This is a genomic window from Alcaligenes sp. Me129, assembly GCF_050487245.1.
GTDB classification, from domain to species: Bacteria; Pseudomonadota; Gammaproteobacteria; order Burkholderiales; family Burkholderiaceae_B; genus Alcaligenes; species Alcaligenes phenolicus.
This window is the reverse complement of the sequence record NZ_JBKQGX010000010.1, coordinates 56130-141305: the sequence shown is the minus strand read 5'-3', so window position 1 is coordinate 141305 and position 85176 is coordinate 56130. Positions and strand designations below refer to the sequence as shown.

The following is an 85176-nucleotide window of genomic DNA, read 5'->3' as shown; positions in this document are numbered from 1 at the left end:
CCCCAGGCCTTTCTTGTTGCTGATGATTAAAAGTCGTTTACGGGGTAAGAACCCAGAATCTTGAAAAAGGCGACTTGTTTCTTCAGCTCTGCCAAAGCGGCGGCCATGGCTGGCTCGTCACGATGACCGATCAGGTCTACGTAGAAATAATATTCCCACTGCCCTGTCCGCGCAGGACGCGACTCCAGGCGCGTCATGGACACACCATGCACTGCCAAAGGAGACAGCATGTCATAGACAGCGCCAGCCCGGTTGGGCACCGCCAGAATGATGCTGGTCTTGTCATTGCCGCTAGGCAGGGACTCGATATTGCCAATGGCCAGGAAACGGGTGCGGTTGTGCGGATCGTCCTGAATACCGGCCTCGACCACACCCAGATTCCAGGCGGTAACAGCCGTATTGCCCGCAATCGCTGCAACCGTAGGATCGGACGACGCAATGCGTGCTGCTTCAGCGTTGCTGGAGGCGGCCTCACGCAAAAGCTGTGGGTAGTGCTTTTGCAACCAGTTCTGGCACTGCGCCAAAGCCTGAGGATGGGCCATCACACGGGTGACGCCTTCCATCGTGCCAGTTTGGGTCAGCAGATTGTGATGCACACGAATCGAGCGCTCGCCCAAGACACGCAAGGGCGAGTTCAGCAGCAAATCCAGCGTGCGGTTCACAGCACCTTCGGTCGAGTTCTCGACGGGCACCATGCCTACTTCAGCCTGACCCACTTCGACGCTGCGGAAAACCTCGTCGAAGGAGTCACATTGCAGGCCATCCAAAGCATGGCCGAAATGCTCGTAGGCGGCCTGCTCGGAAAAAGAGCCCTGCGGGCCCAGATAAGCCACGCGCAATACGCTTTCCAGACCGCGACAGGCAGAAATAATCTGCCCCCACACCGCTTCGACTGCTGCCGGTGTGAACGGGCCATCATTTTCAGACTGCAAGCGACGCACAATACGTGCCTCGCGTTCGGGCTTGAGGATGACTTCCTCTGTATTGAAGTCCTGCTTGATCTTGCCTACTTCCAAAGCCGCACGAGCACGCTCGTTGAGCAACTCCAGGATCTGGCGATCCAGCTCATCAATACGATTGCGCCAAGGGAGCAGGCGCTCAGTTAAGGTATTAGCCATTCCGTCGTTCAAATTCAGTCATGAAATCGATAAGTGCCTGCACACCCTCCAGCGGCATGGCGTTATAGATTGAAGCGCGCATACCGCCCACGCTCTTGTGTCCTTTCAGGGAAGTCAGGCCTGCAGCCGTAGCCTGTTCCAGGAACAGGGAATCCAGGGACTGATCACGCAACAGGAACGGAACGTTCATACGCGAGCGATACGCCGGATGCACGGTGTTGTTGTAGAACTCGGACGCATCCAGAAAGCCGTACAAGGCCTCGGACTTGGCCGCATTGCGTGCCTGCATGGCAGCCACACCACCCTGGCGCTCCAGCCACTTGAACATCAGCCCGGCCATGTAGATCGAGTACGTAGGCGGCGTGTTGAACATGGACTGCTGCTTTTCAATGTTGGCGTAGTTGAACGCCGACGGGCACAGATCCATGGCATGGCCCAGCAAGTCCTTGCGTATCATCATCAAGGCAATACCGGACATGCCGGCATTTTTCTGGGCACCGGCGTAAGCAACCGACACGCGCGAGAAATCGATCGGGCAGGACAGAATGTTGGACGACACGTCAGCAACGACGGGGACATCCAGCTTGGGAATATCATTGAACTCCACGCCACCAATGGTTTCATTGGTGCAAACGTGCAAGTAAGCCGCATCCGGGCGCACATCCCATTGGGAAGGCTCGGGGAACCAGGTCCAGGGCGCCCACTCCTTGCCCTGATCCTGCCATGCCTGACCACTGGTACCAGCAACGTGAATATCACCGTAACGCTGAGCCTCTTCGCAGGACTTGACCGACCAACTGCCCGAAAGCACGTAGTCGGCCTTGCCACTGCCATTGCGCTGAATCAGGTTCAAGGGCAAAAGGCCATTCTGGCCTTGTGCCCCACCCTGAACAAACAGCACCGCGAAATCATCGGGCACGGACAACAAACTGCGCAAATCGGCTTCTGCCTCGTCACGCACACCCATATAGTCCTTGCTACGGTGGCTCATTTCCATGATGGACATGCCGGTGCCATGCCAATCTGTCATTTCAGCAGCGGCTTGCTCCAGCACTTCCAACGGCAGCATTGACGGGCCTGCCGAAAAATTCCATACACGCATTACTCGTTTTCCTCGCCGGAAGGGTCCGCCTGGTCTTGGGCGGAATCAAGTTGATTATCCTGCTCCTGACCTTCTGGCGCCTGACCCTCTTCGGCCAGCTCGGCGTCGACCTCGTCATCGGTCTCCACCACGCGGTACACACCAGACAGCTCGCTGTCATCGTCCACGCTGATCAAGGTCACACCTTGAGTCGCACGACCCATTTCGCGGATTTCCGCCACGCGAGTGCGTACCAGCACACCGGCGTTGGTGATCAGCATGATCTCGTCGGTTTCACGAACCAGCACCGCACCCACGACCTTGCCGTTACGGGCGGAGGTCTGGATGGCAATCATGCCCTTGGTGCCACGACCGTGACGCGTGTATTCGCCAATCGGGGTACGCTTGCCGAAACCATTCTCGGTGGCGGTCAGCACGGATTGGGTTTCATCTTCGGCCACCAGCAGGGCAATCACGGACTGACCTTCTTCCAGCGTCATGCCGCGCACACCACGGGCTGCACGCCCCATTGGGCGCACATCGCCCTCGTCAAAGCGCACAGCCTTGCCGGCATCCGAGAACAACATGACGTCGTGCACACCGTCGGTCAGCTGAGCGCCGATCAGGTAGTCGCCCTCGTCCAGGCCCACAGCAATAATGCCGGCCTTACGGGGGTTGGAGAAGTCGGACAGCGGGGTCTTCTTGACCGTACCGCGCGAGGTCGCCATGAACACGAACTGATCTTCGCTGAATTCCTTGACGGACAGCACCACGTTGATCTTCTCGCCATCTTCCAGAGGGAACATATTGACGATAGGACGGCCACGCGAGTTGCGTGAACCTTGAGGCACTTCCCAGACCTTGAGCCAGTACACACGGCCACGGTTGGAGAAGCACAGCAGGTAATCGTGGGTATTGGCGATGAACAGCTTGTCGATCCAGTCGTCCTCTTTCATGGCGGTGGCTTGTTTGCCACGGCCACCACGACGCTGGGCTCGGTATTCGGACAGCGGCTGGCTCTTGATATAGCCGGTATGCGAGAGCGTCACCACCATATCCATAGGGGTGATCAGGTCCTCGGTATCCAGCTCGGTGGCGTTGTGCTCGATTTGCGAGCGACGAACGTCCTTGCCAGTCGCCGAGAACTCGTCGCGCACGGCGATCAGTTCGTCACCAATAATGGCAGACACACGAGCCGGGTTGGACAGGATATCCAGCAAGTCAGCAATCTTGTCCATGACCTCGCGGTACTCCTGAACAATCTTGTCCTGCTCCAGGCCAGTCAGGCGTTGCAAGCGCATGTTCAGGATTTCCTGAGCCTGCACTTCGCTCAGACGGTACAGACCATCTGTGTTCATGCCAAATTCAGCGCCCAAATCATCCGGACGGTAAGCCTGGCGGCCGCCCACAATGGCGCTGGTGTCGGCACGGGCCAGCATCTCGCGCACCAGACCGGAATCCCAGGACCGAGCCATCAGCTCGACACGGGCAACCGGTGGCGTTGGAGCCGCTTTGATGATTTCGATGAACTCATCAATATTGGCCAGGGCCACAGCCAGACCTTCCAGCACATGACCGCGCTCGCGCGCTTTGCGCAACTGGAATACGGTACGGCGAGTAACCACTTCGCGGCGGTGGCTCAGGAAGTAATCCACCAGCTGTTTCAGGTTGAGCAGACGGGGCTGGCCATCGACCAGTGCCACCATGTTCATCCCGAAGGTTTCTTGCAACTGCGTATTCTTGTAGAGGTTGTTCAGCACAACTTCCGGCACTTCGCCGCGCTTCAGTTCAATGACCAAACGCATACCGTCCTTGTCGGACTCGTCGCGGATATCGGAGATACCCTCGATGCGTTTTTCGTTGACCAGCTCGGCAATGCGTTCCTGCAGCGACTTCTTGTTAACCTGGTAAGGAATGGCGTCGACCACGATGGCCTGACGGTTGCCCTTTTCCATGTCTTCAAAGTGTGTACTGGCGCGCATAATGACGCGGCCACGGCCCGTGCGATAGCCTTCGCGCACACCGGACATGCCATAAATAATGGCGCCGGTCGGGAAGTCGGGGGCCGGGATGTATTCGATCAGCTCATCAACCGTGCACTCGGGGTGGCTCAGGCAGTACAGACAGCCGTTGACCACTTCAGACAGGTTATGCGGCGGAATATTGGTAGCCATACCCACGGCAATACCCGAGCTGCCGTTGACCAGCAGGTTGGGCAGACGCGAAGGCAACAGGGCCGGTTCTTTTTCGCTGCCATCATAGTTAGGCACGAAATCCACGGTTTCCTGGTCGATATCGGCCAGCAGTTCGTGGGCGATCTTGGCCAGACGGATTTCGGTGTAACGCATGGCCGCGGCGTTATCCCCGTCGATGGAACCAAAGTTACCTTGTCCGTCGACCAGGGTGTAGCGCATGGAAAAGTCCTGCGCCAGACGCACGATAGTGTCATAGACGGCAGAGTCACCATGAGGGTGGTACTTACCGATCACATCACCGACGATACGAGCCGACTTCTTATAGGCACGATTCCAGTCGTTATTGAGTTCATGCATGGCGAACAGAACACGGCGATGCACGGGCTTCAAACCATCTCGCACGTCGGGAAGAGCACGGCCCACAATCACGCTCATGGCGTAATCGAGGTAGCTGCGGCGCATCTCCTCTTCAAGCGAAACGGGAAGCGTCTCCTTGGCAAAGGAATCCATAGGTCAATTCTTTATAGATATGGGTTAAGCAGTAAGCCAGCCGTAAACGGACAAGAGGAAATTCTAGCACTTTCACATAGAGGGACGCAGCGTAGCGAGGCGAGAAGGCGGGCGATATGTGATTGAAACGGTCGATTCGTCAAAAATCCATCGTCCACTAATCGTATCGATGATGGATTGAAGAAGCGGCCCCACCCTTTCCCTGTTGCCTAAAACCAACAATAAAAGGAAAGAACAAGGCTAATTCCACGCATCTTCACGAATCGTTCCCCGTCCCCCTCACGCATGTGGCCGAAATGTCTTAAGATTCGACCTAACACGCATGAAACCCAGCGCAAGCAAGTCTTTGTTCCGTTCAAAGGATTGCTATACTGGTTCCGTTAATCAGCGGCAGGGGTTCGCTGCGGTCACTTAACAGCATCAGCTCAACGAGGAGAAATATGAACAAACCCTCCAAAATCGCACTTGTACTCGCCATTGCCGCCGCATCGGCCACTAGTGCAGTTTCCGCACAAGAGTCCGGCGAAGTTAACAACTGGCGCAATCCGTTCGGCGACGTTTGGAAAAACGGCACCAACGAACTGTGCTGGCGCAACAACTTCTGGACACCTGCTACAGGTATTCCAGGTTGTGACGGTGTGCCCGTTGCCCAAGCCCCCGAAGCTCCTGTCGTCGCTCCTACTGTCACCAAAGTGACTCTGAACGCTGACACGTTCTTCGACTTCGACAAATCCACCATCAAGCCAGAAGGCCGCCAGGTTCTGGATCAAGTGGCTGACACCGTTCAGTCCATCGATCTGGAAACTCTGATCGCTACCGGTCACACTGACTCGATCGGCGCTGAAGCTTACAACCAGAAGCTGTCCGAGCGTCGCGCCAATGCTGTTAAAGCATACTTGGTCAACAAGGGCGTACCTGCAGACCGTATCTACACCGAAGGCAAGGGCGAAGCTCAGCCAGTGGCGTCCAACAAGACCCGCGAAGGCCGTGCTCAAAACCGTCGCGTAGAAATCGAAATCGTGGGCAACCGCAAGTAATTCTTGCTGCATCACGTATTTCTGTAGCTAAGGCTACAATTAAGGCTCCGCTTTTGCGGGGCCTTAATTTTTTTGGATGAGCCATGACCGCTTCCACCGTCACTAACGTCAATGTCGATCCCGCAGAGATCGATAAATTCAGTGCACTGGCATCCCGCTGGTGGGACCCTGACAGCGAGTTCAAACCGCTGCACGCCATCAACCCTTTGCGTCTGGACTGGATTCTGTCCTACACCGGCTCCCTGGCGGGCAAGCAGGTATTAGACGTCGGTTGTGGTGGCGGAATCTTGTCGGAAAGCCTGGCTCAGTCCGGCGCCGACGTCACCGGCATTGATCTGGCCGAGCGCTCCTTGAAGATTGCCCGTTTGCACAGTCTGGAATCGGGCGTACCCGTCAAATACGAGATGATCAGCGCCGAAGATATGGCCGATCAGCACCCTGGTCGTTTTGACGTTGTCACCTGCATGGAAATGCTGGAACATGTCCCCGATCCGGGCTCCATCATTGCGGCCTGCGCCAAACTGGTCAAACCCGGTGGCTGGGTCTTTTTCTCGACCCTGAATCGCAATCCCAAATCTTTCTTATTTGCCATTGTGGGTGCCGAGTACCTCTTGCGCCTGATTCCCAAGGGCACGCACAGCTATGAGGGCTTCATCAAACCCAGCGAGCTGATTTCCTCGGCCCGCCGCAGTGGTCTGGATGCCCTGGCATTGAAAGGTCTGGAATACAACCCGATTACCGAGCACTATCGCCTGTCTGGCGACACCTCCGTCAACTACCTGCTGGCCAGCCGCCGCCAAAGCTAAGCCCTCATGAATAAACTGGTTCTATTCGATTTTGACGGCACCTTGGCCGACTCTGCTCCAGATCTGGCTGCTACGGCCAATCGCATGCGCAAGGAACATGGCCTGCCTGATTTGCCCTACGAAGCGCTGCGGCCCTATGCCTCGCACGGTGCACGCGGACTGCTCAAGGTAGCGCTGGATATCAATACCGATCACCCCAACTACGCACAATTGCGAGCGCAGTTCCTGCAGGACTACAACGATCACATGACGGAGCTGACCTATCTGTTTGAGGGCGTAGCCCCCATGCTGAAACAGCTAGAGCAGGCCGGCTACACCTGGGGCATCGTCACCAACAAGCTGGAATACCTGGCCCTGCCCCTGATCCGTCATTTAGGACTGGAAGCGGGTTGCGCAGTCACCGTCGGCGGCGATACCACCCAGCACACCAAGCCTCATCCCGCCCCCTTGCTATATGCCGCCGAGAAAACGGGCTTTGATCCCAAAGACTGCCTGTACGTAGGTGATGATCTGCGCGACATCCAGGCAGGTCAGGCGGCGGGCATGGCTACCATGATTGCCGCCTACGGCTACTGCGCGCAGGACGACAGCCTGAGCACTTGGCAAGCCGATATGACCGTGCATCACGCCTCTGATATCTGGGAAGGCGTACAACGCTGGGCCAACGGTCAGCTATCCCGCCCTTCCCCGCTGGCCTGCTAAACAGGCTTAAGGCAGCAGCTCCGACAGGCGCTGCTGCATCCACACTGCCGCAGGGGGCAAAGTTTGCCCCTGTCGCCACAGCATCCGCACTGGCAAGGGTGGCAAAACCATCTCCCGGCAATGCAACTGCGCCAACTTGTTGCGCAAGTTTTCATACTCCGCAATGTTCAGCGGCAAAATCGCCCAGCCCAGACTATCGGCCACCATATCGGCAATGACATAAAAGCTGTCTGAGCGCCACACACTGGGGCTGACAACCGTCTGCTCTGTCCCTTCGATATGAATCAGCAATTGTCGATGTGCCGTCAGCTCCTTACGGCTGACCTGATGCAGACTGGCAAGCTGGTGCGTACGCGCCACACAAATTGCTTGGGGCACAGCGCCAATATAGCTTTGCGCAAATGACGTGGCATCAGCTCCGCGATCAAACTGAAAAGCCATATCCGAGCGCCCTTCCTGCACATAGTCCATCACCTCGGAAGCGGTTCCGTTCCAGACCGTCAACTCCAGCGCAGGCCAGCGTTCAGCCAGCTCCTTGAGCAGCAGCCGCAAGGGCTCTTGAGGCAAGGCTTCATCCAGAGCAATTTCCAGTCTGGTCGGTTGCCCTTGCGAGAAATCCAGGGCCCGACGATTCAACACATCTACCTGACGCAACAGAGCCTTGGCTTCCAGCAGCATGATTTCGCCCGGCACCGTCAGGCTTAACGTTCGTCGTGAACGATCAAACAGCTCCAGATTCAGATCCGCTTCCAGCAGGGAAATCGAGGTGCTGACGGCTGACTGCACCTTGCCCAACTCTTTCGCGGCCTGAGTCATGGAGCCAGTTTCTGCCACAGCGACAAAATGTCGAATACGTTCTAGTGTCCAATCCATTTATCTATTTTATAGATGCTAATCAACTTTGACTGTTGATAATATTGATAGATCATACTTGCTTTCCTACCCCTCTGGTCTTTTATGCTGCACAGCTCGATTACCCATCAAGCCCACACTGCTCCCCTATCCCCAAGCCGTCGCTGGTTGATCCTGGCAATTGTGTCGGCAGCTCTTCTACTGATTGTGGTGGACATGACGGTGCTCTACACCGCCCTGCCACGCCTGACCCATGATCTGCAGGCCTCGGCCGCGGACAAGCTGTGGATCATCAACAGCTACGCTCTGGTCGTCTCCGGACTGCTGCTGGGCATGGGCACCCTGGGTGACCGCCTGGGTCACAAGCGCCTGTTCCTGTCGGGTCTGGCCATGTTTGGTCTGGCTTCAGTCGCAGCCGCCTACTCTCCGAACCCAACGGCCTTGATCGCCGCACGCGCCTTTTTAGGTGTGGCAGCGGCCATGATGATGCCCGCCACTTTATCGCTGATACGCATCACCTTTCATGATGAGCGCGAACGTGCGGTGGCCTTCGGTGTCTGGTCTTCTATCGCCTCCGGTGGTGCCGCCTTTGGTCCGGTTCTGGGCGGATTCCTGCTGGAACATTTCTGGTGGGGATCCGTCTTTCTGATCAACGTGCCCATCGTGCTGATCGCGCTGCCTATGGGCTGGATTCTGGTGCCCCGCTCCACGCCAGATGCATCGCGCCCCTGGGATATCAAAGGCTCCTTGCTGATCATGGTGGGCCTGGTAGCCAGCACCCTGGCTATCAAGGAAATGGGCAAGCTGCATACGGATTGGGGTTTGACCGCTGCCGCCCTGCTGATCGGCATCTTGTTTCTGAGCTGGTTCGTCCGTCAACAAAACCGCAGCCCTTTCCCTTTGCTGGACTTTGCCCTGTTCAAGGACGCCACGCTAAGCACCGCCGTACTCTCTGCCTTGACGGCCTCAGCGGCCTTGATCGGCATGGAACTGGTGTTCAGCCAACGCCTGCAATTGGTACTGGGTTTCTCACCATTGGAAGCGGGCCTGGCCATTATTCCTTTGCCACTGGCAGCCTTTATAGCCGGTCCCTTGGCCGGGCGCCTGCTGGTCGTCATCGGCAGCAAGCGACTGCTGATTGGCGCCCTGAGCCTAGCGGGAGCAGGCATGGCCGCTTATCTGCTGTGGCATAACAGTGCACAGCCTCTACAAGTGATCAGCCTGGTCATGCTGGGCCTGGGTATCGGTGCGGCCATGACGGCGGCTTCCAGCACTATCATGCAAAGCGTGCCACCTTCACGCGCTGGCATGGTGGCCTCGGTCGAGGAAATGTCTTATGAACTGGGTGGTGCGCTGGGCGTGACCATTATGGGTAGCCTGCTGTCCTTCGTATACAGCGCCAGCCTGATCTTGCCACAGGAAATAAGTGACCGCGCCCTGGCCTACGACAGCCTGGATCAGGCCTTGTTGATGGCAGAAACCATGCCACAGAGTCTGGCTCTGACCTTAAGTGAACTGGCCCGCGACTCTTTTGATAAAGGCTATGTCGCCGTACTGGCCAGTTGTACGGCTTTGCTGGTGATGGCGGCCTTGGCGGTCTGGTACTTCCAACGCAACAACAGCCATCAGAAAGCCCATTAATCTTTCTTCAACAGCGCCAGCTTGTCGGTCTGAGTCGCCCAGTACTCATGATCCGGCAAGGGCGCTTTTTGCTGGCTAATACGCTTCCAGGCCGGGTCCTCGCTCAAGGTCCGGTTAAGCTCCACATAGACCTGCTGCTCGGGCGTCACATCCTGATCACTGACAATCGCCCCCACCGGACACTCGGCCACGCAGATGGAGCAGTCAATGCACTCGTCAGGATGAATGACCAGGAAATTCGGGCCTTCAAAAAAACAATCCATGGGGCACACCGTCACACAATCGGTGTACTTGCACTGGATACAGGCTTCCGTCACTACATAGGTCATGAAACAGCTACTTCAACAAATAAAGACGGGGCATAGCATAACAGCTGAACATGAACATCATGTGATCGCTGTCGGCTATGCTCCGGGTATTCAGCCTAGAGTGGCATATACCACTGCCCCATTAAACAGCGGGCGGTTCGGCGGGTTCGAACTTGAATGGCTGGGCTGGTTTGAAGTGCTCCAGCACTTCACCCATGTAGACCTTGCTTTGCTCCGGCCCCAGATCCAGCTTCATCACTTTGCCGGTTTCTGCCGAAAAATCTGCTTTTTTCATATCCACCCAGAATGCACCGGGTGACAGAACCGAGTCAAAATAATACAAACTACGTTGATGGTCGAATACCGTGCGCCAGCGTGTCGATGAGTTGTTGGGCTGATCGGGCACTGTCATGCCATATGGAGTAGAAGCGTTACGTATCACGCTCAACACACTGGCTACGGCCTTGTCATCACTCAGGTTGCGTGGCACTGCATCAATGTAAAAAGAGGCGCGAGCAAAACGATCTGCAGCACGGCTAGTGCCGGGTAACATGTTCATGCCCCCCACCTGTTGCCAGTAATCCTTGATGGCCAATTGCTGATCAAATGTGGGCGAATTGGTCAGAACCTGGTATTTACGACTATGGTGGATGTGTTGCTTACCGTCGATATACTCGATAATCGCACTATCCCCTGTGGCATCCGACATGGACAGGTGCAAAGTTGCCAAGCGATCTTCACCTTTGACCTTGGCAGTAACGACTACAAAGGGATTTTTTTCTAAAGCAGCAACCGCTTCTGCCACGGTTGCAAAATTGTCCAAGACGTACTGTCCCCACAAAGACATGCTTAAGGTCTTATCGCCTTTTTGAGGCGTTGGATATTGGGACTCCACCAGCCACAGCAAGTTGACGTTCAAACCTTTTTCATTGGCCCCGTCGGTAGAAGCAATGTCATAACCCGACGCAATCACGCTGCCGTATTTCGAGGTCCACTCAATGGACGAGGGGCCAGCTTCGCCAGTGCGTTTTTCACCGCGAGGAAAAATCCAGAGGTTGGTGCCGACATCCAGCTTCCAGTCCATGGAGCGACCGGTAATCACCTGTCCGTTATCACCCAGAAAAACAGCTCGGGTACACGCCTGAGAGGCCGCAGGCACCAAAGCCAGCCCAACTGCACATGCCAGCAAAGTACGACGACATTTTTTTAGCAACATCTTTCTCTCCAGAGACGGCTAGCCGCCCAATCAATAAAACAAAAAAACCGACTGCTTACACAGCCGATACATTGGACACGGGTGTAACAAAAACAGGATTAGGACATTGCGTCAAGCCAAGTTAAGTCTTGTGGTGCAAGACCGACAAAAACAGAGCATGAAATCCCTTGTTTTGAGAATAAAAATATTTGCTAACTCATGATCGACCGCAATATTATTTTTTCTTCCTGATCGCCTTGAAGCTGCGTTTTTCACTCTGAAAACGTGGGTAGCTGCCTTATCAGCCCGCGTATAAATGAACCAAATACGATCTCCAAACTAAACAGGCCTTTTTCTTGTTTTAAAAAACTTAAAAATAGTCATTCAGATCTGAAAACACAGGCGATGTGTGCTCGAAATCCTTTACCCAGAACTGGAAGATCATTAATGACCAGGAATGGCCAAATCCTATCCGTAGGTACAAGGAACGGCATAATGCCTCGACACGGACTTCAATAACATGCAATAAAAAACAGCCCGTAACGGGCTGTTTTGCAAATTCATCTAAAACTCCAGGCAATCAAAAAACCCCGGCAATCCTGCATAGCTATCCATAAGCTGGTCAATGACATAAGCACTGTCACGGGTTTCCAGAGCCAGCAGGTTTTCCCGGTAATCTTCTTCAGCCAATCCAACGGCTATGCGGCCCGGTTCGACACGGGCACCGGCCAGCAGCTCGGACAGCTTGGGGTCCTGCATCGCCTCCAGGGCAGCGCGCAAGGCCAGTTCTTCGTCCGTGAAACCAACTTGTCCGGTGCGATCAGCGTGTAACGCCGCTTGCACTAAGGGCAACAAATTATCAATATCTTGCTTGCTAAGGTAAAACACATGCATGACACGTTCTCCACGGGTTGGTGATCGGCTAGTCCAGCATACCGAAAGACACAAGACTGGCGCTAGTGCGCCGTCATTTACAGAATTAAAAAGGGGGTCCATGACAATGATGCGTAAACTCACTCATTCCCGCTGGCTATTATTGGGAATCTTGCCACTGGCCAGTCTGGCTCATGCCCAAGTGAGTGCTCAACGTCCAGACGCCATGTCCGACAGCACGACTTCGCCACACTATGCCGTGCAGATTACACCCTATGCCTGGATTACCGGCTTGTCGGGTGAGTCCTCCCCCTTCAAACGCGCGCCCTCCCTGGATATAGAAAAGTCCTTTTCAGATGTCCTGCACGATCTGCGTGCCGCGGCCTTTCTGAACGCCTGGGTGCGTCGCGACCGCTATGTGTTCAACAGTGACCTGCTCTACGTGAACACACGCGAAAGTGAAGTGGTAGGTGGTTTGCCTTTGGTCGGTGCTGCAGAAGGGACCGTGGACACACGTCTGTTCATGGCCACGTTGCAAGGTGGTTACCGCATCTACGACACTGAACAAGCCAGCCTGGACGCACTGGCCGGTTTTTCTTTTTGGGATATACGCACCCGTGCCCATCTGAGTACGGCGGGCCGAACCCGACATCATCAGGAGAGCTTCAATTGGGTGGACCCCATGATAGGACTGCGTGCGTTCTATCGTTTCACCCCGGAGTTTTCCACTCAAGCCCAGATCCACTTGGGCGGCTTTGGCGTGGGCTCGCGCCTGAGCTATCAAGCTACCTTGACCTTGAACTACGACCTGTCAGAGAACTTCTCCATCGCTGCCGGATACAAGATGCTGGATGTGGACTATCGTCGCTCCGGCCATGTCTTTGACACTCGCATGTCGGGCCCCGTGCTGGGGCTGAGCTGGCGCTACTGACGGCACGTGAAAGGGGGCGGCACCGCCCCCTTTTCACAAGACATCAGGCCATACCATCTACCTGATGGCGTCGCTCCCAGAACCGTGAAGACACTTTTTCAAGCAGATCATCACCGGTTTTGATGACGAACACCCCCTTGTCCACTGAAACGCCTGCCCGGTCCAGCAAGGGTTGGGCTGCGCCGTTATGACCAATTGCTTTCAAGTGTCCATAGGCGTCGGCTACAAAATCCACCGCCGCCTTGTTAGTGCACAGTTTTGAAGCTTCTTCCTGGGTAAGCAGCAAGGCCACCGCATCAAACAGAACCGAAGGCGCACCCGCAATCTTTTCGTCGGCAGCCAATTGTGTGCCGTCTGACAGCGTCACTCCCCCTACTTGCGGAGCGATAAGCTTGACGGCCACCCCGGCTTCCTGAGCCCCTGTCAGCAGCATTTCCAGCAAGCCCTTGTCAGCTCCGTCCGTTACCAGAATACCCAGCATCCGACCGGCAATCGGCGACTTCTGGGCCAGTATGGACAAGGCTTTGGAAGGTGCCATGTCGATCGGCTTGCGGGCGGGCTTGGCAGGAGGCGGCAAATCCAGCCCCAATCCCTGAGCCGCTCGTTTGGCCAGATCCTCATCAATGACACGCATGTGCGAGAGCACACGCACACGAACATGATTGAGCTGGACCTTGGACAGTTCAAATACCAGCCCGGCAATCAGATGTTCCTGCTCAACTTCAGTCTGAGAGCGATAAAACAATCGGGCCTGGCTGTAATGGTCCGAGAACGACTCAGCCCGTACACGCAGTTTTGCGCCATCGTCTACGGTACTGGGGAAGGTGCGAAAGCCATGCGGCTGCGCGCGCGGTCCGCCCGATTCACCCGCCTCCTCCAGGCTATTGGGCTCGTAGGTCGCACGGCCCTTGGGAACCTGCGTCTGCATCATGCCGTCGCGCTGCATATTACTGAATGGGCAGCGGGGTGCATTGATAGGAATCTGATGAAAGTTGACCGTTCCCAGTCGAGACTTTTGCGTATCCAGGTAGGAGAACAAGCGGCCTTGCAGCAAGGGATCATCCGTAAAGTCGATTCCCGGAATGATGTTGGACGGCAAGAAAGCAACTTGCTCGGTCTCTGCAAAGAAGTTGTCGGGATAACGATCCAGAACCATACGACCCACGATCTTGACGGGCAGACTTTCCTCGGGAATGAGTTTGGTCGCATCCAGCACATCGTAGTCCTGCTTGTCCGCCCACTCCTGATCGAAAACCTGCACACCCAGTTCCCACTCCGGGAAGGCTTCGTTTTGAATCGCCTCGTACAAATCGCGTCGTAGATAATCCGAGTCCGCCCCGGAAATCTTGACCGCCTCATCCCACAGGGTGGACTGCAATCCCTGCTTGGGCTTCCAATGAAACTTCACAAAGTGCGACTTGCCCTTGGCATTCACAAAACGGAATGTGTGCACACCAAAGCCCTGCATCATGCGAAAGGACCGTGGCAAGGCTCGATCAGACATCAGCCACATCACGGTATGCAAAGACTCGGGCATCAGGGAGACAAAATCCCAGAATGTGTCATGGGCTGACGCTGCCTGGGGAAAGCCCCGGTCCGCCTCGGGTTTGACGGCATGGATCAGATCCGGGAACTTGATGGCGTCCTGGATAAAAAAAACGGGCATATTGTTGCCCACCAGATCCCAGTTGCCTTGCTCGGTATAGAACTTGACCGCGAAACCACGCACGTCGCGTGGTGTGTCTTTGGAGCCTTTAGAGCCGGCTACCGTTGAGAAACGACAGAACACCGGCACCCGATGTCCTTCCTTTTGAAATACACAGGCCTGGGTCAACTCCGGGATTGCTTGCGTGCATTCAAAATAACCATGTGCTCCTGTGCCGCGAGCATGAACAATGCGCTCCGGTATACGTTCATGGTCGAAATGGAATATTTTCTCGCGCAGGACAAAATCTTCCAACAAGGTCGGGCCACGCGCCCCGAAACGCAAGGAATTCTGATTGTCCGATATCGGTACGCCATGATTGGTCGTCAACTCAGCATGGCCAAACTGATGTAACTCCCCACCTTGCCCCACGGTATCCTGATTGGTTTTGGCTGCGGATTTTTTCGTCACCATATGTCCTCCAATCAAATCAAACGAAAACCCCGTTCCACTGGGGTGCCCTTGGGAAAAAGCCTAGAAGTTTTAATGACTTGATGTGCGAAGCAATCTCTCAAAACGTAATCAAGCATGTCCACCTTTTTTCGTGACAGAGCCGTAACTGTCTGGTGAGCTCTGACATCATGCCCACTTCCTCGCTCTATACTGAGCACGCTTTATCGCCCGCTCAAGCACGAGCCCCCGTTTCTTTTTGGAATGATTTTGTGTTTCAAGTCGCTGCTCTCGTTTTCGCCCTGTATGTCGCCTGGCGACTGATCAAACCGCTGAAGATCAAACCCTGGATCAAATGGCTGCTCAGCATCTTGGCCGTCGCCGCCACCTTCCACCACTACACCGTAGCGCTGTTCTGGGGCTCACGGGCTTCACCGGAAATTCCCGCACAAGTCATCATGGTCCTGGGCTGGGCTTTTGGGGCAGTCCTGCTGGCCGCCTGCTTTACCTTGATCACGGATCTGGCAGGTTTACTGATGCGCGTTCTGTACAAGCCAGCCGGGCTGCTTCTGTTGCGCTCCCCTACCTTGCGGGGCATGCTGGGCATCGCAGCGGTCAGCCTGTCCGCACTGGGTGTCTGGCAGGCAGTGCAAGTCCCCGAGCTCAAGTCCATCGAAGTAAAGGTCAAGGGCCTGTCCCCCAAGCTGGATGGTTTCAAACTGGTGCAACTGACTGATCTGCACGCCAGCCGTCTGCTGCAAGGCCCCTGGATACAAGCCATTGTTGATAAAACACAGGCTTTGAAACCGGACCTGATCGTCATTACAGGTGATCTGGTCGATGGCACGGTGAAAGCGCGTCGCGATGATGTCGCCCCCTTGCAAGCCCTGTCTGCCCCGCAAGGGGTGTGGGTAATTGCAGGCAACCACGAGTACTACACCCAGTACCAACCCTGGATCGAGCACTTCAACAGCCTTGGGCTACGTATGCTTCTGAACGAGCACAGCATTATTGAACAAGACGATGCTGCTTTTGCTTTGGCTGGCATTACCGACAAGTCGGCAGCCGTGCATGGGCAACCCATGCCCGATGTGGCTGCAGCAGTCGCCGGGATCCCTGCTGGCATGCCCATCATCATGTTGGCCCACCGCCCTGACACCGCCAAGGAAATCGCTGCGGCCGGGGCGGCCTTGCAGTTGTCGGGCCATACCCATGGCGGCCATATTGTGGGCATGCACAAGATCGTGCAGATGGCCAATGATGGCTATGTGGGTGGACTGTATCAAGTGGGGGATATGCAGCTGTACGTCAGCTACGGTGCCGGACTGTGGGCGGGCTTCCCGCTGCGACTGGGGCGCGCCTCAGAAATCACCTTGATTACCTTGCGCGCCTCCTGATTCCAGGACTGGAACCGGAGCATCAAGACACGCTGCGCAGCGCCCGTCGACACAGGCGCTGCACAGCAGCATTATCCGGCGCTTGCATCTGCCATTGAGCACATAGATCACGCACCCACTGCGGCTGATCCTTGGCCGCATCATTCAAGAAATTGGCTACCGAGTCCTGCACATACACACTGCCATCCCGATACAAGAGCTCAAGAATCGGCAACATGCGTTCCGGTTCTTTTTTCAGGATGGCAATATGTGCGCACCACACTCCCCGAGGGCGCAAAGCCTCACACGCAAAACGACGCAGATATTCCGAGTCTGAGCGCGCCCACTGCTGCAAGCTCTGAATCGACGCATCCAGCTCGGCCACCAAATGAGGACGTACCGCCATCCAGGACCATTCACGCACACCAAAATGCGCATCATCAGCCAAAGGGCGCAGTGCCTCCAGGCGCTGAGGCACACTTAAGGATGCACGGGCTCCCACCATAAAGCAGGCCCAGCCCCGCACCACATCAGCCGGGTGATCCAAACAGCGCATCCAGGCCATCTCGCCATACGTGTCCAGCAAATATTCCCCAATGGCTTTCATGCGCTTGAGAATGCCCAATTGGGCCAGGGTGTCGATGTGCTCTGCGCCCTGCTCATCCAATTCCGGAAATACGGTCGCCACCAGCACGCGCTGATCGATGGCCAAGGACTCGGTCAGAGTAAGACCCTGGATTTCCCCCTTGGACAGAGCCAGCAAAATATCAGCCGGTATATCCGCAACCTTGGCATAAGCCTTGCGGTTCTCGATACTCATGACGCGTCTTCTCCGCCAGCGGCTTTGTTCAACAAGGCGCTAAGCTGGGTGCACTCCGCCTCGGACAAATGCCGGAACAATTCGCCTATCCACTGGGCGTGAGTTCCTACCAGCGTCCTGGCCAACTCCGCCCCCTGAGGGCTGAGTTTCACCATGACAGAACGCCGATCGGTCTGGGCCGCAAAGCGCTGCACCAAGCCCGCTTTCAGCAGCCCATCCACCAGAGTTGTGACAGTCGCCCGCGTCACGCCTGCCCGTTCAGCCAGGATGTGGGAAGGCATCCCGTCGGGTGCTTCTTCCAGCAGGAACAAAAGCACAAAACGGGCTTCACTCAAGCCATGGGGCGCCAACAAGGCGGCGCAGTCTCGATCAATACGGGCAGACAAGGACAGGAGCTGAAAACACAGGGACATGCCCTGAACGTTGACGCCCTTTTGCTGCTCTGCGTGCGAGAGCAAGGCCCGATATTTCGCTTCCAGTTTCATAGTTCGACATCAAATGATTTGATATCGAATCTTAATCTCAGAGCGCTTCAAAAACAAGAAAAATAAAGGAGGGCTGATTTCACATCATGCCAATCCAATCCATAAAGCGGAATATGTCCAGGTAGTAAGGAGCCTATCGACAAAAGAGTGTCGCCAAAATTCGACAATGCCACATTTTAAGCTTGATGCTTACAAGACAGGCCCACGCATGCGGTAAGGTATAAGGCTGGTCAGGCATCAGCCCTGCCACCGTTCATTAGCAGCACACATGGAATCCGATTACCAGCATCATGAATAGCATCAAGAAATCGAGCAAATTGGCGAATGTTTTGTACGATATTCGCGGCCCCATCATGGACCGGGCCAAACAAATGGAAGACGAGGGCCAGCAACTGATCAAGCTCAATATCGGCAACTTGGCGGTATTCGGTTTTGACGCCCCGGAAGAAATCCAGCTCGACATGATCCGCAACCTGCCCAACTCTTCGGGCTACTCGGATAGCAAAGGTATTTTTGCCGCGCGCAAAGCCGTCATGCACTACACCCAGGAGCAAGGGATCAAGGGCGTGACGCTGGAAGATATTTACCTGGGCAATGGCGCCTCTGAGCTGATTGCCATGGCCACCAACGCCCTGCTGGACGACGGTGATGAACTGCTCCTGCCCATGCCCGACTATCCGCTGTGGACGGCTGTAACCAGCTTGTCCGGCGGTACACCCGTGCACTACTTGTGTGACGAATCCAAAGGCTGGATTCCGGACCTGGACGATATCCGCTCCAAGATCACCCCACGCACCAAGGGCCTGGTTGTCATCAACCCGAACAACCCCACCGGCGTGCTCTACCCCGACTCGGTGCTGCAAGCTCTGGTCGATATTGCTCGCGAATTCAATCTGGTGCTGCTGGCCGACGAGGTCTACGACAAGGTCCTGTTCGACGACATGAAGCACACCGCCATGGCCAGCCTGTCCAACGACGTACTGACCCTGACCTTCAACTCCCTGTCCAAGAGCTACCGCGCATGTGGTTACCGCGCAGGCTGGCTGGTGATTTCGGGCGACAAGAAAGCCGGTGCCGACTACATCGAAGGCCTGAGCATGCTGGCCAATATGAAGCTGTGCGCGAACGTGCCCGGCCAATGGGCCATTCAGACCGCCTTGGGCGGCTATCAAAGCATTAACGACCTGGTATGCGAAGGTGGACGCCTGCGCCGTCAGCGCGATCTGGCTTACGAGTTGATCACCGCGATTCCCGGGGTCAGCTGCGTCATGCCCCACGCTGCCCTGTACATGTTCCCGCGTCTGGATCCCGAGGTTTATCCCATCAAGGACGACCGCCAATTCTTCCTGCAACTGCTGGAAGCCACCCGCGTGATGCTGGTGCAAGGCACGGGCTTTAATTGGCCTCATCCGGATCACTTCCGCATGGTGTTCCTGCCCCACGAGCCGGACCTGCGCGAGGCCATCAACCGCATCGCCAAGTTCCTGAAAGACTACCGTATCAAGCACGGTACAGAACGGCCTGAGTTTGCCCAGGCGACCATTCCAGTCGTAGACAGCGCCGAAGCTGAATAAAAATCGGATTCAATGAAAAAAGCCAAGGATTCATTCTCCTTGGCTTTTTTTGGCACTCAAGATACTTGAGACAATTGCTCCGCAACCCAATCAATAAAGACACGCAGCCGAACATTCGTATGTTTGCTGCGATGAAAAGCCACATACAAGGGCATAGGGTCCATCGTCCAATCCGGGAATAACGCGATCAGGCGCCCTGCTTGCACCGCTTCCTTGGCCAAATACGCCGGCAGGCAAACCAGCCCCAAACCCGCTTCACCCGCTGCCAGATAGGCATTGCCATCATTCACGGCCAAGCCATAACGGCCTGGCAAAGAAACCCGTTCTTTATCGCGACGCAAGGCATAAGGAAACGGTTTGTTCTGATGTTCCCACAGGTACCCCACCATTCGATGTGCAGACCCGTCCAGCTCTTCAGGATGCACAACGGTACCAAACCGCTCCAGATACAAGGGTGCAGCATAGATGGACAGATGCAGCGCCCCCACCCGCTTGGCGATCAAGGACTGGTCTTGAATATGACCACCTCGAACCACACAGTCCATGCTTTCATCGAGCAGATCTACCGTCTTGTCGCCTACGCCCATATCCAGCTGAATATCCGGGTAGCGTGCGTAGAACGACGGCAAGGCTGGCACCAGCACACGGCTGGCTAAAGGGCTGGGCACATCTACCCGCAAGCGGCCACTGGGCGAAGCCAAGGCTTGGGCCAGATCCCGCTCACTGTCTTCCAGATCGGCCAGCAATTGCACCACACGCTCAAAATAAAGTGCCCCAGCGCTGGTCACACTGACCTTGCGCGTCGTGCGATGCAGCAAGCTCACCTGCAAGCGTGCCTCCAATTGCTGCACCAGATGCGTGGCCCGGGTTCGGCTCAGATGCAAAGCTTGGGCCGCCTTGGTAAAGCTGCCCGTTTCCACCACCTTGGCAAAGGTACGCATCGCTTCGAAACGGTCCACGTATTGTCTCCAATCAGTTGCATTGATTGTTTGGATTATAGAAACAGTGTTGTCTGCCATCCAGCGTTTATCTGTCCACGCACAAGACCTACAGTGCATAACTCAATGAACTTCACCTGCCCAGCAGGCACTGGAAAGCATGATGACTACCTTACGCCAAGCCGTCTTTCCCAGCGAACGCCAAGCCTTGTATGAGCGTGGTCACTACTCACCGGCGATTCGTTCCAATGGCTTTTTGTTTATTTCTGGCCAGGTCGGCAGCCGCGAAGACGGCTCACCCGAGCCGGACCTGGAACAGCAAATACGCCTGGCCTTTGAGAACCTCAATACCGTGCTGGCCGCAGCAGGTTGCAGCTTTGCTCATGTGCTGGATGTGACGCTGTTTTTGGTGAACCCGGAAGCCAATCTGGAAACCCTGTGGAAGGTTCTGCCGGACTACTGGGGTGATGCGCCCTACCCGGCGTTGACAGGTGTAGGGGTGCCTTGGTTGTCAGGCTTTCAGTTCGAGATCAAGGTAGTGGCACAACTGCCCGAACAAGCCTGATACGCAAGCTCTTGTCGCCTTTATCGATAGGCTAATCGTGCTGATCGGACTCACTGCCAGGCAATGCAGCTAATACCGCAGCCTGCATACTTTGCGTAAACGCGGTATCGCCCATGGCCCGACTGATCATCCCTGTCCCCAACATGGCGGCAAACAAGAGCATGACTTGCTCTTCGGTCTGCTCGGCACACGCTTGCATGGCAACGCCACGAAACTGCTCAAACAAGCTCTCTACGCCTTCACTGTAAATTGCCGTGGTCTGCGCATCCGCAGGCAGGCCGCTGGCCAGGGAAGAAAAGGCCAGGATCGGGCAGCTTTGGGTTTGAGGACGGTGCTTGAAATATCGCCGCATCAAGGCTTGAAACCCTTGCACGGCGTCCTGTTCATAGCGCTGGTTGATACGCTCCCAGGATTCGGAAGACTGGGTAAAAGCAAATCGGGAGGCCTCGTCAATCAAAGCCTCCTTGGAGACAAACTGCTTGTAGAAAGCGCCTGCCGTCAAGCCCGCCTCTTTCATGATGTCCCCGATCGAGACCCCTTCCACTCCATGTTTGCGAAACAGTCGGCAAGCCGTCTCCAGCACCCGCTCGCGGTTGCGTTCGGCCTGCTCACGCGAGACACGCCCCATTCAAACCTCCGGACGACGAAAGGCAATCAGCTTGGCAATCAGGCGCTGGCACACCTCATTGTTCTGATTCAGGGTGTGAGACTCCACCACTACCATGCCTCTGTCCGCTTTGGAGCGGGAGGGCTGAATGTCGATGATTTTACTGAGCACATGCAAGACATCGCCAGGGCGCGTAGGCCGTGGCCAATCGATTTGCCCGCCTGCACCAATAATCCCCTGACTGAATACCAGGCTGTCCACCAAAAGCTTCATGGTAATGGCGGCGGTATGCCATCCACTGGCGGCCAGCCCCTGAAAGAACGTGCCCTTGGCCGCCTCTGCATCCAGATGGAAAGGTTGTGGATCAAACTGGCGGGCAAAGCTGATAATTTGCGCTTCATCCAGAGCATGTTCTGCGCTGCGAAACTCCATTCCCAGGGCCAGATCCTCAAGATAGACAGGTGCTTTAAGGCTCATCCGAATACTCTCCAGAAAGTGTGTGAGTGCGCGTCGCTGCCCGCGTAAATAGATTATGGATGGCAGCTATTCTTGCACAGCTTTCCTGGGAAAGCAAGGATAGATTATGGTCATACTCTATTTTTAAAATGGTAATAATTCTGCTTTTTTTACTGCGGAACAACCCATCCAGACGCTTGCAAGCAGGTGCCTGAACACCGAAAAACAGTCTAAAAACCAGTTCCTTGCGGCCAGATGAAGGCACAGTAGCCAGTGACACACCCGTCAGGCACCCCCCTGCTACTACAGGGACAATGCATCTTGAATGCTACACACCCCTCCAAAAACCAACGCCTGAGTTTTCTATCGTTCTGCTTCCTGATTACAATCACACTCTTGCGGTTTTGTCGGGACGAACGGTGTTTCATACCCGTCTTTCTTTCCCAGGCACAACCAGTCCTTACCCTGCCCTGAGGCCACAAGCTTGTTGATTCAACAAGTCTTTTGTACCCGCTTCAAGCATGGCTAACCCATTGATTAAGAGGAGATCCTACACCTATGTGCACATTCATTTATGCACTCTTCTTTGGTATAGAGAACGGCTCAAGTTTTCGATTTCGCAGCGCGATAATCTAGACTTGAGCGAAGCATTAACTTACTGAAGGACTTCACTCAGGCCTCAAGAATTATCGTCAGCTTCTATTGACGAGGATGCGCTGTACCCGCGCACCCAAAAAACTTGAGCATGTCATGAGTACTTTACTGTCAGTCCACTCACTCTCTTACGAAACCCTTTCCGGTCCTTTATTCAAAGAAATTGCCTTCACTATCAAGGCCGGAGATCGAGTTGGACTTATAGGCCACAACGGTTGTGGCAAAAGCACCTTAATCAGCCTGCTTTGCGGCGAACTGACGCCCAGGCAAGGCAGTATTTCACTAGCAAACCACTGCATTCTGGCGCGTGTTGAGCAATACCTGCCAGCGGATCTGCACGCCTTGAGTTTGCTGAACGCCGTACTGGCTGCCCTGCCCGCAGAGCAGCACGATACGGGTGCCTGGCGCGCAGAAAGCTTGCTTGGCGAGATGGGCTTTCAGGAACTGGACTGGCATACCCAGGTCAGTGCCTTAAGTGGTGGGCAATACACTCGCCTGCTGCTGGCACGGGCCTTGATTACCCAGCCTGATCTGCTCTTGCTGGACGAACCCAGCAACCATCTGGACTTGCCTTCCCTGCTTTGGCTAGAAGGCTTTCTAAGCAGTTGGCGCGGCACATTTGTGCTGGTCTCTCACGACCAGCGCTTGCTGGATCGCGTGTGCAACAGCACCATTATTTTGCGCGATCGTACGCTGTCTTTTTTCTCTCTACCCTGCTCGGCTGCGCGTGAAGCGTTGCGCAATCGAGATGAGGCGGATTTGCGTCGTTATCAAGGCGAGCAAAAGGAAATTGATCGCATCGAACAAAGCGCAAAACGCTTGGCTATCTGGGGACAGGTCTACGACAACGAGACCTTTTCCCGCAAAGCCCAAAGCATGGAAAAGCGCCTGTCCAAACTGCGCGAAAACCAGACCGATCTGACGGATGGCACACCCTGGACCTTGCAGCTGCATGGCCTGGACATGAAGGCAGATCGCCTACTGGATATTGCAGATATGGTCGTCAGCCCGGCACAGAACCTGCCTGCTCTCTTTCAAGCCCATGGCCTGCAAGTGCGCAGCGGGGATCGCATCGGATTGGTCGGTCGCAATGGTTGCGGTAAATCCTCTTTATTGCGTCAGCTATGGCGCTACTGGCAGGACGAGGCGGACATGGACGGGCTGAAGTTTCACCCGCAATGCCGCATTGGTTATTACGACCAGGACCAACAGCAACTGGATGGTTCCAAGACCTTGCTGCATGCCTTGCAGGACTTTTCGCCCTTGCCGGACGATGTCAGGAAAATGGCGCTGATCAGTGCCGGTTTTCCTTATCTGCGGCATGCACAGAAAGTGGATAGCTTGAGTGGTGGCGAGCGTGCTCGGCTGATGTTTATTGCCCTGTCGCTGGCCAACTATCATCTGCTCTTTCTGGACGAGCCAACCAACCACCTGGACCTGGACGGCAAGGAAGAACTGGCAGAGGAACTATGCGAATTCAAAGGCGGTTTTATCCTGGTCACCCATGACCGGGAGCTGCTGGAGAAAAGCTGCAATCGCTTCTGGCTGGTGGACGAAGGTTCCTTGACGGAAATGCAGGACTTGACGCAGTTGTATGCCGCTCTGATCCAGACAGATCAGCCAGAGAAATCCTCACCCATCCTCAGTCCGGGCCCAGGGAGCACAACAAGGGCTCAATCAACCCCCTCCAGCGACGACACATTGCTGGAGCAACTGATTGAACTGGAAAGCAAACTGGAGGCTGATCTGGCACGCAAGCCCAAGCATCAAAAGCCTGGCTTGCAAGAGGTCTGGCAAGCGGAAATCCACAAGCTGCGCCAAGCCTTGAACCTGGAGTAATCCAGACCTTATGCCTTGACTGCTCAACAGATCCGGCAAGGCATAAAAACAGCCCCTTGTTGTCAGATTCAACAAGGGGCTGTCTGTATCAGCTGGGCTTCAGTCTGCTAAATCCAGCACCAAGGTCTGCGACATCAAGGACGAACCCTCACGCAAAGGCTCGGGCTCTCCGCTGGGCACAAAGCCGTAACTCTCATATAGCCGGACGGCTGCTTCATTCGTCAGGGTCACGCCTAAGCGAACACCGGCTGCTTGCCTGCTTTTTGCCCATTGCACTGCGGTATCCAGCAGAGCAAAACCCGCTCGCAAACCTCGCGCCGACGGCGCCACCCACATCTGATAAATATCGGCCAGAACAGGCTCTGAGGCAGACAACTTGCACCAGACCAGGCCGCAAGCCTGCCCCTCTTTTTCAGCGAACAAGACGCGGTCCGTCTCGGACGCACAAGCAGCTTGAATCCGCTCCTGCCAGAAATGCTCTGGATGTGTGGACTCCACGGCATAGGTACTCCCAAATGCATCGGGACAATCACGCAAGGCGCCAAGACGCAATGCTTGATACGTGCGCCATTCCCGCCCCTGAACCGGACGAATAGAGATCACAACACATCCTTTTCAAGAAAAATCTGGCGGCGATCAAGGCCGTACAGCCGTCACCTCCAGCTCGACCAGCCAGCCTGGGTTCACCAGAGCCTGGACCGCCATGGCTGATCGCACAGGCAGATTTGGCTGCTCCTTGGTTCCAAAGTACTTGGAATAGCCTGCCATGAAGCCGTCAAAATCCAACTTGCCACCCTCCGGAGCAACCAGGAAGGCCTGCATCTTGATAATGTCCCCTACCGACATGCCCATGCCTTCCAGTTGAGCCTTGATCTGCTCCATGATGGACTCGGTTTGCTGCTGCATATTGCCATAGGCTGCCGTGCTGGCTGCATCAGCCGACTTGTCACGCACAGCGGGAACGGTACCGCTCAAGTACACCGTGGTTTTACCGGCAGGCACTTCCACTGCCGTCAGAATCGGGAAATCCGAATTGGGAATAGGATGGCGCTTCACATCCTGCGCCAACGCCGGCGCAGCCAGACTACTGATCAGAGCAGCAGAGGCAAGCATCTTCACGACATTCATAGTTTTCTCCTGATTGAAGGTGTAAAAACCAAGACTTCATTAGGTACAAGCTCTTCCCTAAAGCCTATTTAATTTCAGAAAGCCGCTCTAAAGTTCAGACAGTTATCTTTTGATTCAAAAAAACTGTCTTTCTGTAGTCTGTGCAGCGGGCTGTTATCCAGGCAGCAATCGCATCCACAGAAAATATCTAAGGAGTCCAAGGCTTAATGCAAAGGCCTCAACAGCAATAAAGCACACAAAGCCAGCATGAAAACAGCGATGCTGCCATCCAGTACACGCCAGGCCAACGGCTGACGAAACACAGGTTGCAGCAACCGTGCCCCATAGCCCAAGGCCAGAAACCAGCTGGCACTGGCCGCACAGGCCCCCAAAGCAAATGCCCACTGCAAGTTACCGGGATAAGGCGTGGACAAACTGCCCAACAGCACCATCGTATCCAGATAGACGTGGGGGTTCAAAAAGGTGAACGCCAGACAGGTCAGCAAGATACGGCGTCGATTGCGCTCGCTCCCCTGCCCGGCCATCAGGCTTCCTTTACCCGTCCAGGCCCGCTGCGCGGCCAGCAGCCCATACCAGGCCAGAAAAGCCGCACCACCAAAGCGCAGAACTTGCAGCAAACCAGGCCATTCCTCTACCAACGTACCAATGCCAGCCACGCCCCCCAGAATCAGGACAATGTCGGCCAGCGCGCAGATTGCCACCACCAGCCCCACATGACTACGCTCCAAGCCCTGTCGCAACACAAAGGCATTTTGAGTGCCGATAGCCATGATCAGGCCCGCCCCCGTCAGAAAGCCAGTTGCAACAACAGAGAAGAACATGCCAGCCATCCACAGAATTGAAAAACTGCGTTATGGTGCTGTCATTTACAGTTTAAGAAAAGCTAATTATTCTTCACTTAATTAAGAATAATTAATCAAACAAGCCAATTATGGATCTGCTGCACCCACAACTACGAGCATTTACGGCCGTCCTGGAAGAAGGCAGTTTTGAAGCGGCCGGGCGCAAGCTGTACATCACCACCTCAGCCATCTCGCAGCGTATCAAAGCGCTGGAGGACAGACTGGGGCAAGTGCTGGTCCTGCGCCAGCCGCCTTGTCGTCCAACACCGGCGGGAGAGTTGCTGCTGCGTCGTGTACGGCCCATGCAGGTTCTGGAAGCCGAGGCCGTCGCAGACTTCCTGCCAGAGCAAAATGGCCCACGACGGCCTATCGCCATTGCGGTCAATAGTGACTCGCTGGACACCTGGTTTCTGGAAGCCTTGTCCCGGCTAAGTCAGGAATATGGCTACCTGTTTGATGTGCGCGTGGATGACCAGGACCACACACTGGAATTGATACGTAATGGCTCCGTGCTGGGCGCGGTCACTGCCGAACCTGCCCCCCTTCAAGGCTGCGAGGTGCAGGCCTTGGGCATCATGCGCTATCAGGCCATTGCTTCTCCCGAGTTTGTGGCCCGCCATTTTGGATGGGGAATAGACGCAGAATCCCTGGCTCAAGCCCCCATGATCGTCTTTAACCGCAAGGACGAATTGCAGTGGCGCTTTATACGCCAAATCACGAATGAATCCGTAGCCCCTCCCATCCACTACCTGCCCACCTCCACCGGCTTTGTGAAAGCAGCGGCTTTGGGCCTGGGATGGTGTCTGGCACCCGACTCCATGGTCAGCGATGCCTTGGCCGCCGAAGAGCTGGCTTTAGTCGCCCCCGGCCTGTGGCTGGATGTGCCTTTGTATTGGCAACATGCGGCTATCCGCTCCGACACCTTGCGCAATATGGGTAGAGCCCTTCAAGAAGCGACCAGCACCACATTGCTGCCGGCGCCTTCTTGAACAGCTCTTTGAGGCCCGTACGGGGAAACAATGGGTGGAGTTTTCCACTTCAGGAAGATGGCAGAAGTCTGACTCATGCCGGCTCTTGCCACAGACTTGTCGAGAACAGCACTCAGGACTTTCATCTGGTTCTGGAAGGTCGGGCAAGCTCAGAAATAATGCGCGCCAGCTTCTGCGCCGCTTCCTTCATTTGCTCGGGACTGAATGCGCTCAAACCCAGAATCAGTCCCGAAGGCCCCTGCCCAGCGTGATACATGGGTGAGACGGGACGCACTGCCACGCCTTCCTTCATGGCCCGCTGCGCCACCACCACATCATCAACCGGCGAGGCCAGCCACAAGACGGAATGCATGCCTTGATCGCTTGGCTGCAAGCTGGCCAAGTCACTGGGCAAAACCTCGCGCACAATCTCAAAAAGGTGGTTACGACATTGGGTGTAGATCCCGCGCATACGCCGAATATGGCGCTCCAGATGCCCCTCTGAAATAAAGCTGGCCAAGACATGCTGGTCTGCACTGGGCGGATGCCGATCCAGCAGAACGCGCGCTCCGCAAAAAGCCTGGACCAACTGCGGCGGCACAATCGCATAGCCCAGGCGCAGCGAGGGAAACAACACCTTGCTGAAGGTCCCCAGATAGACCACTCGCTCCGGGTCCAGGCCCTGCAAGGAAGGAAAGGGATGGCCACTGTAGCGGAACTCGCTGTCGTAATCATCTTCGACAATCCAGGCGGACCTGTCGCGTGCCCAGGCCAACAAGGCATTGCGCCGCGCCATGCTCATGGGCATGCCCAAAGGATATTGATGCGAGGGAGTGACAAAGGCAAGCCGCGCATCTGCTTGCAAACGTATGCCCGCAGCCACATCCAGCCCCTCTTCATCCACAGGTACACGAACCATACGTTCCGGCGAACCTATCGTATTCAAGATCGCGGTAATACCGGGATAGGCGGGGTTCTCTACCCAGGCAAAATCCTGCCTGCCCATCAACACCAAACAAGCCAGAAACAAGCCCTGCTGTGTACCCGTCGTCACAATGACCTGCTCCGCCTCGCAGCGCACCGAGCGTGACCGGCGCACGTACTCTGCAATAGCCTCTCGTAATGGCAAGGCGCCTTGAGGGTCCCCATAACCACCCGGCGCGCCCTGACCATGGGCCCTCAAGCGATTCCCCAAGCGTCGCCAGATGGGGCCTGGCGCGGCGGCACCCAAGGGGATCGACACGGCAAACGGGGCAGAGGGCAAAGGCTGAAATTGAGCCGCAACCGTATTGAATGGCTGGGCGGCAAGTGGTGCAGGCTGGGCAGGCAGCGATGCCGTCCTGCGCTTCTTCGGCCTTGTTTCGGGATTGGCCAGCGAGTGAGCGATGTAAGTGCCTACGCCCGGCGAGGACTCCAGAAAACCTTCGGCAATCAGTTGCTCGAAAGCCTCTACGACCGTGCCGCGGGCGACACCCAGGGACGCTGCCAAGGCTCGTGTGGAGGGCAAGGATTCACCCGGCTTGAGCGCACCGTTTTTTACTGCTTCGCGCAACTTCTGCGCCAACTGACGGCCCAGGCCCCCTGTACTTCGGTCCAGTTCGCCAAGGGAAGGAACCTTTGGATTATGAGCAGTACGAGACATGAATTGTGGTCCATAAAAATAGCGCCAAACTGGTCCAGATCAATGATCCAGAATAGACCAATAATAGACACATTGATCCTGAATCCCAAGCCAAGAAAGACAACGATGTATATCCCCGCTCACTTCAATGAATCCCGGCCTGAACCACTGCACGAGCTGATCGCCCAGCATCCCCTGGGCATTCTGATCGCCCATGGCAAAAGCGGATTAAGCGCGAATCACCTGCCCTTCATGCTGCATCCCCAGGAAGGTGCACAAGGAGTACTGCACTGCCACGTCGCCAGAAACAATCCCGTCTGGCAAGACCTGGAAAACGGCGACGAAGTGATGGTGATATTCCGTGCAGGAGACGCCTACATCTCCCCACAGTGGTTTCCAAGCAAACTGGAAACACACAAGCAAGTCCCGTCCTGGAACTACATCGTGGTACACGCCTATGGGCGAGTAAGAATACGCGATGAAGAACGCTATGTTCGCGGTGCCGTGGCACGTTTGACCCGCATCCACGAAGCCAGCCAGCCCGTGCCCTGGAAGATGACGGATGGCCCCAAGGACTATATCGACGCCATGCTGAAAGCCATTGTCGGAATTGAAATCGAGATCACTCGGCTGATCGGCAAAACCAAGCTGAGCCAGAATAAGGAGGCTCGGGATGTGGAGGCCGCATCAGCAGCATTAATCAGCCAGGGAGATCATTTCATTGGCAGTGCGATGCAGGCGGTGGCAGTAGACAAACGGGCACAAGAGGCCACGAAATAAGCAAGGGGACGGCCAACTGCAAAGTACGAACCACCCCGCTCGGACTATCCCCTTCTTGCTACTTATAATGTGACATCGTGCACCGGGACACCCTCCCCCCTTCCCCGGTGCATTACAAGGTCAAGAATATGAGAAGTGATAGTCGGCTCTCCCGCATGCTGCATGTTTTGCTGCACATGGCCAGGCACGATCAGCCATTTACCTCCGAGCAAATCGCCACCATGCTCAGCACCAATCCTGTGGTCGTCCGACGCACCATGGCCGGCTTGCGCAAGGCGGGCTACGTGCGCTCCGAGAAAGGGCACGGGGGCGGCTGGACGCTAAGCTGTGATCTGCAAGAAGTCACGCTGCTGGACATACACAAGGCGGTTGGGGGACCGCGTATCTTCTTTATCGGCCACGAGAACGAGAACCCAAGCTGCGGTGTCGCCAAAGTGGTTAACGCCGCCTTGGGCGATGTGCTCAAGGAAGCGGAAGCCCTGGTCATGCAAAGGCTGGAAGCCATCCCCCTGGCAGAGCTATTGGCCGAGTTTGAGCAGCTCTATAAGGCAGAAATGGCAGAGCTGGACAGGAAAATGGCAGAGCAATAATCCGCAGGCTCTGCTTGGTTCAGGGCAGAATCAATACAAGAGCAAAGGCTGAGCAATTAGGCCTGATCATCCGCATAGGCTACCCAACCCCGGAACGAGAGCCCAGCATAGAACAAGGCTGGTGACGAGAACCCGGCCTCCCGCAACAAACTCTCTTCCTCCTGCGGGCTTAACAGCGTCAAATGCCGGGCCATATTTGATGCAGAACCTATCGCTTCCGCCGTAGTTTCCGTCCCTGTAGCAAAGGCGATGGATCGGGCTAGCCAGTCCTCAGTTGCCCCCTCCTCTGGCCGACAATGATGGGCCACCACAAGCGCCGCCCCCGGTTTCAAGCGTGCGAGCAAGGACTTCAACAGCGACAAGCGCTCTGCTTTTGACAAGAAATGCAGAGTCAGCAGACAAGTAGCACCATCAAACAGCTCCAGCGGTGCATCGTCCACATAGCCTGGTATCAAATCCACTTGCGAGCCCAAAGGCCCTAGCACCTGGGCTGCCAGATCCAGCATGGCTTGCGAGGGATCGACTCCCGCAAAAGACCAATCTGGACGGACTTGCGCAAAAGACTTCAACTCCAGCCCGCCACCTGCTGCCAGAACCAGAATCCTGGCATTGCTCTTTGCTCGTTCGGAAAGCAGGATCAAGGCCATGCGATGAAGATCATGGAAGCCAGGAATGCGCTGTGGTGTTGTATCGGCATACCGGGCGACCAAGGCAGGATCGCTAAAGGGCTGGACGGAAGTGGGTGTTTTCATTGAAATCCTGAGCGAGTGGTAAGCAATGGCATGGATACACCCTATGCCATTACTCGGTCTGCGTGGAGTTTGGCGCTGGACATTGCTCTGGCCTCATGCAGCCTTTTCCGAGCTGGCTCCAGCCTGCTCCGCCAAGCCATAAATCAAGGAATGATGTGCCCCACCCGCCGCCATTACCCCCGCGGCGGCTGCGAGGGTGGCATTAGCCATGGGACTGGCAGCATCACCCGCCGCAAACACACCCGGCACGGACGTGTGCTGCATGGGGTCCACAGCAATAAAAGACCCCGTAGGGCCCGCTGTCAGCTTGCAACCCAGCTGTATGGCCAGGTCACTGGCCAGCTCTGTTTTGGGCGCTACAAACAGGCCGGAAATAGCCACGATTCTGCCATCCTGCAAACGCACTGCCTCCAGCCCAGGCTTGCTTCCCAACAGCTCTGCAATCGGTGTCTTTTCGATCTGCACGCCACGCGCTGTCAGTTGGACTTCCTGCTCTGCACTCGGTGTAAATGCAGCTTGAGTAAACAACGTGGTCGGCCCCCAATCTGGCACCAGCATGGCTTGATGTATAGCCAGCTCGCTGCTGGCCAACACACCCAACGGCTGCTGGTTCAGCTCAAAGCCATGGCAATAAGGACAATGCAGCACGCTGCTGCCCCAACGCTCCTGCACACCGGGAATATCAGGCAAGCTGTCCTTGACGCCAGTGGCCAGAATCAGGCGACTCGCACGGACTGTCTGGGCGTCCTCGGTCAATAGCTGAAACCCACCCTCAATGGCATGAACCTCCACAGCACGCCCGGCTCGCTGCTCGACCGTCTCGTACTTCGCAAGCTGAAGTTTTGTCGTCGCCATGATGGCCGCCGGAGCCTGCCCGTCTTGCCCCAGAAAACCATGAGAGGCCTGGGCAAAGCGATTCCGGGGCTGTCCCGCGTCCAATAAAAGTACGCGCCGCCGCGCCCGACCCAATTGAATCGCCGCAGCCTGACCCGCAAAACTGCCACCGACGATGATGATGTCGAAGTCCATAAATTCACCTTCTCTTTAACGTATCTTTTCATGTTACGTATTAGAGAAAAACAGGTCAACTCATGGAACTATGTTTGTTACGATTTTGATTCGGGAATAGGAAGAGAGGCGTTACGCCATGCTGAACACAGCGCAACGCATATAAAGAATGCCGTTCAGGCAGCGGCCTCGGCTACCGCTTTGCGCACGGCTTCACGCGCCCCTACCCGCTCCAGATAAGCACTTAGTTTGGGAAATTGGCTCATATCGACTGCATCCCCCTCCAGCCAACCACCTACTGTATACAGATAAGCATCAGCTACGCTGAACTGATCGCCCAACACCCAGGGACCCACAATCAAGGACTCCAGATAAGCCGCACAAACCGTCATGTTCTGCGGCACCTTGGCGCGCATGGCTTCTTCCGCCGCTGGATCATCTGCCCAACGAGAGCCACGGCGCTTATGTGCGTGGGCCACATGCACCGTGGACGCCAGATAGCTATGCAGCTCCTGCATACGGGCGAATCCAAAAGGATCATTCACAGGCGCCAGCTTGGCATCCGGAAAGCTCTGCGCCACAAAAGCCAGCAAAGCCGGAGTTTCCGTCAAAGCCCCCTGCTCTGTCACCAGTGCCGGCACACGCCCCTTGGGATTGACCCGCAGAAACTCCGGGCTTTGCTGTTGATTCGCACCAAAATCCAGCTTGACCACATCAAAGTCAGCCCCTGCTTCATGCAGTGCAATATGAGTTGCAAGCGCGCAGGTCCCTGGCGCGGAATAGAACACCCAACGAGACATGTCGATCTCCTTTTGTCCATAAAACGAAAGGATCATTATGACGCTGAAGCCTTGTTGGGCAAGCAGAAAACAAAAAACCCAACAGCCGTTAAGCTGTTGGGTTTCTTGGGATATCTTGGTGGAGTCGGGGGGAATTGAACCCCCGTCCGCAAGCCGTCCACAGACAGTTCTACATGTGTAGTCAATTAATTTTAAGTTTTAACCTTGGACTGTGCCAATTGACAGGCCTTTCCTTGGCGATCCACTAAGTTTTAGAACCGGACTTCGTGGCGCAGGCCGATTCGATTCTTTGTAAATAACACTGCTGTAGGTTGCCCTACCTAACCCAAAGACAAATTAGTGCAGTGGCCCAGCCTTAAGCGGCTAGAGCGAAACGCTCGTCGTTGGCGTTTGTAGTTTTCCAGTGGATTTACGAGCGTACTGGTGCTCGACACGCCCTGATCTGCTTCTTGACCCACGTCGAAGCCATGTCGACCCCATGTGGATTAACAACCATATCACATCGGCTACAAAATGTATAGCACCTGATGCTAGAATAACCCTCTTCCGCGCTCTGGCTGAGTCCTCGCCAGAGCGTTTTTCACGTACTTCACGCCTACCCATTTGTTTGGAGTCGCTTTTCATGGCCCATCCCGCCAATCAAGCCAGAGGCCCATTAGGCTTTATCCTGCACGGCAGTCTTGTTACTCAAATTGTGATCGGTTTGGTCGCCGGTATTTTGCTGGGACGCTTTGCTCCCGATGCCGCGCACTCGATCGCCCTGCTGGGCCAATTATTTGTCTCTGCCTTGAAGTCGGTTGCGCCGATTCTGGTGTTTGTTCTGGTGATGTCTTCCATTGCCAACCAAAAAGCCCAGTCCTCCACCCGCATGGGTCCTATTTTGCTCTTGTACGTGCTGGGCACCTTCCTGGCTGCACTGATTGCCGTAATCGCCAGCTTCGCCTTCCCCGTCAAGCTCAAGCTGGATCTGGCCGATGCCACCTTGAACCCTCCTGGCAATATCGTTGAGGTATTGCTGGATCTGCTGACCAGCATTGTGGTGAACCCGGTTGATGCCTTGCTCAACGCCAACTACATGGGCATTTTGGCCTGGGCTATTGCTCTGGGCCTGGCGCTGAAACACGGCTCGCAAGGTTCTCGCGACCTGCTGACCGATATGGCCAATGCCGTGTCGTCCTTGGTGCGCCTGGTCATTCGCTTTGCGCCGCTAGGTATTTTTGGTCTGGTAGCCGTCACCATTGCCGAGTCCGGCTTTGATGCGCTGCGCCAATACGGTTTGCTGCTGCTCGTGTTGGTAGGCTGCATGTTGGTGGTGGCTCTGGTCGTCAACCCCTTGATCGTGTTTGCCAAGCTTCGTCGCAACCCCTACCCGCTGGTATTCACCTGCCTGCGTGAAAGCGGTATCACAGCCTTTTTCACCCGCAGTTCTGCGGCCAACATCCCTGTGAACATGGCTTTGTGCGAACGCCTGGGCCTGCATAAAGATACCTACTCGGTTTCAATTCCACTGGGTGCCACCATCAATATGGCCGGTGCTGCCGTCACGATTACCGTCTTGACGCTGGCTGCGGTGCACACACTGGAAATCCCGGCTGACCTGCCTACCGCCCTGTTGCTGAGCCTGGTGGCTACCATTGCTGCTTGCGGTGCGTCTGGCGTGGCCGGTGGCTCTTTGCTGCTGATTCCACTAGCATGCAATATGTTCGGAATTTCCAACGATGTCGCCATGCAAGTGGTTGGCGTAGGCTTTGTGATTGGAGTGGTACAAGACTCGGTAGAAACGGCCTTGAACTCCTCGACCGACGTGCTGTTTACCGCTGCGGCAACACTCGAACCAGGCCGTGCCTGATTTGATATCTTGACGCACAAGGGGCCAGCCATTCAGGCTGGCCTTTTTTGTAGGCCGATCAAGCAACGCCTGATTGCCTCAGCCCAAGTACCCGCCGCCATGCTTGAGTGCGCAGGCACTCAATGCTTCTGCAATCAGACTCTTACCAAGGAATCTTCGTGGATTTAGCCAGCCTTTCTCTGTATATCGTTGCAGTATCGGCCGTCACTGTCATGCCGGGTCCCACCATGCTGCTTGCCTTGAACAATGGTGCACATGGCGGCAAACGGATCGCAGCATGCGGTATTGCGGGTGCGGCGCTCTCGGACCTGATTCTGATTGCTGCTGTCGGCTGTGGACTGGGCGCGCTGCTGCTTGCCTCCGAGCAGCTTTTCACAGTGGTGAAGTGGATAGGTGCGGCGTATCTGCTCTATCTGGCCTATGGTCTCTGGCACGCTCCGGTCAGCTCTATCCAGACAGACACTCCCACGGAAAAAGTTCGGACGGGTCGCGCGGCTTTTCTGCGATCTTTGCTGGTTGCCCTGTCCAACCCTAAAGCGCTGCTGTTCTTCTCTGCATTTTTGCCGCAATTCATTCGTCCGGAAGAAGCGATTGCCGTTCAGTACATCACACTGGCCTTGGTCACAGCCCTGATTGATATGGCTTTAATGACTGTCTACGCCGTGGGTGGCCATCACGCCATGCGGCTGCTTTCCGGCAAGGCTATGCGTTGGTTGAACCGGGCTTGTGCTGGCATGCTGGCAGGTCTGGGTATTGCGTTAAGTCTGTATCGACGCGGCAATGTCAACTGAAGATCGCAACCTCCAAGGAAAACAAGGGACCTGAATCGGTCCCTTTTTCTTATGTGCTGCAAGCCAGTCTTGCCTACCACAAGACTGCACCTCACCATCCGTGACGCTAGAGCAACAGGCCAAACGACAAACCGCAAACCCGTGCCAGGTCCTTTCACCCAGCGCCATGTTCAGGCTGATGGGATCGTATATCATCATTCAGATGGCCACCACGAATAGCCTGCTATGGGTTCAGAACAGCCATGTCTCACAAATTCCGGTTTGCCCCAGCGGCCAGCAGCCCAGCCTGAACCGGCACGATTTCCCTTCACCCCGAATCAACAAGGAGCCAAGATGAAGCGTATCTATTTAGCGGGTCCTGATGTGTTTTTCAGCGATGCCACCGAGCGTGCCAAGCTGCACAAGCAATTGGTACGAGACTTTGGCTTCAAGCCCTTGCATCCCGTTGATCAGGAAGAGATCGAGGCCTCGGCTATCTACCACCATAATATTCGTCTGCTGGACCAAGCCGATGCGGTTCTGGCCAACATCACGCCCTTTCGAGGCGCAGAGATTGATACCGGCACCGCTTTTGAAATCGGTTACGCCGTAGCCCAGGGCCTGCCTGTTTTTACCTACCGCTCTACCGCCGATACCGTTCTGGACACCGTACGCGAGCACTACAGCCCAGTTGTGCTGGACCCGGCCAGCCAGATCTGGCGTGATCGCAATGGTGCGCTGATCGAAGACTTTGGCCTGCCCTCGAACTTGATGGTGGCGATCAGCACGGAGTTTGTACACGGTTCCTTTACGGATGCCCTGATCGCCGCACAGGATTATTTCAAAGCTATTGGCTAATTCATTTTCGGAAAAAATACTGCTGATTAATCAATCACAAGCAGTCAAACAGAGTCAAAATTAAACGGTTTTCAGGGAAATTAAACGCATCTTGTACTCAGGTATGATGTGAACTTGAAATTCCCTGCCCGTACACAGGAACCACAATTGGTTCCCCGCAGCACCCCCTTTTCCTGAATCAAAAAAACAGGGCTATGCCCAACACCATGCCAGACACCAGCAACATCTCTTTTCTTGATCGTGTACGCGCCATTCTTAGTGATCTCCCCGCCTCCGAGCGACGTCTGGCCCAATTCACACTGGATTTCTCGGGTGATTTATCCAGCTACAACGCCTCGGAACTCGCCAGTCTGGCCCAAGTTTCCAATGCCACTGTCACACGTCTGATCCGTCGTCTGGAATACGCCAACTACGAAGCGGCGCGCAAGCAGATTCGCACGGAAAGAACGGATGACTCCTTCACCTCGGTCCACCAGCCGCTATCTCCGGGCGAGGCCGCCTTGCACTCACACTTGCAGGAAAGCTATAGCAAGCTGGGCAATACCTATCGGCATCTGTCCCATTCTGTTCTGCAGGAAGCCAGTCAGGCCATCAGCCGTGCGCGGCAGGTTTGGCTGGTGGGTTTGCAGGCAAACTACTTTCTGGCCGGGCATTTTTACTGGCATTTGTCCAAACTCATGCCGGGCGTACGGCTTATCCCCGGAGCGGGGCAAACCGTCTCCGACTACCTGGCCGACATTCAGCACCAGGATGTCGTGATTGTTTTTGATTTGCATCCACGCCCCAGCCAAATGCCGGAACTGATCGGACGCCTGGAAACACGCTGTACGGACATCGTGCTGATCACCGACCAGGATTACAAAGAGCGGCCCAAGACCCGCTGGTCCCTTCCCTGCCAGCCTGGGCCTGAAGCGCTGCCTGATAATTCGGTGGCCGTTGCCAGCCTGTCTCATCTGCTGCTGTCCGAAATACTGAAAGTACGTGGCGCTGATCGCCGTGATGAATCAGAACAAGAACTGGCCACCGCTGACGCGCTGTTTTGAACTAACAAAAAACTCCCTTTTCAAGCTCTGCGAGCCACTCAGAGCAGAAGAGACCAGCTCTTGTGCCTGTGCGTCTCCTGCATCATTTGCCCCGCCCAGCTAAACCAAGGCTCCAAAATCAGAGCCTTCTCCTCCCTCATCTACGACCAAAGTCGCCTGTTGGGAAAAGTTGATTCGTTCTATACATGCTGTACACAGAGCGCCCTCAAGCGCCAACTCTCTGTACACGCCGTGTTTAGAGAGCCTCGATGCCAAGAATCATCAAACCCCATAAGGAGACATAAGAATGAGCTCAGCCAATACTGTCGTGACGGCAGTAACTCAGCACCCTGCCTATCAAGAACTGCTTAGAAGACGCAACCGCATGAGCCTGATTTTTTTCGGCTTGACCGTGATTGTGTACGCCGGTTTTATCTTGACCCTGGCCTTTGACCCCGAACTTTTCAGCCGTTCTGTCGGTTCCATGACCATGACCATTGGCGTACTTAGCGCCGCCATTGTGCTCATTAGTGCCGTCGTCCTGGTGTCCACCTTCGTCTACATTTCCAACAAGGTGTATGACCCCTTGCTGGCTCAAATCATGAAGGACGTGACATGAAGAAACTACTTCTGAGCCTGGGCCTGTTTGGCATGGCCAGTGGCAATGCCATGGCAGCCTCTTCCGGCCAGGCCAATACCTCTGCCATTGTGATGTTCCTGATCTTTATTGCCGGGACCATGGTCATTACCTGGTGGGCAGCCCGCCGTACACGCACCACGTCCGACTTTTACACCGCCGGTGGCGGTTTGACCGGCTTTCAAAACGGCCTGGCAATTGCCGGGGACTATCTGTCCGCCGCTTCTTTCCTGGGGATTGCGGGCATGGTCTACGTCAGCGGTTTCGACGGCATGATTTACGCCATCGGCTTCATGTTCGGCTGGCCGGTTGTGATGTTCCTGATTGCAGAGCGCCTGCGCAATCTGGGCCGCTACAACTTTGCCGACGTCACCTCGTTTCGCCTGTCGCAAAACCCCATGCGGATTCTGGCGGCCAGTGCCTCCCTATTGATCATCGCCCTGTACCTGATCGCGCAAATGGTCGGCGCTGGCAAGCTGATCGTGCTGCTGTTTGGTCTGGACTACAACGTGGCCGTGGTGATTGTAGGTTCGCTGATGATGATTTACGTCACCTTTGGCGGCATGACGGCCACCACCTGGGTGCAAATCATCAAGGCCGTACTGATGTTGTTCGGTGCCACGCTGATGACAATTCTGGTTCTGGCAGCATTCTACTGGGATGTGGACAGCATGCTGGCCGCTGCCGTGGAAACACACCCTACCGGACACGCCATTCTTGAGCCCGGCGCTGCCGTCAGCAGCAACCCGCTGAACGTGCTGTCCCTGGGTATTGCACTGGCCTTCGGTACCGCAGGTCTGCCCCATATCCTGATGCGCTTCTTCACCGTGGCGGACGCCAAGGAAGCCCGCAAATCCGTGATCTACGCCAGCAGCTTTATTGGTTACTTCTACCTGCTGACCTTCATCATCGGTTTCGGTGCGATTGCCTTGCTGGTCAAGCATCCCGAGTACTTCCAGACGGGTCCGGACGGCTCCTTCAATATGCTGACCAACCTGATTGGCGGCACCAATATGGTGGCGGTGCACCTGGCCAATGCAGTAGGCGGCAACCTGTTGCTGGGCTTCCTGGCAGCAGTTACCTTCGCCACGATTGTGGCCGTGGTTGCAGGCTTGGCCTTGGCCGGTGCCGCCGCCATTTCGCATGACCTGTACGCCAACGTCATTGCCAAAGGCCGCGCCACCGAAAAAGACCAGATGCGCATTTCGCGTATCTCCACAGTGGTGTTGGGTGTGCTGGCGATTTTGCTGGGCATTATCTTTGAAAACCAGAACGTCGCCTTCATGGTGGGCCTTGCCTTTGCCATTGCAGCCAGTGCCAACTTCCCGGTCCTGGTGCTGTCGATTGCCTGGCGTGGCTGCACCACGCGTGGTGCCACCATTGGCGGTTTTCTGGGCCTGGTCACCGCCACAGTGTGGGTGGTCCTGAGCAGCACGGTGTGGGTCGATGTATTCGGTTTTGCCGAGCCCATCACCCCCTTCCCTAACCCTGGCATCCTGTCCATTCCGCTGGCTTTCTTCTCGATCTGGCTGTTCTCGACCCTGGATAACAGCGCCCGCGCTACCCAGGAACGCGAAGCCTTCGAGGCTCTGACCGTACGCAGTCAAACCGGTATTGGTGCTGCCAGCGCCAGCGCTCACTAAACCTTTTCAACGCTGACTTAATCAGCACGCAGGGACAAAAAACAGGGCATTTCGGTGCCCTGTTTTTACTGATGTGCAGCTCATCCTGGCAGGCACCATTACAGATACTTGAACATGGCATAATCCCCACATGAATGAACTGCTCATTGCTGACGATCACCCACTATTTCGTGAGGCGTTACGAGGCGTCGTCGCCAACCTGTTTCCCGGCACGGCCATCTACGAAGCGGATCGTATCTCCAATTTGTATCCCCTGGTCGACGACCATCCTGACGCCGATTTGCTCTTGCTGGATCTGGATATTCCAGGGGCAATCGGTTTCAGCGCTTTAGTCCATTTACGCGCGACCTACCCCTGCCTGCCCATCATTCTGGTCACCGCCCATGAAGAGGCACGCTTCATGCGCCGCGCCATGGATCACGGAGCCATGGGCTTCATCCCAAAATCGATTGATGCACAGACGCTGGGCGTAGCCCTGCAGGTGGTTCTGGATGGTGGCACCTGGTTGCCGGAAATCGGCTCTTCCTCTCCGGGCATCAGCCTGGACGAACGGGAGGTCGCGGCGAAATTGCGCGAGCTGACACCGCAACAATTTCGCGTTCTGCAAATGCTCAGCACCGGGCAACTGAACAAGCAAATTGCCTACGAACTGAATGTCTCGGAAGCCACCATCAAGGCACACATGACGGCCATCCTGCGCAAGCTGGGTGCTTCCAATCGTACTCAGGCCGTCTTGATGGCCAGTCATCTTGGCCTGAACCAGGACGAATCCCAGGACGCTAATACGTTTTAATTTGCGCGGTCAGAAAAGCTCGCAGCGAAGCGGGCTTTACCGGCTTGGTCAGCACCAGATAGCCATATTGTCGAGCCGCCGCTTTCAGCTCGTCGCTACCATCCGCCGTCAACAAAGCGCCTTGCGCATGAGGCAGATGCAAACGCAATAGTTGCAGTGCCTGCAAGCCGTCCAGCCTATCATGCAAGTGATAATCCACCAGCAAGACATCGGGACTCAAGGCAATTTTCTCCAAAGCGCTATCTACCGTATTGGCGGTGATAATTTGTGCTCCCCAACGCCCCAGCAGCACTTCCATACCCGCAATAATATCCAGATCGTTATCCAGACACAGCACACGCAAGCCTGTTAAAGGCAAGCCATCGGCAGGCTTGCTGGACTCGTTATTTTGCTGACTGCTGGCCTGCGTAGCGTCACTCAAAGGAACGCGAATGGAGAACATGCTGCCACGCCCCACTTCGGATCGAACATCCAGCGTATGCCCCAACAAGACCGCAATACGTTGGCAAATGGACAGGCCCAAGCCCAGGCCACGGCCATCCCAATCGAAGGCTTGTTCATAGCGATGAAACTCCGCATAAATCTGCTGAATATGATGTGGCGGGATACCTTGGCCTGAGTCCCAGACCTGAAACTCCAGCTCCTCGCCCCGGACACGCACGCCAAACACCACTCGTCCTTCCTGGGTGTAGCGCAAGGCATTGGCCAGGAAATTCTGCAGCACGCGCCGCAGCAGACGATGGTCGCTATACACCTGCAAAGGTCGAGCATGAATCCGCAACTGGATACCACGTCGTGCAGCCATAGGAGCGTATTGGTCTGCCAAATGCTGCAGCAGATGCTGCACATTGATCACGCCCAGATCCGGCTTCAAGGCTCCGGCATCCAGACGGGAAATATCCAGCAGGCCTTCCAGCAACTCCTCCGCCGTACGCAAAGAGGTATCGACTCGTTCGGCCAGATTGGGCATCTCCGCCAGGTCATGCGTATCGCGCAAGGCCGACGCAAACAGACGTGCCGCGTTAATCGGTTGCAGCACATCGTGGCTGACGGCCGTCAGGAATCGGGTACGAGACTCCTGAGCTTTTTCCGCCTCCTGCGTACGCACCGCGACACGCTGCTCCAGGCTGTCGTTCATCTCTCGCAGCTCGCGCTCCACGCGCTTGTAGTGCGTGATATCGCTATAGCTGGTGACATAACCGCCGCCCGGCAAAGGCCGCCCCCGCAGCTCGATCACCTGCTTGTCATTCAACATACGCTGAGTCACATAGGAAGAGCCTTCGCGCATAAACTGAATACGACGTTCTATAGCTTGTTCCACCCCTATGCTTTCCACGCCATCGACCTTGCCCCGCTCGGCATTAAAGCGAATCAGATCCGCCACGGACCTCCCCACGTACAACATGCTGGGCGGGTAATCGAATAACTGCTGATAGCGCTGGTTCCAGGCGACCAGCCGCATGTCCGCATCCACCACACTGACACCCTGATCAATGTTCTCCAGGGTGGCCAGCAAAATATCCCGATTGAAACGCAGTTCCTGCCCCGCCTCATCCAGCACGGCCATGATGGCAGCCACCTCCATGCCCGAACCACGCAAGGCGCTGGTCAGCACCAGGCGCGCGGACGCGGCCCCCACCGCAGCTGCCAGCAATAGCTCCGTGAAATGCACCCAGGAACTATCCGCCCGCAAACCAGGCTCCAGCGATTGCTTGGCCTGTCTGGCCTGCGTTTCAAAAGCCCGCTTCGCCATTTTTTTACCAACGATACGCTCTGCCAAAAGCAGCAAATCCTGGACCGACAAATCCCCATAAGAATGACGGGCCGCCAAGGTCTGCCGCTCCGCATAAGGATTAAGAAACGGTTCGGCCCGCAAGCGCTCTCCCAAGCCCGGACGCCGGCGCCAGGACACCCACAAAAAGGCGCTGATATTGCACAGCAGGGACCAGAAAGTGCCATGTGTCAGCGGGTCCCAGCCCTCTACGCCAAAAAGTTGATAAGGGCGCAGCCAGGACAGGCCAAATGGCCCGTGATACAACCAATCATCCGCCAGCCAGCCCACCTCGGTCAGCGTCGGCAAAAGCAAGGTATAGACCCAGATGGCAAAGCCCAATAGCAGTCCGGCCTCTACGCCCTGTCGACTGGCACCGCGCCAATACAAACCACCAATCAAGCCCGGCCCAAACTGCGCAACCGCCACAAAGGCCATCAGCCCATAAGCGGCCAGGGTCGTATCGCTGCCACTGAGCATGTAATAGCCGTAAGCCACACCCGCCAGCGCCATGATGGCGACACGGCGTATCCATAGCACTGTGGAAGCCACCGTACTTTGCTGATACTGCGCCCAGCCACGACGCAGCAGCAAAGGCATCACCAAGTCATTACTGACCATGGTTGAGAGCGCCACACTGGTCACAATGACCATGCCTGTTGCGGCCGAAAAACCGCCTATGTAAACCATCAAGGCCAAGCCAACCTGGTTTTGCGACAGGGGCAAGGCCAGCACAAAACTATCCGGCGCCACGCCCTCGCCCCCAACGCCAAACAGGCTGACACCTGCCGCAGCAATAGGCAAGACCATGACGCTGACCACCAGCAGATACGCCCCAAACAACCAGCGCGCCCGCCGTATATCCACCACGTCCCCACATTCCACAATGGCCACATGGAACTGACGGGGCAAACAAATAATCGCGGCAAAGGCCAGCAAGGTTTGACCGACAAAACCCACCGGCGGACTGTTCTCGAACAGTGTGCTGACGGCCCCCACCATATTCAGTTCAGTCTTGCCAAACCAGCGAAAGGCGAACAGGCCAACCGCCACCAAGGCCACCAGTTTCACCACGGACTCAAAGGCCACGGCCAGCATCAAACCCGGTCTATGCTCGGTCGCGTCCACCTGGCGTGTTCCAAACAGAATAGAAAACAAGGCCATCAAAATCGCGACATACAAGGCCGGATCACCAAACAGCCCGGCGTGAAACTCGGTCCCGGCCAGCACACTCAAACTCAAGGCCACCGCCTTGTATTGCAGGGCCAGATACGGCACGGCCGCCACCACGGCAATCCCCGCCACCATGGCCGCCAAGCGCTGCGAGCGCCCATAACGACTGGCCATGAAGTCCGCAATGGAAACCGTGTTCTGGGATTGAGCCACCAGCGCCAGACGTTCAATAATCCGCCAGCCAAACAGCAGCATCAGCATGGGGCCAAGATAAATAGGCAGAAAACCAATGCCATAGCGCACGGCCGACCCGACCGCGCCGTAAAACGTCCACGACGAACAGTACACAGCCAGGGCCAGGCTGTAGACCGTAGGTCGCAACCAGGGGCGCTGGGTATACAAAGGATTCCTGTCCCCGAACCAGGCAATGGCGAACAAAATTGCGGCGTAAATCAACGAGGCCAACACCACCCAGGCTGGCGTCATCTGCACTGTCTCCTACTTTGGTATAACGCGATGATTTTTCTCGCGATTGTGAGTAATACTAAGACAGTTCCAGCAGGATCTGAGCTCGGAAAACTAGGGCTTATCACCTATACCCAATTTGATTTTCAGTACAGATCTCCTGGGGCAGGCAGCACCCGCAGCATCATGAGCCACGGTGAGGATCACGTCACGCACCGACAAACCCGGAACGATGCCTGCATTCCTGTCCTCATGTCGCATTTAACAAGCGCAGCACAACGATGCGCAGGCGGTATTCAAGCCAGCGCTGCATCACCTGTTTGGACGAAGAGCTTTCGTCTGGCATCACAAGAAGAAATAGAGCGTTTGAAACCGGGGAGTCACTGCTCCAGTCCAGAACTCATCTATCACTCGCAAACGAAAAACGCCCCGACAAAAAAACTATCTTTCATCGTCATGCGGGGCAAATTAAAGGAGGCAATATGAACCACTCAACATTGAACTTTGATCGCTATCCACAGCAACCGCACGGTGGAACACTGGTCAACCAGGTTGTCCCGGAGGATCGCGTCAAGGACGAGATCGAACGTGCGCGCACCCTGCCCAGCATCCGCGTGGACCTGGAAGCCGTCATCACCATCGAGATGATTGCTACGGGCGTGCTCTCCCCCAACAAAGGCTTCATGAACGAGGCCGACTACAACTCCGTGCTCAAAGAGGGTCGTTTGAGTAATGGTGTGGTGTGGCCTGTGCCGCTGAGCTTCGCCCCGATTGGCGATCGCAACCGCGACATTATTAAAGGACTTTCGGTCGGCTCTGAAGTGGCGCTGACCAATAGCGACAACAAGCCGGTAGCCATCCTGAGCATCGAGGACATCTTCTCCTACGACAAGGAGCAGCGCGCTCAGCAACTGTTTGGCACCACGGACAGAAATCACCCCGGTGTGGACTCCATTTACCGCCGCATGGGCGATGTGTCCCTGGGTGGCACCTTGCACCTGCTGCAGCGTGTGGACTGGGGCCCGTTCGAGAAGCTGCGCCGCGAACCCAAAGACACCTGGCGCCTGTTCTACGAAGAAAAGAAATTCAATTCCGTGGCAGGCTTTATCACCGGCGCAAACCCGCTGCACCGTGGCCACGAGTACATTCACCGCAATGCGCTGGAAGGGATTGATGGCCTGTTCCTGCAGCCACTGGTAGAGATGGCCAAGCGTGAATACGTGCGCCACGAGTTCCGCATGATGGCCTACCGAAACGTACTGGATACCTACTACCCCAAGGACCGTGCCATCCTGTCACCGTTGCGCGTCACCTATATTTTTGCTGGCCCACGCGAAACCATTTTGCATGCCCTGATCATGAAGAACTATGGGTGCACCCACGCCTTGATTGGTCGGGATCACGCCGGGATTGGCAGCTACTACGACAAGTACGCCAGCCACAGTATTTTCGATCAGTTCAGCCCCAAGGAAATGGGCATTGATGTGCGCCTGTTCCACGAAGTGTTTTACTGCACGCGTTGTGCCTGCCATGCCACTTCCGAGACCTGCCCGCACGATGATCGCTTCAGGCTGACCATCTCCGGCACCGGCATTCGCGAGATGCTGCGTCACGGCATCATGCCGCCCAAGGAAATTTGCCGCCCTGAATCCATTCTGCCGGCCATGCAAGGCGTACAGCCCAAAGGACTGTGCGAGGAAGGCGAAGCAATCCAGCCTGTCAGCAAGGTTATCCAGAGCATGTTCCCCTACTACACCCAGTACACCCGTCTGGGCGGGGCCAAGCGTAGTGAACCGCTGGATCCATCTCAGCTGACGGTGCGCGATCTGGAAATCGCCAGCCACGACGTGCGGCACCATGCGGGAGATATCTACAACGGGGTGTACACCGAGTACAGCGCCGTGGTGGATCACAACCGCAGCATGCAAGCCGCCTGGATTGAGGATGCGCGTGCTGCTCTACGCTTCCAGCAGGAACGTCTGATCAGCGATCTGGAAGAAAAGCAGCAGCAAGCACCGGAAGAAGCCTCGGACGAGTTCATGTATCAGGACAAGCAGGAAGTCGTGCGCGAGCTGCATTCGGCCCGCAGCTTGCTGGATGATATTCCGACCGTGATTTCTGCCAAGCAGTTGACCAAAAGGACCTGGAACGTCCTGCCTTACCAGCGCTATCGTGGGGCGGATAAGGAATAAGGCTCTATCCAGCTTCCCCCTGAACAGAAAAAGCCCCTGACCTTAACAAGATCAGGGGCTTTTTCATCACGAAATCTGCCCGAAGGCAGACTCAAACTGTCCAGAACCTGCTCAACAGACCTCTTCCAGATTGACCTCATTCACAGGCATCAGGCGGCGGTAGAAAGTAGGCAGAGCAAACAAGGCACCATGAATGTCAGCGTTGTAGAACTGCAGGGAATCCTGGTTCTCGTTGCTCATACGCTGCTCCAGTCGTTCCTGGATTTGATCGGCGGAGAAAGCACGCGGGTTCAGCTCGTCGGAGGCAATTGCCAGCCCCCAGTAAGAGCCGTACAGCGGGATATGCAGACCGTAGCCATGCACTTGTGCAAACACACTGGCCAGGGATTCGCTCAGGTTCTTGACCTGCTGACTTTCGTGGAAAGGCGAACCCAGGTGCAATACCAAAGCACCACCACTTGCCAGCGCACGTTTGCAGGACTCAAAGAAGGCAGTCGTGTACAAGGGGCCGGCCGGAGTTTCGGGGTCGGTCAGGTCCAGATAGATCAAGTCAAAGCGTTCCTGTGTATGGGCCAGGAACTTCGCGCCGTCTTCGATCTGAATTTGTACACGCGGGTTATCAAACGCCCCCTTGTGAATGGACTGCAAGTGCTCGCGGGCCACCTCGATCACTTCCCCATCCAGCTCAACCAGAGAGACTCGCTCCAGGCTGGGGTACTTCAGCAGTTCTTCCAGGGCTCCACCATCCCCACCGCCCACAATCAGGGCACGGCGTGGATTCGGGTGAGCCATAGCGGCCGGGTGAATCAGACCTTCGTGGTAGAAGAACTCTTCGGCCTCGGAAGTCATCATGCAACCGTCCAGGCGCAAGGTCTTACCCAAGGTTTCGGAACGCAGCAACTCCAGACGCTGAAAAGCAGTCTGGCGCTCCAGCAAGCGCTCGGTGAAGCGAAAGCCGTACAGTGCATCCTGATTCAGGTTTTCCGTCAGCAGTTCACCAGCATGGGCCGGGCCATCAGCCTCGCCACGCCACAAGCGATTACGCTGGGCCTGACCGGGCTTGAAAGCCTGCTCAATACCGTCAATCAGGCGGGTCGCCTTGCCCGAATTGTCCTGCATGAAATTGCAGACATAGACGTCCAGCGTCACGCCACCACGCTCTGGCCAGGTATGGATGGCCAAGTGAGACTCGGCCAATAACAGTACGCCGGTAACACCACCAGGCTGCCCTTCAAATTCGGGAAATGCCTGCCACTCTTCACCAACAATCGTCAGCCCTGCATCAATAGTCTGCTGACGGCAAAAATCAGCCAGTTTCTGGGCATCGATCAGCAGCTCCGGGCTGCATGCACATTGGTAAAGGTCTGCGGTCAAGTGCAAGCCTTGCATAATCGTGTGCTCCTTTAACAGATTTTGCGCTCCCTACCAACGAGACGACCGCAACGTAAAAACTTCAAAGCGAGGTGCACCTGGAATGGCGATCACCTCGCTTCATCGAAAAGAGCGCAAATTGTACCTTATATCAAACTTAAATATATGAAAATAACCCTATTTTAGGGAAGATTAAGGTATATACGACGCGGAAGGCAGCAGAACCAATTCCATGACCAAATGCGCCCCTGGACCCGGACGGTCCTTGAAATAGACTCTGCCCCCGTGGTGGTGAACAATCGAGCGCAAAATGGACAAGCCCAGACCGCTTCCTTGCACCTGTTGGCCGGGCAGGCGATAGAACTTGTCAAAGACCTTCTCTTTATAGAGCGGATCAATTCCCGGCCCTTGATCCAGGACCTCTATCCGAGCCCAACCGGTTTCGCCCGGCTGCAAGCGCAGGGTCACCATGGTGTCTGGCGCGGAGTACTTCAGGGCATTTTCCAGCGCATTGCGCAGAGCTACCAATAAAGGAACGATATCCACCTTGGCCCACAAGCCATACTCGGGCACATCCAGGTAAATGCGGTGGCGCTGTTCGTGAAAAGGGCGCAGACTCAGGCGCAGCACGGCACGCAAATCAGACTCGCGCCATTCCTGCATGCTCGTCCCCTCGTACTCCATGCGATTCAAGCGCGTCAAATCATCAAGCAGCACATCAACGCCACGAACCTTTTCATGTAATTGAGAGTAGATCTTGCTGGCCCAGGCTGACGGGGTTGTCTCCAGTTGCAGCAATTGGATATAGCCGCTGATGGCGGCCAGCGGGGAGCGTATTTCATGGGCAGCCATGGCAAAACAGTCGGCACGATCGCGCTCCTGTTGCATTTTTGTGCTGACATCGCGAATCATCAACAAAGTTGCGCTGTCTGAATCGGAGGCCGCATAGGCATGAAACTCCAGGGCACGGGCCTGTTCCCCTTCCCCATCCCGGTGCATGTAGTAAAAAGGATTTTTTTCGCGGTTAATAACCTGACTAATCCCAGGGAGCAAATACGCTAAATCTGCCCGTATTCCTTTTTCCAGATTCTGGAAAAAATCGATTAAATCATCGTTGTCATTGGCCAATTCCGGCGTATCCAGCAAACGCCGCATGGCCCGATTACACCCCTCAATTCGCCCACAGGAATCGAACATGACAATGGCATCGGGCAAGGCATCCAGCATTTGCTCAAAGCGATGTGCTTTTTCATAAGCCTGTCCCGGCCATTTAGGCACGCTCGCTCGGTCAAACAAACGTTGCCCGATCAAAAAACTGGTAAATAGTGTGAGCAACAAGCCAATCCCCTATTTTCGTCCCAAAACAAGCACCAGGCCTGCCTCAGTGTGGTTTCAATCTCCATGCGACAAAAAGCCAGTCCAGCGGATAAACCAAGCATTTTTCTAGATGGGATTACTGATCTGCCAATGCCTTTGCATCAGCCTGGGTGAAAAAACGGTTAATCGCCTAATAAATAAATTTCATAACAATCAGGCGGAACAATAAGAAAGGGATTAGTACTTTTTAAAAGTTTTACTCCAAAACCACCGCCCATACTGCTTAACGGCAGAAACAGCCGTATCATAAGGCGCATAAATTTTCTTTGAGGAAACAAGGGAACTTGTACAAAATGGATTCCTATTTATTTCATAAAGACTGACCAGGATCAAGACTAACGATAAAAACAAGTGCTAGGGTGCTAACACCCTTTTTCTTGGCCCGACAAGCCGAGCACCGCCCGGACCCGCCCGTAACATCAACACTTATAAGTGTGTTCAGCTCCCCACACTGGGCCCGTCCGGTAACACGACAGCGCAAGGGATACGCGTAAAATCAGCAAGGCGAGTCCAGGTTCACAGGCCCGCCCGATTGAAGTGAGTCCCTGATGAAGCATGAACATCTGAAAATCGGAGATATTAGAAGCATGTGTGTCCAATACTCTGCCTATCACTTGGCGTGAACAGGCCACTTCCCATTGCCATTAGTAGTATTTCTGTACTTACTAATACCGTCTCTACACTCTGCACTGCTACATCGGGGCCCATAGCCTTTCTTTCCCCGGTCTGGCCTGCTTTCATTTTGTTGACTCCATGAACGACGCCGTTTACTCCACTCGGCAGGCTGCTGATTTACTAGGTGTGTCTGTACGCACCGTACAACTTTGGGTAGAAGCCGGGACCCTGAAAGCCTGGAAAACCCAAGGCGGGCACCGACGCATCGACCGCGATTCCGTACAAGCCATCTTGCAAGAGCGCCGTGGGCAAACCAGCCCCCCGACGCCTGATGCTCCGATCACTCCCAGCCTACCTGTTTGCAGCGGTGAACCCTGCCTGCGCGTACTGGTCGTTGAAGACGACCTGGATTTGCTGGCGATTTACCGCATGGCCATGGAACATCTGCCCTTCCCGGTCAAATTGCGCTGCGAACAAGATGGCCTGAAAGGTCTGATTGCTGCCGGCAATTTCTACCCCGATGTGCTGATCGTGGACCTGAACCTGCCCAAACTGGATGGTTTTGCCATGCTCAAGGCGCTGGCCGATGCCCCTGAAACCGAACATACCCAGATTTATGTGATTTCTGCATTGAGCGCCGCCGATATTCACGCGCGTGGCGGTCTGCCCGGCAAAGCCACAGCCCTGGCCAAGCCCATTCCCATTGCCCTGCTCCTGCAGCTGCTCAGCGAAGCCTTCCACGCCCAATACCTGCCCTCCTGAGCACGTCCTCTTCCCTTTATCAGCCAGGATCAATTTTTTCAATTTCGATCTTTTTGTGACAAAAATTTTCATTTGATTATCATTTTTTTATTTTTAGACATAAAAAACGAATCAAATGATACTATTCACGAAAATTCACAACAAGAAATTGATCCGTTTATCTCGAGTCTTTTGCTGATACAAAAATACAAAGGGAAAGGCTATGCGCAAGAACCTACCAATTACCGGCATCGAAACCGAGCTGCTGGACGAGCAATATCTCATTTCCAAAACTGACCTGGCCGGCCGCATCATTTATGCGAACCCGGCCTTTGTCGAGGTGAGCGGGTTTAGTCGGGAAGAATTGATTGGCGAGCCGCACAATATCGTGCGTCACCCCGATATGCCATCCGAAGTTTTTGCAGATTTGTGGCATACCTTAAAACAGGGCCGTTCGTGGGTGGGGGTGGTAAAGAATCGCCGTAAAGACGGCGGTTTTTATTGGGTTCTGGCCCATGCCAGTCCCATTATTGAACAAGGGGAATTAACCGGCTTTGCGTCGGTTCGTGTGCGCGCAAAACCTCAGGATATTCAAGCAGCTGAACAGTTTTATCAGGAATTGCGCGAAGGTCGAAATCGTTCCCGAACGATACGCGCTGGCCAAATTACGGCTCGCAGCTGGCGTCGCCCTTTTGCCGGCCTTCGTTTCCTGGCTGGTCCCAGTTTGCTGGCCGCCTTTTTACGAAAAGGCCTGTTGAATCTGGGTATTACCGGCGGGATTATTGCCATGATCCTGAATACGGAGATGCCACAGCAAAGCATGATCCTCCTGGCCAGTTCTCTGGGGGTGGGAACATTGATGATTTTGGGCTATCAGGCCGTGCTGATGCGACGGGTTTTGGGATCGTTTAAAACGGCCACGCACATCGCCCAACAAATTGCCGCAGGCAACCTGACAGTCAACACACGCGGGCCCGCTGTGAAGAAGCTGGAAACGCTGGGCCAGAATCTGGATCTGATGCGTAAGAGCCTGATGAGCATTAGTACCGACGTGGACCATAGCTGCAGCAACAATCAAATGGTGTCACGCAAGCTCTCGGATAACAGCGCCCTGCTGGAAGCACGCACTCAAGAGCAAGCGGCCTCCATGCAGCAGACCACTGCCAGTATGAGCTCCTTTGGGCAAGCCGTTCTACAGACCGCGGAAAACGCCAAGGCCAGCCACGAACTGGCTAGCCGCAGCGCGGAGATCGCGGGTCGCGGGAACGAGGCGGTTCAGAAAGTCAGCTCATCCATGCAGCAGATTCTGGAAAGCTCCCAGCATATTGGCAATATCGTGTCGATGATCAATAACATCGCCTTTCAGACCAATATCCTGTCGATCAACGCCTCAATTGAATCGGCCCGCGCCGGAGAGGCCGGTAAAGGCTTTGCGGTGGTTGCCTCTGCCGTGCGTTCGCTGGCTCAGCAAGCGGCTCAAGCGGCCGATGAAATCAAGCAACTGGTCACCGAAACCCAAACCCTCAGTGCTGAAGGTGCCACCCACGCCGCCCATGCGGGGCAGACCATGCAGGAAATCCTGACATCCGTGTCTGAGGTTGCGGGTTTGATGGGTGAGATTTCTGCTGCCACCAGCGAGCAAAGCATCGGTTTGGGCCAGTTGACCCAGGCCTTGAAACAGGTGGACCAAATCACCAGCGACAATGCCGCTCTGGTCCATGACTTGAGTGAAACAGCGCAGGAACTGAACCAGAATGGGGCCGAACTGCAAGAGGCTATCAGCGTCCTGAATCACGGAGAAAGTGCGCATACTCACCCACCCACTCGCTCTGCTGCCCCCTTGATCCTGGCCCCGGTTGTGAAAATGGACGCCGCTCGTCGCAAACCAGCCCACCCAGGCCGACTACGACAATTGGCATCCAGTACCTGAGTTCGCTAAAAGCCCAGGCTTTCAGCCCCTCCCAACAAGGCCAGCACGCCCAGCACAGCAAAGATACAGGCAGCAATCCGGTGTACCAACTGAGTCGGCAAACGGCGGGCAATGCGCTCGCCAAACAAAACGGCAGGTGCGTTGGCCAACATCATGCCCAAGGTCGTGCCTAGCACCACCAAACCGAACTCTTGATATTTAGCAGCCAAAGCGACCGTCGCAATCTGTGTCTTGTCGCCCATCTCGGCCAGGAAGAATGTCACCAGCGTGGTGCCAAAAACACCAAAACGCGTACGGGTGGCTTCGGCATCATCGATCTTGTCAGGAATCAGAATCCATATGGCCATGGCCAGAAAGGAAATACCCAGCACCCAACGCAGCACTTCCGGATCCAGCAAAGCGGGAACCCAAGCACCAATGGCGCCAGCCAGACCGTGATTAACTAAGGTTGCTATGAAAATAGCGAGAATGATGGGCCAAGGGCGTTTGTAGCGGGCTGCAAGAATAAAAGCCAACAATTGGGTTTTGTCCCCAATTTCTGCCAAGGCAACCACACCCGTGGAGATAAACAACGCTTCCATAACAACTCCTGGCCGGATAAAAGACAAATGACCACAAACCCTCCCGGCCAAACGCGAAGGTCCATGGTCAAAAGTCTTGCCAGGCTAAGTTGCTATCAGCGCCATGACCCTGTGTAGGTCAAGTATGTTGACGCTGATCTTCGGTAAACCGAAGCGGCTACTCCCTAATGACGAAGCGCATCGTAGCCCAGATTAAGACGCCTGTCCAATCGGGGCTTTTCAACGCACAAGAAGTACACTTGCTTATTTTCACGCTTTCACCAGACGCATGACTGCCCAAAACCCAGCATCGGCTCAGCCCAACACCTACCAGCGCTATGTGCTGCTGTATCTGTTATTCATGATTTTGCTGTGGACCGTTTTGATGGCAATTAGCCATAAAGCCCCCGATCTGGACGGCATGGAAGAACTGGTCTGGTCGGCCAGTTTCGAGCTGGGCTATTTGAAGCATCCGCCCTTCCCAGCGTGGGTGATGGCCGCCTTGACCAGCGTAGTCGGACGCCCGGCATGGCTGACCTTTGCCGCGGGCATGACAGCTTCGGTGCTGGGGCTATGGTTTATCTGGAAACTGGCCTGCGAATTCCTGAATCCCGAACGCGCCTTCATGGTCTTGCTGATCAGTTCTGTCAGTATTTACTTTTCCTTGCGCGGCACCATTTTTAATCACAACACGGCACAACTGTGGTCCGTAACCGCCGCGACCTGGTTTTTCTATCGCGCCAGCCGCGACCAGAAACCGGCAGACTGGTTATGGCTGGGCGCCGTCGCTGCGCTGTCTACGGTCACCAAATACAGTGCCGTGATTCTGTTCACCGCCTTCTTTTTGTATTTCCTGCGCAGCGGTATGTGGCGTCAGCGGCAGACCTGGATAGGGCTGGGCTTGGCCCTGCTTGCCTATGTGCTGGTCTTGTCGCCCCATCTGTACTGGCTGGTGAAGCACGACTTCGCCCCCTTCCGCTATATGGACGGCTCGCTGGAAACACATACCCGCTGGGAGGCCTACAAGGAACTGCTGGCGTTTAGCCTGGACCAGCTGGGGAGACTAAGCCCCATGGTTGTGGCCATGATTGCGCTGGGTATCTGGAATCGTCGCGACAGGAAAAAGCTGGCCCCATCCGACGCGGCCTTGCAAAACAAGCAACGCTACGCCGATGATATTTCCCGCAGCGACAAGCAATTCCTGCTGTGGGTGGGCCTGACTCCGATCGTCAGCACCGTCTTGATTTCAGCCATGATGGGCACCCGTCTGGTCGCTTCCTGGGCCACCACTTTCTTTGTTTTGTATGGCTTTTTTGCTCTTTGGGTCATGCACGGCAAGGACAAGATCCAGCTGCGGCGCGTGGCTATTATTGTGATCGTGTTGCAGATATTGCTGGCATCGGGCTACGCCTTGGCTCGTGGCCCATTGGCCTGGCATAAAGGTAGGGACTCTCGCTCCACCTTCCCCGGCCCGGAAGTGTCTGCCCAAATGCAAGCCATCTGGAACGAACACATGCCCGGCATCCCACTTAAAGTCGTAGTAGCCGATACCTGGCTAGGCGGCAATATTGCCGTTCATGCCGGCCAGGATGTGATGGTCTTTATTGATGCTGACCCGGCTGCTTCACCTTGGCTGACACTCCCGCAGGATATGGAATGCGGCGCTCTGATTGTGTACAGCATCCAGACCCGTGGGAAACCTCCCGCATCCTTGCTCCAGCTGTACGAGCAAGCCCCTATCAAGGGGCAGGCCGAGCAGCGCTGGTCTTCCGAGCGCAGTCCCATGATTGATCTGAACTGGGCCATTCTGCCCGCACAAAGCAGCTGCCCCTTTACAGCCACTGCCCGCTGAATCACTTAAATTTTAGGGTGATGCACCGGCAGTTGCTCACCCAGATAATCCAGAAAATGTCGTACCGCCGGGGCCATGCCTCGGCGGGAAGCAAACACAGCGTGAATAATCCCCGGCAAGGGTGCCCACTGTGGCAATACCTGCACCAGGCGTCCGGCTTTCAAGGCCTCGCAACACATATAGTCGGGCAAGATACCCACACCTATGCCCTGCTCCACCCCTTCACGCAACGTCAGCAAATCCGAGGCCATATAGCGCGGCCTGTGCGTTACCGTCAGGCTGGCGCCCTCGGGACCATACAGCTCCCATTCGTTTTGACCTTGTCGGGCCGACATGGCCACCGTGGGCAATTTCACCAAATCAGCCGGGCCGCGCACCGGATCAAAACGCGCCAGCAGTTCAGGCTGAGCAACCAGAATTGCCCCTGTTTCACCCAGGCGCTTGACGATATAGCTCGCACTATCACTTAAGGTGCTGCGCACTCGCAAAGCCACATCAATCCCGTCCGCCACCGGATCAACCACCCGGTTGCTGACTTCCACCTCCAGCTCAACCTGAGGGTAGCGAATCAGAAACTGTGCAAACACGGTCGACAAGACCGTATGGGCCAAGGTGACCGGGCAACTGATACGCAAGAGACCGCGTGGTTCTTGCTGCACTTGAGCCACCGCAGAATACGCAGCTTCGGCCTCGTCACGCATGGCCTGGCAATGGCGCAGAAACACCTCTCCAGCAGGGGTCAGAGACAGGCTGCGCGTGGTGCGTTGCAGCAGGCGCACACCGACTTCAGCCTCAAGACGGCTAAGACGTCGCGATACTCGCGATGGCGGCATGCCCAAGTGTCGGGCAGCAGCACTAAAGCCGCCACGCTGTACCACTTCGGTAAACAGCACCATGTCATTTAAGTCATACATACAGGGAAGTTTTCCAGGATTACAGACAAAAGTAGAATAATCTTTCTCAGAAAAACCGGCTTATCAAAGGTATGGGCATCAAACATAATGACACCATTCCTTCATCGCTTTGGACACCAAACATCATGAAACTGCTACACGTAGACTCCAGTATCACCGGCGCCAACTCCGTTTCCCGCGAACTTTCGCAATTTGTGGTTGATCAGCTGCGCCAGCAAAATGAGCAAGTCCAAGTGGAGCATGTAGATCTGGCCCTGAACCCGCCACCTCACTTTTCGGCTGACTCCCTGGGCATGCGCCTGGGTCTGGACCCAGCCACCCTGAGCGAGCGCCAGCGTGCCGAGAACGCCATCACCGAACAATACCTGAGCCAGTTCCTGGCTTCCGATGTGGTGGTGATTGGCGCCCCCTTCTACAACTTCACCATTCCTAGCCAACTGAAAGCCTGGATGGACCGTCTGGCTCAAGCTGGCCGCACTTTCCGCTACACCAGCAATGGCCCGGAAGGTCTGGCCGGCGACAAAACGGTTTACCTGGTTCTGAGCCGTGGTGGCATCTACTCCGAATCGGAGCAAGGCCAGGCCATGGAACATCAGGAAAGCTACCTGCGTGTGATGTTCGGCTTCATGGGTGTAACGGACCTGCGTATTGTGTACGCCGAAGGTCTGGGCAAAACCCCAGAGCTGCGTGATCAGATTGTAGAGAACGCCAAGGCCAGTGTCAGCGCCTTGCTGGAAAAGAGCCCTGCCTAAGACCGGGAAGGCCTGGTTCGACCAGGCCTTGGCTGTTTAGTTCTGCACAAGCAGCCACCCGCCCCTTCAGCGCTCAAGCCTGAGCAAGCAAAGATAAAGCCGGATCCCAATCCCTGCGTGGACATCGGATCCGGCTTTCTCTTTTGCGTTGCCTGCCGGCAGGCAGGCAGGCAGGCAGGCAGCACATTCTGATCGCGCTGAATCTCCACCAGAGAAAAACACAAAGGGCCAATTGATGGCCCTTTGTGTTGATACCGCGATAAGCAGGAACGAAATCGGAGCAGAATCAATTTCTGCCCGCGCGCCCCTTTTTATTCGTCTGTTTCCAGCCAGTGGCCCAAGCGCAGACGCTTGGTGTTCAGGTAAGCCTCGTTAAAGGGATTACCTTCAATTTGATGCGGCACACGCTCCACCACATCAATGCCAATTTCCTGCAGGGTTTTTACCTTGCGCGGATTATTGGTCATCAGACGCAGCTTCTGGATACCGACGTGCTCGAGCATATCCTTGCAAATATCATAGCGACGCATATCCGCAGGAAACCCCAGCTTCTCGTTGGCTTCCACCGTATCCGCCCCCTGATCTTGCAGGTTGTAGGCACGGATCTTGTTCACCAGACCAATACCCCGCCCTTCCTGGCGCAAATACATCAAGGCACCACGGCCTGCCGTAGCAATACGTTCCAGCGCTAATTGCAGTTGAGGGCCGCAATCGCAGCGCAGGCTGAACAAGGCATCGCCCGTCAGACACTCGGAGTGGACACGGGCCAGGACAGGCTCGCCGTCGGCCACATCCCCCAGGGTCAACAATACGTGTTCTTTTTGATTGCTGCGCTCTACAAATACATGGATTTGGAATACGGCCCAGGGGGTAGGCAAACGGCTGGAGCTGACGTAGTCCAATAAAGCGCCGGGTTTGGCCTGCTGGGCAGCCAGCGGGGAGTCCGATTCTGATGCCAGTGCGGCATCCGGGATGGATTGCATAATGAGTCTCTGCTGCAACGAAGAAATGCGGCTTGGCCCCATCCGGGGCAACCTAGCAATGATAGCCCAATTCACTCCATTTCTTTAAGCCTGAGGCAAGATGCTTTTCAGGACTAATTTCGCCAGTCCCCCTATGACACAGACATGAAACATTCACCTTATGTGCCTATCCTTATAGCGAAAAGTTCTGCGATCCGGTATTCTACGCAACAAGAAAATACATAAAATGTTATGAAACTTACAAATACAGATGATCTATGGCGCTTTGTGTTTTTCACTGAGCCTTGATCATCCTCTTACTTGATTGATCATGCCCGCCACTAAGGTCTTTATTCGTTATGTTGTGATTGGGCTCGGCTTGGCCCTGCAACCGTTTGTCGCCCATAGTGCGGCAAGCCAGACCTGGCCCCAGCCTCCTTCTCAATTAAGTCTGGACAGCCCCTACGGCACCTTGCAAGTGAGCCAAAGCGATTATGTCTATGAAGCACAACTGCAACTGGACTCGCAAATCATCGCTCCCGAACTCAAGGGCTTGATCAATATTCCCTACGCCTTCAGACAATCCAACAACCAGACAGCGTTGATTTCGGTGGACAACGGCCTGGGGGGTTGCTCGATTTATTATCACTGGGTCACAGTGTCATCCAAGGGCTATACCGTCTCGCCAGCGTTTGGGTCTTGCAGCGCACAAATTCGAGTACGCCACCAGGGCCAAACCCTGATCATGGAAACCCCCAGCCTGGATAATCCCACCCTGATCGACGAGTACCGTTACGACGGTCGCACGATCAGTTTGCGCAAGCGCAAACACCGCGCTCAATAAGAGAAGGAACCCGCGGCGGAAAACGGACTCCAAGACAACACTGACTATAATCAGATGTCTTAGTCTCTCCGGATTTTCCCCATGCACGCCTCCTCGACTCGCCCTTTACTCATCTGGGATCTACCCACCCGCCTGTTCCACTGGCTGCTCGTGATCAGCATCGTGGGCTGTTTTGTGACGATCAAGGTTGGCGGTTTGTGGATGGACTGGCACGTACGCTTTGGCTTGCTGGCCCTGGGGCTGCTGGCATTTCGTCTGGTCTGGGGCCTGATTGGTGGTTACTACTCCCGCTTTAGCCACTTCCTGCCCAACCCTGTGCGCAGCCTGCGCTACTTGCGTGACAAGCCCGCGGTTTACCCCGGCCACAACCCCATCGGTGCCTGGTCCGTCTGGATCATGTTGATTGTGTTCGGTTTTCAAGCGGTCTCGGGCCTGTTTGCCAATGACGACATCTTCACGACTGGGCCTTTGGCCTACCTGAGCAGCGACTGGTCCAAAACCCTGACCGGCCTGCACAAAGCCAATGAATGGATCATGCTGGCCATTATTGCCTTGCATATCCTGGCTATTTTCCTGTATCGCGTGTTGCGTGGTCAGAAATTAACCAGCGTCATGGTCAGGGGCAGCATGCCGGTTCCCGCCGATGCCAGCCTGCCTGCCAGCAAAGACAGCTGGAAAACCCGTTTTCTCGCTCTGATCATTGTGGCGCTGATTGCCTGGGGTGTGTACTGGATGACAGGTCTGGCACCCGTAGGCGGTGGCATGGACGACTTTATGTAAGCCCGACTTATCCCCAGAAGCTGTGAATAAACCTGGGGATAATGCGGGGACTGTTTGGGCTGAGCCGCATTTTTACTAGCCGTCTTTTAAACTGGACGGTGACTAGCCGCTTGAGCACTTCCTGCGCAGAAAGCGACGGCCTCAAGATACTTCTTAGCGCCGTCGCCAAAATCCCCACAAAACCAGAACCAGACCCAGCACAGCGGCTAATAAACCCGCCCAGCTGAAAATAGTCAGACCCAGCCATGCGGGACCGCGCGTAACCAGCACCGGACCCAAAATCAATACAAAAGCTGCCGTCACAATCGCAATGGCCAGACGGGTGGCCGCCTTTTCCAGCGACGAGGCCAGACGCGGCATTCCCTCGATTTGAATACGCGCCGAGATCTTTCCTTGCCGCACCCTATGCATCAACAGACGCAGCAATTGGGGCGCATCCATGGCCAACTGCCGGGACTCCAGCAAACTGCGTTGCAGGTCCGCATAAACACGACGTGGCGAGTACTGCTTGCGCATCAAGCCCATGATCACGGGCTGCGCGACTTCGACCACATCAAACTGCGGGTCCAGACGCTTCAGCACACCGTCCGCCGTGATAAAAGCCTTGAACAGCAAGGCCAGATCCGGCGGCAGAATTAAATGGTTCTCGCGCGCCAGAGCCATGAAGTCCAGCAAGGCAGCCGAGATGGACAACAGCCCACTGCTTTGTCGGGCTACATAACGCTGGGCACTTTCTTCCAGACGGCTCCAATCAAAGTCCTCTGCCCCGGACCAGTCCAGCAAGGTCGTTGCCACCCCATCTGCCTGTCCATCCACAATCGCCCGTAGCAACACCAGCAATTGCTGGCGGCGACGTTCCGTCAAATGGCCCACCAAGCCGAAATCAATAAAGGCAACCTTATTGCCCGGCAAGGCCATCATATTGCCGGGGTGCGGATCAGCATGAAACAGCCCGTCCTCCAGCACCATATGCAGGAACGCCAAGGCACCTCGGCGGGCCAATAAAGGACGATCCGCCTCAATGGCTTGCAACTGTGCCTCTTGAATGGGCGAGACCCCGGGGACAAACTCCTGCACCATGACGGTCGCGCTGGTCCACTCCATATAGACACGCGGAACCACAATGTCCTTGAAAGGCTGCATGTTCTCGCGCACCGCCAAGGTATTGGCCGCTTCGCGGGTGAAGTCCAGCTCATCGGCAATGGCTTCAGCCAGGGCACGCACGATATCGTAGGGGCGATACTCGGGCAGCAGGCCTTGTTGCTGGACCAGGCGGGCAATCTGTTTCAACAAACGCAAGTCAGCCTGAATCAGTGGCTCCAGACCAGGGCGCTGCACCTTCACCACGACTTCGGTGCCATCCCGCAAACAGGCGCGATACACCTGTGCCATGGAGGCCGAGGCCAGCACCTGGGTGTCAAAGCGCGCAAAGGCTTGCTCAACCGTTTGACCCAAAGCCTGCTCCAGCTCGGGTCTGATCGTTTCCCAAGGCACCGGCGCGGCATGACCTTGCAGCTTCTCCAGCTCCTGCGTCCACTCCAACGACAGCAAATCATTACGTGTAGCCAGAATCTGACCCAGCTTGATAAAGGTCGGACCCAGCTCTTCCAGTGCACGTCGCAAACGTTCAGGTGCCGAGCGCTCGGGCATTTCGGCCGCCACCGGGGTCTTGTTACCGGGCAGGAGGTCCGACAAGCCCAGGCGATGCATCACATCCCCAATCCCGTATCGAGCTATGACCGCTCCAATGGCACGGACTCGTGCATGGTCGCGCAAGGCCAACAAGGTTCCTCCCAACATACTCGCTCTCCAGTAGGGTACGCTCTGAGAAAAGTAGCATACCGCAGTGTCCCGGTGACTTACTTATCCACTTATCCACATTTTCAGTGGGCAAGCTCGGGGATAGCCTTTGGACAAGTCACATTAAGCCAAGCAATTCAATGACTTGTCATGGTGGGGTAATTAACGCCCCCTACCCGTTTTCCGATGACAAGAATCGAAAATGCCCCTGCTCTATCCACGGAAATCAGAGTACATTGACGTTTTCCAATTCAAGGAGAGCGTGATGCGTCTGGATAAGTCTCGCTCCAGCCGTAATGTCGAGGACCGCCGTGCCAATGGGCCACGATTGAGCGGCGGCAAGATCGGCTTGGGGACAATCGTGCTGGCCCTGGTGGCCATGTACTTTGGGGTGGATCCCAGTGTGGTGCTGAACCTGGCCGACGGCCCTACCAGCGCCCCTCAGTCTCAACCCGTTGCAGCCTCGGATGCACAGGGCCAAACCATTGCCAAGATCCTGGGCGAAACCGAGGATGTCTGGCGTGATGTTTTTGCCAAGCAAACCAATGGCAGCTACCGCGATCCCGTGCTGGTGCTGTACCGGGGCGCTACCCCGACCGCCTGCGGGGCGGGTCAATCTGCTATGGGGCCGTTTTACTGCCCTGCCGATCAAAAGCTTTATATAGACTTGGGCTTTTTCACCGAGATGGAGCAAAAGATGGGCGTCAAGGGCGACTTTGCCCCTGCCTATGTGATTGCGCATGAAGTGGGCCACCACGTTCAGAACCAGTTAGGCATGATGCGTCGTGTCGATGAGGCCCGTCGCAGCGGCTCCGCCTCCCAGGCTCGTCAAGCCTCCGTACGCCTGGAGCTTCAGGCTGATTGCTATGCCGGTATTTGGGCAAACCACGCTGACGCGCAACGCCAGATTCTGGAACCAGGCGATATTCGCTCGGCCCTGGATGCCGCTCAAGCCGTAGGCGATGACACCTTGCAAAAGCAATCGCAAGGCTATGTGGTCCCCGATTCCTTTACCCACGGCAGCTCGCAACAACGCATGGCCTGGTTCATGGAAGGCTATAAAACCGGACAGCTGAAAATGTGCGACACCTTCACCCGTCCTGACCCGGTCTCCTGATAAACGTAAAATTATGTAACCTCGTCTTGCGCTAGATAATTTCCGTTCTATAATCTTTTTCTTCGCAGGAAACGGGGGTCGTTAGCTCAGTTGGTAGAGCACTGGACTCTTAATCCATTGGTCGACAGTTCGAGTCTGTCACGACCCACCACATGTCCTGCTGCTTACGGTACACCATGCCGTAACACCGTAAATCAGCCCGCTACTTCAGCGGGCTTTTTTGCGTCTGAACACTATCCCTGAGAAGCTCAATGGCCCTGCCAATTTTTGAATGGCAGGGCTTGGGTGACAATACTGCACACGGTCAATAGTCGTGGCACCCCTTCTGTAATTCGGTCATGAAGCGGCCCGCATGAAACCCGTCACACACAGCATGATGCAACTGAATGGCCACGGGAATATAAACCTTGCCGTCCCGTTCAAAGTATTTGCCTAGCGTGACAATAGGGGTAAACAAATTATGCAGGCTCGCGAACTGCATACTGAAGCTGGTGAAGGAAACCCACGGCAAGGCGGAAATATAGAATACGTTTTCAGGCGTATCGGATCGTGGAAAGTAACGAGTGTCCTCGCCGTACTTTTCCAGATCCCGCTCATACTCGGCCAGAAAGTCCTCTTTCTTCTCGTGGTACGCACTCCAAATAGATGAAAAACTTTCTTGCTGCACGTGCGGGATGGTGTAGCTGGGGTTGAGTCGATCGTAGACAATCAGCTCATCGTCCTTCATGGCCATACGAAACTCGGGATAGCGATTAAGGACGGCAGCTACCTCATGGATCATTGCCGGGTAAAACTTGCAGCGCCTGGCCTTCACCCACTTCAGAAACCCGGTAATTTCAATTTCAACCGTAATGCTGAACGCATTTTGAGCATACGTTTTAAAGACTTCAAAATGCTCACGCCGCCCCCAACTCTCAAGATCGAACTTCTGGTAGCTTGCCATCATCTTTTCCTGAATCTCCATACTGTCCATCCAGGCAAGTGTATAGAAAAACACAGTAAGCAGTGCCACTCTGTGTTCTTCAAAACCTTGCCTTAAACAGAGGCCGGACCGCTCACAGGACCTCCTGCCTTTGCCTGAATCTGCGACAGCGTGCGGGAAGGATCCACCAAGATGAAACCCAACACGGCTCCCATTAGTAAAAGCACGGCCGTCAAGGCAAAGCCCTGGTGAAAACCGGCAAGACCGGGCTCGGCCTGAATCAGCCTTCCCATCACAATGGGCGCAACCAGGCCCGCTGTTGTGGACAATGAATTGGTGATGGCCAGTGTGGAACCCCGCTTTTCAATCGGGCTGATTTGCGCTGAGATTGCCGAACAGAGCACAAAACCGACCTGGGGAAAACTCAAGCCCAAGGCGATCAGCACAATCCCCGCAGTCGGACCCAGCTTCAAGTAAGCGGCCGCCAGCAGGCACAAGGCCCCTGCCAACAAGAAACCGACCGTGACCAGACTGCGTGCCACTCGGGACGAATACCCTTGGCGCAAGAAGCGGTTGGACAGGTAAGAGCCGCCCGACACAATCGGGATTGCCACAAAAATACACAGGGAAAATAGCCATCCAGCCGTGCCCGACGAGAAGTTCAAACCACGCTGCAAATAAGCAGGCAACCAGGTAAAGACCAGCGCAGCACACCAGTACGCTACCCAGTACATCAGCAGGTTGCCGATGAAACTACGATTCAAAATCACATCACGGTACGAACAGCGAGACTGCGGCTTGCTCTTGCCAACGGCGGGCACCGGATTCGCACTGATGGGACCATCCTTGCCCAACAAGGCCCATACCACCAGCCACATCAGCCCCGCTGCCGCTGTCACCCAAAACACCGAGCGCCAGCCGTGGCTGATGGTCAAATACCCCACCAGGGGGCCGGCCAACAGCATGCCCACTTGCCCACCCTGCATCACGATGGCCGTAGGCCAAGTACGCTCCTGATCCGGGAACCACTTGTAGCAAGCATGCAAGGCCAGGGGGTAGGCAGGGCCTTCCCCCACGCCCAGCAAAATGCGACAAGCCATCAAGGCCACAATCGTGCTGGCTCCCATAGCGATCGGAACCTGCGCTACAGACCAGATAATGACCAGCCCCACCAGCAGCAAACGCGAGGACACCGTATTGGACACAAAGCCCACCACAATGCCCGAGATCGCAAACAGGAAGAAAAAGCTGCCTGCAATGGTGCCAAACTGCTGTGGCCCGATGGCCAGCTCCTCCATCAACGGCACAGCGACCAGACCAAATATCGCCTTATCGGCAAAGTTGATCACCATGAACAAAAACAACAAGAACACCACGACGTAGCGCTGTCCTGGGAAATACTTTTTCTGGTTTTCCATGTCTCCCCCAACTTGTCAAAAGTACAGCGATACGATCAATAAGGACGGTCACCAATAATGGTGGCTCGGGCCATTTTGCGGGGCAAAGGAAAATAGTCCTGAACGGCATAATGCTGAGTGGCCCGGTTGTCCCAAAACGCAATGGTGTGAGGCTGCCATTTCAAGCGCACCTGATACTCCGGGTGACGGGCCTGATCCACCAAATACTGCAGCAGGAAATGAGCGCCGCTTTGCAGCTCGGGCATGCCACGGAAAAAGCCGGTTTCGATGTAATTGGCCAGATGGGTAGTCCAGCTGCTGACATACAAAATCCGCTGGCCAGTTTCTGGATGAGTGCGCACCACAGGGTGTGTTTGCGCTGGAAAACGATCTCGCAACGCAGCTCTGTCTTCCTCGGGGATACGGTCTATGAAACCGGGCAATAAATCGTGTACGGCTTCCAGCTCGTGCAAAATATCTTTGATGTGAGGCGGCAAGTTCTCATAGGCCAGTGCCATATTGCACCAGATCGTATCGCCCCCGGCGGGTGGACATTCAATGCAACGCAGAATGGAACCCATGGAAGGTTCGGCCCGCCAGCTGACATCGCTATGGTAGATATTCTCACGCCCCGGCTGCGTGTTATTGCCCCCCAGCAGCACCAGCTCGGGATAGTCCGGATCGTGTGGAAAAACCGGATGCACTTCCAGCTCACCAAAGCAACGGGCAAATGCAACATGCTGTGCCGCATTCAAAGGCTGGTCGCGAAACACCAGCAATTGATGCTTCAACAACAAGGCGCGCAGCTCCTGTACCTGCATATCCTCCAGGGCCTGAGTCAAATCGACACCCGCTACCTCGACACCGATAGCGGGCGACATGATTGTGGTTTCCAAGCGGCTGGCTGCGATTGGGCTGTCTACGACCTGCGTCATGATCCTCTCCTGAATATTGTTTCGTTTCAAACGAAACAATATTAGCGTGAGAAATATCCAGCACAACTCGGTGATTACCCTTGAGACTTCAAATATGTGCGTCGCCGCTGAAATCGCTGCCAAAGCGCTGGACCATACGGTTCTCCAGGCGCGTCATCATCTCTTTAAAGGAGCTGAGCTCTTCCTGGCTAAGCACGGACGTCAGCTCCTGCTCCAGACCCAGAGCGATGGGCACAATGCGATCGTGCACTTGCTGACCCTGCTCGGTCAGACACAGCAGATTGCTGCGCATATCGTTTTCATTATCGCGACGAGCAATTAACTGAGCGGCTGTCAGGCGAGAAACGGCACGGCTGACCTTGGCCTTGTCCATGCTGGTGCGCTCGGTCAAACTGCCCGAGGTCAGGGTGCCATAGCGTCCCAGGGTCGCAATGATGCGCCACTCTGGAATGGACAAACCAAATTGCTGTGCATGCTGACGCGCAAAGGTCACCGCAATATGCGAGGCCAATATCGTGACTTGATAAGGGAGAAAATTCTCCAGGTCCAGGGTGGTTTTTTCCAACTCGCTTCCCAAGGCGCTAGTCCGCTTTCTGTAAGGAGTTTGATCATAGCATCGCCAGGCAATGGCTTCGCCGATTGGCTACCCAGCTTCTTTTCGATGCAACAAGAAAAAACAAGAGCGGCCTGCCCTGCAGTCATAGTTGTTTACTTTAGCTGCGCCCTAAATCCGATACGCTGGAAGATCACTTCAGTCAGGAGATGCTCATGCCAATTGCTATTGATCCCACCAAAGCGCCCGACACCACTCCTCCCGGCAAAACGCCCAACCCCGAGCCGGACCCTAAAAAGATTCCTGGCAATGAGCCGCCATCCAAAAAATAGTCAAAGGCCAGAGCTTTTGACGCTGGTATTTGCAGGAATTTGAACACTTGCTCGCCATACGCAGGTCGCATGTCATTACATTGAGATGCGGCCTGAAACGGCTGTCACATTTTCTGCAGTACAGTGAACCGTGGTGATATTTATTACAAACCATCACCCTACGCTAATTGGAAAGCCAGTTTGCAAACGCTATTACATCAACCACAAAATTATTTGAGGAGCATTGTATGGCCCAGCTAGATCGAGGCACCATGTGCATCATGTGCCAAACCCTTCCACTATCGCAACCCAACGCTCAACGACATCCTTACCTCAAACCCATCAGACGAGTAGATGACACTGACGAACAAAGCACCGAGAGTCTGTATCACTGCACTGTTTGTCACACCCATTGGCTATACCAACGCGACAAATGGGACGCCTGCCTGGGATTCAAATTATGGCAAGGCGGTCTGCAGGCATTTAACCGGCGGCATGTACCGCTTACTTTCCCCACTCAGAGCACAGACAGCAAAAAAACCAGAAAGCACAAAGGTCCTGAGCTGCTCTCTTGATCCTTGCTAGTCGCAGAACTAGCTCTATCGATACACGGGCAGCGCTGACACGCGGGCTGCCCTGTCGATCCTCCTGGCGCCCTGCCATTCAGACACGGCAATTCCAGCACGAACAGGTCTGTTTTGCCCACTCTGCAGCCGGTCATTTTTCTGAACCGAATGTTGCAAAGTTAAGACTATTAAAAAAAAATGCGCACTTGTTGCGCCGCAACATATATTATTTTTCCATAGTCGTTGTTCCTGCGGTGGTGAGATGAGCGGAGACAGGCGTCACAGAGCGCTGCTGTTATCTCGCTGCCCACCGACTAGGCAAGACCGGGGTCACGTGCCTAGCTAGCTTACTCGCCTTGCCGGAATTGTGTTGCTCTTCAACCTACAACACAGGTCCGCTTGCCTACCACTTGCGTTCGCGCTGTCGCACACCCTGCTGACAGCCGGAGAGTCGCTCAAACCGGCGTTGCCCGGTTGCACTCAAGCCATCCACCAGGATTACCCATCCCGGTCGGCCCCCTCTCAACCGTCTCCTACCCCTCTCGGTGTTCCATTGCATCCGCAAGGCCAGCTTGCCTGTGTTTACTTCAGGAACACCTATGAAATTGATTACCGCCATCGTCAAACCCTTCAAGGTTGACGAGATACGCGAGGCCCTTTCCGATCTGGGCATACAGGGGATGACGCTTACCGAGGTCAAGGGATTTGGTCGCCAGAAAGGCCACACCGAGCTTTACCGCGGTGCGGAATATGCAGTCGACTTCCTGCCCAAGATCCGCATTGAACTGGCTATTCCCGACGAGCAGTTGCAAAGCGTTCTGGAGGCCATTCAAAGCAGTGCCCGCACCGGACGTATTGGTGACGGCAAGATCTTTGTCCAGCCGCTGGACCATGTCATCCGCATCCGCACCGGCGAATGCGATGAGCAAGCCCTGTAATCGGAGACTCCATCATGAACAACGCTGATCTATCGTGGATGCTGGTCTCCACGCTTCTGGTACTGATGATGGCCGCGCCGGGCCTGGCCCTGTTTTACTCGGGGATGGTGCGTCAAAAAAATGCCTTGTCCATGTTGTCCCAGACCTTGCTGGTGTTCAGTCTGGGGGTGGTGCTGTGGTTTATCTATGGCTACTCACTGGCCTTTACCGCTGGCAATCCCTTGATTGGCAGTTTCGACAAGGTCTTGTTCAACGGCATGTTCACCGCTGCTGACCAACAGTTCTCCATGTCGGGCACCTTGCCTGAACTGCTGTTTGCGTCTTTTCAGGCCACCTTTGCCGGTCTGACTTGCGCTCTGGTTGTCGGTAGTCTGGCAGAACGTACCCGCCTGTCCGCCATCCTGGTCTTTACCGTGATCTGGTTCACTTTGGCCTATCTGCCCATTTGCCATATGGTCTGGTTTGCCGATGAACAGAACGGCGGCTTGCTCAACTCCCGTGGCGCGCTGGACTTTGCCGGTGGCACTGTGGTGCATATCAACGCCGGTATTGCCGGTCTGGTCGGTGCCTGGATGATTGGCCCCAGACTGAACTACCGTCGTGAAGCCATGCCACCTCATAACCTGCCCCTGACCTTTATTGGTGCTGCTCTGCTGTGGGTAGGCTGGTTCGGTTTCAACGCAGGCTCGGCTTTGTCGGCCAATGAAAATGCCACGCTGGCCTTCTTCAACACCATGCTGGCAGCCGCCATCGGCGTTGTGGCCTGGACTTTGGGTGAATGGATCAGCAAAGGTCATCCTTCCTTGCTGGGTGCCTGCTCGGGTGCGATCGCAGGTTTGGTCGGCATTACCCCGGCAGCCGGTTTTGTGGCTCCTTCCGGCGCACTGGCCATTGGCCTGATTACCTCCCTGGCTTGCTTGTGGGGTGTGAATGTTCTGAAGCGCTGGTTACGCGCCGACGATACGCTGGACGTTTTTGGCATTCACGGTTTGGGCGGGATTGTGGGCGCTTTGCTCACAGGTCTGTTCAACGCACCTGTTCTGGGTGGTCCTGGTACTGCCGCTGGTAACAGTATCTGGATGCAGTTGTGGATTCAGCTCGAAGGCGTGCTGGTTACGCTGGTCTGGTCCGGTGTGGCTGCCTGGATTGCCTTCACCATTGCCAAGCTAGTCTGCGGCGGTTTACGTGTCGATGCTGACCACGAGCGCGAAGGTCTGGATATCCGTACCCACGGTGAAACGGGTTATCAACACTGAGATCCCATCATGATTCTTGCCAATCTTGCCTGCAGGCAAACTGCTCCCTTCAAACACAGGCACAGGCCTAAAAGAAAAAGCCCTCTTTCGAGGGCTTTTTTTATAAGCAAACCTGTTGCTTATTTTTCTTTACGGTAAGCGTCGTGACAAGTCTTACAGGACTTGCCCACATTACCGAAAGCCACGCGGAAGGCATCAAAATCGCCCGAATCGGAAGCCACTTTCAGCTTGTCGATGGCAGCGGTGAAATCATCAGTAGCTTGCTTGAAACCCTGAGCATCGCTCCAGGCCTCAGCTTTGGTCTCGCCGCCTTCGGTACCAGCGCCAAATGCGCCCCAAGGCAAAGCCGCCAAAACCGTCAGCACTTCTACGTTTTTAGCGATTGCAGCCGCATCATACGGTGCTTCTTTTTTGGCCACGGGAGCCATACGACCAAAGTGCGAGCCAATCAGCGACATGCTGGCTTGACGGTAGTTCACGGCCTGTTCTGGCTTGGCAAACTGGGCGGTAGCAGGCGTGACAAACGCAGCGCACAAGGCGGCAGCGGCAGTCAGAAACGCGAATTTTTTCATGTGAACTCCTGTGTGATGAAACATAAAACACTTCATAAAGCACTGGCTCAAGAAACCCGGCCGGCTGTGCCCTTGTGCAAGAACACAGCCGTTTGGATTTAGATCGCCTGGGCCAACTTTACTGCCACGCCCAGATAGCTGCGTGGAGTTAGCTCAAGCAAATAGGTTTTAGCGTCGGCGGGCAGTTCCAGACCGCCAATAAACTCGCGCAACGCTTCCTGAGTAATACCACGACCACGTGTCAGGGCTTTGAGTTGCTCGTAAGGCTGGGGCAAACCGTAGCGGCGCATCACCGTTTGAACCGGCTCGGCCAGGATTTCCCAGCATGCGTCGATGTCCGCATCGACAGCCGCGGCGTTCAGTTCCAGTTTGCCCAGACCACGCAGGCAGGCGTCGTAAGCCACCACGCTGTAACCCAGAGCCACGCCCAGGTTACGCAGCACGGTCGAGTCGGTCAGGTCACGCTGCCAACGGGAGATAGGCAGCTTTTCGGACAGGTGGCGCAGCATGGCGTTGGCCAGGCCCAGGTTGCCTTCCGAGTTCTCAAAGTCAATCGGGTTGACCTTGTGCGGCATGGTGGACGAACCGATCTCGCCTTCTTTGAGGCGCTGCTTGAAGTAACCCAGGGAGATGTAGCCCCAGACGTCACGGTTGAAGTCCAGCAAGATGGTGTTGGCGCGAGCGATGGCGTCAAACAGAGCGGCCATCCAGTCGTGGGGTTCGATCTGAATGGTGTAGACGTTCTGCGTCAGACCCAGACCAGCCAGCACTTTCTGGCTGAATGCAGGCCAATCAATTTCGGGGTAAGCCGAGAAGTGAGCGTTGTAGTTGCCGGTGGCACCATTCATTTTGGCCAGAGGCTGGACCGCAGCAATGGCCGCAATGGCGTTTTGCAGGCGAGCGGCCACGTTGGCAAATTCCTTGCCCATGGTGCTGGGGCTGGCTGGCTGACCGTGGGTGCGCGAGAGCAAAGGCTGCTCGGCGTGCAAGCGGGCCTGAGCCTTGATGGCATCACACACTTCTTGCAGTTGCGGCAGGATCACCTGCTCACGGGCACGCGTCAGCATCAGCGCATGCGAGGTGTTGTTGATGTCTTCAGAGGTGCAGGAAAAATGGATGAATTCAGCCGCAGCGGACAGCTCGGCGTGGTCGGCCACTTTTTCTTTCAACCAGTATTCCACGGCTTTCACGTCGTGGTTCGTAGTGCGCTCGATGGCTTTGATGCGGGCGGCATCGTCTTCCGAGAAGTTCTGCACCAGGCTCTTGAGTACCTCGCGGGCTTCGGCGGAGAAAGTAGGCAATTCGGGCAGACCCGCGTCGGACAGGCCGATCAACCAGGCCACTTCGACCTCTACGCGATGCCACATAAATGCGGCTTCGGACAACAGGCCACGCAAGGGGGCGGTACGGCTGCCATAACGCCCGTCCAATGGCGACAAGGCATTCAGAGTGCTCAGGGTATCGGCTATGTGCATCGTTCTACAGAAAAGAAGGGGGAATAAAGTCAGCCCGCATTCTAACATTGCAGGCTGGCACCCGTATGCCACGCGTTCAGCATGGGGTCAGAATGCGACGGCTGTTCGAGGCTTTGACGAATAAACCACAGTTTTCCAACATTGTTTCCAGCGACAGGTTCAGGCCCGGCCTGCGGGGCGTTCGCCCATAGGTTCCTGCTATACTTTTTGAGCCTGCAACTTTTGATAGCTTTTTATGAAACTTCTAGCTTCCCTCACCAGCCCATACGCGCGCAAAGTGCGTGTTGTCATGGCGGAAAAAAAGCTCGACTACGAGCTGATTCTGGAGGATGTGTGGGCCGATGACAGCGATATTCTGAAGCACAATCCACTGGGCAAAGTCCCCTGTCTGATTATGGATGATCAGGCAAATCTGTTTGACTCCCGCGTGATCGTCGAGTATCTGGATACCCTCTCGCCCGTCGGCCGCCTGATTCCCCAAGCCGGACGTGATCGCGCTGCAGTCAAATGCTGGGAAGCCATTGCCGATGGCTTGCTTGATGCCTGCGTTGCCATCGTGGTGGAAAAACGCCGTCCCCAAGAGCTGCGTCTACCCGCCTGGATTGACCGCCAAAACAGCAAGATTACCGCCGCCCTGCAATCCATGAACAACACCTTGGGTGACCAGTCCTTTTGCATGGGCACCAGCTTTAGCCTGGCCGACATTGCCGTAGGCTGCGCACTGGGTTATCTGGATCTGCGCTTTCCTGAACTGGACTGGCGCTCGCAGTACGGCAATCTGCAACGCCTGGATGAAAAACTCCAAGCGCGCCCCTCGTTTGCCAGCACCTTACCGCCTACGCAGTGAGCGTTGCGCCAGCAAGCCAGGGCCCATTCTTTTGAATGGGTTTTTTTATGTCTGCTGGTTCAGGCCTCGCCCAGCAATCGGTACATCCAGAAGGCCTCATCAGACTTCATGCGCTGGGCGAACTGAGCCGGTGAAAAGCCCGAAACCCGTTTGACCTCTCTGCCAAAATGAGACTGGTCGCTATACCCGGCTTGCAACGCCACATCAGACCAGACAGGATTTTCCTGCTGCTGCACCAAGGCAAAAGCACGCTCGGCACGCACATACAGCTGCAGCTCACGCTGGCTCTGCCCGGCCCAACGCTTGAATTGCCTTTGCATCTGACGCAAGCCCGTTCCCGTGCGTGTTGCAGCCATCCTTATCCCCAATGCCGTCAGCCAATGATGCAAGGTGGCAGCACCTTCTGTCGCCAGACAGCCATGAGCACAACGACGAATTGCCGCCTCCAGTTGTTCGAATAAAGGGCCTTCTTCTGTGCCAGCTTGCCCAAGTGTCTGACAGCTGGCAGCGGGCAAGACCTGATCCATGGGCAGTACCTGATCCAGAAAGTCGCTGGCCTCGATACCAAACACACGTTTCAAGGCATCCGGGTACAGTCCAATCGAAATCGCATGGACAGGCCCCGGAGACCAGCTAATGGAAGGTGTGCGCGAAGGCCCGGCAAACAGCATGCCGGGCAGGGGCTCTGACAGTACCGGACTCCCTCCATCCACGGGCGTCTGCACCATGTGCAGCTGGCCATGGAAAACCCAGGACAACACCACCAGGGGCGAAGCCGGATAACAGTTCAGACGTTGCTGCGGCAGCAGATCCAGAGCACGGGTATCACGCTCCACACCCAGATGGATAATGGACGCCGTTTTTCGGCTGGGGTGATGCAAACGGGCACAAGGCAAAGCAGACATGGGAGGTCGTTTCCGTTCTATCCGGCCCAGGCAAGCCGGGCCACACTGAAAGTCCTTTTATCCTACTTCAGCCCCGCCCTTTTATGCCCAAAACTATCTTGCAAGGATCCTGGTCTCATCGTTGCCGAAGCGCCCTCGCCCTCTGGGCCACCACCATAGACGTACTGGCTCGACGTATCATCGCCAAACCGCTAGTGCCCGGCTGGTCCGTGCCTTTTGAAATCGCCACCCTGTTCTATCGCAAGCAGTTCAACCACGCCTTCCGCTTGCCAACCATAGCTGAAGGCCGCGCCTATTTCGACAGCTTGTACACGATTGCCGAACCGGACTTGCCCGTCCAGATGCAGGCCAGCACGTCCCCAGAACCACGGGGTGACTGGTTCATTCCAGATCGCCCGAACAGCAGCAAAACCATCTTGTACTTTCATGGCGGCGGCTATGCTTTCTACCCAATCGTGTCGCGCCACTTCATTCGTCTGCTGGCCTACAAGCTGCAAATACCCATCTTCGCCGTGGACTACCGCCTGACCCCGGAGCACCCTCACCCGGCCCAACAGGAAGATGCGCTAGACGCCTACCGCTATCTGCTTGGACGTGGAATCCCCGCCCAGGATATTGTCCTGGCAGGCGACTCGGCAGGCGGACACCTGGTGCTGATGAGCTTGGTCGGCCTGCGTCAAGCGGGACTGCCCCAACCTTCTCTGGCCTTGGCACTAAGCCCCTGGACGGATATAGGACGACGCGGCGCCAGCCAGTTTGGTCATGATCGCTACGATATGGTGCAGGGCTATCAAACGCTGCAATACGGTCAATGGCTAAAGGGCAACGGCCCCTGGAGTGATGATCGGCTCTCGCCCATTGCACAGGATCTGCGCCATCTGGCCCCCATCTACATTCAGGCAGGCGGCAAGGAAATTCTGGTCGACATGATCCGGGATTTTGCCCGAGAGGCGCACAAGCAGGGGGCCAATATACGGCTGGATGTCTGGCCGGATATGACGCACGAATTTCATGCTTACGGCAGCACACTACCGCAAAGCGAGCAGGCAATGACTGCGCTGCAGACAGCAATTCAATGGACAGCTGGGGGAGTTTTTGAGCCGGCAGAAGAAACCGAACTGAATGGGCTGGACTGTGCGTATGGCAAAGTCCAGCCAGAAAACATCAAGCCTGTGTGATGGCCTGCGTAATCATGTAGATCGCCAGCACAGTCAACATGCCAGCAAAGATGCGCTTGAGCGTCACCTGATCAATCTTGTGGGCCAGACTGGCCCCCAGGGGGGCGGTACAAATACTGGTGGCCGAAACAATCAACAAGGCCGGCCAGTAGATAAAACCAATCATGCCGGGGTGGCTGCCAAAGGTGGCCTGCCCGGACCAGATATAACCCACGCTATTGGCCAGAGCAATGAAAAAGCCCAAGGCGGCCGAGGTAGCGACGGCCTGCCGCACAGGCACATTGCCGCGCAGCATGAAGGGGACAGACAAGAAGGCCCCACCCGCCCCCAGCAGACCGGACACGAAACCGATCAAGGCTCCCATGGCAGCAATCCAGAATGGGGCAGGCAAAGATCGGCCTTGCACCGGGGCCGACTTACGTGCCATTTTGGAGGCCGAATACAGGACGAACACACCGAACACAATCGCCAGCGCCGTGCTGTTGATCATGGCAAAAATCGCGCCGCCCGACAGCAGCCCGCCCAGGATCAGGCCGGGCACCATGACCTTGACCACATCCCAGCGAATGGCACCATGTTTATGGTGCGCCCTCACGCTGGACAAGGAGGTGAACAGAATCGTGGCCATGGCCGTGGCAATGGAAGCATGCACGGCCAGCTCTTGCGGCACACCAAACAGCGGTAGCAGGAAGGTCAGGAACGGCACCAGAATCATGCCTCCGCCAATCCCCAGCAGCCCGGCGGCCAAACCAATACCGGCACCCAGCACCAGCAAACTGATGACAAGAATGGGATCCATGCCCGCCTCTTATTGAATAATGCCGCCGCCCAGGCAGCGGTCACCGTCGTACAGGACCACGGATTGGCCCGGCGTTACGGCCCATTGGGGCTGATCAAAATGAAGAGACAGGCTGTCGCCTTCGGCAGCCAGGATCGTGCAGGCCGCATCGGCCTGGCGATAACGGGTCTTGGCATGAATCGGGCCCAGCGCTGGCGGATGGCCCGCTACCCAACTGGTCTGCTCGGCCTTCAATTCAGACTGCAACAGCCAGGGGTGATCGTGCCCTTGCACCACATACAGCGTGTTCGTGGCCAGATCCTTGCGGGCGGCATACCAGGCGTCGGCGGTACCGTCTTCGCGCTGCTTGCCCTTGACACCACCAATGCCCAAACCCTTGCGCTGACCATAGGTGTGGAAAGCCAGACCCACGTGCTGACCCAATACCTGCCCTTCCGGTGTTTTGATAGGACCGGGTTGAGTGGGCAGATAGCGATTCAGGAACTCGCGGAAAGGACGCTCACCAATAAAGCAAATGCCGGTCGAGTCTTTTTTAGCCGCATTGGGCAGCTTCAGTTCCTCGGCAATACGGCGTACTTCCTGCTTGTTGATCTCGCCCAAGGGGAACAAGGTGCGCGACAGCTGCGCCTGGTTCAGGCGGTGCAGAAAATAACTTTGATCCTTGGAAGCATCCAGACCTTTCAACAATTGATAGTCGGTGCCGCCCCCGGCCATGGGCACGCCACGCACACGGGCGTAATGGCCGGTGGCAATCCAGTCGGCACCCAAGGTCATGGCGTGATCCAGAAAGGCCTTGAATTTGATTTCCGCATTGCACAGAACATCGGGATTCGGGGTGCGACCTGCCGAATATTCCCGCAAGAACTCCGCAAACACGCGGTCCTTATATTCCGCAGCGAAGTTGACCGCCTCGATCTCGACCCCGACCAGATCGGCCACGCTGGCCGCGTCCAGCCAATCCTGGCGCGAAGAGCAAAATTCGGAGTCATCGTCGTCTTCCCAGTTCTTCATGAACAGGCCCACGACTTCATAGCCTTGCTCTTTAAGCAGCCAGGCCGAGACAGAGGAGTCCACGCCGCCGGACATTCCGATAACGACGCGACCTTTTTTGGTGGAAATAGTCATTGCAGTGATGATGAGAGGTGCCGCATTGGCTGGGCTTTGCGCCCAGTGCGCACCTGACTAACTAAAAAAGGCATTGTACGCCTGCCCTGACACATGTACAGGCAGACACCGCCCGTACCTGGGGTTTCTGGAAAACTGTGCTGCCCAAGACACAAAAGCCCAGACGACATGGTCTGGGCTTTCAAGGCGACTACCGCAGAATCAGTCCAGAGGACGCGGGGGCAACATCTTGCCGGGATTCATGATGTTGTGAGGATCCAGCGCCTGCTTGATGCTGCTCATCACATCCAGTGCATCCTGACCGTGCTCGGCCAGCATGAACTCCATCTTGTGCAAGCCCACACCGTGCTCGCCGGTACATGTACCTTGCATGGCAATGGCACGCTCTACCAGACGATGATTCAGGCGCTCGGACTCGTCCCACTCTTCCTGGCTATCGGCATCCAGCAGCATCAGAACGTGGAAGTTGCCATCACCCACGTGACCCACAATGGTGTACGGGAACGGAGCCTGATCCATATCGGCCGCGGTTTCTGCCACACACTCTGCCAACGCGGAGATAGGCACACAAACGTCCGTGGTGCTGGAGCGGCAGCCGGGACGCAGTTGCAAACCGGCAAAGTAGGCATTGTGTCGCGCCGTCCACAAGCGGGAACGATCCTCGGCCTTATCGGCCCACTCAAAATCCATGCCGCCGTTATCACGGGTGATTTCCTGAACCACCTGAGCCTGCTCCTGCACACCGCTGGGGCTGCCGTGGAACTCAAACAGCAGCAAGGGCGACTCTTTCAGCGTCAGCTTGCTGTAGGCATTGGTGGCACGTACAGCGGCCGTATCCATGAACTCGACACGCGCAATCGGGATACCCATTTGAATGACCTCGATCACGCTTTGCACGGCAGAGCGCAGATCGGGGAAATTACAGATAGCCGCCGAAATGGCTTCGGGCTGCGGGTACAGACGCACCGTCACTTCGGTAATGATGCCCAGCGTGCCTTCGCTACCGATGAACAAGCGGGTCAGGTCGTAACCGGCGGAGGATTTCTTGGCACGGTTAGCCGTATCAATAATGCGGCCATCTGCCGTCACAACCTTCAAAGTCAGGACGTTTTCGCGCATGGTGCCGTAACGCACGGCATTGGTACCCGACGCACGCGTTGCGGCCATCCCGCCCAGGCTGGCATCCGCACCGGGGTCGATGGGGAAAAACAAGCCCGTATCACGGATGTGCTCGTTCAAGGCCATGCGCGTCACGCCAGCTTGCACTGTGGCGGTGAAATCTTCGGCATTAATCGCCACGATCTCATCCATGCCGGACAAGTCCAGGCTGACGCCACCTTGAATCGCCAGAAAATGCCCTTCCAGCGAGGAACCAGCCCCGTAAGGAATCAGGGGCACATGGTGTTCATGACAATGACGTGCCACCCAGGCCACTTCTTCTGTGCTGCGAGCAAAAACAACCACATCAGGCAGCATGGGTGGATACGGCGATTCATCCCGTCCATGGTGTTCACGCACAGCGTGAGAAAGCGAGCAACGCTCTTGGAACTGAGCCTGCAAGGCTTCTACAAAACCTTCAGGTAAAGGGCGCCGCGCTAGGTCGGCATGACCGGGAGCATTCATGAGCATTCCAAAAAGGCAAAACCCTATTATGAGTGGCTAAGTGCCCCCTCTTCAAGAGCGACTCGTGCCTGACGACGCTGACGCACCGCTTCAGCCAGTTTTTCCAGAACCACCACCGTGTCATCCCAATCGATGCAACCGTCGGTAATGCTTTGGCCGTAGGTCAAAGGCTTGCCTTCCACCACGTCCTGACGGCCGCCTACCAGATGGCTTTCGATCATCACGCCGCAGATACGCATATCGCCGCCCGAGATCTGACCAGCAACATCGGCCAGCACTTCGGGCTGACGGCGGTAGTCTTTATTACTGTTGGCGTGGCTGGCATCGACCATCACACGCGGCACCATGCCGGCCTTGATCATGGCCTGGCTGGTTGCCTCAACGTTTTCAGCGTCGTAGTTCGGCGTCTTGCCACCGCGCAAAATCACGTGGCAATCGTTATTGCCCACGGTGGACACAATGGCGGAGTGACCGCCCTTGGTGACCGACAGGAAATGGTGAGGCTGGGAAGCGGCCTTGATCGCGTCCAGAGCAATACGGATATTGCCATCCGTGCCATTCTTGAAGCCGACGGGGCAGGACAATCCGGAGGACAGTTCACGGTGAACCTGGCTCTCTGTCGTGCGAGCACCAATGGCACCCCAGGAAACCAGATCAGCAATGTACTGGGGAGTAATCATGTCCAGGAACTCGCAGCCAGCGGGCAAATCCAGCTGGTTGACGGCCAGCAGCAATTCACGCGCCGTACGCAAACCCTGATTGATGTTGAAGCTGCCATCCATGAAGGGGTCGTTGATCAGCCCTTTCCAGCCCACGGTGGTACGTGGCTTTTCGAAGTACACGCGCATCACAATTTCCAGCTCGGGGGCAAAGCGCTTGCGCTCGACCGTCAGGCGACGCGCGTAGTCCATGGCGGCTTCGGTATCGTGGATGGAACAAGGACCCACCACGACCACCAGACGATCATCGCGTTCGTGAAGGATCTTGTGAATGCTGCGGCGGGCCTTGTGAACCGTCGTCGATACAGCAGAGGTACACGGGAACTCGCGCATCACATGGGATGGGGGAGACAGCTCTTTAATTTCACGAATCCGTAAATCATCAGTATTGTGCGACACGATTGAACTCCAGTTGGTTTGCCAGGTCCGGGGGCAAACGAAAAAAAAGCCGCCCGGTCTATGCTGGCGGCTTATTTCAGGATTTAGGTCTTACTTGTGTTTGGTGCAACCCGTCCTTTCCTCCACCAGCGGCATCGGAAAAGCATAAAAATAAAAGAAGAAAACGGGGGTTGCGAAAGTCATGGGAAAAATCCTAACACAGTTCCTGACGCGCCGCCAACAAAACCAGCAAGATTCATCCACAAAAACGCAGAACAACAAAATATTTATACCAACAGGACCCTAAAAAACACCATCAAACGAAATCATTGTTTCGTTTTGAGTTTTTTATTGGCCCTTTTGTTTCGTGTTATCGCGAAAAACCACGATAAATCGTTTAGATGCCTTGTTTGTCTTATTTTTACATCTACATACAAACCTGATGACACACTGCCAGGCACAAATGCAAAAGGGCCAGAACACTGGGTTCTGGCCCTTAGCCGCCTAATCTAGCAGCAGGCTATACGCCCTTTGCCACCGTAACGGGCTTGCTGTCTCTCCCGGAAAAACTCGGCGTACTCCATCGGTTTCTGATCCGGGTGGTTCACCCGCATATGATTCAGATAGGTTTCGTAATCAGGCACGCCCACCATCAGACGCAAGGTTGTGGCCAGATAACGCCCGGTGCCCCGCCCTGCCTGGGCACTGCGCGAAATGGCTCCTGTCAATAATCCTTTCATATCAAGCTCCTGCTGCCGCTTGAGCCGGCAATGGCTCGTACGGAGTCTCGGCAGAATGCGGCTCCGTGCTGCGACGTGCTTTCAGCACGCAACGGATGCCAAAGAACACCATGCTCAAGACCACAAAGATGAACAGACCGCACAAGGTGGAGTTCACGTAATCGTTGAAAATCACCTGTTGCATCTGCTCCAGAGATTTGGCCGGCGCCATGACAGTTTGTTCCGCCAGACCTTTTTGATAAACCTTGGCGTGGGCCAAAAAGCCAATCTTGGGGTCGGGGTGGAACATTTTCTGAAAGCCTGCCACCAGCGTGCAAATCAGCAGCCAGATAGTGGGAACCACGGTCACCCATGCGTAGCGGTCTTTCTTCATCTTGAAGAGCACCACCGTACCCAGTACCAATGCCACCGCTGCCAGCATCTGGTTGGCAATACCGAACAAAGGCCACAAGGTGTTGATACCACCCAGTGGATCGACCACACCCTGATACAGGAAGTAGCCCCACGCCGCCACGCACAAGGATGTGGCAATCAGGTTGGCGACCAGCGACTCCGTACGCCGCAAGCCCGGCACAAAAGTACCCATCAAGTCTTGCAGCATGAAGCGACCTGCACGCGTACCGGCATCTACCGCCGTCAGAATGAACAGGGCCTCAAACAGAATGGCGAAGTGATACCAGAAGCTCATCATCGCCGGCCCGCCGATGACGTTATGCAAGATGAAGGCCATGCCCACCGCCAGGGTAGGAGCACCACCGGCACGGGAAATAATGCTGTTTTCACCCACGTCGCTGGCCATTTGGGTCAGATCAGCGGGAGTAATCAGGAAGCCCCAGCTGGACACCACTTGCGCGGCCTGCTCAGGCGTGGTGCCAATCAAGGCGGCTGGGCTGTTCATGGCGTAGTAAATGCCCGGCTCGATCACGCAAGCCGCAACCAGGGCCATGATGGCTACGAAGGACTCCATCAACATACCGCCATAGCCGATATAGCGCGCCTGGGTTTCGTTTTCGATCATCTTGGGCGTGGTGCCCGAGGAAATCAAAGCGTGGAAACCGGACACGGCACCGCAAGCAATGGTAATGAACAGGAAGGGGAACAAGCTGCCGGACCAGACCGGGCCTGTGCCGTCAATAAACTTGGTGGTCGCTGGCATTTTCAGCTCGGGCGCCACAATCACAATCCCGATGGCCAGACCCACAATCGTGCCAATTTTCAGGAAGGTGGACAGATAGTCACGCGGAGCCAGCAGCAGCCACACGGGCAGCACAGCAGCAATAAAGCCGTAAATAATCAGCGCCCAGGTCAGCTCTTCGCCATTCAGGGTGAAGAACGGCCCCCAGGTCGGGTGCGCCGCCACGTTCTGACCATAGACAATCGCAGCCAGCAGGAAGATCAGCCCGATCACCGAGACCTCGCCAATACGACCCGGCCTCAGGAAGCGCAGATAAATCCCCATGAAGATAGCCAGCGGAATCGTCGCTGCCACCGTGAAGGTGCCCCATGGCGAGTTAATCAGAGCCTTGACCACAATCAGCGCCAGCACGGCCAGAATAATGACCATGATCATGAAGGCGCCAAACAAGGCAATCACACCGGGCACCGTGCCCAGTTCGGACTTGATCAGATCCCCCAGCGAACGCCCGTCGCGGCGCATGGAGATGAACAGAACCGTGAAGTCCTGCACCGCCCCCGCAAACACCACACCGGCCAGAATCCAGAGCATGCCGGGCAGATAACCCATTTGCGCCGCCAGCACTGGCCCGACCAAAGGGCCAGCCCCTGCAATGGCGGCAAAATGGTGCCCAAAAAGCACGTGTTTATTAGTTGGTACGTAGTCCAGACCATCGTTATGACGCCACGCTGGCGTCATGCGGGTCGCGTCCAGCTCAAAGACCTTGCGAGCAATGAAACGGCTGTAATAACGATAGGCAATTAAATAGACGCAGACTGCGGCGACTACGATCCATAGAGCATTGATGCTCTCCCCCCGGCTTAGTGCCACCGTTCCCAGGGCAAAAGCCCCCAGCACCGCAACCAGCACCCAAATCAGATGCTGTTTTATAAAACCGCCCTCTTCTCTGCTCATAGAGCCTCCACGATTTTGCATTAAGTAAGCCTGTCACCAACTTTTTCTTCTGGCCGCGCTTCTGATCTGAAGAAGTCGCCAGCTGCCTGCACAAGAGACGCAATACCGAGTGTGGCAGGCGTTCTTGCGGGGTCAGCACAGTCGTTTGGTACCGTGCATTTCCCGAACCGGCAGGGTTTGAAAGCGCGCCAAAGCGCACTTTCCAAAAGGGTGTCGGCGCGCCCGAAGACGCGCCGAACTCATTCATGAATCAATCTGGGGTAGGCATAAGCCAGGCGCTTTTGAGAGGACAAGCGCTCTTTAATCCTTGGGAGCATAGTGAAAACACGTACTCAAGACACCACGCATTTTCCCTAAGACCTGCCACTTTCCTTATATAGAAAGGCTAAGCAGACCCTTTACTCGATAGTTTCTATACATTTAATTTGAGTACGAATGATTTTATAAGCTATGATTTCCCTGCAAATCTTTCGTAAAACAAATCATTTATAACGAAATGGTATAGGCGAGAAAAGGACTCATGATGAAACTACAATCCAAGCCCCTCTGCGCGTTGGCCTTTGCCCTGCTGGGCACCCTGGCTGCCGCCTCCAGCGCCCAGGCAGTCACGCTGGAACAAGTCAAAGAGCGCGGCGTGATTCGCGTCGCCGTTGCTAATGAAATTCCGTACGGATACATGGACATGTCCGGCAAAGCCCAAGGCGCTGGCCCCGAAGTGGCCCAGGCCATCATGGAGCGCCTGGGTGTCAAAGAAATCAAATGGGAAACCGCCAACTTCGGTTCCCTGATCCCCGGCCTGCAAGCCAAACGCTTTGATATGGTGGCCGCCGAAATGGCCATCCTGCCGCAACGTTGCAATACCGTGCTGTTCTCCGAGCCCAACAGCTCCTACGGTGAAGGCCTGCTGGTCGCCAAGGGCAACCCCAAGAACATTCACTCGTACGAAGACTTCGCCAAGACTGATCACAAGATCGCCATCATGGCCGGTGCCGATCAACTGGAAATGATGCAGGCCCTGGGCGTGCCCGATAACCGCATGATCACTATTTCCAACAACGCGGATGCGATCTCCACCGTGGCAACCGGCCGTGCCGATGCCTATGCCGCAACTGGCCAGACCGCCAGTGATCTGGCCTCCAAAGGGGGCGGCAAAGTCGAGCTGGCCGCCGAGTTCAAGGACCCCATCATTGATGGCAACCCGGTTCGTAGCTGGGGCGGCTTTGCCTTTGCCAAGGAATCCGAAGACCTGCGCGACGCCGTGAACAAGGAACTGGCCGAATTCAAGAAAACCGATGAATGGAAAGCCATCCTGAACAAACACGGCTTTACCGAAGAAGACGCCAAGCACTCATTTGAGAAATCCACGGAACAGCTGTGTAAAGCCTGATCCTTCACCTGCGGGTAAGGCGGCCGCACGGGCCTGCGCGGCCCCTTGCAAGGGCCGACAGCGCACTGAAGGTGTACCGCCTGCCCTTGTCTGGAACCTGATATGGATTGGTTAAGTTACAGCTCGGCTCTGATGGATGGAGCTTGGGTCACCATACAGCTCACCCTGTATTCAACCGTGGTGGGAGCCATCGCCTCCTTTGCCCTGGGCATAGGCAGGCTGTCCCACTCGGTCGCCTTACGCTCGCTGTCCGTCACGATTATTGAAGTTTTTCGCGGCACCTCTTTATTGGTACAGCTGTTCTGGCTGTACTTTGCCCTGCCCATTCTGGGCGAGTCCATGGGTCTGGACTGGCGTCTGGACCCGGTCGTGGCTGGCACCCTGGCCCTGGGCCTGAACATTGGCGCTTACGGTGCCGAAGTGGTGCGCGGTGCCATCCAGGCCGTGCCACACTCCCAACTGGAAGCGGCCAAGGCCCTGGACTTTACAGAGCGCCAAACCCTGTGGCGCATCAGCCTGCCCCAGGCCATCCCAGAGATGATGCCCAGCTTCGGGAATCTGGCCGTGCAAAATCTGAAAGACACCGCCCTGGTCTCCCTGATCAGTCTGGGCGACTTGAGCTTCAGAGCTGAACAAATACGCAACTTCACCCAGGACAGCACCACTATCTATACCCTGCTCTTGCTGATGTACTTCGGCATGGCACTGGTGCTGACCGTCCTGATGAAATTGCTGGAACGCGCAACCGGCCGCTGGCGTGCGCAAAGGAGCTGAACATGCTGTTTGGTATTGAATGGGACACCAGCAGCAACGGGGCATTTGCGCTGTCTATCCTGCCTATTTTGCTTAAAGGCTTATGGGTCACCATCCAGGCCGCCGTACTGGGCTTTGGTGTTGCGGCTGTCTTGGGACTGATTCTGGCAGGCCTGAAAAGTGTGCGTCTGCGCCTGATTTCCTGGCCCGCCTATGTGCTGACCGAATTCCTGCGCGACACGCCTTTGCTGGTGCAATTATTTTTCCTGTACTACGTGCTACCGGACTACGGGATTGTGCTGCCCGCCTTTCTGACCGGCGCACTGGCGCTGGGGGTGCAGTACAGCGCCTATCTATCCGAGGTCTACCGAGCCGGTCTGGAGTCCGTTACCCATGGCCAGACTGAAGCAGCCCGCGCACTGGACATTTCCCCGCTGCGTACCTTTATGGTCATCACTCTGCCCCAGGCCATCCCGCGCATCATTCCGGCCATGGGTAATTATCTGGTGTCCATCATGAAAGACGTGCCTGTACTCTCTGTTGTATCGGTACTGGAAGTTCTGAATGTGGCCAAGATTATCGGTGACCGTACCTTTAACTACATCATTCCCCTGTCCATGGTGGGCGGCCTGTATCTGCTGCTGACCCTCCTGGCATCCGCTGGGGTACGAGCGCTGGACCAGCGTTTGCCCAAGCAAGGAATCCCCCTGCGATGACTGACTCTACGAACCCCATCATTCAATTTGACAATGTCACCAAGAAATTTGGTGATGTCACCGTGCTGGACGCCTTGAACTTTCAGGTGGAACCAGGTGAAAAAGTCACCATCATCGGCCCTTCCGGTTCCGGTAAATCCACCGTGCTGCGCATTCTGATGACGCTGGAGACCATCGACGAAGGTGTCATCACGGTAGCGGGCAAACCCCTCTGGCACGAGCGGGTCGATGACAAGCTGGTGCCCGCCAGCCAGAACCACTTGCGCGAGATGCGCAAGGAAATGGGCATGGTGTTCCAGCAGTTCAACCTGTTCCCGCATATGACGGTGATGCGCAATGTGACTGAAGCGCCCACCCATGTGCTGGGCCTGTCCAAAGAACAGGCGCGCGAACGGGCCACCAAATATCTGGATCTGGTGGGCCTGATCGACCATGCCGACAAATTCCCCAGCCAGCTCTCCGGCGGACAGCAACAGCGCGTGGGCATCGCCCGGGCCCTGGCGATGGAACCTAATATTCTGCTGTTTGATGAACCCACCTCGGCCCTGGACCCGGAGCTGGTGGGTGAAGTGCTGGGCGTGATTCAAAAGCTGAGTCAGGAACAGGATCTGACGATTCTGCTGGTGACCCACGAAATGCAATTTGCCAAGGAAGTCTCAGACCGCGTCTGCTTCTTTGATAAAGGCGTAATCGTGGAATCGGGTCCGCCCGAACAAGTGTTCTGCCATCCGCAGGAAGCACGAACGCAGGCGTTCCTGAGCAACTTTATTCAGGCAGCTTGAACACTTGCGCTCTACGTCACTTGGAGGTGGCTCTGCCCTGAGCCACCTTCAAGCAGCTTTGGCCGAAAAGGTAGCCATCTCCTGCAAAGGCAACAGGCGGGAATCCTCAAGCGCTGCGCTACGATGAGCCAGCCCTTTCAAGTAGTCCGTATTATCAGCAAAAGCCAGAAAGGAATCCGCGCTTTGCTGCTTAACCAGCATGGCCAGATCCCAGCGCTCCTCTTCTGGCCCAATCAAGAATGACCCGCCAGAACCCAAAAATAAAAGCTGGCCAC

Annotated in this window: 77 protein-coding genes, 1 tRNA gene, 1 other RNA gene and 1 riboswitch (1 of these 80 cut by a window edge); of the genes, 37 read left to right on the top strand and 42 right to left on the bottom strand. The window is 55.7% G+C overall.

Features of this window, described 5'->3' with window-relative positions; translation table 11 throughout:
- Nucleotides 1-26 precede the first annotated feature (26 nt).
- The 3 genes from pheA to gyrA are packed head-to-tail and all read right to left on the bottom strand — an operon-like array spanning nucleotide 27 to nucleotide 4904.
- Nucleotides 27-1118, bottom strand: a complete 1092-nt coding sequence (pheA, locus tag ACLPGZ_RS12425) for a prephenate dehydratase (protein WP_009463912.1) — start codon at nucleotides 1116-1118, stop codon at nucleotides 27-29.
- Nucleotides 1111-2220, bottom strand: coding sequence for a 3-phosphoserine/phosphohydroxythreonine transaminase (gene serC, locus ACLPGZ_RS12420; protein WP_009463913.1), 1110 nt, complete (start codon nucleotides 2218-2220; stop codon nucleotides 1111-1113). The genes pheA and serC overlap by 8 nt, the downstream gene beginning before the upstream one ends.
- Nucleotides 2220-4904 (bottom strand): DNA gyrase subunit A, encoded by a 2685-nt coding sequence (gene gyrA / locus ACLPGZ_RS12415; RefSeq protein WP_239054447.1) that lies wholly within the window; start codon nucleotides 4902-4904, stop codon nucleotides 2220-2222. The genes serC and gyrA overlap by 1 nt, the downstream gene beginning before the upstream one ends.
- Nucleotides 4905-5344: 440 nt before the next feature.
- On the opposite strand from gyrA, the gene ompA reads away from it, so the two are divergent.
- The 3 genes from ompA to gph all read left to right on the top strand — a co-directional run bounded on the left by ompA (nucleotide 5345) and on the right by gph (nucleotide 7449).
- A complete protein-coding gene (gene ompA, locus ACLPGZ_RS12410; protein ID WP_009464175.1) occupies nucleotides 5345-5941 on the top strand; it encodes an outer membrane protein OmpA in 597 nt (198 codons plus the stop codon).
- Nucleotides 5942-6024: 83 nt separating this feature from the next.
- Nucleotides 6025-6747: a bifunctional 2-polyprenyl-6-hydroxyphenol methylase/3-demethylubiquinol 3-O-methyltransferase UbiG gene (gene ubiG / locus ACLPGZ_RS12405; protein WP_009464176.1), complete on the top strand. Its 723-nt coding sequence runs from the start codon at nucleotides 6025-6027 to the stop codon at nucleotides 6745-6747.
- Nucleotides 6748-6753: 6 nt separating this feature from the next.
- Nucleotides 6754-7449: a phosphoglycolate phosphatase gene (gene gph, locus ACLPGZ_RS12400; RefSeq protein ID WP_083053339.1), complete on the top strand. Its 696-nt coding sequence runs from the start codon at nucleotides 6754-6756 to the stop codon at nucleotides 7447-7449.
- A 6-nt stretch (nucleotides 7450-7455) separates the two neighbouring features.
- Here the strand turns inward: gph and ACLPGZ_RS12395 are convergent, their stop codons facing one another.
- Complete coding sequence (locus ACLPGZ_RS12395) at nucleotides 7456-8322, bottom strand: LysR family transcriptional regulator (protein ID WP_239054448.1); 867 nt, start codon at nucleotides 8320-8322, stop codon at nucleotides 7456-7458.
- An 84-nt stretch (nucleotides 8323-8406) separates the two neighbouring features.
- Here ACLPGZ_RS12395 and ACLPGZ_RS12390 point away from each other — a divergent pair, with 84 nt between their 5' ends.
- Nucleotides 8407-9942, top strand: coding sequence for an MFS transporter (locus tag ACLPGZ_RS12390; protein WP_239054449.1), 1536 nt, complete (start codon nucleotides 8407-8409; stop codon nucleotides 9940-9942).
- Here the strand turns inward: ACLPGZ_RS12390 and fdxA are convergent.
- From fdxA to ACLPGZ_RS12375, 3 genes are all read right to left on the bottom strand, one after another.
- The gene (gene fdxA / locus ACLPGZ_RS12385; protein ID WP_009464181.1) at nucleotides 9939-10271 is read right to left on the bottom strand and encodes a ferredoxin FdxA; all 333 of its coding nucleotides are present in this window, start codon (nucleotides 10269-10271) and stop codon (nucleotides 9939-9941) included. The two genes, ACLPGZ_RS12390 and fdxA, sit on opposite strands and share 4 nt — an antisense overlap.
- Before the next feature lie 121 nt (nucleotides 10272-10392).
- On the bottom strand, nucleotides 10393-11466 hold the full coding sequence (locus ACLPGZ_RS12380; RefSeq protein WP_035272672.1) for a linear amide C-N hydrolase: 1074 nt from the start codon (nucleotides 11464-11466) through the stop codon (nucleotides 10393-10395).
- A 543-nt stretch (nucleotides 11467-12009) separates the two neighbouring features.
- Nucleotides 12010-12339: a hypothetical protein gene (locus ACLPGZ_RS12375; RefSeq protein ID WP_009456315.1), complete on the bottom strand. Its 330-nt coding sequence runs from the start codon at nucleotides 12337-12339 to the stop codon at nucleotides 12010-12012.
- Nucleotides 12340-12445: 106 nt separating this feature from the next.
- Here ACLPGZ_RS12375 and ACLPGZ_RS12370 point away from each other — a divergent pair, with 106 nt between their 5' ends.
- On the top strand, nucleotides 12446-13249 hold the full coding sequence (locus ACLPGZ_RS12370) for a hypothetical protein (protein ID WP_035272669.1): 804 nt from the start codon (nucleotides 12446-12448) through the stop codon (nucleotides 13247-13249).
- 43 nt (nucleotides 13250-13292) lie between these two features.
- On the opposite strand, the gene ACLPGZ_RS12365 is transcribed toward ACLPGZ_RS12370, so the two are convergent.
- The gene (locus ACLPGZ_RS12365) at nucleotides 13293-15368 is read right to left on the bottom strand and encodes a catalase (protein ID WP_137430198.1); all 2076 of its coding nucleotides are present in this window, start codon (nucleotides 15366-15368) and stop codon (nucleotides 13293-13295) included.
- A gap of 248 nt (nucleotides 15369-15616) precedes the next feature.
- On the opposite strand from ACLPGZ_RS12365, the gene ACLPGZ_RS12360 reads away from it, so the two are divergent.
- Nucleotides 15617-16741 carry a metallophosphoesterase gene (locus ACLPGZ_RS12360; protein ID WP_239054450.1) on the top strand — a complete coding sequence of 375 codons (1125 nt, stop codon included), beginning with the start codon at nucleotides 15617-15619 and terminating at the stop codon, nucleotides 16739-16741.
- 22 nt (nucleotides 16742-16763) lie between these two features.
- Here the strand turns inward: ACLPGZ_RS12360 and ACLPGZ_RS12355 are convergent, their stop codons facing one another.
- Together ACLPGZ_RS12355 and ACLPGZ_RS12350 are read right to left on the bottom strand one after the other, a co-directional pair.
- Nucleotides 16764-17540, bottom strand: coding sequence for a DNA alkylation repair protein (locus ACLPGZ_RS12355; protein WP_083053333.1), 777 nt, complete (start codon nucleotides 17538-17540; stop codon nucleotides 16764-16766).
- A complete protein-coding gene (locus ACLPGZ_RS12350) occupies nucleotides 17537-18025 on the bottom strand; it encodes a MarR family winged helix-turn-helix transcriptional regulator (RefSeq protein WP_022983289.1) in 489 nt (162 codons plus the stop codon). The genes ACLPGZ_RS12355 and ACLPGZ_RS12350 overlap by 4 nt, the downstream gene beginning before the upstream one ends.
- Nucleotides 18026-18315: 290 nt before the next feature.
- Between ACLPGZ_RS12350 and ACLPGZ_RS12345 the strand changes: the two genes are divergently transcribed.
- Complete coding sequence (locus tag ACLPGZ_RS12345; protein ID WP_009456304.1) at nucleotides 18316-19599, top strand: pyridoxal phosphate-dependent aminotransferase; 1284 nt, start codon at nucleotides 18316-18318, stop codon at nucleotides 19597-19599.
- Between the two features lie 56 nt (nucleotides 19600-19655).
- Here ACLPGZ_RS12345 and ACLPGZ_RS12340 read toward each other — a convergent pair whose 3' ends face one another.
- A complete protein-coding gene (locus ACLPGZ_RS12340; protein ID WP_257112066.1) occupies nucleotides 19656-20558 on the bottom strand; it encodes a LysR family transcriptional regulator in 903 nt (300 codons plus the stop codon).
- 142 nt (nucleotides 20559-20700) lie between these two features.
- Here ACLPGZ_RS12340 and ACLPGZ_RS12335 point away from each other — a divergent pair, with 142 nt between their 5' ends.
- Complete coding sequence (locus ACLPGZ_RS12335) at nucleotides 20701-21102, top strand: RidA family protein (protein ID WP_257113647.1); 402 nt, start codon at nucleotides 20701-20703, stop codon at nucleotides 21100-21102.
- A 31-nt stretch (nucleotides 21103-21133) separates the two neighbouring features.
- Here ACLPGZ_RS12335 and ACLPGZ_RS12330 read toward each other — a convergent pair whose 3' ends face one another.
- Entirely contained in the window at nucleotides 21134-21730 is a 597-nt protein-coding gene (locus ACLPGZ_RS12330; protein ID WP_257112067.1) for a TetR/AcrR family transcriptional regulator, read from the bottom strand.
- Nucleotides 21731-22186: a MaoC family dehydratase gene (locus ACLPGZ_RS12325; protein WP_035272656.1), complete on the bottom strand. Its 456-nt coding sequence runs from the start codon at nucleotides 22184-22186 to the stop codon at nucleotides 21731-21733.
- 729 nt (nucleotides 22187-22915) lie between these two features.
- Between ACLPGZ_RS12325 and ACLPGZ_RS12320 the strand changes: the two genes are divergently transcribed.
- Nucleotides 22916-24658, top strand: coding sequence for an ABC-F family ATP-binding cassette domain-containing protein (locus ACLPGZ_RS12320; RefSeq protein WP_376910917.1), 1743 nt, complete (start codon nucleotides 22916-22918; stop codon nucleotides 24656-24658).
- A gap of 99 nt (nucleotides 24659-24757) precedes the next feature.
- On the opposite strand, the gene ACLPGZ_RS12315 is transcribed toward ACLPGZ_RS12320, so the two are convergent.
- The 3 genes from ACLPGZ_RS12315 to ACLPGZ_RS12305 form a co-directional block, all read right to left on the bottom strand.
- Nucleotides 24758-25261 carry a GNAT family N-acetyltransferase gene (locus tag ACLPGZ_RS12315; protein ID WP_251196214.1) on the bottom strand — a complete coding sequence of 168 codons (504 nt, stop codon included), beginning with the start codon at nucleotides 25259-25261 and terminating at the stop codon, nucleotides 24758-24760.
- Between the two features lie 33 nt (nucleotides 25262-25294).
- A complete protein-coding gene (locus ACLPGZ_RS12310) occupies nucleotides 25295-25786 on the bottom strand; it encodes a RidA family protein (RefSeq protein WP_009456291.1) in 492 nt (163 codons plus the stop codon).
- 203 nt (nucleotides 25787-25989) lie between these two features.
- Entirely contained in the window at nucleotides 25990-26607 is a 618-nt protein-coding gene (locus ACLPGZ_RS12305) for a LysE/ArgO family amino acid transporter (protein WP_115634046.1), read from the bottom strand.
- Between the two features lie 110 nt (nucleotides 26608-26717).
- On the opposite strand from ACLPGZ_RS12305, the gene ACLPGZ_RS12300 reads away from it, so the two are divergent.
- Nucleotides 26718-27617: a LysR family transcriptional regulator ArgP gene (locus ACLPGZ_RS12300; protein WP_239054453.1), complete on the top strand. Its 900-nt coding sequence runs from the start codon at nucleotides 26718-26720 to the stop codon at nucleotides 27615-27617.
- Nucleotides 27618-27738: 121 nt separating this feature from the next.
- Here ACLPGZ_RS12300 and pdxR read toward each other — a convergent pair whose 3' ends face one another.
- Nucleotides 27739-29238 (bottom strand): MocR-like pyridoxine biosynthesis transcription factor PdxR, encoded by a 1500-nt coding sequence (pdxR, locus tag ACLPGZ_RS12295; protein ID WP_239054454.1) that lies wholly within the window; start codon nucleotides 29236-29238, stop codon nucleotides 27739-27741.
- Between the two features lie 105 nt (nucleotides 29239-29343).
- Between pdxR and ACLPGZ_RS12290 the strand changes: the two genes are divergently transcribed.
- Nucleotides 29344-29997: an FMN-binding negative transcriptional regulator gene (locus ACLPGZ_RS12290; RefSeq protein WP_239054455.1), complete on the top strand. Its 654-nt coding sequence runs from the start codon at nucleotides 29344-29346 to the stop codon at nucleotides 29995-29997.
- A 128-nt stretch (nucleotides 29998-30125) separates the two neighbouring features.
- Nucleotides 30126-30587 (top strand): Rrf2 family transcriptional regulator, encoded by a 462-nt coding sequence (locus ACLPGZ_RS12285; protein ID WP_088452992.1) that lies wholly within the window; start codon nucleotides 30126-30128, stop codon nucleotides 30585-30587.
- Between the two features lie 56 nt (nucleotides 30588-30643).
- Here ACLPGZ_RS12285 and ACLPGZ_RS12280 read toward each other — a convergent pair whose 3' ends face one another.
- The 4 genes from ACLPGZ_RS12280 to ssrA form a co-directional block, all read right to left on the bottom strand.
- On the bottom strand, nucleotides 30644-31339 hold the full coding sequence (locus ACLPGZ_RS12280; RefSeq protein ID WP_239054456.1) for a class I SAM-dependent methyltransferase: 696 nt from the start codon (nucleotides 31337-31339) through the stop codon (nucleotides 30644-30646).
- A 93-nt stretch (nucleotides 31340-31432) separates the two neighbouring features.
- Complete coding sequence (locus tag ACLPGZ_RS12275; RefSeq protein WP_239054457.1) at nucleotides 31433-32368, bottom strand: NAD(P)/FAD-dependent oxidoreductase; 936 nt, start codon at nucleotides 32366-32368, stop codon at nucleotides 31433-31435.
- Nucleotides 32369-32523: 155 nt separating this feature from the next.
- The gene (locus ACLPGZ_RS12270) at nucleotides 32524-33147 is read right to left on the bottom strand and encodes a glutathione S-transferase family protein (protein WP_035272643.1); all 624 of its coding nucleotides are present in this window, start codon (nucleotides 33145-33147) and stop codon (nucleotides 32524-32526) included.
- Between the two features lie 116 nt (nucleotides 33148-33263).
- Nucleotides 33264-33625, bottom strand: a transfer-messenger RNA (tmRNA) gene (ssrA, locus tag ACLPGZ_RS12265).
- Between the two features lie 144 nt (nucleotides 33626-33769).
- On the opposite strand from ssrA, the gene sstT reads away from it, so the two are divergent.
- The 7 genes from sstT (at nucleotide 33770) to ACLPGZ_RS12230 (ending at nucleotide 40719) form a co-directional block, all read left to right on the top strand.
- Nucleotides 33770-34996 carry a serine/threonine transporter SstT gene (gene sstT / locus ACLPGZ_RS12260; protein ID WP_239054458.1) on the top strand — a complete coding sequence of 409 codons (1227 nt, stop codon included), beginning with the start codon at nucleotides 33770-33772 and terminating at the stop codon, nucleotides 34994-34996.
- Between the two features lie 122 nt (nucleotides 34997-35118).
- Complete coding sequence (locus tag ACLPGZ_RS12255) at nucleotides 35119-35787, top strand: LysE family translocator (protein WP_429641415.1); 669 nt, start codon at nucleotides 35119-35121, stop codon at nucleotides 35785-35787.
- A gap of 333 nt (nucleotides 35788-36120) precedes the next feature.
- Nucleotides 36121-36624: a nucleoside 2-deoxyribosyltransferase gene (locus tag ACLPGZ_RS12250; protein ID WP_009456284.1), complete on the top strand. Its 504-nt coding sequence runs from the start codon at nucleotides 36121-36123 to the stop codon at nucleotides 36622-36624.
- A 194-nt stretch (nucleotides 36625-36818) separates the two neighbouring features.
- Nucleotides 36819-37667 (top strand): MurR/RpiR family transcriptional regulator, encoded by an 849-nt coding sequence (locus ACLPGZ_RS12245; protein WP_060186888.1) that lies wholly within the window; start codon nucleotides 36819-36821, stop codon nucleotides 37665-37667.
- Nucleotides 37668-37953: 286 nt separating this feature from the next.
- Nucleotides 37954-38265, top strand: coding sequence for a DUF485 domain-containing protein (locus tag ACLPGZ_RS12240; protein ID WP_009456280.1), 312 nt, complete (start codon nucleotides 37954-37956; stop codon nucleotides 38263-38265).
- Entirely contained in the window at nucleotides 38262-39926 is a 1665-nt protein-coding gene (locus ACLPGZ_RS12235; protein ID WP_035272637.1) for a cation acetate symporter, read from the top strand. The genes ACLPGZ_RS12240 and ACLPGZ_RS12235 overlap by 4 nt, the downstream gene beginning before the upstream one ends.
- Nucleotides 39927-40056: 130 nt before the next feature.
- Nucleotides 40057-40719 (top strand): response regulator transcription factor, encoded by a 663-nt coding sequence (locus ACLPGZ_RS12230; RefSeq protein ID WP_035272636.1) that lies wholly within the window; start codon nucleotides 40057-40059, stop codon nucleotides 40717-40719.
- Here ACLPGZ_RS12230 and ACLPGZ_RS12225 read toward each other — a convergent pair.
- Nucleotides 40706-44149, bottom strand: coding sequence for a hybrid sensor histidine kinase/response regulator (locus tag ACLPGZ_RS12225; RefSeq protein ID WP_022983262.1), 3444 nt, complete (start codon nucleotides 44147-44149; stop codon nucleotides 40706-40708). The genes ACLPGZ_RS12230 and ACLPGZ_RS12225 overlap by 14 nt on opposite strands.
- A 30-nt stretch (nucleotides 44150-44179) precedes the next feature.
- On the opposite strand from ACLPGZ_RS12225, the gene ACLPGZ_RS12220 reads away from it, so the two are divergent.
- Both ACLPGZ_RS12220 and ACLPGZ_RS12215 read left to right on the top strand, forming a co-directional pair.
- The gene (locus tag ACLPGZ_RS12220; protein ID WP_429641413.1) at nucleotides 44180-44614 is read left to right on the top strand and encodes a hypothetical protein; all 435 of its coding nucleotides are present in this window, start codon (nucleotides 44180-44182) and stop codon (nucleotides 44612-44614) included.
- Entirely contained in the window at nucleotides 44611-46320 is a 1710-nt protein-coding gene (locus ACLPGZ_RS12215; RefSeq protein WP_429641411.1) for a sulfate adenylyltransferase, read from the top strand. Before ACLPGZ_RS12220 ends, ACLPGZ_RS12215 begins: the two co-directional genes overlap by 4 nt.
- 111 nt (nucleotides 46321-46431) lie before the next feature.
- On the opposite strand, the gene speE is transcribed toward ACLPGZ_RS12215, so the two are convergent.
- Together speE and ACLPGZ_RS12205 are read right to left on the bottom strand one after the other, a co-directional pair.
- A complete protein-coding gene (speE, locus tag ACLPGZ_RS12210) occupies nucleotides 46432-47709 on the bottom strand; it encodes a polyamine aminopropyltransferase (protein WP_268380111.1) in 1278 nt (425 codons plus the stop codon).
- Nucleotides 47710-47883: 174 nt separating this feature from the next.
- Entirely contained in the window at nucleotides 47884-48969 is a 1086-nt protein-coding gene (locus ACLPGZ_RS12205) for a sensor histidine kinase (protein ID WP_230940667.1), read from the bottom strand.
- An 852-nt stretch (nucleotides 48970-49821) separates the two neighbouring features.
- On the opposite strand from ACLPGZ_RS12205, the gene ACLPGZ_RS12200 reads away from it, so the two are divergent.
- Both ACLPGZ_RS12200 and ACLPGZ_RS12195 read left to right on the top strand, forming a co-directional pair.
- Nucleotides 49822-50445 carry a helix-turn-helix domain-containing protein gene (locus ACLPGZ_RS12200; RefSeq protein ID WP_429641409.1) on the top strand — a complete coding sequence of 208 codons (624 nt, stop codon included), beginning with the start codon at nucleotides 49822-49824 and terminating at the stop codon, nucleotides 50443-50445.
- Between the two features lie 202 nt (nucleotides 50446-50647).
- Nucleotides 50648-52354, top strand: coding sequence for a methyl-accepting chemotaxis protein (locus ACLPGZ_RS12195; protein ID WP_035272633.1), 1707 nt, complete (start codon nucleotides 50648-50650; stop codon nucleotides 52352-52354).
- A 5-nt stretch (nucleotides 52355-52359) separates the two neighbouring features.
- On the opposite strand, the gene ACLPGZ_RS12190 is transcribed toward ACLPGZ_RS12195, so the two are convergent.
- Nucleotides 52360-52935, bottom strand: coding sequence for a TMEM165/GDT1 family protein (locus ACLPGZ_RS12190; protein WP_009456260.1), 576 nt, complete (start codon nucleotides 52933-52935; stop codon nucleotides 52360-52362).
- Nucleotides 52936-53113: riboswitch (yybP-ykoY riboswitch) on the bottom strand.
- A gap of 90 nt (nucleotides 53114-53203) precedes the next feature.
- On the opposite strand from ACLPGZ_RS12190, the gene ACLPGZ_RS12185 reads away from it, so the two are divergent.
- Entirely contained in the window at nucleotides 53204-54766 is a 1563-nt protein-coding gene (locus ACLPGZ_RS12185; protein WP_060186890.1) for a glycosyltransferase family 39 protein, read from the top strand.
- 5 nt (nucleotides 54767-54771) lie between these two features.
- On the opposite strand, the gene ACLPGZ_RS12180 is transcribed toward ACLPGZ_RS12185, so the two are convergent.
- On the bottom strand, nucleotides 54772-55680 hold the full coding sequence (locus ACLPGZ_RS12180; RefSeq protein ID WP_009456252.1) for a LysR substrate-binding domain-containing protein: 909 nt from the start codon (nucleotides 55678-55680) through the stop codon (nucleotides 54772-54774).
- A gap of 125 nt (nucleotides 55681-55805) precedes the next feature.
- On the opposite strand from ACLPGZ_RS12180, the gene ACLPGZ_RS12175 reads away from it, so the two are divergent.
- Nucleotides 55806-56432: an FMN-dependent NADH-azoreductase gene (locus tag ACLPGZ_RS12175; RefSeq protein ID WP_026483011.1), complete on the top strand. Its 627-nt coding sequence runs from the start codon at nucleotides 55806-55808 to the stop codon at nucleotides 56430-56432.
- Nucleotides 56433-56743: 311 nt separating this feature from the next.
- Here ACLPGZ_RS12175 and ribA read toward each other — a convergent pair whose 3' ends face one another.
- Complete coding sequence (gene ribA / locus ACLPGZ_RS12170; protein WP_009456248.1) at nucleotides 56744-57415, bottom strand: GTP cyclohydrolase II; 672 nt, start codon at nucleotides 57413-57415, stop codon at nucleotides 56744-56746.
- Nucleotides 57416-57725: 310 nt separating this feature from the next.
- Between ribA and ACLPGZ_RS12165 the strand changes: the two genes are divergently transcribed.
- Nucleotides 57726-58238, top strand: coding sequence for a hypothetical protein (locus ACLPGZ_RS12165; protein ID WP_060186891.1), 513 nt, complete (start codon nucleotides 57726-57728; stop codon nucleotides 58236-58238).
- A gap of 81 nt (nucleotides 58239-58319) precedes the next feature.
- Nucleotides 58320-59018, top strand: coding sequence for a cytochrome b/b6 domain-containing protein (locus tag ACLPGZ_RS12160; RefSeq protein WP_035272624.1), 699 nt, complete (start codon nucleotides 58320-58322; stop codon nucleotides 59016-59018).
- 153 nt (nucleotides 59019-59171) lie between these two features.
- Here the strand turns inward: ACLPGZ_RS12160 and ACLPGZ_RS12155 are convergent, their stop codons facing one another.
- Nucleotides 59172-60818 carry an ABC1 kinase family protein gene (locus ACLPGZ_RS12155; RefSeq protein WP_035272623.1) on the bottom strand — a complete coding sequence of 549 codons (1647 nt, stop codon included), beginning with the start codon at nucleotides 60816-60818 and terminating at the stop codon, nucleotides 59172-59174.
- A 265-nt stretch (nucleotides 60819-61083) separates the two neighbouring features.
- On the opposite strand from ACLPGZ_RS12155, the gene ypfJ reads away from it, so the two are divergent.
- Nucleotides 61084-61935, top strand: coding sequence for a KPN_02809 family neutral zinc metallopeptidase (gene ypfJ, locus ACLPGZ_RS12150; protein WP_060186892.1), 852 nt, complete (start codon nucleotides 61084-61086; stop codon nucleotides 61933-61935).
- 75 nt (nucleotides 61936-62010) lie between these two features.
- Nucleotides 62011-62086 (top strand) — tRNA-Lys (locus ACLPGZ_RS12145).
- Nucleotides 62087-62239: 153 nt separating this feature from the next.
- Here the strand turns inward: ACLPGZ_RS12145 and ACLPGZ_RS12140 are convergent.
- The 4 genes from ACLPGZ_RS12140 to ACLPGZ_RS12125 form a co-directional block, all read right to left on the bottom strand.
- Nucleotides 62240-62899 (bottom strand): CatA-like O-acetyltransferase, encoded by a 660-nt coding sequence (locus ACLPGZ_RS12140; protein ID WP_060186893.1) that lies wholly within the window; start codon nucleotides 62897-62899, stop codon nucleotides 62240-62242.
- 71 nt (nucleotides 62900-62970) lie between these two features.
- On the bottom strand, nucleotides 62971-64275 hold the full coding sequence (locus tag ACLPGZ_RS12135) for an MFS transporter (RefSeq protein WP_060186894.1): 1305 nt from the start codon (nucleotides 64273-64275) through the stop codon (nucleotides 62971-62973).
- A gap of 35 nt (nucleotides 64276-64310) precedes the next feature.
- Nucleotides 64311-65189, bottom strand: a complete 879-nt coding sequence (locus ACLPGZ_RS12130; protein WP_060186895.1) for a TauD/TfdA dioxygenase family protein — start codon at nucleotides 65187-65189, stop codon at nucleotides 64311-64313.
- Between the two features lie 88 nt (nucleotides 65190-65277).
- Nucleotides 65278-65754: a MarR family winged helix-turn-helix transcriptional regulator gene (locus tag ACLPGZ_RS12125; RefSeq protein WP_009456231.1), complete on the bottom strand. Its 477-nt coding sequence runs from the start codon at nucleotides 65752-65754 to the stop codon at nucleotides 65278-65280.
- 1464 nt (nucleotides 65755-67218) lie between these two features.
- On the opposite strand from ACLPGZ_RS12125, the gene glnK reads away from it, so the two are divergent.
- A complete protein-coding gene (gene glnK / locus ACLPGZ_RS12120; protein WP_009456229.1) occupies nucleotides 67219-67557 on the top strand; it encodes a P-II family nitrogen regulator in 339 nt (112 codons plus the stop codon).
- A gap of 14 nt (nucleotides 67558-67571) precedes the next feature.
- Nucleotides 67572-68813, top strand: coding sequence for an ammonium transporter (locus ACLPGZ_RS12115; protein WP_083053308.1), 1242 nt, complete (start codon nucleotides 67572-67574; stop codon nucleotides 68811-68813).
- 119 nt (nucleotides 68814-68932) lie between these two features.
- Here the strand turns inward: ACLPGZ_RS12115 and ACLPGZ_RS12110 are convergent, their stop codons facing one another.
- Both ACLPGZ_RS12110 and purB read right to left on the bottom strand, forming a co-directional pair.
- Entirely contained in the window at nucleotides 68933-69385 is a 453-nt protein-coding gene (locus ACLPGZ_RS12110; RefSeq protein ID WP_083053307.1) for a c-type cytochrome, read from the bottom strand.
- A 98-nt stretch (nucleotides 69386-69483) separates the two neighbouring features.
- Nucleotides 69484-70860 (bottom strand): adenylosuccinate lyase, encoded by a 1377-nt coding sequence (gene purB, locus ACLPGZ_RS12105; RefSeq protein WP_009456227.1) that lies wholly within the window; start codon nucleotides 70858-70860, stop codon nucleotides 69484-69486.
- A 235-nt stretch (nucleotides 70861-71095) separates the two neighbouring features.
- On the opposite strand from purB, the gene ACLPGZ_RS12100 reads away from it, so the two are divergent.
- On the top strand, nucleotides 71096-71707 hold the full coding sequence (locus ACLPGZ_RS12100; RefSeq protein ID WP_009456225.1) for a glutathione S-transferase family protein: 612 nt from the start codon (nucleotides 71096-71098) through the stop codon (nucleotides 71705-71707).
- Between the two features lie 59 nt (nucleotides 71708-71766).
- On the opposite strand, the gene ACLPGZ_RS12095 is transcribed toward ACLPGZ_RS12100, so the two are convergent.
- Nucleotides 71767-72612 carry a helix-turn-helix domain-containing protein gene (locus ACLPGZ_RS12095; RefSeq protein WP_429641404.1) on the bottom strand — a complete coding sequence of 282 codons (846 nt, stop codon included), beginning with the start codon at nucleotides 72610-72612 and terminating at the stop codon, nucleotides 71767-71769.
- An 83-nt stretch (nucleotides 72613-72695) separates the two neighbouring features.
- Here ACLPGZ_RS12095 and ACLPGZ_RS12090 point away from each other — a divergent pair, with 83 nt between their 5' ends.
- Nucleotides 72696-73790 carry an alpha/beta hydrolase gene (locus ACLPGZ_RS12090; RefSeq protein WP_429641402.1) on the top strand — a complete coding sequence of 365 codons (1095 nt, stop codon included), beginning with the start codon at nucleotides 72696-72698 and terminating at the stop codon, nucleotides 73788-73790.
- Here the strand turns inward: ACLPGZ_RS12090 and ACLPGZ_RS12085 are convergent.
- From ACLPGZ_RS12085 to ACLPGZ_RS12060, 6 genes are all read right to left on the bottom strand, one after another.
- Entirely contained in the window at nucleotides 73777-74589 is an 813-nt protein-coding gene (locus ACLPGZ_RS12085) for a sulfite exporter TauE/SafE family protein (protein ID WP_009456212.1), read from the bottom strand. The genes ACLPGZ_RS12090 and ACLPGZ_RS12085 overlap by 14 nt on opposite strands.
- A gap of 9 nt (nucleotides 74590-74598) precedes the next feature.
- Nucleotides 74599-75714, bottom strand: a complete 1116-nt coding sequence (gene mnmA / locus ACLPGZ_RS12080; RefSeq protein WP_009456210.1) for a tRNA 2-thiouridine(34) synthase MnmA — start codon at nucleotides 75712-75714, stop codon at nucleotides 74599-74601.
- A 201-nt stretch (nucleotides 75715-75915) separates the two neighbouring features.
- Nucleotides 75916-77337, bottom strand: a complete 1422-nt coding sequence (locus ACLPGZ_RS12075; protein WP_026483026.1) for an FAD-binding oxidoreductase — start codon at nucleotides 77335-77337, stop codon at nucleotides 75916-75918.
- 26 nt (nucleotides 77338-77363) lie between these two features.
- Nucleotides 77364-78458: a 3-deoxy-7-phosphoheptulonate synthase AroG gene (aroG, locus tag ACLPGZ_RS12070; RefSeq protein ID WP_269465265.1), complete on the bottom strand. Its 1095-nt coding sequence runs from the start codon at nucleotides 78456-78458 to the stop codon at nucleotides 77364-77366.
- A gap of 485 nt (nucleotides 78459-78943) precedes the next feature.
- Entirely contained in the window at nucleotides 78944-79174 is a 231-nt protein-coding gene (locus tag ACLPGZ_RS12065; RefSeq protein ID WP_009456207.1) for a YbdD/YjiX family protein, read from the bottom strand.
- A 1-nt stretch (nucleotide 79175) separates the two neighbouring features.
- Nucleotides 79176-81263 carry a carbon starvation CstA family protein gene (locus ACLPGZ_RS12060; protein ID WP_083053303.1) on the bottom strand — a complete coding sequence of 696 codons (2088 nt, stop codon included), beginning with the start codon at nucleotides 81261-81263 and terminating at the stop codon, nucleotides 79176-79178.
- A 520-nt stretch (nucleotides 81264-81783) separates the two neighbouring features.
- Here ACLPGZ_RS12060 and ehuB point away from each other — a divergent pair.
- The 4 genes from ehuB to ehuA all read left to right on the top strand — a co-directional run bounded on the left by ehuB (nucleotide 81784) and on the right by ehuA (nucleotide 84901).
- The gene (gene ehuB / locus ACLPGZ_RS12055) at nucleotides 81784-82650 is read left to right on the top strand and encodes an ectoine/hydroxyectoine ABC transporter substrate-binding protein EhuB (protein ID WP_429641399.1); all 867 of its coding nucleotides are present in this window, start codon (nucleotides 81784-81786) and stop codon (nucleotides 82648-82650) included.
- 102 nt (nucleotides 82651-82752) lie between these two features.
- The gene (gene ehuC / locus ACLPGZ_RS12050) at nucleotides 82753-83424 is read left to right on the top strand and encodes an ectoine/hydroxyectoine ABC transporter permease subunit EhuC (RefSeq protein WP_009456199.1); all 672 of its coding nucleotides are present in this window, start codon (nucleotides 82753-82755) and stop codon (nucleotides 83422-83424) included.
- A gap of 2 nt (nucleotides 83425-83426) precedes the next feature.
- Nucleotides 83427-84119: an ectoine/hydroxyectoine ABC transporter permease subunit EhuD gene (gene ehuD / locus ACLPGZ_RS12045; protein ID WP_083053302.1), complete on the top strand. Its 693-nt coding sequence runs from the start codon at nucleotides 83427-83429 to the stop codon at nucleotides 84117-84119.
- Nucleotides 84116-84901: an ectoine/hydroxyectoine ABC transporter ATP-binding protein EhuA gene (gene ehuA / locus ACLPGZ_RS12040; protein ID WP_009456195.1), complete on the top strand. Its 786-nt coding sequence runs from the start codon at nucleotides 84116-84118 to the stop codon at nucleotides 84899-84901. The genes ehuD and ehuA overlap by 4 nt, the downstream gene beginning before the upstream one ends.
- Nucleotides 84902-84949: 48 nt before the next feature.
- On the opposite strand, the gene ACLPGZ_RS12035 is transcribed toward ehuA, so the two are convergent.
- Nucleotides 84950-85176, bottom strand: partial view of a DUF1330 domain-containing protein gene (locus ACLPGZ_RS12035; RefSeq protein WP_429641398.1) — the final stretch only. 229 nt of this gene lie beyond the right edge of the window; the window shows 227 of its 456 coding nt (coding positions 230-456); its start codon lies off the right edge, out of view — the gene reads right to left on this strand; it ends in the stop codon at nucleotides 84950-84952.

Coding starts and splice junctions, on each gene's coding strand:
- pheA (WP_009463912.1), bottom strand. CDS start 1,118: ATGGCTAATACCTTAACTGAGCGCCTGCTCCCTTGGCGCAATCGTATT.
- serC (WP_009463913.1), bottom strand. CDS start 2,220: ATGCGTGTATGGAATTTTTCGGCAGGCCCGTCAATGCTGCCGTTGGAA.
- gyrA (WP_239054447.1), bottom strand. CDS start 4,904: ATGGATTCCTTTGCCAAGGAGACGCTTCCCGTTTCGCTTGAAGAGGAG.
- ompA (WP_009464175.1), top strand. CDS start 5,345: ATGAACAAACCCTCCAAAATCGCACTTGTACTCGCCATTGCCGCCGCA.
- ubiG (WP_009464176.1), top strand. CDS start 6,025: ATGACCGCTTCCACCGTCACTAACGTCAATGTCGATCCCGCAGAGATC.
- gph (WP_083053339.1), top strand. CDS start 6,754: ATGAATAAACTGGTTCTATTCGATTTTGACGGCACCTTGGCCGACTCT.
- ACLPGZ_RS12395 (WP_239054448.1), bottom strand. CDS start 8,322: ATGGATTGGACACTAGAACGTATTCGACATTTTGTCGCTGTGGCAGAA.
- ACLPGZ_RS12390 (WP_239054449.1), top strand. CDS start 8,407: ATGCTGCACAGCTCGATTACCCATCAAGCCCACACTGCTCCCCTATCC.
- fdxA (WP_009464181.1), bottom strand. CDS start 10,271: ATGACCTATGTAGTGACGGAAGCCTGTATCCAGTGCAAGTACACCGAT.
- ACLPGZ_RS12380 (WP_035272672.1), bottom strand. CDS start 11,466: ATGTTGCTAAAAAAATGTCGTCGTACTTTGCTGGCATGTGCAGTTGGG.
- ACLPGZ_RS12375 (WP_009456315.1), bottom strand. CDS start 12,339: ATGCATGTGTTTTACCTTAGCAAGCAAGATATTGATAATTTGTTGCCC.
- ACLPGZ_RS12370 (WP_035272669.1), top strand. CDS start 12,446: ATGATGCGTAAACTCACTCATTCCCGCTGGCTATTATTGGGAATCTTG.
- ACLPGZ_RS12365 (WP_137430198.1), bottom strand. CDS start 15,368: ATGGTGACGAAAAAATCCGCAGCCAAAACCAATCAGGATACCGTGGGG.
- ACLPGZ_RS12355 (WP_083053333.1), bottom strand. CDS start 17,540: ATGAGTATCGAGAACCGCAAGGCTTATGCCAAGGTTGCGGATATACCG.
- ACLPGZ_RS12350 (WP_022983289.1), bottom strand. CDS start 18,025: ATGAAACTGGAAGCGAAATATCGGGCCTTGCTCTCGCACGCAGAGCAG.
- ACLPGZ_RS12345 (WP_009456304.1), top strand. CDS start 18,316: ATGAATAGCATCAAGAAATCGAGCAAATTGGCGAATGTTTTGTACGAT.
- ACLPGZ_RS12335 (WP_257113647.1), top strand. CDS start 20,701: ATGACTACCTTACGCCAAGCCGTCTTTCCCAGCGAACGCCAAGCCTTG.
- ACLPGZ_RS12330 (WP_257112067.1), bottom strand. CDS start 21,730: ATGGGGCGTGTCTCGCGTGAGCAGGCCGAACGCAACCGCGAGCGGGTG.
- ACLPGZ_RS12325 (WP_035272656.1), bottom strand. CDS start 22,186: ATGAGCCTTAAAGCACCTGTCTATCTTGAGGATCTGGCCCTGGGAATG.
- ACLPGZ_RS12320 (WP_376910917.1), top strand. CDS start 22,916: ATGAGTACTTTACTGTCAGTCCACTCACTCTCTTACGAAACCCTTTCC.
- ACLPGZ_RS12310 (WP_009456291.1), bottom strand. CDS start 25,786: ATGAATGTCGTGAAGATGCTTGCCTCTGCTGCTCTGATCAGTAGTCTG.
- ACLPGZ_RS12305 (WP_115634046.1), bottom strand. CDS start 26,607: ATGTTCTTCTCTGTTGTTGCAACTGGCTTTCTGACGGGGGCGGGCCTG.
- ACLPGZ_RS12300 (WP_239054453.1), top strand. CDS start 26,718: ATGGATCTGCTGCACCCACAACTACGAGCATTTACGGCCGTCCTGGAA.
- pdxR (WP_239054454.1), bottom strand. CDS start 29,238: ATGTCTCGTACTGCTCATAATCCAAAGGTTCCTTCCCTTGGCGAACTG.
- ACLPGZ_RS12290 (WP_239054455.1), top strand. CDS start 29,344: ATGTATATCCCCGCTCACTTCAATGAATCCCGGCCTGAACCACTGCAC.
- ACLPGZ_RS12285 (WP_088452992.1), top strand. CDS start 30,126: ATGAGAAGTGATAGTCGGCTCTCCCGCATGCTGCATGTTTTGCTGCAC.
- ACLPGZ_RS12280 (WP_239054456.1), bottom strand. CDS start 31,339: ATGAAAACACCCACTTCCGTCCAGCCCTTTAGCGATCCTGCCTTGGTC.
- ACLPGZ_RS12275 (WP_239054457.1), bottom strand. CDS start 32,368: ATGGACTTCGACATCATCATCGTCGGTGGCAGTTTTGCGGGTCAGGCT.
- ACLPGZ_RS12270 (WP_035272643.1), bottom strand. CDS start 33,147: ATGTCTCGTTGGGTGTTCTATTCCGCGCCAGGGACCTGCGCGCTTGCA.
- sstT (WP_239054458.1), top strand. CDS start 33,770: ATGGCCCATCCCGCCAATCAAGCCAGAGGCCCATTAGGCTTTATCCTG.
- ACLPGZ_RS12255 (WP_429641415.1), top strand. CDS start 35,119: ATGCTTCTGCAATCAGACTCTTACCAAGGAATCTTCGTGGATTTAGCC.
- ACLPGZ_RS12250 (WP_009456284.1), top strand. CDS start 36,121: ATGAAGCGTATCTATTTAGCGGGTCCTGATGTGTTTTTCAGCGATGCC.
- ACLPGZ_RS12245 (WP_060186888.1), top strand. CDS start 36,819: ATGCCCAACACCATGCCAGACACCAGCAACATCTCTTTTCTTGATCGT.
- ACLPGZ_RS12240 (WP_009456280.1), top strand. CDS start 37,954: ATGAGCTCAGCCAATACTGTCGTGACGGCAGTAACTCAGCACCCTGCC.
- ACLPGZ_RS12235 (WP_035272637.1), top strand. CDS start 38,262: ATGAAGAAACTACTTCTGAGCCTGGGCCTGTTTGGCATGGCCAGTGGC.
- ACLPGZ_RS12230 (WP_035272636.1), top strand. CDS start 40,057: ATGAATGAACTGCTCATTGCTGACGATCACCCACTATTTCGTGAGGCG.
- ACLPGZ_RS12225 (WP_022983262.1), bottom strand. CDS start 44,149: ATGACGCCAGCCTGGGTGGTGTTGGCCTCGTTGATTTACGCCGCAATT.
- ACLPGZ_RS12220 (WP_429641413.1), top strand. CDS start 44,180: ATGATTTTTCTCGCGATTGTGAGTAATACTAAGACAGTTCCAGCAGGA.
- ACLPGZ_RS12215 (WP_429641411.1), top strand. CDS start 44,611: ATGAACCACTCAACATTGAACTTTGATCGCTATCCACAGCAACCGCAC.
- speE (WP_268380111.1), bottom strand. CDS start 47,709: ATGCAAGGCTTGCACTTGACCGCAGACCTTTACCAATGTGCATGCAGC.
- ACLPGZ_RS12200 (WP_429641409.1), top strand. CDS start 49,822: ATGAACGACGCCGTTTACTCCACTCGGCAGGCTGCTGATTTACTAGGT.
- ACLPGZ_RS12195 (WP_035272633.1), top strand. CDS start 50,648: ATGCGCAAGAACCTACCAATTACCGGCATCGAAACCGAGCTGCTGGAC.
- ACLPGZ_RS12190 (WP_009456260.1), bottom strand. CDS start 52,935: ATGGAAGCGTTGTTTATCTCCACGGGTGTGGTTGCCTTGGCAGAAATT.
- ACLPGZ_RS12185 (WP_060186890.1), top strand. CDS start 53,204: ATGACTGCCCAAAACCCAGCATCGGCTCAGCCCAACACCTACCAGCGC.
- ACLPGZ_RS12180 (WP_009456252.1), bottom strand. CDS start 55,680: ATGTATGACTTAAATGACATGGTGCTGTTTACCGAAGTGGTACAGCGT.
- ACLPGZ_RS12175 (WP_026483011.1), top strand. CDS start 55,806: ATGAAACTGCTACACGTAGACTCCAGTATCACCGGCGCCAACTCCGTT.
- ribA (WP_009456248.1), bottom strand. CDS start 57,415: ATGCAATCCATCCCGGATGCCGCACTGGCATCAGAATCGGACTCCCCG.
- ACLPGZ_RS12165 (WP_060186891.1), top strand. CDS start 57,726: ATGCCCGCCACTAAGGTCTTTATTCGTTATGTTGTGATTGGGCTCGGC.
- ACLPGZ_RS12160 (WP_035272624.1), top strand. CDS start 58,320: ATGCACGCCTCCTCGACTCGCCCTTTACTCATCTGGGATCTACCCACC.
- ACLPGZ_RS12155 (WP_035272623.1), bottom strand. CDS start 60,818: ATGTTGGGAGGAACCTTGTTGGCCTTGCGCGACCATGCACGAGTCCGT.
- ypfJ (WP_060186892.1), top strand. CDS start 61,084: ATGCGTCTGGATAAGTCTCGCTCCAGCCGTAATGTCGAGGACCGCCGT.
- ACLPGZ_RS12140 (WP_060186893.1), bottom strand. CDS start 62,899: ATGGAGATTCAGGAAAAGATGATGGCAAGCTACCAGAAGTTCGATCTT.
- ACLPGZ_RS12135 (WP_060186894.1), bottom strand. CDS start 64,275: ATGGAAAACCAGAAAAAGTATTTCCCAGGACAGCGCTACGTCGTGGTG.
- ACLPGZ_RS12130 (WP_060186895.1), bottom strand. CDS start 65,189: ATGACGCAGGTCGTAGACAGCCCAATCGCAGCCAGCCGCTTGGAAACC.
- glnK (WP_009456229.1), top strand. CDS start 67,219: ATGAAATTGATTACCGCCATCGTCAAACCCTTCAAGGTTGACGAGATA.
- ACLPGZ_RS12115 (WP_083053308.1), top strand. CDS start 67,572: ATGAACAACGCTGATCTATCGTGGATGCTGGTCTCCACGCTTCTGGTA.
- ACLPGZ_RS12110 (WP_083053307.1), bottom strand. CDS start 69,385: ATGAAAAAATTCGCGTTTCTGACTGCCGCTGCCGCCTTGTGCGCTGCG.
- purB (WP_009456227.1), bottom strand. CDS start 70,860: ATGCACATAGCCGATACCCTGAGCACTCTGAATGCCTTGTCGCCATTG.
- ACLPGZ_RS12100 (WP_009456225.1), top strand. CDS start 71,096: ATGAAACTTCTAGCTTCCCTCACCAGCCCATACGCGCGCAAAGTGCGT.
- ACLPGZ_RS12095 (WP_429641404.1), bottom strand. CDS start 72,612: ATGTCTGCTTTGCCTTGTGCCCGTTTGCATCACCCCAGCCGAAAAACG.
- ACLPGZ_RS12090 (WP_429641402.1), top strand. CDS start 72,696: ATGCCCAAAACTATCTTGCAAGGATCCTGGTCTCATCGTTGCCGAAGC.
- ACLPGZ_RS12085 (WP_009456212.1), bottom strand. CDS start 74,589: ATGGATCCCATTCTTGTCATCAGTTTGCTGGTGCTGGGTGCCGGTATT.
- mnmA (WP_009456210.1), bottom strand. CDS start 75,714: ATGACTATTTCCACCAAAAAAGGTCGCGTCGTTATCGGAATGTCCGGC.
- ACLPGZ_RS12075 (WP_026483026.1), bottom strand. CDS start 77,337: ATGAATGCTCCCGGTCATGCCGACCTAGCGCGGCGCCCTTTACCTGAA.
- ACLPGZ_RS12065 (WP_009456207.1), bottom strand. CDS start 79,174: ATGAAAGGATTATTGACAGGAGCCATTTCGCGCAGTGCCCAGGCAGGG.
- ACLPGZ_RS12060 (WP_083053303.1), bottom strand. CDS start 81,263: ATGAGCAGAGAAGAGGGCGGTTTTATAAAACAGCATCTGATTTGGGTG.
- ehuB (WP_429641399.1), top strand. CDS start 81,784: ATGATGAAACTACAATCCAAGCCCCTCTGCGCGTTGGCCTTTGCCCTG.
- ehuC (WP_009456199.1), top strand. CDS start 82,753: ATGGATTGGTTAAGTTACAGCTCGGCTCTGATGGATGGAGCTTGGGTC.
- ehuD (WP_083053302.1), top strand. CDS start 83,427: ATGCTGTTTGGTATTGAATGGGACACCAGCAGCAACGGGGCATTTGCG.
- ehuA (WP_009456195.1), top strand. CDS start 84,116: ATGACTGACTCTACGAACCCCATCATTCAATTTGACAATGTCACCAAG.